The 115,343-nt window shown below is 35.1% G+C and carries 112 protein-coding genes, 2 tRNA genes, 2 other RNA genes and 8 pseudogenes (1 of these 124 running past the window's edge); 69 read left to right on the top strand and 55 right to left on the bottom strand.

All coding sequences use genetic code 11. The features are described 5' to 3' along the window. Window positions 1-42: 42 nt before the first annotated feature. Window positions 43-993: pseudogene (hemE, locus tag ABWU50_RS00005) on the top strand (uroporphyrinogen decarboxylase); the annotation flags it as partial. Between the two features lie 92 nt (window positions 994-1,085). Then, window positions 1,086-2,279 (top strand): pyridoxal phosphate-dependent aminotransferase, encoded by a 1,194-nt coding sequence (locus ABWU50_RS00010; protein ID WP_264731756.1) that lies wholly within the window; start codon window positions 1,086-1,088, stop codon window positions 2,277-2,279. Window positions 2,280-2,332: 53 nt separating this feature from the next. Here ABWU50_RS00010 and ABWU50_RS00015 read toward each other — a convergent pair. Continuing rightward, window positions 2,333-2,821, bottom strand: a pseudogene (locus ABWU50_RS00015) (hypothetical protein). Window positions 2,822-2,963: 142 nt separating this feature from the next. Here ABWU50_RS00015 and ABWU50_RS00020 point away from each other — a divergent pair. The 3 genes from ABWU50_RS00020 to glyA all read left to right on the top strand — a co-directional run bounded on the left by ABWU50_RS00020 (window position 2,964) and on the right by glyA (window position 5,839). Continuing rightward, on the top strand, window positions 2,964-3,125 hold the full coding sequence (locus ABWU50_RS00020; protein ID WP_264735850.1) for a hypothetical protein: 162 nt from the start codon (window positions 2,964-2,966) through the stop codon (window positions 3,123-3,125). Between the two features lie 184 nt (window positions 3,126-3,309). Further along, window positions 3,310-4,515, top strand: a complete 1,206-nt coding sequence (locus ABWU50_RS00025) for an MFS transporter (protein WP_253307380.1) — start codon at window positions 3,310-3,312, stop codon at window positions 4,513-4,515. Between the two features lie 46 nt (window positions 4,516-4,561). After that, the gene (gene glyA, locus ABWU50_RS00030) at window positions 4,562-5,839 is read left to right on the top strand and encodes a serine hydroxymethyltransferase (protein ID WP_353275870.1); all 1,278 of its coding nucleotides are present in this window, start codon (window positions 4,562-4,564) and stop codon (window positions 5,837-5,839) included. Between the two features lie 598 nt (window positions 5,840-6,437). Here the strand turns inward: glyA and ABWU50_RS00035 are convergent. The 3 genes from ABWU50_RS00035 to ABWU50_RS00045 all read right to left on the bottom strand — a co-directional run bounded on the left by ABWU50_RS00035 (window position 6,438) and on the right by ABWU50_RS00045 (window position 10,024). Next, on the bottom strand, window positions 6,438-7,859 hold the full coding sequence (locus tag ABWU50_RS00035) for an AAA family ATPase (RefSeq protein WP_353275871.1): 1,422 nt from the start codon (window positions 7,857-7,859) through the stop codon (window positions 6,438-6,440). A gap of 339 nt (window positions 7,860-8,198) precedes the next feature. Next, window positions 8,199-9,116: an ankyrin repeat domain-containing protein gene (locus ABWU50_RS00040; protein WP_353275872.1), complete on the bottom strand. Its 918-nt coding sequence runs from the start codon at window positions 9,114-9,116 to the stop codon at window positions 8,199-8,201. A gap of 233 nt (window positions 9,117-9,349) precedes the next feature. Beyond that, the gene (locus ABWU50_RS00045) at window positions 9,350-10,024 is read right to left on the bottom strand and encodes a septal ring lytic transglycosylase RlpA family protein (RefSeq protein WP_353275873.1); all 675 of its coding nucleotides are present in this window, start codon (window positions 10,022-10,024) and stop codon (window positions 9,350-9,352) included. Between the two features lie 26 nt (window positions 10,025-10,050). Between ABWU50_RS00045 and murC the strand changes: the two genes are divergently transcribed. The 3 genes from murC to cgtA are packed head-to-tail and all read left to right on the top strand — an operon-like array spanning window position 10,051 to window position 13,755. Then, window positions 10,051-11,475 carry a UDP-N-acetylmuramate--L-alanine ligase gene (gene murC / locus ABWU50_RS00050; RefSeq protein WP_353275875.1) on the top strand — a complete coding sequence of 475 codons (1,425 nt, stop codon included), beginning with the start codon at window positions 10,051-10,053 and terminating at the stop codon, window positions 11,473-11,475. Between the two features lie 4 nt (window positions 11,476-11,479). After that, a complete protein-coding gene (gene eno / locus ABWU50_RS00055) occupies window positions 11,480-12,745 on the top strand; it encodes a phosphopyruvate hydratase (protein WP_353275877.1) in 1,266 nt (421 codons plus the stop codon). After that, complete coding sequence (cgtA, locus tag ABWU50_RS00060) at window positions 12,733-13,755, top strand: Obg family GTPase CgtA (RefSeq protein ID WP_353275878.1); 1,023 nt, start codon at window positions 12,733-12,735, stop codon at window positions 13,753-13,755. The genes eno and cgtA overlap by 13 nt, the downstream gene beginning before the upstream one ends. A gap of 643 nt (window positions 13,756-14,398) precedes the next feature. Here the strand turns inward: cgtA and recG are convergent. After that, window positions 14,399-16,438 carry an ATP-dependent DNA helicase RecG gene (gene recG / locus ABWU50_RS00065; protein ID WP_264688219.1) on the bottom strand — a complete coding sequence of 680 codons (2,040 nt, stop codon included), beginning with the start codon at window positions 16,436-16,438 and terminating at the stop codon, window positions 14,399-14,401. Between the two features lie 248 nt (window positions 16,439-16,686). On the opposite strand from recG, the pseudogene ABWU50_RS00070 reads away from it, so the two are divergent. Continuing rightward, window positions 16,687-17,524 (top strand): annotated as a pseudogene (locus tag ABWU50_RS00070) (hypothetical protein). A 3-nt stretch (window positions 17,525-17,527) separates the two neighbouring features. On the opposite strand, the gene miaA reads toward ABWU50_RS00070, so the two are convergent. Continuing rightward, window positions 17,528-18,421, bottom strand: a complete 894-nt coding sequence (gene miaA / locus ABWU50_RS00075) for a tRNA (adenosine(37)-N6)-dimethylallyltransferase MiaA (RefSeq protein WP_353275880.1) — start codon at window positions 18,419-18,421, stop codon at window positions 17,528-17,530. 75 nt (window positions 18,422-18,496) lie between these two features. On the opposite strand from miaA, the gene ABWU50_RS00080 reads away from it, so the two are divergent. The 5 genes from ABWU50_RS00080 to ABWU50_RS00100 all read left to right on the top strand — a co-directional run bounded on the left by ABWU50_RS00080 (window position 18,497) and on the right by ABWU50_RS00100 (window position 22,110). Next, a complete protein-coding gene (locus tag ABWU50_RS00080; RefSeq protein ID WP_264735637.1) occupies window positions 18,497-18,967 on the top strand; it encodes a hypothetical protein in 471 nt (156 codons plus the stop codon). 118 nt (window positions 18,968-19,085) lie between these two features. Next, window positions 19,086-19,673: an L-threonylcarbamoyladenylate synthase gene (locus ABWU50_RS00085; RefSeq protein WP_253309491.1), complete on the top strand. Its 588-nt coding sequence runs from the start codon at window positions 19,086-19,088 to the stop codon at window positions 19,671-19,673. A 17-nt stretch (window positions 19,674-19,690) separates the two neighbouring features. Beyond that, a complete protein-coding gene (locus tag ABWU50_RS00090; protein ID WP_353275881.1) occupies window positions 19,691-20,512 on the top strand; it encodes a DNA polymerase III subunit delta' in 822 nt (273 codons plus the stop codon). Between the two features lie 73 nt (window positions 20,513-20,585). After that, the gene (locus ABWU50_RS00095; RefSeq protein WP_353275882.1) at window positions 20,586-21,380 is read left to right on the top strand and encodes a hypothetical protein; all 795 of its coding nucleotides are present in this window, start codon (window positions 20,586-20,588) and stop codon (window positions 21,378-21,380) included. Between the two features lie 58 nt (window positions 21,381-21,438). Further along, window positions 21,439-22,110 (top strand): VirB8/TrbF family protein, encoded by a 672-nt coding sequence (locus ABWU50_RS00100; RefSeq protein WP_353275883.1) that lies wholly within the window; start codon window positions 21,439-21,441, stop codon window positions 22,108-22,110. Here the strand turns inward: ABWU50_RS00100 and ABWU50_RS00105 are convergent. The 3 genes from ABWU50_RS00105 to proS form a co-directional block, all read right to left on the bottom strand. After that, window positions 22,107-23,603, bottom strand: a complete 1,497-nt coding sequence (locus ABWU50_RS00105) for a proton-conducting transporter membrane subunit (RefSeq protein WP_353275884.1) — start codon at window positions 23,601-23,603, stop codon at window positions 22,107-22,109. The genes ABWU50_RS00100 and ABWU50_RS00105 overlap by 4 nt on opposite strands. A 155-nt stretch (window positions 23,604-23,758) precedes the next feature. Beyond that, entirely contained in the window at window positions 23,759-24,130 is a 372-nt protein-coding gene (locus tag ABWU50_RS00110; protein WP_353275885.1) for a holo-[acyl-carrier-protein] synthase, read from the bottom strand. Next, complete coding sequence (gene proS / locus ABWU50_RS00115; RefSeq protein WP_264688213.1) at window positions 24,127-25,395, bottom strand: proline--tRNA ligase; 1,269 nt, start codon at window positions 25,393-25,395, stop codon at window positions 24,127-24,129. The genes ABWU50_RS00110 and proS overlap by 4 nt, the downstream gene beginning before the upstream one ends. Before the next feature lie 439 nt (window positions 25,396-25,834). Between proS and ABWU50_RS00120 the strand changes: the two genes are divergently transcribed. Continuing rightward, complete coding sequence (locus ABWU50_RS00120) at window positions 25,835-26,128, top strand: transposase (protein WP_253309376.1); 294 nt, start codon at window positions 25,835-25,837, stop codon at window positions 26,126-26,128. A gap of 158 nt (window positions 26,129-26,286) precedes the next feature. Then, on the top strand, window positions 26,287-26,775 hold the full coding sequence (locus ABWU50_RS00125; protein WP_353275886.1) for a transposase: 489 nt from the start codon (window positions 26,287-26,289) through the stop codon (window positions 26,773-26,775). 178 nt (window positions 26,776-26,953) lie between these two features. On the opposite strand, the gene ABWU50_RS00130 is transcribed toward ABWU50_RS00125, so the two are convergent. Together ABWU50_RS00130 and ABWU50_RS00135 are read right to left on the bottom strand one after the other, a co-directional pair. After that, window positions 26,954-28,120 (bottom strand): aspartate kinase, encoded by a 1,167-nt coding sequence (locus ABWU50_RS00130; protein WP_353276405.1) that lies wholly within the window; start codon window positions 28,118-28,120, stop codon window positions 26,954-26,956. Window positions 28,121-28,210: 90 nt separating this feature from the next. Next, window positions 28,211-29,147: pseudogene (locus tag ABWU50_RS00135) on the bottom strand (IS481 family transposase); the annotation flags it as partial. Window positions 29,148-29,273: 126 nt separating this feature from the next. Between ABWU50_RS00135 and recJ the strand changes: the two are divergent. Then, the gene (gene recJ / locus ABWU50_RS00140; RefSeq protein WP_353275887.1) at window positions 29,274-31,013 is read left to right on the top strand and encodes a single-stranded-DNA-specific exonuclease RecJ; all 1,740 of its coding nucleotides are present in this window, start codon (window positions 29,274-29,276) and stop codon (window positions 31,011-31,013) included. Between the two features lie 18 nt (window positions 31,014-31,031). Here recJ and ABWU50_RS00145 read toward each other — a convergent pair whose 3' ends face one another. Beyond that, window positions 31,032-32,204 carry an NADH-quinone oxidoreductase subunit D gene (locus ABWU50_RS00145; protein WP_264731771.1) on the bottom strand — a complete coding sequence of 391 codons (1,173 nt, stop codon included), beginning with the start codon at window positions 32,202-32,204 and terminating at the stop codon, window positions 31,032-31,034. A 274-nt stretch (window positions 32,205-32,478) separates the two neighbouring features. On the opposite strand from ABWU50_RS00145, the gene ABWU50_RS00150 reads away from it, so the two are divergent. The 5 genes from ABWU50_RS00150 to folD all read left to right on the top strand — a co-directional run bounded on the left by ABWU50_RS00150 (window position 32,479) and on the right by folD (window position 36,829). Then, window positions 32,479-33,657, top strand: a complete 1,179-nt coding sequence (locus tag ABWU50_RS00150) for an aspartate aminotransferase family protein (protein ID WP_253309373.1) — start codon at window positions 32,479-32,481, stop codon at window positions 33,655-33,657. An 88-nt stretch (window positions 33,658-33,745) separates the two neighbouring features. After that, window positions 33,746-35,029, top strand: a complete 1,284-nt coding sequence (locus ABWU50_RS00155; protein ID WP_353275889.1) for an HlyC/CorC family transporter — start codon at window positions 33,746-33,748, stop codon at window positions 35,027-35,029. A 13-nt stretch (window positions 35,030-35,042) separates the two neighbouring features. Beyond that, on the top strand, window positions 35,043-35,309 hold the full coding sequence (locus ABWU50_RS00160; RefSeq protein ID WP_064125346.1) for a DUF2312 domain-containing protein: 267 nt from the start codon (window positions 35,043-35,045) through the stop codon (window positions 35,307-35,309). Further along, complete coding sequence (locus tag ABWU50_RS00165) at window positions 35,302-35,967, top strand: UbiX family flavin prenyltransferase (RefSeq protein ID WP_353275890.1); 666 nt, start codon at window positions 35,302-35,304, stop codon at window positions 35,965-35,967. The genes ABWU50_RS00160 and ABWU50_RS00165 overlap by 8 nt, the downstream gene beginning before the upstream one ends. Further along, window positions 35,951-36,829: a bifunctional methylenetetrahydrofolate dehydrogenase/methenyltetrahydrofolate cyclohydrolase FolD gene (gene folD / locus ABWU50_RS00170; RefSeq protein WP_353275891.1), complete on the top strand. Its 879-nt coding sequence runs from the start codon at window positions 35,951-35,953 to the stop codon at window positions 36,827-36,829. The genes ABWU50_RS00165 and folD overlap by 17 nt, the downstream gene beginning before the upstream one ends. A 130-nt stretch (window positions 36,830-36,959) precedes the next feature. Here the strand turns inward: folD and ABWU50_RS00175 are convergent, their stop codons facing one another. Then, window positions 36,960-37,196: a transposase gene (locus ABWU50_RS00175; protein WP_353275893.1), complete on the bottom strand. Its 237-nt coding sequence runs from the start codon at window positions 37,194-37,196 to the stop codon at window positions 36,960-36,962. A 540-nt stretch (window positions 37,197-37,736) separates the two neighbouring features. Here ABWU50_RS00175 and ABWU50_RS00180 point away from each other — a divergent pair. Further along, window positions 37,737-38,381, top strand: coding sequence for an alpha/beta hydrolase (locus ABWU50_RS00180; RefSeq protein ID WP_309166945.1), 645 nt, complete (start codon window positions 37,737-37,739; stop codon window positions 38,379-38,381). A 5-nt stretch (window positions 38,382-38,386) separates the two neighbouring features. Continuing rightward, window positions 38,387-39,196: an SDR family oxidoreductase gene (locus ABWU50_RS00185; protein ID WP_353275895.1), complete on the top strand. Its 810-nt coding sequence runs from the start codon at window positions 38,387-38,389 to the stop codon at window positions 39,194-39,196. 296 nt (window positions 39,197-39,492) lie between these two features. Here the strand turns inward: ABWU50_RS00185 and ABWU50_RS00190 are convergent, their stop codons facing one another. The 5 genes from ABWU50_RS00190 to ABWU50_RS00210 all read right to left on the bottom strand — a co-directional run bounded on the left by ABWU50_RS00190 (window position 39,493) and on the right by ABWU50_RS00210 (window position 46,273). Then, window positions 39,493-40,965 (bottom strand): hypothetical protein, encoded by a 1,473-nt coding sequence (locus ABWU50_RS00190; protein WP_353275896.1) that lies wholly within the window; start codon window positions 40,963-40,965, stop codon window positions 39,493-39,495. A 129-nt stretch (window positions 40,966-41,094) separates the two neighbouring features. Further along, a complete protein-coding gene (carB, locus tag ABWU50_RS00195) occupies window positions 41,095-44,397 on the bottom strand; it encodes a carbamoyl-phosphate synthase large subunit (protein WP_353275897.1) in 3,303 nt (1,100 codons plus the stop codon). An 86-nt stretch (window positions 44,398-44,483) separates the two neighbouring features. Further along, window positions 44,484-44,639, bottom strand: coding sequence for a hypothetical protein (locus tag ABWU50_RS00200; RefSeq protein WP_353275898.1), 156 nt, complete (start codon window positions 44,637-44,639; stop codon window positions 44,484-44,486). Between the two features lie 76 nt (window positions 44,640-44,715). After that, window positions 44,716-45,471: an SDR family oxidoreductase gene (locus ABWU50_RS00205; protein ID WP_353275899.1), complete on the bottom strand. Its 756-nt coding sequence runs from the start codon at window positions 45,469-45,471 to the stop codon at window positions 44,716-44,718. Further along, complete coding sequence (locus tag ABWU50_RS00210; RefSeq protein ID WP_265015758.1) at window positions 45,458-46,273, bottom strand: YihY/virulence factor BrkB family protein; 816 nt, start codon at window positions 46,271-46,273, stop codon at window positions 45,458-45,460. Before ABWU50_RS00210 ends, ABWU50_RS00205 begins: the two co-directional genes overlap by 14 nt. Window positions 46,274-46,408: 135 nt before the next feature. Here ABWU50_RS00210 and ABWU50_RS00215 point away from each other — a divergent pair, with 135 nt between their 5' ends. Next, window positions 46,409-46,732 (top strand): TrbC/VirB2 family protein, encoded by a 324-nt coding sequence (locus ABWU50_RS00215; RefSeq protein ID WP_353275900.1) that lies wholly within the window; start codon window positions 46,409-46,411, stop codon window positions 46,730-46,732. A 438-nt stretch (window positions 46,733-47,170) separates the two neighbouring features. Here ABWU50_RS00215 and ABWU50_RS00220 read toward each other — a convergent pair whose 3' ends face one another. From ABWU50_RS00220 to ABWU50_RS00235, 4 genes are all read right to left on the bottom strand, one after another. Further along, window positions 47,171-47,362 carry a hypothetical protein gene (locus tag ABWU50_RS00220; RefSeq protein WP_353275901.1) on the bottom strand — a complete coding sequence of 64 codons (192 nt, stop codon included), beginning with the start codon at window positions 47,360-47,362 and terminating at the stop codon, window positions 47,171-47,173. 546 nt (window positions 47,363-47,908) lie between these two features. Beyond that, on the bottom strand, window positions 47,909-48,760 hold the full coding sequence (locus ABWU50_RS00225; protein ID WP_353275902.1) for a ParB/RepB/Spo0J family partition protein: 852 nt from the start codon (window positions 48,758-48,760) through the stop codon (window positions 47,909-47,911). After that, a complete protein-coding gene (locus ABWU50_RS00230) occupies window positions 48,757-49,599 on the bottom strand; it encodes a ParA family protein (protein WP_264687980.1) in 843 nt (280 codons plus the stop codon). Before ABWU50_RS00230 ends, ABWU50_RS00225 begins: the two co-directional genes overlap by 4 nt. A gap of 90 nt (window positions 49,600-49,689) precedes the next feature. Next, entirely contained in the window at window positions 49,690-52,170 is a 2,481-nt protein-coding gene (locus tag ABWU50_RS00235; RefSeq protein ID WP_353275903.1) for a response regulator, read from the bottom strand. A 160-nt stretch (window positions 52,171-52,330) separates the two neighbouring features. On the opposite strand from ABWU50_RS00235, the gene hemF reads away from it, so the two are divergent. From hemF to sucD, 8 genes are all read left to right on the top strand, one after another. Next, window positions 52,331-53,155, top strand: a complete 825-nt coding sequence (gene hemF, locus ABWU50_RS00240; RefSeq protein WP_353275904.1) for an oxygen-dependent coproporphyrinogen oxidase — start codon at window positions 52,331-52,333, stop codon at window positions 53,153-53,155. A gap of 48 nt (window positions 53,156-53,203) precedes the next feature. Next, a complete protein-coding gene (locus tag ABWU50_RS00245) occupies window positions 53,204-54,535 on the top strand; it encodes a hypothetical protein (RefSeq protein WP_410542063.1) in 1,332 nt (443 codons plus the stop codon). A gap of 45 nt (window positions 54,536-54,580) precedes the next feature. Further along, window positions 54,581-54,652 (top strand) — tRNA-Glu (locus ABWU50_RS00250). 28 nt (window positions 54,653-54,680) lie between these two features. Beyond that, the gene (locus ABWU50_RS00255; RefSeq protein WP_353275906.1) at window positions 54,681-55,367 is read left to right on the top strand and encodes a 16S rRNA (uracil(1498)-N(3))-methyltransferase; all 687 of its coding nucleotides are present in this window, start codon (window positions 54,681-54,683) and stop codon (window positions 55,365-55,367) included. A gap of 225 nt (window positions 55,368-55,592) precedes the next feature. Then, window positions 55,593-55,666, top strand: a tRNA-Pro gene (locus tag ABWU50_RS00260). 155 nt (window positions 55,667-55,821) lie between these two features. Further along, window positions 55,822-56,022, top strand: a complete 201-nt coding sequence (rpsU, locus tag ABWU50_RS00265; protein WP_064125049.1) for a 30S ribosomal protein S21 — start codon at window positions 55,822-55,824, stop codon at window positions 56,020-56,022. A gap of 29 nt (window positions 56,023-56,051) precedes the next feature. Continuing rightward, window positions 56,052-57,203, top strand: coding sequence for an ADP-forming succinate--CoA ligase subunit beta (gene sucC, locus ABWU50_RS00270; protein WP_353275907.1), 1,152 nt, complete (start codon window positions 56,052-56,054; stop codon window positions 57,201-57,203). A 3-nt stretch (window positions 57,204-57,206) separates the two neighbouring features. After that, window positions 57,207-58,079, top strand: coding sequence for a succinate--CoA ligase subunit alpha (gene sucD / locus ABWU50_RS00275; RefSeq protein ID WP_353275908.1), 873 nt, complete (start codon window positions 57,207-57,209; stop codon window positions 58,077-58,079). Between the two features lie 918 nt (window positions 58,080-58,997). Here sucD and ABWU50_RS00280 read toward each other — a convergent pair. After that, window positions 58,998-59,495 (bottom strand): RDD family protein, encoded by a 498-nt coding sequence (locus tag ABWU50_RS00280; protein ID WP_353275909.1) that lies wholly within the window; start codon window positions 59,493-59,495, stop codon window positions 58,998-59,000. Between the two features lie 145 nt (window positions 59,496-59,640). Here ABWU50_RS00280 and icd point away from each other — a divergent pair, with 145 nt between their 5' ends. The 5 genes and pseudogenes from icd (at window position 59,641) to ABWU50_RS00305 (ending at window position 62,728) form a co-directional block, all read left to right on the top strand. Further along, window positions 59,641-61,068, top strand: a complete 1,428-nt coding sequence (gene icd / locus ABWU50_RS00285) for an isocitrate dehydrogenase (RefSeq protein ID WP_353275910.1) — start codon at window positions 59,641-59,643, stop codon at window positions 61,066-61,068. Window positions 61,069-61,095: 27 nt separating this feature from the next. Further along, a complete protein-coding gene (nth, locus tag ABWU50_RS00290) occupies window positions 61,096-61,734 on the top strand; it encodes an endonuclease III (protein ID WP_353275911.1) in 639 nt (212 codons plus the stop codon). Between the two features lie 152 nt (window positions 61,735-61,886). Next, window positions 61,887-61,988 (top strand): IS630 transposase-related protein, encoded by a 102-nt coding sequence (locus tag ABWU50_RS00295; RefSeq protein WP_253309320.1) that lies wholly within the window; start codon window positions 61,887-61,889, stop codon window positions 61,986-61,988. A gap of 52 nt (window positions 61,989-62,040) precedes the next feature. Continuing rightward, window positions 62,041-62,226: pseudogene (locus tag ABWU50_RS00300) on the top strand (IS630 transposase-related protein); the annotation flags it as partial. Between the two features lie 283 nt (window positions 62,227-62,509). Next, window positions 62,510-62,728, top strand: coding sequence for a transposase (locus ABWU50_RS00305; protein ID WP_264736254.1), 219 nt, complete (start codon window positions 62,510-62,512; stop codon window positions 62,726-62,728). Between the two features lie 26 nt (window positions 62,729-62,754). On the opposite strand, the pseudogene ABWU50_RS00310 reads toward ABWU50_RS00305, so the two are convergent. Beyond that, window positions 62,755-63,199, bottom strand: a pseudogene (locus ABWU50_RS00310) (winged helix-turn-helix domain-containing protein); the annotation flags it as partial. Window positions 63,200-63,274: 75 nt separating this feature from the next. Between ABWU50_RS00310 and ABWU50_RS00315 the strand changes: the two are divergent. Continuing rightward, window positions 63,275-63,673, top strand: coding sequence for a hypothetical protein (locus ABWU50_RS00315; RefSeq protein WP_353275912.1), 399 nt, complete (start codon window positions 63,275-63,277; stop codon window positions 63,671-63,673). A 117-nt stretch (window positions 63,674-63,790) separates the two neighbouring features. Here ABWU50_RS00315 and ABWU50_RS00320 read toward each other — a convergent pair whose 3' ends face one another. Next, on the bottom strand, window positions 63,791-64,057 hold the full coding sequence (locus tag ABWU50_RS00320) for a type II toxin-antitoxin system RelE family toxin (protein WP_353275913.1): 267 nt from the start codon (window positions 64,055-64,057) through the stop codon (window positions 63,791-63,793). After that, window positions 64,033-64,269, bottom strand: a complete 237-nt coding sequence (locus ABWU50_RS00325; protein WP_353275914.1) for a hypothetical protein — start codon at window positions 64,267-64,269, stop codon at window positions 64,033-64,035. Before ABWU50_RS00325 ends, ABWU50_RS00320 begins: the two co-directional genes overlap by 25 nt. Before the next feature lie 97 nt (window positions 64,270-64,366). Here ABWU50_RS00325 and ABWU50_RS00330 point away from each other — a divergent pair, with 97 nt between their 5' ends. The 3 genes from ABWU50_RS00330 to ABWU50_RS00340 all read left to right on the top strand — a co-directional run bounded on the left by ABWU50_RS00330 (window position 64,367) and on the right by ABWU50_RS00340 (window position 68,772). Then, window positions 64,367-65,188, top strand: coding sequence for a hypothetical protein (locus tag ABWU50_RS00330; protein WP_353275915.1), 822 nt, complete (start codon window positions 64,367-64,369; stop codon window positions 65,186-65,188). Between the two features lie 742 nt (window positions 65,189-65,930). Then, window positions 65,931-66,071, top strand: coding sequence for a hypothetical protein (locus tag ABWU50_RS00335; protein ID WP_353273067.1), 141 nt, complete (start codon window positions 65,931-65,933; stop codon window positions 66,069-66,071). Beyond that, complete coding sequence (locus ABWU50_RS00340) at window positions 66,022-68,772, top strand: ankyrin repeat domain-containing protein (protein ID WP_353275916.1); 2,751 nt, start codon at window positions 66,022-66,024, stop codon at window positions 68,770-68,772. Before ABWU50_RS00335 ends, ABWU50_RS00340 begins: the two co-directional genes overlap by 50 nt. A 72-nt stretch (window positions 68,773-68,844) precedes the next feature. Here the strand turns inward: ABWU50_RS00340 and thyX are convergent, their stop codons facing one another. From thyX to acpP, 4 genes are all read right to left on the bottom strand, one after another. Continuing rightward, the gene (gene thyX, locus ABWU50_RS00345; protein WP_353275917.1) at window positions 68,845-69,699 is read right to left on the bottom strand and encodes an FAD-dependent thymidylate synthase; all 855 of its coding nucleotides are present in this window, start codon (window positions 69,697-69,699) and stop codon (window positions 68,845-68,847) included. 9 nt (window positions 69,700-69,708) lie between these two features. Continuing rightward, window positions 69,709-70,986, bottom strand: a complete 1,278-nt coding sequence (gene murA / locus ABWU50_RS00350; RefSeq protein WP_353275918.1) for a UDP-N-acetylglucosamine 1-carboxyvinyltransferase — start codon at window positions 70,984-70,986, stop codon at window positions 69,709-69,711. A gap of 177 nt (window positions 70,987-71,163) precedes the next feature. Further along, window positions 71,164-72,438, bottom strand: coding sequence for a beta-ketoacyl-ACP synthase II (gene fabF / locus ABWU50_RS00355; protein ID WP_353275919.1), 1,275 nt, complete (start codon window positions 72,436-72,438; stop codon window positions 71,164-71,166). A 13-nt stretch (window positions 72,439-72,451) separates the two neighbouring features. Beyond that, window positions 72,452-72,676: an acyl carrier protein gene (acpP, locus tag ABWU50_RS00360; protein WP_253309951.1), complete on the bottom strand. Its 225-nt coding sequence runs from the start codon at window positions 72,674-72,676 to the stop codon at window positions 72,452-72,454. 181 nt (window positions 72,677-72,857) lie between these two features. Here acpP and ABWU50_RS00365 point away from each other — a divergent pair, with 181 nt between their 5' ends. Both ABWU50_RS00365 and ABWU50_RS00370 read left to right on the top strand, forming a co-directional pair. Then, on the top strand, window positions 72,858-73,649 hold the full coding sequence (locus tag ABWU50_RS00365; protein ID WP_353275921.1) for a polyprenyl synthetase family protein: 792 nt from the start codon (window positions 72,858-72,860) through the stop codon (window positions 73,647-73,649). After that, window positions 73,642-74,583 carry an FKBP-type peptidyl-prolyl cis-trans isomerase gene (locus ABWU50_RS00370; RefSeq protein ID WP_353275922.1) on the top strand — a complete coding sequence of 314 codons (942 nt, stop codon included), beginning with the start codon at window positions 73,642-73,644 and terminating at the stop codon, window positions 74,581-74,583. The genes ABWU50_RS00365 and ABWU50_RS00370 overlap by 8 nt, the downstream gene beginning before the upstream one ends. A gap of 68 nt (window positions 74,584-74,651) precedes the next feature. On the opposite strand, the gene hslU is transcribed toward ABWU50_RS00370, so the two are convergent. Then, entirely contained in the window at window positions 74,652-76,142 is a 1,491-nt protein-coding gene (hslU, locus tag ABWU50_RS00375) for an ATP-dependent protease ATPase subunit HslU (RefSeq protein WP_353275923.1), read from the bottom strand. 1 nt (window position 76,143) lies between these two features. Next, window positions 76,144-76,698, bottom strand: coding sequence for an ATP-dependent protease subunit HslV (gene hslV, locus ABWU50_RS00380; RefSeq protein ID WP_353275924.1), 555 nt, complete (start codon window positions 76,696-76,698; stop codon window positions 76,144-76,146). 115 nt (window positions 76,699-76,813) lie between these two features. On the opposite strand from hslV, the gene gshA reads away from it, so the two are divergent. Continuing rightward, window positions 76,814-77,974, top strand: a complete 1,161-nt coding sequence (gene gshA, locus ABWU50_RS00385; RefSeq protein ID WP_353275925.1) for a glutamate--cysteine ligase — start codon at window positions 76,814-76,816, stop codon at window positions 77,972-77,974. A gap of 3 nt (window positions 77,975-77,977) precedes the next feature. Here gshA and ABWU50_RS00390 read toward each other — a convergent pair whose 3' ends face one another. From ABWU50_RS00390 to ABWU50_RS00400, 3 genes are all read right to left on the bottom strand, one after another. After that, window positions 77,978-78,799: a hypothetical protein gene (locus ABWU50_RS00390; protein ID WP_264731583.1), complete on the bottom strand. Its 822-nt coding sequence runs from the start codon at window positions 78,797-78,799 to the stop codon at window positions 77,978-77,980. Window positions 78,800-78,877: 78 nt separating this feature from the next. Further along, window positions 78,878-79,825 (bottom strand): ferrochelatase, encoded by a 948-nt coding sequence (hemH, locus tag ABWU50_RS00395; RefSeq protein ID WP_353275927.1) that lies wholly within the window; start codon window positions 79,823-79,825, stop codon window positions 78,878-78,880. Continuing rightward, entirely contained in the window at window positions 79,826-80,623 is a 798-nt protein-coding gene (locus ABWU50_RS00400) for a hypothetical protein (RefSeq protein WP_353275928.1), read from the bottom strand. It lies immediately after the preceding gene. Window positions 80,624-80,736: 113 nt separating this feature from the next. Here ABWU50_RS00400 and ndk point away from each other — a divergent pair, with 113 nt between their 5' ends. Continuing rightward, window positions 80,737-81,156 (top strand): nucleoside-diphosphate kinase, encoded by a 420-nt coding sequence (ndk, locus tag ABWU50_RS00405; protein ID WP_253309229.1) that lies wholly within the window; start codon window positions 80,737-80,739, stop codon window positions 81,154-81,156. A gap of 1,206 nt (window positions 81,157-82,362) precedes the next feature. Here the strand turns inward: ndk and ABWU50_RS00410 are convergent. Continuing rightward, window positions 82,363-83,652 (bottom strand): bifunctional folylpolyglutamate synthase/dihydrofolate synthase, encoded by a 1,290-nt coding sequence (locus ABWU50_RS00410; RefSeq protein ID WP_353275929.1) that lies wholly within the window; start codon window positions 83,650-83,652, stop codon window positions 82,363-82,365. After that, the gene (locus tag ABWU50_RS00415) at window positions 83,649-84,239 is read right to left on the bottom strand and encodes a phospholipid-binding protein MlaC (protein WP_264687751.1); all 591 of its coding nucleotides are present in this window, start codon (window positions 84,237-84,239) and stop codon (window positions 83,649-83,651) included. The genes ABWU50_RS00410 and ABWU50_RS00415 overlap by 4 nt, the downstream gene beginning before the upstream one ends. Before the next feature lie 118 nt (window positions 84,240-84,357). Here ABWU50_RS00415 and ssrS point away from each other — a divergent pair. From ssrS to ABWU50_RS00430, 3 genes are all read left to right on the top strand, one after another. After that, a non-coding RNA gene (gene ssrS / locus ABWU50_RS00420) (6S RNA) lies at window positions 84,358-84,518 on the top strand. A 19-nt stretch (window positions 84,519-84,537) separates the two neighbouring features. Beyond that, window positions 84,538-84,999 carry a type II toxin-antitoxin system RatA family toxin gene (locus ABWU50_RS00425; RefSeq protein WP_253309233.1) on the top strand — a complete coding sequence of 154 codons (462 nt, stop codon included), beginning with the start codon at window positions 84,538-84,540 and terminating at the stop codon, window positions 84,997-84,999. A 53-nt stretch (window positions 85,000-85,052) separates the two neighbouring features. Further along, window positions 85,053-85,751 carry a DsbA family protein gene (locus ABWU50_RS00430; RefSeq protein WP_253309234.1) on the top strand — a complete coding sequence of 233 codons (699 nt, stop codon included), beginning with the start codon at window positions 85,053-85,055 and terminating at the stop codon, window positions 85,749-85,751. A 29-nt stretch (window positions 85,752-85,780) separates the two neighbouring features. On the opposite strand, the gene ABWU50_RS00435 is transcribed toward ABWU50_RS00430, so the two are convergent. Then, the gene (locus tag ABWU50_RS00435) at window positions 85,781-86,059 is read right to left on the bottom strand and encodes a DUF2671 domain-containing protein (RefSeq protein WP_353275930.1); all 279 of its coding nucleotides are present in this window, start codon (window positions 86,057-86,059) and stop codon (window positions 85,781-85,783) included. A 258-nt stretch (window positions 86,060-86,317) separates the two neighbouring features. Here ABWU50_RS00435 and ABWU50_RS00440 point away from each other — a divergent pair, with 258 nt between their 5' ends. Next, window positions 86,318-86,965: an O-methyltransferase gene (locus tag ABWU50_RS00440; RefSeq protein ID WP_253309236.1), complete on the top strand. Its 648-nt coding sequence runs from the start codon at window positions 86,318-86,320 to the stop codon at window positions 86,963-86,965. 1 nt (window position 86,966) lies between these two features. On the opposite strand, the gene ABWU50_RS00445 is transcribed toward ABWU50_RS00440, so the two are convergent. Further along, window positions 86,967-87,620, bottom strand: coding sequence for a glutathione S-transferase family protein (locus tag ABWU50_RS00445; RefSeq protein WP_064125276.1), 654 nt, complete (start codon window positions 87,618-87,620; stop codon window positions 86,967-86,969). After that, a complete protein-coding gene (locus ABWU50_RS00450) occupies window positions 87,617-87,781 on the bottom strand; it encodes a hypothetical protein (protein ID WP_187297265.1) in 165 nt (54 codons plus the stop codon). Before ABWU50_RS00450 ends, ABWU50_RS00445 begins: the two co-directional genes overlap by 4 nt. A 62-nt stretch (window positions 87,782-87,843) precedes the next feature. On the opposite strand from ABWU50_RS00450, the gene ffs reads away from it, so the two are divergent. The 9 genes from ffs (at window position 87,844) to ABWU50_RS00495 (ending at window position 94,364) form a co-directional block, all read left to right on the top strand. Continuing rightward, window positions 87,844-87,933, top strand: an RNA gene (ffs, locus tag ABWU50_RS00455) — signal recognition particle sRNA small type. Between the two features lie 21 nt (window positions 87,934-87,954). Next, on the top strand, window positions 87,955-89,439 hold the full coding sequence (dnaX, locus tag ABWU50_RS00460; protein ID WP_353275931.1) for a DNA polymerase III subunit gamma/tau: 1,485 nt from the start codon (window positions 87,955-87,957) through the stop codon (window positions 89,437-89,439). A gap of 21 nt (window positions 89,440-89,460) precedes the next feature. Then, window positions 89,461-89,775: a YbaB/EbfC family nucleoid-associated protein gene (locus ABWU50_RS00465; protein WP_353276297.1), complete on the top strand. Its 315-nt coding sequence runs from the start codon at window positions 89,461-89,463 to the stop codon at window positions 89,773-89,775. A gap of 448 nt (window positions 89,776-90,223) precedes the next feature. Further along, a complete protein-coding gene (locus ABWU50_RS00470; protein WP_353275932.1) occupies window positions 90,224-90,916 on the top strand; it encodes an acyloxyacyl hydrolase in 693 nt (230 codons plus the stop codon). 140 nt (window positions 90,917-91,056) lie between these two features. After that, window positions 91,057-91,182 carry a hypothetical protein gene (locus ABWU50_RS00475; protein ID WP_264732015.1) on the top strand — a complete coding sequence of 42 codons (126 nt, stop codon included), beginning with the start codon at window positions 91,057-91,059 and terminating at the stop codon, window positions 91,180-91,182. A 310-nt stretch (window positions 91,183-91,492) separates the two neighbouring features. Then, window positions 91,493-91,633, top strand: coding sequence for a hypothetical protein (locus ABWU50_RS00480; protein ID WP_341820755.1), 141 nt, complete (start codon window positions 91,493-91,495; stop codon window positions 91,631-91,633). Then, complete coding sequence (locus tag ABWU50_RS00485; RefSeq protein ID WP_353275839.1) at window positions 91,599-91,961, top strand: transposase; 363 nt, start codon at window positions 91,599-91,601, stop codon at window positions 91,959-91,961. The genes ABWU50_RS00480 and ABWU50_RS00485 overlap by 35 nt, the downstream gene beginning before the upstream one ends. Before the next feature lie 165 nt (window positions 91,962-92,126). Then, on the top strand, window positions 92,127-93,362 hold the full coding sequence (gene mtaB, locus ABWU50_RS00490) for a tRNA (N(6)-L-threonylcarbamoyladenosine(37)-C(2))-methylthiotransferase MtaB (protein WP_353275933.1): 1,236 nt from the start codon (window positions 92,127-92,129) through the stop codon (window positions 93,360-93,362). 66 nt (window positions 93,363-93,428) lie between these two features. Continuing rightward, window positions 93,429-94,364, top strand: a complete 936-nt coding sequence (locus tag ABWU50_RS00495; RefSeq protein ID WP_353275934.1) for an outer membrane protein — start codon at window positions 93,429-93,431, stop codon at window positions 94,362-94,364. Between the two features lie 7 nt (window positions 94,365-94,371). Here the strand turns inward: ABWU50_RS00495 and ABWU50_RS00500 are convergent, their stop codons facing one another. The 5 genes from ABWU50_RS00500 to ABWU50_RS00520 all read right to left on the bottom strand — a co-directional run bounded on the left by ABWU50_RS00500 (window position 94,372) and on the right by ABWU50_RS00520 (window position 101,839). After that, complete coding sequence (locus ABWU50_RS00500; protein ID WP_353275935.1) at window positions 94,372-95,886, bottom strand: type II secretion system protein GspD; 1,515 nt, start codon at window positions 95,884-95,886, stop codon at window positions 94,372-94,374. A gap of 144 nt (window positions 95,887-96,030) precedes the next feature. Continuing rightward, window positions 96,031-97,404: an ankyrin repeat domain-containing protein gene (locus ABWU50_RS00505; RefSeq protein WP_353275937.1), complete on the bottom strand. Its 1,374-nt coding sequence runs from the start codon at window positions 97,402-97,404 to the stop codon at window positions 96,031-96,033. Window positions 97,405-98,237: 833 nt separating this feature from the next. Beyond that, window positions 98,238-99,362: a hypothetical protein gene (locus ABWU50_RS00510; protein ID WP_353275939.1), complete on the bottom strand. Its 1,125-nt coding sequence runs from the start codon at window positions 99,360-99,362 to the stop codon at window positions 98,238-98,240. Window positions 99,363-99,488: 126 nt separating this feature from the next. Continuing rightward, a complete protein-coding gene (locus ABWU50_RS00515) occupies window positions 99,489-101,045 on the bottom strand; it encodes a penicillin-binding transpeptidase domain-containing protein (RefSeq protein WP_353275940.1) in 1,557 nt (518 codons plus the stop codon). After that, entirely contained in the window at window positions 101,000-101,839 is an 840-nt protein-coding gene (locus ABWU50_RS00520; protein WP_353275941.1) for a polysaccharide deacetylase family protein, read from the bottom strand. Before ABWU50_RS00520 ends, ABWU50_RS00515 begins: the two co-directional genes overlap by 46 nt. Window positions 101,840-102,171: 332 nt before the next feature. On the opposite strand from ABWU50_RS00520, the gene ABWU50_RS00525 reads away from it, so the two are divergent. From ABWU50_RS00525 to ABWU50_RS00535, 3 genes are all read left to right on the top strand, one after another. Next, a complete protein-coding gene (locus tag ABWU50_RS00525) occupies window positions 102,172-102,831 on the top strand; it encodes a RadC family protein (protein ID WP_353275324.1) in 660 nt (219 codons plus the stop codon). A 102-nt stretch (window positions 102,832-102,933) separates the two neighbouring features. Then, window positions 102,934-103,269 carry a helix-turn-helix domain-containing protein gene (locus ABWU50_RS00530; RefSeq protein WP_236514288.1) on the top strand — a complete coding sequence of 112 codons (336 nt, stop codon included), beginning with the start codon at window positions 102,934-102,936 and terminating at the stop codon, window positions 103,267-103,269. A 1-nt stretch (window position 103,270) separates the two neighbouring features. Further along, window positions 103,271-103,633 (top strand): helix-turn-helix domain-containing protein, encoded by a 363-nt coding sequence (locus tag ABWU50_RS00535; RefSeq protein WP_265037035.1) that lies wholly within the window; start codon window positions 103,271-103,273, stop codon window positions 103,631-103,633. Between the two features lie 180 nt (window positions 103,634-103,813). Here ABWU50_RS00535 and ABWU50_RS00540 read toward each other — a convergent pair whose 3' ends face one another. Beyond that, on the bottom strand, window positions 103,814-104,368 hold the full coding sequence (locus ABWU50_RS00540; RefSeq protein WP_353275326.1) for a hypothetical protein: 555 nt from the start codon (window positions 104,366-104,368) through the stop codon (window positions 103,814-103,816). Next, window positions 104,347-104,895 (bottom strand): hypothetical protein, encoded by a 549-nt coding sequence (locus ABWU50_RS00545; protein ID WP_353275328.1) that lies wholly within the window; start codon window positions 104,893-104,895, stop codon window positions 104,347-104,349. Before ABWU50_RS00545 ends, ABWU50_RS00540 begins: the two co-directional genes overlap by 22 nt. Before the next feature lie 177 nt (window positions 104,896-105,072). On the opposite strand from ABWU50_RS00545, the gene ABWU50_RS00550 reads away from it, so the two are divergent. The 6 genes from ABWU50_RS00550 (at window position 105,073) to ABWU50_RS00575 (ending at window position 107,676) form a co-directional block, all read left to right on the top strand. Continuing rightward, a complete protein-coding gene (locus ABWU50_RS00550; protein ID WP_353275330.1) occupies window positions 105,073-106,017 on the top strand; it encodes a hypothetical protein in 945 nt (314 codons plus the stop codon). 51 nt (window positions 106,018-106,068) lie between these two features. After that, window positions 106,069-106,398, top strand: a complete 330-nt coding sequence (locus ABWU50_RS00555) for a helix-turn-helix domain-containing protein (RefSeq protein ID WP_353275332.1) — start codon at window positions 106,069-106,071, stop codon at window positions 106,396-106,398. A gap of 22 nt (window positions 106,399-106,420) precedes the next feature. Then, window positions 106,421-106,795: a helix-turn-helix domain-containing protein gene (locus ABWU50_RS00560; RefSeq protein ID WP_007549999.1), complete on the top strand. Its 375-nt coding sequence runs from the start codon at window positions 106,421-106,423 to the stop codon at window positions 106,793-106,795. A 297-nt stretch (window positions 106,796-107,092) separates the two neighbouring features. Beyond that, the gene (locus ABWU50_RS00565; RefSeq protein WP_007551899.1) at window positions 107,093-107,224 is read left to right on the top strand and encodes an ankyrin repeat domain-containing protein; all 132 of its coding nucleotides are present in this window, start codon (window positions 107,093-107,095) and stop codon (window positions 107,222-107,224) included. A gap of 9 nt (window positions 107,225-107,233) precedes the next feature. After that, window positions 107,234-107,440, top strand: coding sequence for an ankyrin repeat domain-containing protein (locus ABWU50_RS00570; RefSeq protein WP_353276300.1), 207 nt, complete (start codon window positions 107,234-107,236; stop codon window positions 107,438-107,440). A gap of 59 nt (window positions 107,441-107,499) precedes the next feature. Continuing rightward, entirely contained in the window at window positions 107,500-107,676 is a 177-nt protein-coding gene (locus tag ABWU50_RS00575) for a hypothetical protein (RefSeq protein ID WP_214241706.1), read from the top strand. Between the two features lie 48 nt (window positions 107,677-107,724). Here the strand turns inward: ABWU50_RS00575 and ABWU50_RS06820 are convergent. The 3 genes and pseudogenes from ABWU50_RS06820 to ABWU50_RS00585 all read right to left on the bottom strand — a co-directional run. Then, window positions 107,725-107,829 (bottom strand): annotated as a pseudogene (locus tag ABWU50_RS06820) (IS982 family transposase); the annotation flags it as partial. 35 nt (window positions 107,830-107,864) lie between these two features. Beyond that, window positions 107,865-108,953, bottom strand: coding sequence for an IS481 family transposase (locus ABWU50_RS00580; protein WP_341819687.1), 1,089 nt, complete (start codon window positions 108,951-108,953; stop codon window positions 107,865-107,867). 49 nt (window positions 108,954-109,002) lie between these two features. Beyond that, on the bottom strand, window positions 109,003-109,800 hold the full coding sequence (locus ABWU50_RS00585; protein ID WP_353275942.1) for an IS982 family transposase: 798 nt from the start codon (window positions 109,798-109,800) through the stop codon (window positions 109,003-109,005). A gap of 98 nt (window positions 109,801-109,898) precedes the next feature. Here ABWU50_RS00585 and ABWU50_RS06825 point away from each other — a divergent pair. Beyond that, window positions 109,899-110,033: pseudogene (locus ABWU50_RS06825) on the top strand (recombinase); the annotation flags it as partial. A gap of 487 nt (window positions 110,034-110,520) precedes the next feature. Here the strand turns inward: ABWU50_RS06825 and ABWU50_RS00590 are convergent. The 5 genes from ABWU50_RS00590 to ABWU50_RS00610 form a co-directional block, all read right to left on the bottom strand. Beyond that, complete coding sequence (locus tag ABWU50_RS00590; RefSeq protein ID WP_353275944.1) at window positions 110,521-111,414, bottom strand: hypothetical protein; 894 nt, start codon at window positions 111,412-111,414, stop codon at window positions 110,521-110,523. 16 nt (window positions 111,415-111,430) lie between these two features. Beyond that, complete coding sequence (locus ABWU50_RS00595) at window positions 111,431-111,823, bottom strand: hypothetical protein (protein ID WP_353275945.1); 393 nt, start codon at window positions 111,821-111,823, stop codon at window positions 111,431-111,433. Window positions 111,824-112,088: 265 nt separating this feature from the next. Then, window positions 112,089-114,314 (bottom strand): hypothetical protein, encoded by a 2,226-nt coding sequence (locus tag ABWU50_RS00600; protein WP_353275946.1) that lies wholly within the window; start codon window positions 114,312-114,314, stop codon window positions 112,089-112,091. Window positions 114,315-114,323: 9 nt separating this feature from the next. Beyond that, on the bottom strand, window positions 114,324-115,307 hold the full coding sequence (locus tag ABWU50_RS00605) for a hypothetical protein (RefSeq protein WP_353275947.1): 984 nt from the start codon (window positions 115,305-115,307) through the stop codon (window positions 114,324-114,326). A 2-nt stretch (window positions 115,308-115,309) separates the two neighbouring features. Continuing rightward, window positions 115,310-115,343 carry the 3' end of a hypothetical protein gene (locus ABWU50_RS00610; RefSeq protein WP_353275948.1) on the bottom strand. It continues 347 nt past the right edge of the window, so only the last 34 of its 381 coding nucleotides appear in the window; its start codon lies beyond the right edge, outside the window — the gene reads right to left on this strand; it ends in the stop codon at window positions 115,310-115,312.

Raw genomic sequence — 115,343 nt, forward strand, 5'->3', positions numbered from 1 at the left:
TGGAAAGCAGCAAAACAACAATAGTAGAAGTTATCAAACAAAATGAGCCAGGTGAAAGAGTGCCTATTTGGCTAATGCGTCAGGCTGGCAGGTCTCTTCCTGAGTACCGCAAAGCAGTGGAAAATATGAATAATTTTATGGAGATATGCTACAACACAGATTTAGTGACAGAATTGACGTTACAGCCAGTGACAAGATTTGACGTGGATGCGGCGATAATTTTTTCAGACATTTTAATAATAGCTGATGTTTTGGGTTGTGACGTGAATTTCCTGCGCAATGTGGGCCCGAGAATAAAACCTATAAAGAATCCTAAAGAATTGAAAAGTCCACAAGACATTGAAGCTAAAATTTTACCAATTCTAAACGCTATAAAGAAAGTCAGAAGTCAGCTATCAAAAAAAAAGCCTCTTATAGGATTTGCTGGTGGCCCATGGACAGTAGCTTCATATATCATAGAAGGTGGAAGCAGCAAAACTTTTTCCAAAGTATTAAATTTTTACCCTTCGTATTTGAAGGAAATAATTGAACGAATAACGGAAGCAACGATTATTTATCTAATTAAACAGATAGAATTTGGAGCAGATGTTATTCAGCTATTTGACAGTAATGCTGGTGCATTATCGGAACCATTGTTTAAAGAATATGTTATCGAACCAACAAAGAGAATTACCTTGGCAATAAAGGATAGATTTTCTGATTTTCCAATAATAGGATTTCCAAGGTCTGCTGGAAATCTTTATAAGGATTACTGCGAACAAACAGGTGTATCTGCAGTAAGTATAGATTATAATGTCCCAATAGAATGGGCGAAAGCGAATCTAAAAATCCCTCTACAAGGAAATCTTGATCCTAATCTTTTAGCCTATAATAAAACGGAAGCAATAAAAGAAGCAAAACGTATAATAGATTGCTTTAGAGATTCACCCTTCATATTTAATCTCGGACATGGAGTACTCCCTGATACTCCAGTTGAAAATATCACTGCGTTGGTGAATTTGGTAAAAAGCTACTAATACAATACACAAAATTCCTAGCTTTTTTGCTGTACAGGGTTTATCATTTGAATTTAGCTTCAGTAAGATATGTCAGACCTTGCAAAAAGAATGTCCCTAATAAAACCATCACCTACGATTGCTGTAACTGATAAGGCAAATAAGTTGAAAAATGAAGGAAAAAAGATCTGTGTTTTAGCTGCAGGAGAACCGGATTTTGATACTCCAGATCATATAAAAAAAGCAGCTATTCAAGCAATAAGTGAAGGTAAAACTAAGTATACTGCTGTTGATGGAACGCGTGAGCTGAAAGAAGCAATAATTAATAAGTTAAGAAGGGATAATAACCTCGAGTACACGTTTAACCAAATCTGTGTTGGTACTGGCGCTAAGCAGGTGTTATTCAATTTGTTTATGGCAACAATTAACTCTGGAGATGAAGTTATTATTCCAGCTCCTTATTGGGTTTCATATGTTGATATGGTAAATCTTTTTGGAGGCTTACCAGTTGTAGTGGAATGCAAACAAAATTTTAAACTGACAGCGGAATTATTGAAAAGCAGGATAACTAAAAAAACTAAATGGTTAATTCTTAACTCACCAAACAATCCTGCAGGAGTTGTGTACACATATGATGAATTGAAAGACATAGCACAAATATTGCTTGAATATCCACATGTGAATGTCGTTACAGATGATATTTATGAGCATATAATATACGACGAAAAGTTTTTTACTATCACTCAGGTTGAGCCAAAGCTTTACAACAGAGTTTTTGTAGTCAATGGAGTGTCAAAAGCCTATGCAATGACAGGCTGGAGAATAGGGTATATTGCAGGTAGAAGTGATGTAGTAAAAGCTATCTCTACGCTGCAGTCTCAGAGCACTTCTAACCCAAATTCGATAGCACAAGCGGCAGCAGCAGCAGCATTAAACGGTGACCATAGTTTTTTGAAAGAAAGAACAAGGATTTTTAAGAGTCGTAGAGATTTTATGGTGAAAAAGCTAAATTCTGCTCCGGGATTATCAGCATCCATTCCGCAAGGCGCATTTTATTTATTTGTCTCGTGTGAAGGATTGCTCAGTAAGAGTACAAAAAGTGGTAAAGTAATAAATAATGATCTTGATTTCACTGAATACCTGCTAGAGGATCATTTAGTTGCTGTGGTTCCAGGAATTGCGTTTGGTCTAGAAAATTTTATCAGAATTTCTTATGCAACCTCTCAGGAACAATTAGAAATTGGATGTGATAGTATTACTAAAGCGTGCCAGGAGTTAAAATGAAATAGACTATCCATAAATTACCCATTTCACCGCGTCAAAAATATTCACTAAGGTTATCTTGAATGTTCTAACTTGTATTTTTCTATGGAAGGCGTTTTTATTGAGTGAGCAAGTGTCTTTCTAATATTGAATTCCTCATTTTTTTCATTTCGTTGCAGTAAGTTAATGTTATTTATTTTATTTACTAAATCTTTCCCTTTCTCCAGAGTCTTTAAATCACTTTCGTTAATGTGATGCTCATTGTAAAATTCTGCAACAATTTCTTTTCTTTTCGGGTGAGTATTTAAAAATTCCGACACCTGATGTTTAGCAACAGCTTGAATAAATTTCTTATTAAATCTTGAATCGTTATATAGATTTTCCAAACTTTTGTCATAATGTTTTGCTTCGTTTATAGTGAGTTTTATTATCTTTTCTATGCCACTTAGAAGTTCCCTATACAATTTGTCATATCTATTGCCTGACACATGTGTAGCGAATGTTTATTCAATGTATTTTGTTATGTAATTTTGCAATGTATTATCTATTGTGCTTATGTTCATCAACCTGCCTCAATGTTATATTAACTATTTTACATGTAGAAAGGTTAATATTGAGTTAATAGGGTACTTCTGAAGTCAAATTTTACTGAAAATTATAGTATTTAATATATAATTGTTAGCATGAAATAAAAACATAAATAAAATGGATCTTGTAACAAAAGTGAAGCTCAAGATAAAGATGAATAAGGGCAAAATCATAAATATACTTGTCATTTGTGGTGTAATTTTTTTCATATACCTTATTCATGAGCCAGTTGTAGATATGGTAGAAAAAATTATAAGTAAAATAAAAGGTCTCTTTTAAAAATAGAAAAAGTGAACTTTTTCCATTATCCAAACTTGAACCTGGAAAATTTAGTTAATGCATAAACTACTTATGTTGGCTATGAGTTCAACTGTATAAAATTCCGGTAAATTAAAATAAGTATTCATAAAAATATTGTTTTCTATAAACAGAGTATCTATAATACTAGCTTTGGGGTAAAGTACTGCAGAGGAATTTTTTAATCTGGTTGTTGGCGTCACTGTTTTATGCGTACCAATATATATTACGCGTAATTCCAAACATAATTGCGCCTGGATTGATAACAAAATTTAACATAAGTATTACAGATGTTGGCCAGTTTGGTGGGTTATACTATGTAGGCTATACGCTAGCTCATATACCTGTTGGTCTTTTCCTTGATAGATTTGGGCCAAAATTTGTTTTGCCTGCTTGTATTGTTTTAACATTTACCGGAACATTACCGCTTATATGTTTTGATGAGTGGTATTATTCAATACTTGGCAGAATAGTTGTTGGAATTGGGTCATCCGCTTCAGCAATTGGGCTTTTTAAAGTTGCAAGCATGTATTTTGCGCAAGAAAAATCAGCAAGAATGGCTAGTTTATCCATAATTATAGGAACTTTGGGGGGGATATGTGGCGGATTACCGTTAGACTTCTTACTCAATAAATTTGGCTGGAATTATGTTATCTATACCTTCTCAGCATTCGGGTGTTTACTTGCTCTGTTACTGTTCTTAGTAACGCCTGAAAGCAATGCTCAACAGGAAAAAGTTAGCATTAGAGACTTGAAAAACATACTTTTCAACAAGCATATTATTCTAATTAGCTTTTTTGGTGGACTCATGGTCGGTCCAATGCAAGGTTTTGCTGATGGTTGGGCGAAAGCATTCTTTTTTGAAGTATATGAAATGAATGAAGGCTTGGCATCTTCTCTCTCTTCCGTAATATTGATAGGAATGTTAACAGGATCATTCTCTTTGGCTTATTTATTGGAAAAGTATAAAAATAAGCATTATGAAGTAATAATTTCATGCTCATTTGCAATGATCGCCGGTTTTCTATTACTTTTTACTCAGATTGGTGGCTTGTATGTTGTATTACCTACGCTTTTTATTATCGGCTTTGCATCTGGATATCAAGTAGTTACAATTTATAAAGCACTAAGTTATGTAAATAATAACTTAGTAGGCTTAGCTACAGCTGTGTCAAACATGATAGTCATGGGTTTTGGCTATTTTTTTCACACTGGAATCGCAAAAATAATAAATTTGTGTTGGGATAGAACAGTAATACAAGGAAATCCTGTGTATAGTGCTGAATTGCTGATAAAAGCAACATCTATTATTCCTGTATGTTTGCTAATAGCTGTTTTTGGGCTCTTATGGTTAAAAAAGCAGGATAAGTAGTCTTAAAATTGCTTGTGCATCTTAAAATTAAAGCGAGGTTTGATCTATGATGAGTGTTTTAAAAAAAATCTGTGGCTCTAAAAATAGTTTAAAGTCTTTTGATAACGAGGTTTATCAGTTTATAGAAAAAGAGTTACAACGTCAAAAGTCACAATTGCAATTAATTGCATCAGAGAATTTTGCAAGTAAAGCAGTAATGGAAGCACAAGGCTCTTTTCTGACTAATAAATATGCAGAAGGCTATCCAGGCAAAAGGTATTACTGTGGTTGTGAGCATGTGGACAAAGTTGAAAGTCTAGCTATAGAAAGACTTTGTAAGCTGTTCGGTGTTAAATTTGCAAACGTTCAACCTCATTCTGGTTCTCAGGCAAATCAGGCGGTATTTGCTTCACTGCTTACTCCAGGCGATACAATACTTGGATTATCACTGAGTTGCGGTGGACATCTAACTCATGGTGCGGCACCAAGCCTTTCTGGTAAATGGTTTAAGTCAATTCAGTATACAGTTAACAAAGACACTTATCTGCTCAATATGGATGAGATAGAAAAGCTGGCGCTGGAGCATAAACCAAAATTGATCATAGCTGGTGCTTCTGCTTATCCGAGAAAAATGGACTTCAAACGCTTTCGCGAAATTGCAGATAAAGTTGGTGCTTATTTGCTTGCAGACATTGCTCACTATGCAGGGCTTATTGCAGCGGGCGAATATCCATCTCCTGCTGAATATGCACATGTTATGACTTCCACGACTCACAAAACTTTGCGTGGTCCTCGTGGTGGAATAGTGATGACCAATGATGAAATATTACACAAAAAAATTCAATCTGCAGTTTTTCCAGGATTGCAGGGCGGGCCACTTATGCATGTAATAGCTGCAAAAGCTGTTGCATTTAAAGAAGCATTAGCGCCAGAGTTTAAAACTTATAGCAAGAAAATCGTGGAAAATGCGAAAGTACTAGCTCAAGAATTGCAAAGGCATGGACTCGACATTATAACCGGTGGCACTGACTCTCATATAGTGCTAGTTGACTTAAGATCGCAGAAATTAACTGGAAAAGACGTTGTAGATAGCCTTGAGAGGGCTGGCATTACCTGCAATAAAAACTCTGTACCATTTGATACAGAAAAGCCAACCATCACTTCAGGGCTCCGTTTTGGCACCGCTGCTGAGACAACACGCGGACTTGAGGCAGAAAATTTTAAAGAGATAGCCAGCCTAGTAAATGAAGTGGTTCAGGGATTAATCAGCGGAAATAGCTCAAGTGTCGAAAAAGCAGTAAAAACTAAAGTTGAAAAGATTTGTAGTAATTTTCCTATTTATTAATTTATGTGGTGTCATCCAAGTAGCTGGTAGAAACGGAAAAAGTTGCTTGACAAGCTTTGCCAGCTCCCTTATTATGATAGTAAGGGTATTTATGACTCAAAACTTGTTTTTGACCTGCAGGCTCAATGACAAAATTCAGTAAAAAACTCAGGGTATTTTTTGGCGGATTACATAAAATTATAGCGGCTGCATGTCTTTTAAATTTTTTCTACATTCAGCCAAACCGCGCTTAAACTAAGCGTCAGCACATTATTACAGCGCCACTTACAGTAATATAGAGTCAAAACTCGCACCACGGGAGTTCTTTGCCTTTTTTTTCATTTGGTAAATTTCTTAATGTTTGTAGCTAAAAGAGCCCAAGAGAGGTGTCATCCCGCTGCTTGTTAGCGGGATCTATGTGAGATACCGCGGCGGTATGACGGTTAATTATTCCGCGCGGGATGACAAGAAAGGAGCAGCAGGATGACACCTCACCATGTCATTCCAGCGCGTGGCACACATCTGTACGAACATTGTTATAATAAGAGTTCATGAAAGATGTCATCTGGAATCTTGTTCCAATGTTAAACAACACAAAGTTGAAAAAGTAGAGCAAGAATTACTTACAATTCAATAATTCTCCAAAATCAATTATGTTTGAAAAGTAATCACTATCTATAACGTCATCACTCACACCGTTAACGTGAATAAGGACTGGACGACATGAAAAGCCTTTTGGACGCTTTAGTGTATCTATTTTCTTTTGTACTTCTTGTATTATTGAATGACCGATTTTATTTTTTGAGAATTTGATTTCGCAAATGTAGAGTGTGTTAAACCTTGTTTGAATCATGTAATCAATTTGACAACCAGCACCTGTCTTCCTCTGAAAAAATGGATTTTCGCTTACTATTCCATCAATTCTCAAGATATTATGTATGCTCTTTCTATTGTTAAGCACCAAATTTTCAAACTGAAGTCCAATAATTGTATGCCACTCTGGTAGAGATGTAAGTAACCCTATAGAGTAGGTGTCGCGATTAATTTTTCCTAGATTTTTTTCAATATATTTTAGATAAAACCTTAAATAATTATCTTGAAGTCTGTACTTCCTGAGTCGTGAATCAGTACCCGTTTTTATATCCCAAGTGTGATCCTTTGCAATAAAACCGGCAAGCTCGAGCTCATATAGATACTCAGAAATGCGTCCGTGTCTTGCAATGTTTAAAGCAGTACAAATTTCTTCCTGTTCTTTAGCTCCAGTAGAAAGAGCTCTCACTATTTGCTTATAAAAAGCTGTTTTTCGCATGAATAGATCTGAAAATATTTGGTCAAACTCCTCAACTAAAAATCCACCTTTTGTAAAACAAAGCGTTTTAATATTTCTTTCAGCACTGTGTCTAAAATTTACCTCTTCTAAATATTTTGGAATTCCACCGGTTACTGCAAGCACCTTAAACTTTTCGTATGCTGAAATATTTTTTGGCCAAAATTCATTGCAATCAGAAAGTGATAACTCCCCGAGTGTTAAAGTCAACGATATTCTTCCTACAAAACCAGTACTACTAAGTATATTTTTCTCGATCCAAGATGATGCAGATCCACAGACAACAAAAATTAGCTTGTTATTATTTTTTAGCTGTGTATCCCAAAAATTCTTTATTTTGCCTAAAAAAGTTGGATCTTTTGAGCCCATCCAAGAAATTTCATCAAGGAGCAATAATATTTTGCCAGATAGTAAACGTTCACCAACTGCCCATAGTAAGTCACTCCAGTCGTCATATCTAGCAAAAGATGTATTAAATTGTCTAGCAACTTGTCTAGAAAATTCATTAAGTTGGTGGGATGTTGTAGTATGCTTTTCTGTTGGCAAACCTGCAAATGAGTAATGTTGTTCGAAATGTTTACCAAACTCTTGAATTAAACGACTTTTTCCTATACGACGCCTTCCTTTGACTACTACAAAAGATGCAGTGTTTTTTTCCGTAAGCTCCAGCAGTTGCTTCAACTCGGTTTGCCTACCAATAAATGATGGAGACATAAAATACAAAATATAAATCTTTGTCTCCATTATACATGATGAAATTGGAGACGTAAATAAGTAAATTTTGATCTTTGTCTCTATAGTGCTATAGCTAAACTGACTTAGATTTACCGACAATTTGAAAAACCGTCATTCCGCTACGTGTTAGCGGAATCTATCTGCGGCGGTATGACGTAGGGGTTGCTGAGAACTTGTCATTCCAGTGCTTGACACACAACTGTACGAACATTCCCGTATTCATTACACAATTACTAGGCTACCATAGTTTTCCGGGTCCCTGTGTCCGCTACTTAGATGGCACCCTGCCTACCCTCAAAAGCTATAACAACTTACCTATTATGCTGCTCCTGGAACCTTCCCATTCACGTTTTGTTGTTCTTTCGTTTCATCCACTTTAGTACTAGGCTTTGACAGCATGTATGTAACACCACCAACTGCCAGTGCCGCTGTTGCGATTGCAGCAACGGCTATTACCACAGGCATTAGTTCAACCGCAATTGTTCCAGTTGCAAAAAGTGTCACTGCTATTGCAGCGCCTAATACCGCAACTGAACCACCGACAAAAAACCCTTTCATGGCCGCTGATGTAGATTGTTTTTTCTCTGTTTTTCCTAGAAGACGTGTTGTATCTTTATTATCATCCTTATTTTGTGGTAAATTGTTTGTTCCTTCGTTTTGCTTTCTAAGCTGTTTTTCTTCTGCTTCTTTCAGAAACTCCTTCATATAATCATCTCGAGCTAAGTCTCTTGGAGTTTGACCTTTATTATCTCTCAATAAAAGATCTGCTCCATTTTCTACTAAAGCTTTTACTATACTTTCCGTACTAACTGCAGCAGCATAATGTAAAGGAGTCCTTCCATCTTTATCTACTGCATTGACATTTGTTTTTTTTGACTTTAATAACGCATCTACTGACTCATTACAGATAGAGTTAGCAGCTGCGTGTAAAGGGGTCCATTCAAGTCTACCTACTACTGCATTAACATTGATTTCTTTTACTCCCAATAGAGCATTCACAACACTTGCTGCCTCATTGCAAACAGCCAGATATAGTAATGTGGGCTTCCTACCTTCCAACCATTCAAATCGATGATTCACATCAAAATCAGCTTTTTCCCACTTATCATACTCATCTTCATCTTTTACTTTTAATCTCTCTTTTATTTTTTCAATTACATTATTTTCATTTAGGTTTCCCCCCTCATTGTTAACTGCACTTAATATTTCTTCCCACTGATCGTATTTCATTGTCATAACTTTACCTCTTGCTTTAAATGATATTTTTAATTACCATATTATAGCAAGAAAGTCAATCTCATTACTCAAGTAATACCTGGTATCAGAAAAAAACAGCATTAATTACTTGCTATTAGACTTCTTACATTACCTCCTGTCATCCAAGTAGCTGATACTGCCAAAGGTTACTCAAAAGGTGGTGGTTATACAAGAAATCTATTACAAATTATTTAGACAGAGCTTAGAGTTTTCTACTTATAACTCACTTTCACGCAATATTGATCGTTCTTAAAAAGCAATCTAACATTTTTTATTCCTTGATTGCGAAGCTTTGATGCAGCTGATTTAGCAGCCTGAGCACTTTTAAAAAATGCAACATATCCCTTACTTTCTGCACTGTCTTGTTTCGGGTGACGTTTCTGCATTTCTTTTTCATATTGCTTTCTGTAATGAGGAGTATTTTGTATCAATTGTTCTGACATCTTTCTTAGGTATTGGACTTTTACCTTTGCAAGCCCTACTTTATGAAATCCTAAGACTTGAGCTGCTTTTTCTGATAAGTCTATTATTCTGCCTTCAATAAAAGGCCCTCTATCGTTAATCCTTACAACAAGCTTTCTTCCATTTTCTAAATTAGTGACAAGAGCAAAGCAGGGTAGGGGCAAAGTCTTATGCGCTGCAGAGATCAAGTGACGGTTAAACACTTCACCATTTGCTGTAAGCGTGCCATGATCTTCTATTCCATACCACGACGCTATCCCTATCTCTTCATAGTGTTTACAGTTTTTTGGATAATAAGTTATACCATTTATTGTGTAGCTGCAGCCAATTTTATAATGACCTGCAGTGCAATTAAACCTGTTGCTAAAACTGCAACTACTCATCAAAACAAATATTAGACATAGGAAGGCTAGGTTTTTTATCATTGTATTCGGTAAGAGGGTTCGATACTATGAGGATTTTAAATTATACTATAATAAATTTAGTAATGAGTAAACATCTACTGCTAAATATTAACAAAACTCAAAAAAGAATAATACATATAATTGGTATAGGTGGAATCGGAATGAGTGCCATTGCTGAAATTCTTCACAATTCCAATTACAAAGTTCAAGGCAGTGATGCACAATCAAACAACAATGTAGATAGATTACAAAGGCTGGGCATAGAGGTTTTTATTGGTCACAATGCTAATAATATAAGCCAAGCTCAAATAGTTGTACATTCTTCTGCGATAGAATCTGATAATGTGGAGTTAGTAACAGCGAGAAATAACAATAAAACCATTTTGCATAGATCAGACATACTTGCTGAAATTATGAAAGATAAATATGTGATAGCAGTTTCGGGTTCAAGTGGAAAGACGACAACAATGGCTATGATTGCTTCTATTTTTGATCATTCTAATATTGATGCAACTGTAATTGTAGGAGGAATACTAAATTCGTATCAGAGTAATTCAAGACTTGGAAAGAGTGACATTTTTTTAATCGAAGCTGATGAGTCTGATGGAACCATGCTAAAAATTCCTGCAAATATTTCTGTCATAACCAGTATTAACGACGATCATATGGATCATTATGGTACATTCGACGATATTAAAAATGCGTTTTCTCAGTTTATAAGCAAAGCAGATTTTGCAGTTTTGCCTGATTCTGTAGGCATTAATTATGATGCAAGTAACTCTATGATGTTTGGGTTTGAAAGTGGTAACATTAGAGCCAGCAACATCGAACAACATAATAACAGCATGGAATTTGATGTGTTGATTGACAATAACCACAGAATAAAAAACGTAGTACTATCAAACACAATAGGAATGCATAAAGTCAGTAACGCACTAGCTGCAATATCAGTTGCGATAAAGCTCGGGATTAGCAATGCAGAGATTAAAAAAGGCCTTTTGGAATTTCAAGGAGTAGCAAGAAGATTCTCTTTGATTGCCAATATTAAAGGTGTTAAGTTAATTGAGGATTATGCCCATCATCCAAATGAAATATATGCAACTTTAACGGCTGCACGTTCGATTACTAAAGGAAAAGTAATAGGAATTATCGAACCACTTCGTTTTGCTCGCGTTCGTAATTTTTTTGGTGAATTCATAAGGATCTTTATGATGTTTGACTATGTAATCCTTACTCCTATTCATCCCCCAGAAGACAAGCCTATTCCTGGTTGTGGGATTGATGATATACAAAAAGCTTTAATCAGTAATGGGTTTAATGATGTAAAGATTATGAATGATGCTCTACTCATTTCACATTTTATTAGTGATTCGACAAGTCCAGGTGATATAGTATTATTTATTGGTGCTGGTAGTAATATAGCTAAATTGGCAAAGGAAACTGCAGCACTTATTGCGGAAGTTAAGGTTTAATGCGATGAATAAGATAATCAACAACGTACTTGCAAGAGAAATTTTAGATAGCAGGGGTTACCCCACTGTTGAGGTGGAAATTGAACTCTGTGATGGAGCAATAGGTAGGGCCTCTGTACCTTCTGGAGCTTCAACTGGTAAATTAGAAGCCTTGGAACTCAGAGACCAAGATGAGAAAAGGTATTGTGGTAAAGGAGTGCTGAAAGCTGTTCAAGCTGTAAATGGAGTGATAGCAAATGAAATCATTGGCATGGATGCAACAAACCAAAGTGCAATTGATAAAGCATTAGTTGAACTAGATGGAACAAAAAATAAATCTAAACTTGGAGCAAATGCAACTTTGGGTGTGTCTCTTGCGGTTGCAAAAGCAGCAGCAAACAGTTTCAAAATACCGTTGTATAGATATTTGGGAGGAGAGCAGATGCCGGTTCCACTCATTAACATAATTAATGGTGGAGTACATGCAGACAATAAGCTCGATTTCCAAGAATTCATGATTCTTCCGGTCGGTGCTGAGACTTTCAGTGAAGCAATCAGAATATCTGCGGAGGTGTTCCACAACTTACGTAGCATTCTTAAGAAAAAGGGTTATAGCACAAACGTAGGAGATGAAGGCGGTTTTGCACCAAATATTGAAAGTACTGAAGAAGCACTTGACTTGATCATATACGCTATAGAATCAGCAGGTTATTCAGCGCAAAGTGATTTTGCACTAGGCCTTGATGTTGCTTCATCTACTTTTTATGAAGATGGAATTTACAAATTTGAAAATAAAGAGCTTACTTCAAAAGAATTGACTGAATATTATTGTAATCTTGTGGAAAGATATCCAATAATTTCTATAGAAGATGCAATGAGTGAAGACGATTACGAAGGTTGGAAATTACTTACTGCAAAATTGGGGAGTAAAATTCAATTGGTTGGGGATGATTTATTTGTTACAAATTGTGAACTAATAGGCAAAGGAATAGAAGAAAAAATGGCAAATGCTGTACTGATCAAGCCAAATCAAATAGGGACGTTAACAGAAACTTTTGCTGCTATTGAAATGGCAAAATCAAACAACTACAAAGCTGTTATTTCTCACCGCTCAGGTGAAACAGAAGACACAACAATATCTCATATAGCAGTTGCATCAAATTGCGGGCAAATAAAAACCGGGTCGCTGTCGCGTTCTGATAGGCTCGCGAAGTATAACGAGCTAATGAGAATAGAAAGCGCATTAGGAAAAGATGCTAAATATTATCGTGGGTTAGCATGGGTTTTATAGACGAAGTAAAATTGTACTTAAAAGCCGGTGATGGTGGTGACGGTTGTGCAAGTTTTCGTCGAGAAAAGTTCGTTGAATTTGGTGGTCCAAATGGTGGTAATGGAGGAAAGGGTGGAAACATAGTTTTCATCAGCGACGCTAATCTCAACACTTTGCTTCATTTTCGTTATAGAAGACACATTAAAGCAGATAATGGGAAAAATGGTGCAGGCAGGGATAGATCTGGCACAGCAGGGAAAGACGTTATACTTCGAGTTCCAGTCGGTGCACAAATAATTGATGAAGAAAGTGAAGAGATAATAGTAGATCTTGACAAGCCTGGTATGGAATTTCAAGTAGCACAGGGTGGAAAAGGTGGACTTGGAAATACTAATTTTAAATCTTCTACTAATAAGGCACCAAGACATTTTACTTACGGTCAGCCTGGCGAAGAAAAACATGTATTATTAAAACTAAAAGTTTTATCAGATGTTGGAATTATTGGCATGCCAAACGCAGGTAAATCAAAATTTTTGACTCGCTGCTCAAATTCCGATACAAAAGTAGGCGATTATCCATTTACCACCGTAAGACCCCACTTAGGTGTGACAAAAGTGGATGATAGCGAAGTTGTAATAGCAGATATTCCTGGAATAATCACCGATGCTCACCTTGGGGTTGGGCTCGGACATAAATTTTTAAAGCACATAGAAAGGTGTCAAATTTTACTTCATTTAATCGATGTAACTCATGATGACGTTGTTTCGGCTTATAGTTGTATCCATAATGAATTGGAACTTTACAATGGTGATCTTGTTGAAAAAGAAGAGATTGTAGTATTAAACAAATGCGACTTGCTGAGAGAAGCAGAAATTCTGGAAAAGAAGAGTCACCTAGCCAATTATCTTAATAAAGAAGTGCTGTGCTTATCAATTAATGGTGATTTACAGCCTATTTTAAGATTATTAAGTGAAAAATTGAAAAAGAGTAATTCTAAGGAAATCGATGTATATGATCCTTTTAAGATGTGAATTTCATTTAGATAATTGATGTTTTTCATTTATTTTATCATATAACTAGAATATATGTGTACGAACGTTTGTTTTTGAAGGTGATTTGCACAGTAAATGGTCAGCGCGTGACGCACTGCCCAGTTCATGTTAGCTATAAATATTTAAGAAATTTACCAAACGAAAAAAAAGGCAAAAGAAGCCCTGGGGTTATTATCTGCTTTAAAATATTGGCGTTTTTTATGTTTTAAACGCTTGACAAGCGAGATTAAGCTGCTTTTAATTGCAACTAACCTACGCTGCAAATGTTTAAGAAGTTTACCAAGCAGAAAAAAAGACAAAGAATCCCCGAGTTAGCTAGTCCTTTACTATCTTTGTCGAGTATTGGCATTTTTTGATGTCTTGTAACGCTTTGTAAGCGCGTTCAGCTTATTTAGATAAAAATCTAGATGTAGATGAAGTTTTGTAAAGACATACAGTATCTATATACTGCAAAAAATTGAACATAAGACGCCGATACATTAAGTAATCCTTACCTTTTAATCTGCAGATTGGCGAAAGCAAATACAATAGCTTCACTGTCATGATAAGGGGACTGGCGGAGTTTGTCAAGGAATTTTTGCATTTAATTCGTTTCTGCGAGCTACCTGGATAAGAAGTTTTCCTACTGAAATTTTGAAAAATGTAATCTACTTCTATATTCAAATATATCAAGCAGTAATTCAAAATTAGCCATTGCACCTTTTGCGTTATTATACGCGAGATTGAGCAGCTCTTTGTCCTGATATAAATCAGCAAATTTAAATTCCATACATCCTGATTGTTTTGTGCCTAAAATATCTCCACTGCCTCTTAGCATCATATCCCTTTCAGCAATGTAAAATCCGTCCTGTGACTCACACATGATCTTTAACTTTGAAGATGAGCTTTTACTTAAATTATCGTATAATAATACACAAAAAGATGGCTTGTTTCCTCGCCCTACTCTGCCTCTTAACTGATGTAATTGCGATAACCCAAATTGCTCTGCATTTTCTATAATCATAATGGTTGCATCTGGCACATCTATACCAACTTCTATCACAGTGGTTGCAACAAGCAAAGAAAATTCATTTCTTTTGAAGGAAAACATAACTTGATCTTTCTGCTCCTGAGTCAATTTTCCGTGTATTATCCCGACTCTATCAAAAAATGTTTTTTGTAATTCCTGAAAACGCATCTCTGCTGCAGCAATATTGGTCTCTTCGTTTTCTTCTATATATGGACAAATCCAATATGCTTTTTCGCCCCTGTTTATAGCACCTTTTAGCTTTTCAATAACATCTGGCACCCTACTAATGTTCATAGTTACAGTTTTTATTGGCAATCTGGATTTTGGTTTTTCTCTCAAAATTGAACATTCAACGTCACCATACATAGCTTGCTGCAAGGTTCTTGGAATGGGAGTTGCAGTAACGAAAAGTATATCGGCATTTTCTCCTTTTCCTACCAAGCGATTTCTCTGCATCACTCCAAATCGCTGTTGCTCGTCTATGACTGCAAGCCCTAAATTTTTAAATGTAACGTTAGCTTGAAATAACGCGTGGGTGCCAATCACTATATTTAAAACACCACTTGCAAGTTCGTTCATGATAATCTTTCTTTCCTTGCGCGAAGTTTTACCAGTAAGCAGCGCAACTTTTATATCGGTACAGGATAAAACTTCCTCAATCCAATTATAATGTTGCTCCGCCAAGATAGTAGTCGGTGCCATTAGAGCTACCTGCATGTTGTTTTCTACCACATTTAGCATCGCAAAAAGTGCAACTACGGTTTTGCCACTACCAACATCACCTTGCAGCAAGCTCATCATGCGATACTTGGATTTTTGCCTCTCTGAAATTTCATCTATTGCACGAATTTGATCGTTTGTTAATTGAAACGATAATTCATTTAAAACTTGCTCTTTATATTTATTCAATACTATAAATTCTCTTCCCCTTTTTTTTACATGATTTTCTCTTGCAAGTTTCAGTGCTAGCTGATACGCAAACAATTCATCATAAGCAAGCCTTTTTCTACAAACCTCGGCTTCCGCCAATGAGCTTGGTCTGTGCAACTTTATGATGCTTTCCCTCCAACTTAGCCATTTTTTTTGCTTGATTAATGTATCATCTATCCACTCTGGCAAATCAGGCAATTCTTTCAGGTTAGAGCTTATTATGTTCCCAATGCTCTTATTGGTAATGCCACGGCATAATTGGTAGACTGGCTCTATGCGAGCTATTTCTTTAAATTGGTTGATGTCAAGCGACACGTAATCTGGATGAGTAATCTGCCAATGCTCAGCAAATTTTTCGAGTTTGCCACTGATGATTACATAGGCTCCAACTGGAAATAGTTTATATAAATACTTAACTGAGTGATTAAAAAAGACTATGAATATATACTGACTCTCACTTTCAACGACTATTTTATATGGTCTACCTCTAAAAGTGGGCGACTGATGCTCATAAACTTTTGCCATGAAAGTTGTAAATTCTCCAACTTGAGTATCAAGTAGTGACTTACTTCTATCTATATAACCAAGCGGCCTATAAAACAGCAGGTCCACCACTTTGTTCCCACCACAGAGTTTAGGTAATATTGCGGAATGGAACTTAAGCATATTTTCCAGCTTGCCATTTAGAAAAGCCAGCACATCTAATTGCTCATTGAGATTCATACATGTGTAAAAACTGTTTATCAATAATAGAGCCTTTTTAAAATCTTGTCACCTTATGGTCAGGTATGCACTATAGCTAGCACAGCTCTCTAACATCATACCACCGCGGTGCTAACAAGCAGCGGGATGACGGTTGTCGGTAAGCCTAAGTTACCCCTAACTATATTTGCTATCATAGGGCTTATAGCAGGTATTTTATTGAATTATTAATAATTTGTGATATAATTAATTATGATGTTAATAGGTCTATGATAGAAATGAATAGTACCAATCCAGTAGTTACATTAAGGGCTCAAGCAGAAGAGTTTGATTTTGGCAAATTAAGAGCTGGTTAAAGATAATGCTGAAGCAAACTCTGGTGAACAGATGTATAAAGACATCAATAGAATGGATTTTGTTATTAATAAAAAAGATATAGACCAAAACTTTATTAATCAATTATATGCAAAACACGCTAGCTTGATTGAAAACAACAAAAATGGAGAAAAGAATTATCGCCCATTTGCAAAAGAAGTTTTTAAGGAAATGTTCAAATATGCTGAAGCAAAAGTTCCAAGTGATTCTATCCTAGAAGAACTAGTTACCAATTGTAATCAGGCAGGGCATGAAGCTGGTGTATTGATAGAATCTCAACTTGCACTTGGCCAACATTCATTTCTAGTATTCTCCCCTAAAAGAGTAATGAATATTGATTATATTGACCAAAATAATGTAAGTATTAGATCGGATATGAAATTACCGATATTTTTCCAAAGGAGCGATGGTAAAGCCGGTGACAAGGTGTGTGATCTATCCAGTTCAATTGAATTCACAATTGAATCTCAAAATGATAAAGATGATGTAACATATAAAGATGGTAAATTGTCACTTACTGCTCCTCGAGAACTGAAAAATTACAAAATTGATGGCAAAAATTTATTTGATATTATTAAAGAGTATTTCCAGAAATTTTGCGAGAAGTTAGGATTTAAGTTTGAAGCAGAGATAGAACATAGTTTAGGTAATCCACTAGAAGTAAACAGCCATCTGGAAAATATGGAACCGCCCATTCATAGCAATGAGCATGGAAATACACCTGGAAACTAACAATTAAAATATTTCAAGCGCTGTTAGCTCACTTGCACAATCAATTACTTCAGAACTTGGGAACTGGTTTTTAAACCAAGTGTACTGGCGTTTTGCGTAGTGTCTTGTGTTTGTTTGAGCAATCTGTATCGCTTCGTCTAAAGTAATCTCACCTTTCAAATACTTTACAATTTCTGGCACTCCATGTGCTTTCATAGCTGGCAAATGTGGAGCTAAGTTCATACTAAGTAGCTTTTTTACTTCATCAATTGCTCCATTTTCGATCATTTTGATAAAACGAGAATTTATTTTTTGGTATACATCCTCACGTTTAGGCAAAATTGTATATATCTTAAAATTATCGAATAAAGGAGGCTGTCTATTTTCTTGCCATACAAAGATTGTCTTACCAGTTTCAGTGATAACTTCAAGTGCCCTTGAAAGGCGGTGCGAGTCATTCATGAATACTTTACCTTGAATCCTTGGATCTTTGCTTAGCATTAATTTGTAAAACTCCTCTTTACTTAAATTTTTCCTTAATTCGCTTACATTTTTCCTTACTTTCTGACTTATTTGTGGCATTGATGATAAGCCTTTGATTAAACTGCTGATGTAAAGCCCGCTTCCTCCAGTGATGATAGGTATTTGAGCATTTTCTAGTGCGTGATTAACTTCTTTTTCTAAATCCTCTAACCATAGACCCACGGAATAATTTTCTTTTGCTGAAACATAACCATATAATTTATAAAATTCTTCTTGCTTTAGTGGTTGAGCAGTAATTATGGGAATTTCTTCATATACCTGCTTTGAATCACAATTTATTATGCTGATATTATTATATTTTTTTATCAGGTTATCACACAATTCTGATTTACCTGAAGCTGTAATTCCTGTAATAATTACTATATTATTTTTCATTTATATTAATTTAATTAACATATGATAGAGTGTAGTAAAAATTTGGGTCCTACAATCTAAAGTTTGGAGATTTTTATGGCAGAAAACAACGACAATAATTCATTTATTAAGCGTTTCACAAACAGGACTCCTGGCGGTACAGGGGAAGGTTTTTCCAGTAAGTATTCGTCTCAAAACACCAAAGAACGGGCATTAGGGGAAAAAGGGAAAATTTCTGAATTAGCAAACAAAAAAACCGAATCCAAGGAAGCTTTTTCTGAAAGTGGCGGCATAAAAAGTAAAAGCAGAACTGTCAATGAAAGATCTTTTGCTGATGCAACAAAAAGAAGTAGGTCAGATCTTATATATTTAGTCCGTGGTAAAGATCGTGGAAAATCAGCGTGGCATTATGTATTAGTTGATAAAGAGAAAAGAGAAATGTTTCTAGCAAAAAGCAGAACTGGCTCTATAGATGTTGCAGACTATGGAGAGATTTTGTATTCAGGATGGGGAGAGGATCCACCACAGGCAATAGTTGATAAAGTCAATGAAGAGTTTGGGTTGTAGCAAGTCTGCATAACAAATGGTAAGCTGCGTTGCATTGCGTTCACAAAAACTAGCAGTTACTATATAAGATACAATGCAACAAAACTGATCTAGTTGTTATGAATAAGTTTTTAGCTATATGGTATCTAAAATAATAAATGCAATACAGAACAACTTGTTAGTGTGTTTTCCAACAGAAACAGTGTATGCTCTTGCTTGTAATGCATTAAATAATGAATCTATAGGAAAAATATATCAGATAAAGAAACGCTCTCAAAATAAACCACTGTCTATATTTGTTAGTGATATTTGCAGCTTGATGAGAATAGCAAAGCTAGAGAAAAAGTATATTGGTTTAGTAAATCACTTTTCTCCTGGACCGATTACCTATATTTTACCACTTAAAAACAATAATATATTGCCAAACGAATTCTTTAAAGATAGTATAGGCATCAGAATCCCTGAGCATCCTATTGCAATTTCAATACTAAACAAACTGAAAGTTCCAATAGTTGCAACTAGTATAAATATTTCAGGAGAAAAAAGTGTATGTAAGGCAGACGATATACCACAATCCATTAAGCAACATTTATCTGCAGTGATTGAAGATGATGAATTAGTTTCTGGTATAGAATCTACTATTATTGACTTAACCGAAGATAAGATTAAGGTTTTAAGGGAAGGTGCAATTTTATTACAAACAGTAACCAATGCATTTTCAAACTAAGATCTATAGGAGAAAGAATGAAAAAAGTAATAGGTCACAACCAGGCCAAAAAAAAATTAATGAACAACTTATCTGTTCAGTCTTGGCTGATCTGTGGTAAAAAAGGTATAGGAAAAGCAACACTTGCAAAATCCTTCTCCAATTGGTTACTCATAAAAAGCTATAATGAAGTAGCATTGGACTTACACATTGTTGAAGGTGATACTATCGGAATAGAAAAAGTCAGAGAAATGAAAAACTTTCTACACTTAAGTCCCATTCAATCAGAACACAAAATATCTATAATAGATAGCTTAGAGGCAATGACTAATAACGCTAAAAACGCAATATTGAAAATATTAGAAGAGCCGCCAAAAAATTCTAAGATATTTATAATTAGCCATAAGCCATATGATATACAAACTACTATCCAGTGTAGGTGCTTTCAGCTAAATTTAATTCCATTAACTTATGACGAAACAAAGCAAGTTGCTTCATCTCAATGTAAATTTGATGATCAAACGTTTGACGAAATGATTACTTTATTTCCTGGAATGCCAGGAATGATAATAAATGCAATAAGTAGTGATGCTTATGAAGCATACAAATGCTTTTATAAATTTCTTCATGATTTAAAGAATCCCAATATGATTAATAAAGTAATTAATAGCGAAATCGAACTAGAACTAGCATCATATATAATTCAGGCCTTCATTTTAGAAAGCATAAAGAGAGAGGTAAATGGTGTTGAAATTTTACTAGGTCAGTGGAAAAAAATAGATGAACTTTTCGTTGTTGCTAAGCAACTTCACTTAGATAAAAAGCATGTTTTAGCTAATGTAGTTAATATCATGACATAAGTTTACAAAGTATAATACTTTTAACATAAATTCATGATAAAATTCTGTTAATTTAATACTCGAAGTATATAATTTGACTGATAATAAATTAACTGTATGGCAATCAATAGAAGTTTTGACGAAAGCCATACTAAACATGCAGAAAGAATTAAGTTCAATCAAGAATATAGCTTTAGACCAGGACGTCACCTTAGAAAAAGGAAAGGAGTTGTTAAGCGGCATTTATGAAGCAAATTTTAAGCTAAACAAGGCAATCAATATAGCTACTTTGCCAAAAATTGGCTATCATATGCTAAATGGTGAGCTTGTTGTACGTAATCATATCACGGAAGAGGAAGTAAAGATTCCTAGAGATTTTCATTACCTTAAAGTCGTTAAATCCGATCATGATGATTATAAATTAACGTTTTGTAATTTTTTAGGTAATGACTTCTTTGAATATAAAAAGTATGATCCACAATATTCTGGCGTTTCAGATGAATATAAGTTTGTGGATTTTGGTAGTGTAAAAAAGACTCATAATCTAAAATTTAAGGAATACGTTGGTCATGCACCTAAGTTTTTTGCTGCAGAAGGGCCTATTGAGCCTGGATCTCAAAACCATGCAATTGATCTATTTGAGCTAGTCAAAAGTGGTAAAGGTAGCAAAGTGGGAACCCTCGCTGATGAATTTGGTTATTTTGATGATCAAAATAAATTACATTATTATAATTATCACAAAAGTGCTGAAAGTAATATTTACAATCCTGAAAATTTCAGTGTAAAAATGATCAATGTAGATGTGAGCAAAATCGATAAATTCTACCTTATTGCGGAACAAGGTGATATAATCATTCATCCTATTTTGGAAAATTTAGACATATTTTAAAGTTTTTTAGAGTATCTAATCTTATTGTTATTATAATTGGGTTTGGTAGCATTGTGTTATGGAAGATAAATTGCTTGAATCAGTAAAAAACAAAAGTTATTTCAGTAAAGCAGTCGAATGGTACTGCCATAGGTATCTGTTTTGTGTAGCAGAAAGATCTTGGATGGCATTAATAGTATCGCTTCTCCTAGTATGCTTATGTTTATTAATATTAAACATATACCTGTTATTTCCTGTTAAAAAAGATTTAAATTTTGTGAAGTACATGAACCACACAGAAGATGAGTTCTCTGCAATGCATAAGCTTAGTTTCAGTAAAAAGGAAGATGAATACACTTCCACAGCGAGGTACTTAATAAGTAAATACATTGAAATATACGAGTCCATTAAGATCGTTGAACCGAAGTACCAAGAAAATTTTATAAGAAACAATTCTATACATAAAATCTATCAAGGCTTTCAGGAAAAAACGAACAATGAAGCTGTTAGTTCACCTTCATCCAAAAGAAAAACTGCCAACATAAATGTAATAACATTATCTATTGATCGATCGACCAAGGACTTAGTTACATTTGCTGGAAATGCTACTGTAGTTTTTACAACCGAGCAAAATAAGGAGGTAAAAGATCATACTGTGGAGATTAGCTTCACTTTGTCGAGTATAAAAGCAACTCTGGCTGGTATAATACCATTTAAATTTATTATTAATGGTTATAAATACAGATTTTAAAATATTACTTGGTAGCTAAAAAAAATAACTAAAGTGCATGTAGCAGTAATAACTGGAGGTAAAACTAGAAGAATTGGCGTTTTTTTAATAAAGTAATTCTGAGAAGGTTTTAAGAAAAAGGCATTGTAAATTATCGGTAAAAAGTACAGAGCGTTAAGTATAGTACTAACAATTAACACTAGAGTTACAAACACAGAAAGTATTACATTGCCAGAGTTGAAAACAGCTTGAAAAATGAGAAATTTACCCCAAAAAGTCGGAGCAGGCGGCACCCCTATCATAGACAATGCACCTATAGCAAATGCTGTCATGTTAATTGGCATACTGCGTCCTATACCGTGAATCTTATCTATATGTTTCTCACCTGTTTTCGTTATTATTGCTCCGGCAATGAAAAACAAAGTGATTTTTGCAAATGCGTGGCAAACTAATTGAAAAATTGCAACCCTCATGCTGAGCTCACTAAAAATTGAAGCAAATAATATAATATACGACAATTGAGAGATGGTAGAGTAAGCAAGCAATTTCTTTAATTCTTTTTGCTTTAATGCAATCAATGATGCAGTAATAATAGTAAATCCAGCAGCGTACGGAAGCCACCCTCCAGCAAACCAATTTTGCTGCACAAAACGTTGTATGTTATCGACGCCGAAAGTGTATAATATAACTTTTATGATGATGAAAACTCCGGATTTCACAACAGCAACAGCATGTAATAGTGCACTCACAGGAGTTGGTGCAACCATTGCTTTTGGTAACCAAAAATGCATTGGCATTAATGCAGCTTTTCCTATTCCATAAATCAGCATAGCAAAACACACTGCAATGAAAGTGATGAGTGAAGTATCAAATTTGAATATTCCACCACTTACAAAGTCTAAAGTATGAAATTCATTATATAAAAGGCCTATTGCAGGAAAAAATAATACTAAAGAAGAGAAAAATAGCACGCCAAAGTAATAGCGCCCTGCAATCATTGATTCATTTGTTGAGTTGTAAGTAACCAGAGGGTATGTACTAATAGTTAGAAGCTCATAAAAAACAAATGTAGTGAGCAAATCTCCAGAAAAAGCAATAAACATTGCACAGCTAATCGATATTGAAAAAAAGCATAGAAAACTTGAGTGATTGCTATCAGCATAGTTATTCTGCATATAACATATTGCATATATACTGGTTAGTATCCATAAAAACGATATTAATAAACTGAATATTACTCCGGTAGACTCTAGCTTTAAACTAATGTGCAAATTATTACCAAAATCCATGAGAATAAATTGAGAATGATCACCATATACCCAATATAAAGTGCACAGACACGTATACGTAAACAGAAGTACAGAAGAAATAACAGTAATACTATTGTTCACTCCGGGCCATTTACCAGTAAAAAAGATAACAAAAGCACTTAAAAGCGGAATCAATGCAGTAATTAATAAGTAATTCTCAGTAATTAAAAATGGTAAGGAAAGATACATTAAGATATAGTCCATTAAATTTTCTGTTTAGGTAAAGCTAGAATTATACTCAAATCATAGAAAAACCGCCATGTTTTTTTGGCAAACTAGTTGTTTGTGTATGCTATAGCTAACACGTCTTAGCTATATAGATAGCATAAAGTCAACTGCATAAATTGAAACAATATCTGCTAGACGCAAATTATAACAAATGCAGTAGCGTAATCTCCATCGTCACTCAGAGAAAGATGAATCTTGTAGTCCTTTGAGATGAAATCCTTTCTGACAGCAATATATGGTTTTCCTCTTACATCGCTATATATTTCTATATCTTTCATTATAATGCCCTGGCTAAATCCAGTACCTCGTGCTTTAACAAAAGCTTCTTTTGCTGCAAAGCGTTTGGCAAAATGCCTTGCTCGCATTTCTTGACTATTATACTTTCTACTTAGCTCTATTTCTTTTTCAGTGTAGATTCTATTGAGAAATTTTTCCCCGTATTTTTGTAATATTCTCAATACTCTTGGTATATATACTATGTCAGTGCCGATACCGCGTATCATTTTGTGCTAAAGCGATTTATTGCTTCCTCAATCTGCATTTCTTTTACCTCTCCAGTTGCTCTATTTTTTACTTCAACTATATTTTCATCTATTGCCTTTTTTCCAACAATTATTTGCCACGGCAAGCCTATCAGATCCATTCTAGAAAATTTTACTCCTATACTTCTTTCCGTATCATCGTAAAGCACTTCATCACTTTTCAAAGCTTTGTATATTTTATCTGCAGCCTCCGTTACTTTCGTTTGTAAGTTGATTAAACCAATTCTGAAAGGAGCTACCGCTTCTGGCCAGATAATTCCCTTATCATCATGAAAAGCTTCTATTATTGCACCGACAAGCCTTGAAACCCCAATGCCATACGAACCCATATGCATGTTGACATTTTTTCCATCTTGAGAAGTAACACTTGCCTTCATAGGCTTTGAGTATTTGTCGCCAAAATAAAAAATATGCCCTATTTCAATACCTTTACTAACATTTAACTGCTCTTGCGGCACAAGGCAAGTTTTAGGGTCGTGCATATCATCTGCAACTGCATATATATTCTTCAAACTTTCAACATCTTCACTTTCCAGTAGTTCAGAAAATTTATTGTCATAATATAAAGTGCTCTCACCAGTGTTTGCCAATATATGAAACTCGTGGCTCAAATTTCCTCCAATTGGCCCAGTGTCCGCTCTCACTCCAATTGGAGTAAGTCCCATGCGTTTGAAGATTTTTATGTAAGTTTTGTACATCAAATTATATGAATTCAGTGCACCTTCGTAATCTACATCAAAACTGTATGCATCCTTCATCAGAAATTCCCTACCCCTCATAACACCATAACGTGGTCTTACCTCATCACGGAATTTCCACTGGATATGATACAAACAAAGTGGCAAATCTTTGTAACTTTTTACCACATCTCTAATTAGATCAGTTGCTACCTCCTCATGCGTTGGACCGAAAAGCATATCTTCCTCATGCCTATCCCTTATACGTAGCATTTCCTTACCGTAATCATCGTAACGTCCCGATTCTCGCCAAAGATTTGCTGGTTGCACACAAGGCATTAATGCTTCAATTGCACCAGATTTATCCATTTCATCTCTGATAATATCTTCAATATTCTTAAGCACGCGCAGACCAAGCGGCAACCACGTATAGATGCCAGATGCTATCTGCTTTATTAAACCTGCACGTAAAGAATATTGATGGGAGATAATTTTAGCATGGGTAGGCTTTTCCTTTAGAGTTGGTAGGTAATATTTGGATAAACGCATATAATAGACCTGATTGTATTAAGTAATCTTAATACAATCAGACCTGTAGGTAAACTTATTTTGAAAAAGAAGGGAAGTGTGTGGTACTTCCCTTGATAATTTTATAGCTACCGTGGTCTTGGTACAACATTTTCATCCCGCTAACACGTAGCGGGATGACAGCAGTCCTACGTCATGCCGCCGCGGTATCTCTAGATCCCGCTAACAAGCAGCGGGATGACGAGTTACTTAACCGTCATACCACCGCGGTATCTCCTTAGCATAGATCCCGCTAACAAGTAGCGGGATGACGATTGTCAGGGTGTCATCCCAGCGCCCCTATGATGTCATCCCAGTGCCCAGACACTGGGATGGCTTTGTTGCATCGCTCAAGTGAAAAGAACTGGCAGTTACTGACAAAATTCATTATAAATAGCCATTTAACTGTTGAAGAAAAAATATGCCACAAAAAATGAGAGTCAGTAACTGCCATGAATATAACAAATTTCTCCAAGAAAGAGGAAGCATTTTTTGTTATATCAATGACGCCATAGAAAATTGGTACGAGAATTGTCCAAAAATGCAGGGCGGCAACTATATTTATAGTGATAAAGTTGTGATTTTAGTGCATATAATCGTCAGTTTCTTTAGAATTGGTTTAAGACAAACAGTCGGGTTTATAAAAGGGTATTTGCAACAAATAGGAAGAGATTTGGCAGTTATCAGCTATTCACAAGCATCAAAAGAAACTTAATATTAAGATAAATGATTGCAGAATTGATAAAAATAATATGGAAGATATCGAAATTGCTATAGACAGTACAGGAATTAGTATATACAACAACACACAGCAAGGAAAATAGCACTGACAGAAAATATCGTGGCTATGAGCAAACGAGAAAATTGCACGTAATGTTGAATATAAACAACAAAAAAGCCATAGCTGTAAAATACAGTAACGGTGTCTACTCTGATCACTATGGAGCTTGTGATTTGCTAAAAGAAGTTGATTTTCAGCATGCCATAAAAGCACTATATGCAGATAGAGCATGTGATAGGCACAAGTTTTATAAGTTGTGTAACGAATATGATATAAAGACAAAAATTCCACCAATAAACAATGCGGCAGAACATTCAGAAATAGATTATATGTCTGACAGGAATGCTGCTATTAGGTTAATAAAACTATACGGTGAAGATGGCATGAAAGAATGGAAAAAAGAAGTAAATTATGGGAAAAGATCTTATATTGAAGGGTTTTTCTCAAGATTAAAGCAAATATTCGGATTTAGTTTTAGGAATAAATCTGAGATAAATCGAGAAAAAGAACTGCTAATCAAATGCTATTTGCTTAATAAATTCACTGATATTGGTATGGCTAAATTTGAGATAGTTACATGAATTTACCATAAATCACCATCTCATAAAGTGTGATGCAACAAAGCCATCCCAGTGTCTGGGCACTGGGATGACACCGTCATAAAGGAACCAGTGTCAGCTACTTGGATGACAGGAGAATGACACCCTCCTGGTAGGCCCAAATTGCAATGTTCGTACAGTTGTGGACGTCGAGCCTATCCTAGTGTTGCATATCAAGCTCATACTCAGTATGTAAATCTTTGACCAAAGCTACAACGTATTCTTTTTGAACAATTATACTGATTTTGATTTCGGATGTTGTGATAGCAAGTATTTCTATCTTTTTTTCGCTTAAAACCTTGAGTGTGCGGTGCATCACTTCAGTGTTAGAAATAACACCAATACCAATTATTGAAATTTTAGCTACATTATCGTTTATAGCATAATTTTCATTCTTATTCAGTAACTTTTCCATTAAATCAATATCAAATTTGGAGATAACAAAACTTGACCCATGTATCATATCAATTTTAACATTTGCCCCTACTATATCTCTTAAAGTACGCAAGTTATTTGCAAGGTTAGTGAAAGTTACAAGAGCTTCATTAGTGCTATAAGCTATTCCAGTAATTAAGTATCTCTCTAGTACATCCCTTTTGTGTAGTACTGTGGTGCCTTCTACTTCTTTAAAAGTGGATAGCACTTGCACTTTAATGTTATGCTTCATTGCAAGTTGTACTGAACGATTATGCAGTATTTTAGCACCAGATGACGACATTTCCAACATTTCATCGTAAGAGATAAATTTGAGCTTGCGTGCCTTTGGAACAATTCTCGGGTCTGCTGTATATATTCCATCAATATCAGTAAAAATTTCGCAAGTTCTAACACCAAAGGCTACCGTGAAGGCAACTGCTGATATATCAGAGCCTCCTCTTCCAAAAGTAGTGATTCTATCATCATTTATACCCTGAAAACCAGCGATGATCGCAGCAGTATAACCCTCAGCAAAAGATCTTTTCACACGGTCAATCTTTATTGTTTTTATTTTAGACTCAGAATAAAAATCATCAGTTACAATTGGTAACTGCCAGGCAAGCCAGGATTTAGCATTAACTCCGATCGATTGGAGAGTGATAGCTAATAGACCGCAAGAAATTTGTTCTCCTGCTGAAAGCATAACGTCATACTCTGATAACTCTTGTCTGCAACTTAAATTTGAGATTTGCCTAGCCTGAAAAGCCATTTGGTCAGTAAATCCTGCAACAGCAGATACAACAACGATTACATTACAACCTTTCTCAATATCGTTTTTTATCAAATTTGCAACTCGGTTTAAATCAGTTAGCGAAGTCCCACCAAATTTTTTTATGATTATTTTGTCCATAGTTACAATATAACTCTCTTCTGAAGAAAAATATAGTTTTTGTAGAGATAGAGGTTGTCCGGAAACTAGAATTAAGGTAGAGTATAAGATGTATGGTTCCAGAGTGTGATGGTGTGGATCTATTATAAATAATTCAGGAGACTTTGTCAACTGAGAACATATAAATTCAAAAGGCGTAAGACCCCTAAGAGCTTTGAGTCTCTTTGCATAATTGTAGGCCATAACAAAGTCATAAAGATGCTCCTTAAGTTGCTGATGCGAACGATAGTAATATTTCTTAACTGTAGCATTCTTTAAAGTTTTATTCATACGTTCAACTTGTCCATTTGTCCAAGAATGGCTAACTTTTGTCAGACGATGTTCAATGTTATTTTCTTCACAAACTCTATCAAATATGTGTTGGAAGGCGTATTTATGGCGCTTCTGATTTGTAAATTGTATGCCATTATCTGTCAAAATAGTGTGGATTTTATACGGTAAAATTCTAATCAGATTACCTAAAAACTCAGCAGCTATGGGTTTTGTAGCACTTTTGTGCAACTCAACGTAGGTGAATTTGATCTATTGCAACAAACAAATACAGCTTTCCTTCTTCTGTTCTAACTTCCGCGATATCAATATGGAAATAGCCTATAGGATATTGTTTGAATTTCTTTCTTGATTTAACTTCACCATCGACATCTGGTAGTCTGCTAATGTTGTGCCTTTGTAAACAACGATGTAAGCTGGAGCGACTCAAATGTGGGATTGAGGTTTGCAAAGCGTAGAGACAGTCATCTAATGGCAATAGAGTATGCTTACGAAATGCAACAATTATAGCCTCCTCTTCTAAAGTTAAAACAGTTGATCTTGGATGCTTTGGACCCATACCAGCATCTTTGGTAAATGAGCGTTTTCTCCACTTAATAATAGTTTTTGGTTTAAGGTTATAACACTTGGAGAGTTTTGCTATGCTCTCTTTACTATTTTGTATTGCTCTACGAATTGTCTCTGTTGTTCTGGCGCACCCATGTAATACTTGTCCCATAATTCCTCCCTTGATGGTATTTTTTTCTCACATTTTATCATACCATCACACTCTGGAACTGTGCATCTAATACAATTATAGAACAAGTTTAAAAGTTCTGGTAAAGTAGTTTTATTTACAAAGAATATGCTACTTGAAATTGAAAAGCGCAGCATAACAAATGCATTGTGGAAGTTGCAAGAAGCAGATCAAAGGGAAATCTTAACTCTTATACAGAGATTTGAGTTGCCAGAAGTACTAGCAAGAATATTGGTTACTCGTGGTGTTAACATAGAAAATGCGAGCGACTTCTTATATCCACTAATCAGATCGCTATTACCAGATCCCTTTCACCTTCTTGATATGGATAAAGCTGTTTCTCGTATAATACGGGCAATAAAAAATAATGAAAACATTGCAATATTTGGTGACTATGATGTTGATGGTGCAACGTCGTCAGCATTGATTAACAGGTGCCTGAGAGCAATCGATATACACTCTATAATCTACATTCCAGATCGTGTTGATGAGGGCTATGGATTAAACACAGATGCTTTATTACAACTTAAAAAAAACGGGGTCGATTTATGTATTTCCGTTGATTGCGGTACGCTTGCATATCAACCAATAGAAGATGCAAAGGTCTTTGGTCTTGATATTATAGTTGTCGATCATCATCTTGGTACGGAAAAGTTACCAAGCGCCGTAGCAGTTGTTAACCCAAACCGCCTTGATGAAAGCTCTCCTTATACTAACCTTGCAGCAGTTGGAGTGTCATTTCTGCTGATTATTGCTCTTAATAAAAGCCTACGTGAGCAAGGATTTTTTACCAACAAAAAAGAACCAGATTTATTTGATCTGCTGGATTTAGTTGCCCTTGGAACTGTTTGCGATGTTATGCAGATTACAGGCCTCAATAGAGCATTTGTCTCACAAGGATTAAAAGTTATGTCAGCAAGAAAAAACGTTGGCTTGCGTGTTTTATTTGATGCTTTGGGGATCCTTGAAAAACCAAGTGTTTCACGATTAGGGTTTAGTATTGGGCCATGCATAAATGCTGGAGGAAGAATTGGAGAAGCATCGCTCGGTGCAAGGTTGCTTTCCACCGATGATGATGAAGAGGCACATTCAATCGCGCTAAAATTAATAGATTTGAATAATGCAAGGAAAGTGTTAGAAAATGAGGCTCTCTTGGAAGCTACAGCACAAGCGGAAAAATTTGCCCAATTAGGTGTAAATTTTATAATGGTAAGCGGCAACTGGCACCAGGGAATAATCGGTATAATTGCATCGAGGCTAAAGGAGCAGTTTCACTTACCAACAATAGTGATGTCTTTAAACAATGGAATAAGAAAAGCAAGCTGTAGATCAATTTTGGGAGTTGATATCGGTGCTGCAGTCCTTTCCGCAAAGTTTACAAATTTAATTATTGAAGGTGGTGGCCATAGTATGGCGGCAGGATTTTCAATTAAAGAAGACAAAATAAATGATTTGCATGATTTTTTTACTGAAAGATTTTCAAACTCTATAAATGAGAAAACTTTAAAAGCTGATAGTATAGTAACTGCTAAAGCAATAAACTTATCTCTGTGGAACCAACTGCAACGCTTGGGACCATTTGGAGTTGGGAATCCTGAACCAAGGTTTATCATTCAGGGAGCAAAGATAAGAAAGCCTGAAGTTATAGGAGTTGACCATATAAAATGTTTTATTGCTGATGATAATGTTATGGTAAGAGCTATTGCATTTCGCTCTGCAAATACTCACCTTGGCTCTGCTATCATGCAGGGTAATGTTAAAGCCATTTTGGGTAAAATCTCTATGAATTACTGGAATGGCAGTGAATTTGTACAATTTTTAATAGAAGATGTATTGACCATTAGTTGAGTTACTATTTTACAATAATTACCTATCAATCTCACCAAAAACTATATCGAGTGAGCCAATAATTGCTGCAACGTCGGCAAGCATGTGTCCTTTTGCCATAAAATCCAAAGCTTGTAAATGTGCAAAGCCAGGTGCTCTTATTCGGCATCTATAAGGTCTATTGGTACCATCTGAAACTATATACACTCCAAACTCACCTTTTGGTGCCTCAACAGCTGTGTAAGCTTCACCTTTTGGTACGTGATATCCTTCTGAGTAAAGTTTAAAATGGTGAATAAGAGCTTCCATAGATTTTTTCATCTCTGCTCTTGGCGGTGGAGAAATTTTTCTATCTTCAGTTTTTATTGGGCCTCCAGGCATTTTCTCTATACACTGCTTCACCAAGCTAACAGACTGCCTAATCTCTGCCATTCTAACTAGATAACGGTCATAACAATCGCCATTTTGGCCAATAGGTATATCAAAATCTAGCTGATCATATATTTCATATGGCTGGCTTTTTCGCAAATCCCAAGCAAGCCCAGCAGCACGCAGCATTGGTCCACTAAAGCCCCAGTCAAGTGCCTGTTTAATTGATATTTCACTGATTCCTACAGTGCGTTGCTTCCATATCCTATTTTCTGTTAAAAGTTCATCAACATCGTCTATATACTTTGGAAATTGCTCTATAAACTTTGCAATATCCTCAATCAAGCCTTCTGGAACATCTGCTGCAACTCCACCTGGTCTGATGTAAGCTGCGTGAAACCTTGCGCCTGAAGCTCTTTCGTAAAATTCCAGTATTTTTTCTCTTTCTTCAAAGAGCCATAAAAGAGGGGTCATTGCTCCAACATCAAGCGCTTGAGAAGAAACGTTCAGTAAATGATTTAGTATTCTCGTCAGTTCACAAAACAAGACACGTAAATACTTTGCCCTAATTGGAATTTCGCATTGCAACAATTCCTCTACACATAGTGAATACGCATGCTCTTGTGACATTGGTGACACATAGTCAAGGCGATCAAAATAAGGCAAAGCTTGAAGATACGTTTTATGTTCTATTAATTTTTCAGTACCACGATGCAAAAGCCCAATATGAGGATCAGCTCTCTCAACCACTTCGCCGTCCATCTCTAAAACAAGGCGCAACACTCCATGTGCAGCTGGGTGCTGAGGGCCAAAATTTAACATCATTGTCTTTAGATCGGGCATGTCCAGTAGTTTAAGATATTAAAATTGTATAGGCTAAAGTGCGCTCAAAGTCAATAGACTTCTTGCATAGGCTACAACTGTCATTCAATAGAAACAAAAACTTTTACAATGCTAATAAGTGTTGGTAAAACTAAGTCACTTTAGCTATAGAATGACAAAAAAGGTTTGCATTAGCCAAATTTTTAGTTGAGGTAGCATAAGAGGTTAAAGGAAAAGCTTTGTGTTAATGGATTCATTTCAGGTATAATACAGATAATACCACAATACTTATAAAATGGATCATGTTGTTAATGCGTACAATAGACTTGACACTCCTATAGTTAGGGGAGAAGGGGCATATCTTTTTGACAAAGATGGTAAAAAGTATTTAGATTTTGCTGCAGGTATTTCTACAACTTCTTTAGGGCATTGTCATCCATACATTACAGACAAACTGAAAGAGCAATTGAGCTCACTATGGCACTGCTCTAACATTTTCACTATTCCCGAGCAAGAAAGGCTTGCTGACCGTTTAACAACCCTTACTTTTGCAGATAAAGTTTTTTTCTGCTCAAGTGGGCTTGAAGCAACAGAAGCTGCAATTAAGTTTATTCGTCGTTACTTTTATTCAAAAAGGCAAGCAAAACGTAATCGTATTGTTACAATTGAAGGAGGGTTTCATGGCCGCAGTATTGCTGCAATTTCTGCTGGAAACAGTGAAAAATCACGCGAAGGTTTTGCTCCGCTTCTTTCTGGTTTTGATAAAGTGCCAAGAAATGACATTAAAGCTTTGGAGAAAAAAATCAGCAATGAAACAGCTGCTGTGTTTTTAGAGCCCATACAAAGCGAAGGCGGAGTATATCCACTAGACGTAGAATATCTTCAAAAAGTAAGGAAAATAACAAAAGCTCAAGGGATAATTTTGTGCTTTGATGAAGTGCAATGCGGATATGGACGCATCGGTTCTTTATTTTATTATCAAAATGTCGGCATTGAACCTGATATGCTAACCTGTGCAAAAGCTATGGGTAACGGTTTTCCTCTAGCTGCATGTTTAGTAAAAGATTACATAGCAGAAGCAATCACTCCAGGAACTCATGGATCAACCTATGGTGGCAATCCACTTGCCATGACTGTTGGTAATGCAGTGCTCGATATAATGCTAAAAGAAGGCTTTTTTGATCATGTTAAGAGAATTAGTAAATATTTAAAAGAAAAGCTGTTGCCTTTAGCTAAAGAATTTCCTGAGATGATTTCAGAAGTTCGTGGAGAAGGGTTACTAATGGGAATAGAACTAGCAACTCCTGTAGCTGATAAAGTTATTAGTCGATCTCTTGATAAAGGTTTAATAATAACTAGGGTTTCAAACAACAAAGTAGTAAGGATAACCCCACCACTTATCATTGAGGATGAGCATGTGAATGCGGCGTGTAATATGCTTTATGATTTATTTTTTAAGATTAAAGATATATAAAATTCGGCAATATAAATTCAGGCTTGCAAATACCTCTCATAACATGTAAAATTAATTTTATTTTTTATCACAATAACATCGTACTTTAATGGATTGGTTATTGGTCTTAGTATCATCAGCAATTTTTATTTTGTTAATTTTATCGTTTTTGTTCTCAGGAGCAGAAATAGGCTTAACCTCAATTAGCCGTTCTCGAGTTAATAAGCTAAAGCTAGACGGTAACAAAAGAGCCAGGATAATAGACCGCTTATTAAATAAGAAAGAATTGACAATAGGAACGGTATTGCTCGGCAATACAATTATTAATATTACTTGCTCTGCTTTATTTACAGCAATATTTATCAATCTTTTTGGAAATGAGGGCATTCTCCTATCAACAATTATAATGACATTTTGTATTTTATTATTCTGCGAAGTTCTACCAAAAACTTATGCTATTCAAAATCCTGAAAAATTTGCATCATTTTCTGCTTATTTTGTATTGTTTTTTGTAAAGATTTTTTCTCCATTGACGCTAGGTATTCAATTTATTGTTAACCTCATCCTGAAATTATGTGGGCTGCATAAAGATAAGGAAGTAATATCTGCAGCGGATGCAATGCGTAATATGATTACTCTTCACCGCAGTGAAGGAACTATGTTACAACAGGATTTAGATATGCTAAGCAGCATACTTGATTTGGCTGAGACAGAAATATCACAAATTATGACCCATAGAAGAAATTTATTTTCTCTTGATATAAATCGAAGTAAAGAAGAGTTAATAAGGGAAATTTTAACTAGCAGTCATAGTAGGATACCTTTATGGCAAAAAGAACCAGATGATATTATCGGTGTAATTCACGTGAAGGGTCTAATAAATGCCTTGCGTGAAAAGAATAATAAAGCGGAAGAAGTTGACATTACCCAAGTTATGTCAAAGCCTTGGTTTATACCAGAAAGTACACCGCTCAGCGTGCAACTTCATAACTTCCGTAAGAACAGGAAACACCTTGCATTTGTTATTGATGAGTATGGAGCACTGCAGGGAATTGTAACTCTTGAGGACATACTGGAAGAAATAGTTGGAGAAATTTCGGATGAACATGATTTGATCACGGAGAATTTCATAAAGAAAATATCTGACAACATGTATCACATAGAAGGAAAATCTACTATTAGGGACATTAACAGGCAGTTACACTGGAATCTCCCTGATGAAGAAGCTACAACTCTAGCAGGTATGATTGTGAATGAAATAGAGCGCATTCCTGACAAAGGCGAGGAGTTTTCCATGTATGGTTTTCGCTTTAAGATTTTAAAAAAAGATAAAAATATTATTACTGTTGTTGAAGTGCAAGTAAAAACTGGTAATACTAGTAGCAGCAATTAATTAGTGGAGTTTCATGGAAGATACAGTAAAAATAACGGCTGAAGAGTTGAAGGGTTACATAGAGAGAATCGAAAAACTTGAACAAGAAAAGAGGGATGTGCAAGATCACATTCGTGATGTATATGTAAAAGCCGCAGATGAAGGTTGGGATATAAAAGTGATGAAACAAATTATTAGGCTGAGGAAGATGGATGATGATGACAGAGAGGAACAGGAAATATTGCTTGATACCTATAAACGTGCATTGGGAATGAGCTACGAAGAAGAGTTAAGTGAATAGCAGAATTGTAATTGGAATAAGTGGAGCATCTGGTTCTATTTACGGTGTACGTATTTTAGAGGCGTTAAGAAATATTAATAGATCTCTTATCCCTGTCATCCGAGTAGCTGACACTGGGATCCAGGGAAAAAGAAATATAGATTCCAGCGTCACGCGCTGCAAATTTGGTTATGAAACTCATTTAGTGATAAGTCGTGCTGGAAAAATAACTCTAGCTCATGAGATTAAAGAAAAACTTGAAGATATTACATCACTTGCAGATTTTTACTATTCTGAAGAAAAAATAGGAGAAAAAATAGCAAGTGGCTCATTTAAAACCTCAGGAATGATTGTAGCACCATGCTCTATGAAGACAATGTCTGAAATTGCATCAGGTGTTACTTCCAATCTATTGACAAGGGCTGCAGATGTAACGCTAAAAGAAAGAAGAAAATTAATTCTTATGGTGCGAGAGTCACCACTACATCTTGGGCATTTACAAAATATGTTAAAATTAACGGAGATGGGAGCAATAATTGCTCCACCAGTGCCTGCTTTCTATATTAAACCAAAATCGTTGGGTGATATTATTAATCATTCTGTTGGCAAAGTATTGGATTTATTTGATATCAAATTACCTGACTTTAAGGAGTGGCAAGGAAGTGACAATTATTATTGATGGTAAAAAAATAGCAAACGACCTATGTGAGAGGCTATCACAAAAAATTGATATTTTAAAGAGAGAGTATAACATTTTTCCTTGCCTGAAAGTAATTCTCGTGGGCAGCAATCCAGCAAGTCAGGTTTATGTTCGCAACAAACAGAAAAAAGCAGAATCAATAGGCATAAGTTCTGAGACCATTGTTTTGCCTAATAATATTTCAGAAGATGAATTGATTGAAAAAATCAATGAGTTAAATGAAGATCGATCTGTGCATGGCATTTTAGTACAGTTGCCTTTACCAAATCATATTAGTGCAAGCAGAGTAATTAACGCAGTAAGTATTGAAAAAGATGTAGATGGCTTCCACGATGAAAACGTTGGTAGATTAGTTAAAGGTGAAAAAAACTGCCTTATACCTTGCACTCCTAAAGGTTCTTTGCATTTAATTAAATCAATTGAAGAGAACCTTTCCGGTAAAAACGCAGTGGTGATTGGTAGGTCAAATATCGTGGGCAAGCCAATGTTTCACCTATTGCTGCAGGAAAATTGCACTTCTACCATCTTGCACTCACAGAGTAAAGATTTAGCTGAATATTGCTCTAAAGCGGATATAGTAGTTGCAGCAGTCGGAAAGCCAAATTTTGTTCAAGCAGACTGGATAAAGAAAGGTGCAATAGTGATCGATGTTGGCATAAATAGTGTTAATGTAGGAGAGCTTGTAGGTGATGTTGACTTTGAGGGAATAAAAGGGAAAGCCAAAGCTATTACCCCAGTACCCGGAGGCGTTGGCCCAATGACAATTGCATTTCTAATGATGAACACTGTTATTGCTGCTTGCTTGCAGAAGGGAGTTGATGCTTCTAATTTCATTAGTTGAGGTATGAAGAGGAAAGCTATATGAAGATAGAATGTACCACATCTCACAATTAATAAAAAATTGAGATTTTTGAAATTCCTCAGTAGTCAAATTTATTAAATATTTAGGATCATCATCTATTCTTTTTTCTCTACAAGTATAGTATTTTCAAAAGCGAATGATAAACGTCTAAAATGGTATTACCAACTAAAAGGTGTAAGTCTGTACATTGATGCATTAGAGGTCTGAGGCGACTTTTGATGGTGTGCCAACAATGCTCTATCGGATTTAGATCAGGTGAATATGTTGGAAGATAAAGCAAATGACAGCCAAAAGACTCTATTAATGACTTTGTTTTGGGAGTTTTATGGAATGTAGCATTATCCATAACTATGGTTGTATTACGCTGCAATTGTGGTTCGCTCTAACCATACATTAAATACATCTTTATTACACCCTCCTGTGAAGGTCATTGATGCAATAAACTTCTTTTTAATCCATCCACCTATTATACTCACTCTTTCCCACTTTTTTCCTGGAACATCAGCATATATTTTTTCTCCTCTTGGAGCTCATGCATATTCTCGGTATAGTCTATTATCAACTCCTGCTTCATCTATATATAAAATGCTACAGTGGTCTATTTTTGAGACTTTATCGATAAATTGCTGCCTATCTTCTTGATTGCGCTCTTGATAGAATGTGACTTTTTTTAAGGTTATTTTTAGCTGTTTTAACCTATACCAAATTGCACTTATTCCAAAGCCATTTTATACCTTTTTATCCCTTCTGAGGTAACCTTTTTTCAGTTAGCTATAGGTATAAAATAATGGAGTATGTCTCTCCATCATTCAACAGCAATCACAGTATGTTTTTACAAATTTGAAAATTAGTGTTAAATAAAAATATAAATGCAAAAAGAAAAGAAATGATTGAACTTAAAGGCCAAGAAATTTGTGCAGGCGGAAATAAGAAAAATTTGATTATTTTTTTACATGGTTGGGGCTCAAGTGGCGATAATTTCATTCACCTTGCTAAAGTTATGAGCAAGTTTTTACCCGAGTCATATTTTGTAGCACCCAATGCTCCGTTTGAAAGAGAAATAGGTGATGGTTATCAGTGGTTCAGCTTGGAAGATCGTAGTGAGGAAGCGCTATATAATGGAGTAAAAAATGCTACATCAATTGTAAATCATTTCATTGATACAAAATTAAAGGAGCTTAATTTAAAAGATACGCAACTTTCTTTGGTTGGATTTTCTCAAGGAGCAATGCTTGCAATACATACAGCTCTCACCCGCTCTCAATCCTGTGCATCAGTTGTTGCATACTCTGGTAGGTTTCTTTCACCTTCAAAAACTGCACCAGAGATCAAGTCAAAACCTAACATATGTGTTATCCATGGTGATGCTGACGACGTGGTACCTTTTTCGTCCCTCGACTTGGCGGTTAAAGCTTTGAAAGAAAATGGAATAAATGTTGAAGGGCACCCAATTCATGCATTAGGGCATATTATTAATGAAGAGGGGATAAAATTAGGAGTAGAATTTATCAAGAAGAATTTTAAAAATTAATTTTCATGCACTTGTTTTGCTTTGGTTATGGATATGTGGCTAAATTTTTATCGAAAAAACTGCTGAACTTAGGTTGGAAAGTCAGTGGCACATCAAGAAGTAAAAATATACAAAATGTAATCCTCTTTAATTATGAGAAAGTTAGTCAAGATCTGCTTAAAAGCGCAACGCACGTTTTAATTTCTATTCCTCCAGATGGTGATGATGTTATGGAGAGATATGGTGATTGCCTGCAAAATGTTAAATGGTTTGGTTATTTGTCTGCAACTAGCGTTTATGGTGATTACTCTGGTAATTGGGTGAATGAGGAATCTGAAACAAAACCTATAGAAATCAGAGGAGAAAAGCGCCTTAGATCTGAAAAGAAGTGGCTGAATAGCAAACTGCCTGTACATATTTTTCGTTTAGCTGGAATATACGGTCCTGGTAGGAACGTGTTAATTGACTTGCAGCTTGGCAAAGCAAAAAATGTGAAAAAGGAAGGGCATTTTTTTTCTCGTATTCACGTTGAAGATATATCAAACATTCTATTTTCTTCCATGCGAAACATAAAACCTGGTGAAGTGTACAATTGTGCAGATGATTTACCCACTACACAATCTGAAGTGATAATGTATGCAGCCAAACTTCTCAATGTTAGTCCTCCAGAGCCAATTGAGGTTTCTTCCTTACCAGATTATGCACAGAGTTTTTATTTAGGGTCAAAAAAAGTAAGTAATGTTAAAATTAAAAAAGATCTTAATGTCTCTCTAATTTATCCTAACTATAAGGTGGGATTAGAGAGTTTGCACGTAAAAAAACTGAAATCACATTAGAATGAAGTAGATAGACCTATTGTTTAGTTGTATCCGTTCAGCAAAGTGGCAAAATAGGTAGGCGAGATAAACCAAAAAATCAAGAAAAAAGTAAGTTTACAACAAATGGTGTCATTCCAGTGCTTGACACTGGAATCCAGCCTTTCCATAATCATCAAAACATTGTATTTTAACGTAAAACAGCTATTTTTATGCTCACCAACTTAATAAAATTCCTGGATCCCAGTGTCTGGGCACTGGGATGACAAAGGAGAGCAGTGTCAAGCACTGATCACTTTTGCTTCAATATTTGCACATTAGCCATGCCTTGAATCAATACGTTTAGTTCTGTAATTGTGTCCGCTCAGACTAATGTTCTCTAGGTGAGATCGTGGAGTATTCGTTGCAGTATTTGGCTGTTCAATTACGCTAGTTGGTATAATACTTCTATTTCTTTCAAAATTTCCATCTCGTATAGCTTCCAGAACGCTTTTTCCTCCTAAAAGACAGTTTTCTCCTAAACTTTTCCCCTTATCTTCTAACTCTTTAAGCCTTGCTTCGCTCTCCTTATCAATCTTTACTTCTATTTCATTACTATTTTCCTTAGGATTTAGATGAATACTGATTTTTCCTGCTTCACTATCAAAAGATAATGTTACACCTTGCTCACAAACATCCAGATAATTTCTTTTTCCTTTGTAGCTTTCAACTCTTACTATACTTTTCCCAATTTGCAGTATACCAACTCTTAAGTTTAAACCTTTATTCTTTTCATTGCTTAGGATTTTTGCAACTCCAACAGTACTATCTTGTGGATATTTTATACAAAAGCACTCATTATCTATCTCTACTTTTAATTCTAATTTGTCCTTTTGAGCTTGCTTATTTTTGTTTACAATACTTTCATATGCTACATTTTTTAGATCGTTTTCAATTTCCTTACATTGTGCAAAGAGATCATTTACATAATCAGAATCAGAAGTTACATGTCCTAGCTCACCACTATCGAAAAGACCTCTTTCTATTTTCCCACCTTTTAACAATAAATCCCTAATGGTGTTTCTTATGATGTCTAAATTACCATCTTCCAGTGCTTCATTCGTGTTGTCATCATCTTGATCTTCATTGTTACAGGAAACATCCTGACCTCTCAATGCATGCGCTTTACTGCTAGGGCATAGGCCTTCATTCTTAATAACATCTATTATTTCTTCAAATATCAAATTTGTTACAGTTCTATAACGATCACCATAACATGAATTTAGTCTTATCCCTTTCCCTAAATATTTATTTGTTATGTCTCGAACAAGCCTTAAAGCACTTCCTTTGTTATTTTCTTCTTCCACCTTTTTCATCTCCTTACAAAATTCATCAATCAGCTTCTCTTCATTTTCGGTTAATGGTATTTCTAGATCCATTAAAAGTGAGCCGCCTTCCGGAAAATAAGAATAACCTGAACTACAGCTCGAATTTGAGTCCCAATCACTTGGTTCAGTACAAGGCGTCTGATTACCATCAGCAGAACTATCATATGAATCATAATCACTAAAGTTCTGTAGTCGATTATCACTTTCGTGTTCATCTGTTTTGTTTGACAAATCACTGCGAGAGAACTCCATCGGATCTTTTATATTACTTCCAAAACTTTGTTGATTATCACTTTCGCCTAACCTAATATCAGTTAGTGTTGGATCATATAATTCTTGGGTATTTTTTGCTTCTGTTTTCCTCGTCTTACGTAATGGATAAGGCTGATAAAATTGAGTTCGTTTCCTTTTTACCTTATTCATGTTGCATAACCGTTATTCAATAATTCTTTAACAAATACCGTAATACATAGGCAAGTCAGTAAAAAAATTTGACTTACATTACTCTACCACAATTTTGAGATAGAGTAATGAATTATTTTCGTTTGGCATTTAAACGTTTTGTATCTGCTGTAATGATTTCACTTCCAATTTGCTATTCTTTACATATTGAATTGCAAGCACTAACGCTTTACTCCCAGAAGCTGTGGTGCTATAAGCTATATTTTGCAAAATAGCAGTTCTCCTGATATCTTTGCTATCTGAGACTGATTTCACACCTTTTGAAGTATTGATTACTAGATTTATTTTTCCATCTTTGAGCATATCAACTATGTGGGGTCTGCCTTCTCTCACTTTATTTACAGCTTTTGCAGCAATGCCGTTATTATTCAGATATAAAGCTGTGCCTTTGGTTGCATATATTTCAAAACTCAGTTCTTTCAACATTCGTGCAACAGGCAATATATACTCTTTATCATCATCTTTTACTGAAACCAGAGCTGTTCCTTCTATTGGTAACTTGTATCCTGCAGCCATGTGCGTTTTTGCAAGTGCAGCTTCAAACGATGAGTCAATTCCCATTACTTCTCCTGTTGATTTCATTTCAGGACCAAGTAGAGTGTCAATTCCCGAAAAACGCGTGAATGGAAAAACAGCAGCTTTAACTGCAAAATGATTGAAAGGCTTGTTTTCCTGATTCAAATTTTTACCCAAAATAACCTGAGTGGCAAGCTTTGCAATAGGAATATTGATTACCTTGGAAATAAAAGGAACGGTTCGACTAGCTCGTAAATTTACTTCAAGTATGTATACATAACTCTCTTGAACAGCAAACTGAATGTTTATCAGACCTTTCACTTCTAGTGCAAGAGCTATTCTTTCAGTTTGGAGCTCGATCTCTTTTATTACTTCGTCACTCAATGTATTTGTCGGTATTGAGCATGTTGAATCGCCAGAGTGGATACCAGCTTCTTCAATATGCTCCATGACCGCTGCAATGAAAACTTTTTTCCCATCACACACAGCATCAACATCAACCTCAACTGCATTGACTAAAAATTTATCAAGAAGCAGCGATCCGTGTTCAAAAATTTTGGTTTGATTCAAGACATACTCTTTAAAGCTCTGAGTATCGTGTCTAATCGACATAGACTGACCGCCGAGGACATATGATGGCCTGACTACTAGTGGAAACCCCACCTTTTCTGCGTTGGTTAACGCTTCTTTTACTGAATGGCAGATAGAACTTTCAGGTTGTTTTAAATTAAGTTGCAAAGCAAGGTTTTTAAACCTCATGCGATCTTCTGCAAGGTCAATAGAATCAAACGAAGTTCCCAGAATTTTGAAACCTCTCTCGTTAAGCACTTTGGCTAACTTTAAAGGTGTTTGACCACCTATTTGAACTATTACACCAACCAGTGTGCCATTTTCTTGCTCTTTACTTAGTATTTCAAGCACATCCTCTGCAATCAGTGGGGCGAAATATAAACGATCAGCGGTATCATAATCAGTTGAAACGGTTTCTGGATTACAGTTGATCATTATTGTTTCATACTCCATTTCTTTGGCGGCAGAAGCTGCATGTACGCATGCATAATCAAACTCAATACCTTGACCAATGCGATTTGGACCACTTCCTAAAATGACAACCTTTTCTCGGTCAGAAACATCTGCTTCGCACTCCATTCCCTCTGTCATCTGAGTAGCTGACACTGGGATCCATTCTTCCTTATCTCTGGATTCCAGCGTCACGCGCTGGAATGACATCATTGTGTTACCCTCATAACAGCCATACATATAAGCAGTGCTCGATTCAAATTCAGCTGCACAGGTGTCTACACGCTTATAAACTTGTTTAATGCCAAATTTTTTTCTTATTTCTTCAATTTGCTCTACTTTCTTATTGCTTAATTTTGCCAATCTTGCATCTGAAAACCCCATTTTTTTCAGCTCTAACATTTCATATGCAGTCTCAGGAAGGCCGGTTTCCTTGATTTTTTGTTCAGCTAATATAATTTGCTGTATATTCTGCAAAAACCATAAGTCATATCCTGTAATCGAATTTATTTCTTCTATGCTTATTCCATGACGCATTGCGTCAGCAGCAATCAGTAATCTGTTTGGCAGCAATTTTGCTAATTGAGATCTGATGTGATCAATATCAGTATTTTCAGGAAATACTTCATTAAGTCCCGTAAGCCCAGTTTCAAGCGAGCGAAAAGCTTTCTGCAGCGACTCATTAAAAGTGCGGCCGATCGACATCACTTCCCCCACTGATTTCATGGAAGTTGATAGTTCACAATTCGTCCCCTTAAACTTCTCAAATTCAAAACGAGGAATTTTAGTGACGATGTAATCAATCACTGGTTCAAATGCAGCAGGTATAACTGGAGCGCAATCATTACGTATCTCATCGAGTGAATAGCCGATAGCAAGTTTAGTTACAACTTTTGCAATAGGATAACCTGTTGCTTTTGAAGCAAGTGCAGAAGAGCGAGAAACCCTTGGATTCATTTCAATCACAACGAGGCTTCCATCTTCTTTAGGATTCACTGCAAACTGAACATTTGCACCACCGGCACTAACATCAATTTCTCTTAGCACTGCTATAGATGCATTTCTCATCTGTTGGTATTCTACGTCACGCAGAGTCAAAGCAGGAGCAACCGTGATACTATCTCCGGTGTGCACTCCCATTAGATCAATATTTTCTATCGAACAGACTATTATGCAGTTATCTTTACAATCACGGATAACTTCCATTTCATATTCTTTCCAGCCGATAATTGATTCATCTATCTGAACTTCATTTATTGGCGAAATTTTGAGAGCACTTTCTGCAATATTGAAAAACTCCTCTTTATTGTATGCTATGCCGCTACCTGCACCACCAAGGGTGAATGACGAGCGGATGATTGCTGGTAATCCAATGTAATCCAAAGCCTTTCTTATTTGTTCTTGATTTTTTATAATGATACTTTTGGGGTATTTTAGCCCTATTTTATCCATGGAATGACGGAATAACTCTCTATCCTCTGCTTTTTTTATTGCTTCTCTATTTACCCCTATTAATTCTACATTGTATTTGTCTAACACTCCATCATCTGCAAGTTTTATTGCGCAATTGAGTGCTGTTTGCCCTCCCATTGTTGGCAATATTGCATCTGGCATCTCCTTAATTATAATTTTCTCTATGATTTCAGGCAGTACCGGCTCAATATAAGTTGCATCAGAAAACTCAGGATCTGTCATTATAGTTGCGGGGTTGGAGTTAACCAAAATGACTTTATAACCTTCACTTTTTAATACTTTACAGCTTTGCGTTCCGGAATAATCAAACTCGCATGCCTGACCTATAACTATTGGGCCTGCTCCTATTACTAATATAGATTCTATATCTGTACGTTTTGGCATAATTACAATAACGATTTCTGTTCAAATAATGTTACCAATCTTTCCTGTATATGTGAATTTTTATTAAACCTATTAGCTAACTGTTTTTAGGCTTGACGCATAACTGTACGAACATTGTGATTTGAGCCCACTAGGAGGGCGTCATCCAAGTAGCCTTCTTCTCCTGTCATCCCAGTGCCCAGACACTGGGATCCAGGAAACTTTGATTGTAAACTAATTTGGTAAGCATAAAAGTAAAACACAACGTTCTTGATTATGTTAAATTAAAAACTAGATCCCAGTGTCTGGGCACTGGGATGACATCCTTTCTAGTGTAATTTATTCGGGAGATTTGCTAAGCGGTAAGATTTTTCCTGATACGCTGCAATCGTTAGAAGCTAACTCCACAAATTTGTCTGTTAGTTTATCAGGTGACACCAATTCAGATCCAGGAAATGCCTGCTCACTACCCACAGGTCCTTTCGTGTATACAGCATTTACACATAATTTTGTATGTTTTGTCTCAGATGCATATATCTGCACCATTATTTCTAGTGCAACTTTACTTGCAGCATACGGCATCCAATATGGATAAGAGGAAGGAGAAAGTGTCACCTCTGAGGTCATGAATATCACTCTTCCAGCATTAGACTTCTTTAGCATTGGATCTAAGTTTTTTAGTAAGTACCAATTGGCAGTAAAATTTGTATTCATTACGTTCTGTAGCTCTTCAATCTCACAGTCGTGAATAGGGTTCAATTTGCCTAAAATTCCAGTACATGCAACTAATATATCAAGTGCTCCAGATTCTGATAATTTCAGGCTTTCTATCATGTTTGTCAGTATCTTTACATTCTCAAAGTCTAAAAGATCAAGCTGAATTAGTTTCACAGAGCCTTCTTTAAATTCTTCAAGCTCTGCAATTTCATTATATAGTGGCTTGAGATTATCAAGAGATCTTGAAATCAGAATCACACATGCACCTTCTTTTACAAATCTTTTTGCAACAGCAGAGCCTATTTCACCTGAAGCTCCGGTGATTAAAGCTACTTTACCTTCTAACTTACTCATTTCTTTCTCCTTAGCGAGATTCATTGAAATATTTTAGCTGAAAATTAAATTTTGCTCCATATATAAAAATCAAACTTAGCATATAAAAAAATAGTAATGACACTACCATACCACCTAAACTTCCATATATCAAATTCAGTTGATCAAAGGAAGCTTTTAAGTATTGCTTGAAAGCTGAAGCAGAAATTGTCCAAAGAATAACAGCCACACAAGATCCAGGAAAGACGTCTGATAAATTTTGTTTTATGTTTGGCAACATAAAATATAGCCAAGAGACTACTGTGAAAAGTACAAATTCAATGAGGAGATATTTAGTATAACTAATCCCCTGATAGGAAAAATCAATTAGCATTGGCACTAATGTAGAGAACACTATAGTTAGAGTTATAATAAGCGTGATCACTAAAAATTGTAGTATACTTAACAACCTTCTTAATATATAAGGTGGCGAAACCGGAACTTTATAAGCTTTGTTCAATATTGTTCTTAGCCCTTCAATTGTTGACGAGGCGGTCCAAACAGCGCCTACAATTGCTAAAGTTAGTAAGCTTTGCGGCGGGCCTGATATTATCTCTCTGATACGCGGCATTAAAGATGCCAAAATATCCTGTGGCATGTTATCAATGATAAATACCCAGCCAATGTTATACTGGTCTAAGAAATTTGCGAATGTTGACGCCACAGCCATTAAAACAATAAGAAAAGGGAATATCGATAACAGGATTAAAAATGATAGATACCCTGCATGCTCCACTCCATCATTATGAATTGTGTCAATCAAAGCACGATAAAGGCAATAAACGATGCTGTAAAATTTCTGTAGCACTGTAATATAAACGAACCAAGAAAAGTATTCTAAATGAAATAAAGGATACTTTTAAGCAAAAAATCCTTACCGTTTACTTAAATTTAATCAAAGTGATAGATAATCAAATATGAAACAGAAATTATAGGAGGCGTAATGAAAAATTTTCTTCTACTTGTAGCTTTAATTCTCTCCTTTGCGTTTGATGCAAATGCTACTACTTTTGTTGATAAAGATGATACAACATCATCAGTGATATGCAATATAATAGGCTATACTCATGGCATAGGTGGACCAATGATCACAATAGTGATAATTGGTGCAGCGTTGCTTGCAATATTCGGCAGGATGCCGTGGCCAGCGCTTTTTGCACTCGGTGCATTTACTGCTGTGTTTTTTGGCGCTCCTGTAGTCGTTTCAAAAATCACACCAGGAAGTGTGATATGTAAAGATGGTGCAGTAATAGATAAACCTAAGTAATAGAAATTATTGGAGGCACAAAACGTAGTTTTCTTTACTTGAAAGTGGTAAGTCTTACCACTTTCAGTGTCTATGACTACCTAATAAATTCTCTTTCTGTAATCATATCAGTTAAAGTCTGGATTCCAGCGTCACGCGCTGGAATGACAAGGTATAAACCTTATCGTCATGTCACCGCAAACCGTCATACCGTCACGGTATCTCTAGATAACGGCTAACAAGCAGCGGGATGACGGTTGTCAGGGTAGCTGTCATCCCAGTGCCCCTTTTTTTGTCATCCGAGTAGCTGACACTGGTTCATTCTATAATAGTATCATCTGAGTAGCCCCTTCTCCTGTCATTCCAGTGCTCCTTTTTTTTGTCATCCGAGTAGCTGACACTGGTTCACTCTATAATGGCAGTGCTCCTTTCTTGTCATCCCAGCGCCTCCTTCTCCTGTCATTCCAGTGCTCCTTTTTTTGTCATCCGAGTAGCTCCTTTTTTTGTCATCCCAGTGCCCAGACACTGGGATCCAGGAAACTTAACTCTACACCAAGTAAATGTACAATAAGAACTAGATTCCAGCGTCACGCGCTGGAATGACATCATAGGGGCTACTCGGATGACGAGAAAGGAGCACTGGAATGACACCTCTCTTGGTCTCTTTTAGCCATAAATATTTAAGAAATTTACCAAACGAAAAAAAAGGCAAAAGAAGCCCCGTGGTTATTATCCGCTTTAAAATATTGGCGTTTTTTATGTTTTAAACGCTTGAAAAGCGAGATTAAGCTGCTTTTAATTGCAACTAACCTACGCTGCAAATGTTTAAGAAATTTACCAAGCAGAAAAAAAGGCAAAGAAACCCCGAGTTAGCTAGTCCTTTACTATCTTTGTCGAGTATTGGCATTTTTTGATGTCTTGTAACACTTTATAAGCGCGTTCAGCTTATTTAGATAAAAATCTAGATGTAGATGAAGTTTTGTAAAGACATACAGTATCTATATACTGCAAAAAATTGAACATAAGACGCCGATACATTAAGTAATCCTTACCTTTTAATCTGCAGATTGGCGAAAGCAAATACAATAGCTTCACTGTTATGATAAGGGGGCTGGCAGAGTTTGTCAAGTGATTTTTGTCTCTCCATGCTACTTGGGTGACACCAACAGTTGTATTTTATATTATCTTTTTGCTCTACTAGCACTCAAGTTTCCTATTTAAAATTTTTAATATTAAATTCAATTCATTTGGATTATTATACTGTATCATAACTTTACCCTTAGAATTACTGTCATTAATTTTGATCTTTAAACCAAGTTGAGAAGATATAGCACCTTCTAGTGCTGCCATATCTTGATTTTTGGTATATCTCTGCTCTTTTTGGTTGTTACTTTGATGTAAGTCTTTTATCAATTTTTCAGTTTGCCTAACGCTTAAGCCTTGGGAAATTATTTTTTCTGCAATACTTTCCGCATTTTCAACATTAATCAACGCTCTTGCATGGCCCATAGATAGCTTTTTTTCGTTGATCATTGTTTTTACTCCATCAGGAAGTGACAACATCCGAATCATATTGGTTATGTGACTGCGGCTTTTGCCTATAGTTGAAGCTAATTCTTCATGTGTATAGGAAAACTCATCTATCAGTCTCTTATACGCTTCACCTTCTTCTATTGGATTAATATCTTGCCTTTGTATGTTTTCAATAATGGATACTTCCAAGCATTCCTTGTCGCTCAGATCTTTTATGATAACGGGTGCACTATCAAGATTTGCAATCTTGCTTGCTCGCCAACGACGTTCCCCAGCTATTATTTCGTAACCATCATCATTTGAATCTTTGCGTACCACGATAGGCTGTATAATGCCACTTTTCTTTATCGAATTTGCAAGTTCTCTTAATGACTCCTCGTCAAAATGTTTCCTCGGTTGAAATTTGCTTGGGTGCAGTAATGAAATAGGCAAATACTCTTGTCGATCTTCTTTATTATCATAATTATCGCCTATGAGGCCGGCAAGACCTCTGCCGAGGCGTCTATCATCCTTCATACCACGCCCTCACTCACTAGCTTCTTCTCCTTACAACTGCTCGCGTGCTTTTTTAAAATTTCCCTTGCCAAACTTATATATGCTTGTGCACCAGGACACTTAAGATCATACACAATAGCGGGTTTTCCATGAGAAGGCGCTTCTGATAACCGTACGTTACGTGGAATAACAGTCTCATACAATGGGATGATAGTTTTGTATACTTTATCATTTAAATACTGGCAAATATCGTTTTTAATCTGTTCACTGAGTTTGTTGCGCCTGTCATACATTGTTAACACGATCCCTTCTATTGCCAAAAAAGGGTTTAGGTTATTCCTTTTTATCAGTTCTACAGTTTTAACTAAATGGCTTAATCCTTCCAGAGCAAAAAACTCACACTGAAGAGGAACAATAATAGAATTAGCAGCAGTCAAAGCATTTATGGTTAGAAGCCCAAGTGATGGAGGGCAATCGATGATTATATACTCATAATTATCGCGTATCTTCTCTAATGCGCTTTTTAGCACAAATTTTCCTCGCTCAAGTTGCGATAATTCAATTTCTGCAGCTGACAGATCAACTACTGACGAAATTAGTGATAAATTTGGAATTTCCTTTATATTGAAAATTGCCGATTCTATCAATTTATTTTCTCTGCTCAGTAGTATTTTGTATATATTTTTTTCTTCCCTACTACGATAAGAAATCCCGAGTCCGGTGCTAGCATTTCCTTGAGGATCAAGATCTACCAATAAAGTGCTTTTTCCCACAGCAGCAAAGGCTGTCGATAAATTTATACTAGTTGTGGTTTTGCCAACTCCACCCTTTTGATTTACTATTGCAATAATCTTGCTCACGCCTTTTATCTTATGTATAAAATAATTCTATTGTATATATGCAAGAAACTTTTGCATTAGAAAATTTTTTTGTTGCTAATCACACTAAAATTAGACTGTCTTTTTTGCTTTGTGTAACACACTTTGAACCTTGTTTCCTAATTCATTCAGAGTGAATGGTTTTGGCAAAAAGTGAAAATCTTCTATATTGATGTCATCACTCTTTAAAAAAGCATCTTCTGCATACCCAGAAATAAAAATAACGTTGATATTTGGCCTATGGATCAATGCTTCTTTAACTATTTCTGGACCACTCACCTCTGGCATGATTACATCAGTGATTATTAGATCTATGTGTTGATTTTTTTTACTGATTATTTCTAGCGCCTCGCTGCCTATGCTCGCTTCTATTACATCAAATCCTTTTCTTTTGAGTGCTTTAGAGATGAATTCCCTTACTGAATTTTCATCTTCAATCAATAAAATTATACCATTACCTTTAATTTCACTTACTACCGGTCTTTCTATTTCTTCACTATCTTCCTCTATCAGATTTTCATCTGATATGTAAACCATGGGCAAAAATATGCTAAATTTAGTTCCATAATTTACTTTGCTAGCAACATAGATGTATCCTTCAGTTTGTTTAATAATGCCATATACAGTAGAGAGGCCAAGACCTGTACCAGAGGTAATATCTTTGGTAGAAAAAAATGGGTCAAATGCCTTTTCAATTGTATCACTTGTCATTCCACATCCAGTATCAATTACTTCAATCACAACATAATTTCCATGTTCGATCGTTTCCTTGTCTGGAGAAAACATGTCCTGAGATGTAGAATTTAATGAGTCAATCTTTTGATTAAAGGTTCGTATAGTTAATTCTCCGCCCTTTTCCATAGCAGCACTAGCATTGACTGCTAAGTTAAGTATAACTTGCTCTAATTGCCCTTGATCAGCCCTAACAGCACCCAAGTCTCTACCATAATAAATATTAAACTTTATATTTTCACCTATTAATCTTTTTATCATTTCATAAAGATTAGCTATAGTACTATTTACATCAATAATTTTTGGCTGCAAGGTCTGTCTTCTTGAAAAAGCAAGCAATTGTCTTACTAAATTTGATCCACGCTTTGCATTTTGCTGTATCTGTATTATATCTCCAAAAGATGGATCACCAGCTGAATGTTGGAGTAAAAGCAAATCGCAAAATCCTATTATCCCAGTCAATATATTGTTGAAATCATGCGCAATACCACCTGCTAACTGCCCTATAGCTTGCATCTTTTGATAATGCTCAAGCTTTATCTCTAGGTTTTTGTGTTCAGTATTGTCAATAAAATAACAAAGTATGAAGATCATTTTATTATGAAGAAACTTATTGAAATATATTTTTATGTTATTATCGCCGTTGAGCTGTACATCAAAGGACGCATTATTTATTCTATTACTCGAAAAATATTCACGTATTTTCACATGATAACTATCTAATATCAATGTAAAGATTGAATTATTATCTGACCCTGCAAGCTTTATTAGTGCCGTATTTTTCTTTACAAAGTTGCCGTTTATGTCACATTGTGCAATAGCAATTGATGAATTTGCAAAACAAGGGTGTAATTGATAATCAACAATATTTGATTCGGTTGGTGTTATAAAGCCATATATATAGCTATGGTTGTATTTATCACAAAATATAGCAGTGCTCATATAAGCCTTGAATGGAATACCACTTATAGTAAAAAACAAAATTTCATTATCGGTTGTTGTATTGTTATATTTAGATTGAGATATAAAATCACTGATTGAGCTACCTTTTTCCAGTTTTTTCAGTTCAAATATATCTAAAAATCTTTTATTTACAGATAAAATCACCCCTTTGGCATTTGCAATGTAAGTTCCTATACTGTGTTTTTCTATTAACTCTTCATATATCTGCTCCTTGTTTATCTGTGTTGCTTTTAACACAAAATACCCATCTGGCCTTGCTATTGGCACTAATGATAAATTTAAAATCTTATTACTATTTATAGCAATTTGGGGATTATCTGGTATCGGCTCAAAGAGCAAAAGAAAGTTAGATACTCTATTCTTCTTGTTTAAGGAAATGCATACTTGTACAGAAGAGTTATTTTTTAGTGCATGATAGAGTACTTTTTTGTCTTCTTCTGAAACATCTCCTATTTCAAAAATCTTGCCTAACGTAATGTCATCATCTATATGATCTTTAAACCTTTCGTAGAACCTTGCATCAGCATAAATAATACCCTCATCTCTATGTAAAATAAGGCAAAATTCTGTATTATGATTTAGTGCATTTGCAAATATTGCATTTTGAAATTCTATAGTATTAAGTAGGTGTCTGTAGCGTTTTACATTATATATCATAAAGAGAGTTGTTAGAATGCTAACTAATAAATTAATCTCTATATTAATATGCTGACTATATATATCAAAAAAGTAGAGTATCGATATTGCTACTGGAGGTAAGAGCATAATAACTGCCATCACAACAATTGACATTCCATAATTTCTTAGTATGAAATCAACCCTGTTCTCTTTTTTGTTATCTATGTATCTTTTATTCATTATTGTTACTTGGCATCTTTGTACATACGAAAATGTTTTATTATATTGATTTAATTATTATAGATTTATTAACGTCTTTGATAGATAATTATCATCCAAATCTAATTAAGTTCCTTAAATATCAGATATAACAATGTTAATAAGCTAGCGAGAGGATATTATGGAAAAACAAAGAACACAAGCATTTAAGTGTTTCTGTGCACTAAGAGATAAGATCATAGAATCTTTCTTATTAATTGAAAAACAATCATCCGCAGAGCCAAAGATCGAAAAAAGAAAGTGGGATCGCCCAGGTGGTGGAGGTGGTGAATCTACAATTATTTTTGGCAATGTTTTTGAAAAAGTTGGAGTAAACGTTTCAAAAGTATACGGAAAATTTGCAGATTCAGCCATTAATGAAATTCCTGGTGCAAGTGAAAGTAACGGAGAGTTTTGGGCAAGCGGTATATCTTTAGTGTCTCATATGCAATCGCCCCTTATCCCTGCAGCACATATGAACACAAGGCTGATATATACTTCAAAACAATGGTTTGGTGGAGGGATGGATTTTACGCCAATATATAAAAATGAACAAGATTGCAAGTATATTCATGAATCAATCAAAATGACATGTGATAGATTTGACACCGGATATTATCCAAAATTTAAAGAGCAATGTGACAACTATTTTTTCTTACCACATAGAAAAGAGCCGCGTGGCATTGGTGGTATTTTCTATGATAATCTGAGTTCTGGCAATTGGAGAAATGATTTTGAGTTCACAAAAGCAGTAGGTGAAGCCTTTTTGGAAATTTATTTGCACATCATACGTAAACATATACAAAAATCTTGGACAAAAGAACAACGAGAAAATCAATTAATAAAACGTGGCAGATATGTAGAATTCAATCTGTTATACGATCGTGGCACAAGGTTTGGTTTAATGACTGACGGCAATCCAGATGCAATTATGATGTCAATGCCACCACTTGTTAAGTGGTTATAGAGAGCTGCTATTAGCAGAAAATAAATCATCATAGTTTAAAGTTGTACCATGATAGTGAGCTTTGATATAGGGGGTATAATCATGGGTATAATAGATAATTTTTTAATTAAATCTGTCAAAAACAATGACATAAAAGGTGTTAAACTGACTCTAAGTCTCTACAATGCACTAAATAGTTTTAGAAAATTCTTTTCAAAGACTATGTCTTTCAAGAATACAGGATCATTTGATATAAATAATAATCAAGCTTTAAATCAGGCTTTAGGATGTGCAGTAAAAAGCCTTGATTATGATGTAATGGAATTACTTATTAATGCTGGCGCCAACGTTAATGCAATAGGCAGCAACGGTATAAGAAGTGTAATCTATAAATACGAAAGAGCACTTGCTCATGAGAAAGAGGTTATGCCGGTCCTAGGCAAGGAGTATCTCAAAGACTATAAGGAAAAATGTTGTTTAATACTTGGTGAGTTAGTAATAAATGGTGCAATGCCTCGAAATGTTGCAGAAAAGGAAAAAATATTGAACATTTTCAAAGAAAGAGAGGGTTTTGATGAGTTTAAAGAAGTAGTAAAGTTGAAACTTGAGGCTAACTCAGTTGGTAACATGATACCACCTAAAAAACCTCCTAGAACCTTTGAATATGAGCCAATAACTATGTATGCTGAGGTGAGCAACAATGTAATACCACCTAAAAAACCTCCTAGAACTTTTGAGTATGAGTCAAAGAGTACTGGCCATGGTAATTTTCTTTTAAAAGAGTCTATTTACGCTGAGGTGTATGACACTAAGGTTAGTAACTCATTAGGGGAGTTGAACGTATCAGAAAAATCTATTTATGCTGAAATATATGATTCACATAAAAAATCTACTGAAAATTCATCATTGGACGATAGTGGTTATTTGAGTATATCAGAAGAACCTATTTATTGCACTATAGATGATCTTTCAGAACAAAAAAAGCCTGCTAGCCTAAAACAGAAAGAGCCAGAACAATCGTCAGAACCTATTTATGCTAGGGTAGATTTGTCCAAGAAAAGAGCAGAAAAAAAAGCAAAAGATGTAAAAACCAATTCTGGAACTTACCATGGGTTAGTGCAGGATAAAGTGAATGATTGGCAAGAGCAAGTGAAGCTAAGTGCTAATAAGCCGATAAGTCAGCAACAGACTAATGATCAAAAAATTAAGACCAAGGCTGGCTTTAGTGTAGAAGAAATAAAGCAGAAATATGAGCGTAGAGATTCTGGCTACGATTCTGGCTATGATTCCGATACAAAAGTTGAACAACAATTAGAATTAGGATCTAAAACTCCTAAATCTGAAATAAATTCAGTGAATATTAAATATGGAATAGAGAAAGACGTTTGCGCCATAAAATAATTGACTTTATGTGCATAATCAATATAACTTGAGTTAATTCGCATTGACTCTTTCGTCTAGTGGTTAGGACACCACCCTTTCACGGTGGTAACACGGGTTCAAATCCCGTAAGAGTCACTCAAGTAGAATATAATTAAAGTTTTGAATGGGAAAAATTAGGCTTTATTTTGAAGAAGCTTTATCACAAGGCGTGAGTTTAGCACTTAATCCACAACAAAGTCACTATATTTGCAATGTAATGCGGCTTAAGAAGTATGATAATCTCTCTCTTTTTAATGGAAAGGATGGAGAATGGTTAGGAGAAGTAGTTAATATATCGCGTAAATTAACAAAAGTTGCACTCAAAGAATGCACTAAACAACAGCAATATGAGGAAAATTTATACTTATATTGTGCCATGGTAAAAAGTGGTGCTTTAGGCAACATAGTAAGACAGGCAACTGAAATGGGAGTAACCTGCATTCAATTTATTTCAACGGAACGTACAGTAGTAAAAAACATTAACCTAAGTAGAGCAAAATTACAGGCAATCGAAGCTGCGGAACAATCCGGTAGGATGAGTATACCAGAGATTTTGCCTCCTATTAACTTTTGTGAGTTACCTGATTCCCAGAGTAAAAATTTTGTTTTATGTGATGAAACAGGTAAAGCTGATAAAGTGCTGAAAGGTAAGAAAAATGTTGCTATTATTGTTGGCCCTGAAGGTGGTTTTTCATCTTATGAACTTGATCTTGCCGATAAGTTTTGTCAAAAATTGAGTCTAGGAAAAAGAATTTTAAGGGTCGATACTGCTGTGGTTGCTGCACTAACTTTCACCAATTGGTGTAGCTAGATTTTTAAATATAGCTAAGGTTTGGGCCATAGAGAAATCTGATTCAGTGTTGCACGCGCTAACTGTACAAACTCTATAGGCCGCCTGCGAAGCAGTTTGCTACTGAAGAGGAGCTAATAAAAAACATATTCTAAAATAATATTAAATCTTATATTATATTTTTTCTAAAATAAACAAATGAATCTTGCATTTTGCCTGAGTTATTGATACTCTGAGTAAAGAAGTCGGGGCGTAGCGCAGCCTGGTAGCGCATTTGGTTTGGGACCAAAGGGTCGGGAGTTCAAATCTCTCCGCCCCGATGCTAGCAGAAGTTTTAACGCTTTTAATAGTTAGAGCTTTTAAAGGCATTTCGTTCATATTGCAGTTTAACGCTCAAGTTTATAAAATAATTGACAATGTTAATTTTCTAATTTATAAATAAATTTTGAAATGATTACCGAAGGAGGTATAGAGTTTGATTGAAGTATCAGTCCATTATGGTGATGTAGACAGAGCTCTTCCAGTATTGAAAAAAACAATTCAAAAGGAAGGAAGAGGGTTGAAAATGAAAAAACAATATCATGAAAAAAAATCAGAAAAAAGAGCTAAAAAGAAAGCTGAAGCGAGAAAAAAGAGGCACCAGCAAGAATGCAGAAGGCAGCGTTACGGTTGGTAATTTTTTAATAGTTTATCATTGGTTGTTTTATGAATATTCACGAATATCAAGCAAAAGAGATTTTGCATAAATTTAATGTCCCGGTGCCAAAAGGTTTTGTCACTATATCTGCAGAAGGAGTAAAGACTCAAGTAAGTCAATTAAAATCTGACGTGTTTGTGGTTAAAGCTCAAATTCATGCAGGTGGTAGGGGTAAAGCCGGTGGCGTAAAGCTAGCAAAGTCAGCTGAAGAAGCTCAACAGTTTGTAAAAGACATGATTGGTATGACTTTAGTTACTCATCAAACAGGGCCAAGCGGGCAGCAAGTAAGAAGAGTATATATTGAAGAAGGCTCAAGCATTAAGAAAGAGTATTACTTAAGCCTGGTAATTGACCCGAAGCTCAGTAGGCCAATATTCATATTTTCCTCAGAAGGTGGAATGGACATCGAAGAAGTGGCGAAAAATTCTCCCACAAAAATTGTGAAATTTGATATTGATCTTGCTACAAGTTTTGATAGCAGCAAATTAAGCAGCAGTTTTAATTTGAGTTCAGAACAAATAGAAAAAATAACAAATGTTGCAAAAAATATATATGATGCGTTTATTGCAACTGATGCGAGCCAAATTGAAATTAATCCACTGGTTGAAACAAGTTCTGGAGATTTTATTGCGCTCGATGCGAAAATTAATTTCGATGACAATGCTTTATATCGTCACCCAGAAATTATGAAACTTCGTGATTATGATGAAGAAGTGAAAGAAGAGATAGAGGCTTCAAAGTATGGGCTCAGTTACATCAAAATGGATGGCAGTATTGGTTGCATGGTAAATGGTGCAGGTCTTGCTATGGCAACAATGGATATAATAAAATACTACGGAGCAGAGCCTGCTAACTTTTTGGATGTTGGTGGTGGAGCGAGTAAAGAAACTGTAACTGAAGCATTTAAAATCATATTGTCTGATAGCAACGTAAGAGGAATTTTGGTTAACATATTTGGTGGTATAATGCGTTGCGATATTATCGCAAGTGGAATTGTTGCGGCTGTAAAAGAAATGAGCATTAAAGTTCCTCTAGTGGTTAGATTATCAGGCACTAATTTCGAAGAAGGAAAAAGAATTTTAGAAGAGTCAGGATTAAATATTATTGCTGCAGATGAACTGGGCGATGCTGCGCAGAAAATAGTACAAGAGGTGAAATAGAGTATGTCCGTTTTAGTAAACAAAGATACAAGGTTAATATGCCAGGGTTTTACTGGTGCGCAAGGTACATTTCATTCAGAGCAAGCAGTTAGCTACGGAACAAAAATGGTTGGTGGTGTAACTCCTGGCAAGGGTGGTAGCATTCACCTTAACTTACCAGTTTTTAATACTGTAGCAGAAGCCAAAGAAAAAACTGATGCGAATGCCACGGTAATATATGTACCTGCTAAGTTTGCAGCTAATGCAATACTTGAAGCAATAGATGCAGAGATAGAGCTAATAGTTTGCATTACAGAGGGCATTCCTATACTTGACATGGTAAAGGTGAAGCATGCTCTTGCTCGTTCAAAAAGTCGATTGATTGGTCCTAACTGCCCGGGAATTATTACGCCCGAAGAGTGCAAAATAGGGATTATGCCTGGCCATATCCATAAGCGTGGACATATAGGGATTATGTCTCGTTCTGGAACTTTAACTTACGAGGCAGTAGCACAAACAACCGCTGTTGGTCTTGGTCAATCCACGTGTATCGGAATTGGGGGGGATCCAGTTCATGGTATGACATTTGTCGACTGTATGGAGCTCTTTTTAAAAGATGACGATACTCATGGTATTGTAGTTATTGGTGAAATAGGTGGAAACGAAGAAGAAGATGTATCACATTTTGTGAAAACAGAAAAAACTAAAAAGCCAATCGTTGGTTTTGTAGCAGGTCAAACAGCACCTCCAGGAAGACGTATGGGACACGCTGGAGCAATCATCTCTTCCAGTGGTGGAAGTGCTGGTGCAAAACTAGAAGTTATGCGGAGCGCCGGGATTGCAATTGCTGAAACCCCTGCAGTGATTGGTAAGAAGGTATTGGAAGTAATGCATTAGTGCCTAATCTAAAACGCAGCTGTACGAACGTTGTGATTTGAGGAGCAGTTTCTGCTAGAAAGGGTGTCACTCAAGTAGCTGACACTGGTTCACTCTATAATGGTGTCATCCGAGTAGCTTGATTACTTGGATCCAGGAAAGTTTGCTTGTAAGCAAGCAAACTGATTTGGTGAGTATAAAAGTATAGCTAACGCTGACTCTACGTCATACCGCGATTCATTCGCGGTATCTCATCCGCTAACACGTAGTGGGATGACAAGGTTATCGTCATACCGCCGCAGACCGTCATACCGCCGCGGTATCTCTAGATCCCGCTAACACGTAGCGGGATACTTGACCTTTACAGGGATGACGGTTGTCGGTAGGCCTAAATTACTTTAGTCATAAATATTAAGAAATTTACCAAACAAAAAAAAGGCAAAAGAAGCCCCATGGTTGGCTAGTTATTTATATGTACTTCAAAATATTGGCGTTTTTTATTCTAAACGCTGCAATTTAGCTGCTTTTAAATGCGACTAACCTAAATTACAAACGTTAAGAAATTTACTGAGCGGAAAAAAAGGCAAAGAAACCCTAGGGTAGCTAGTATTCAAATTCTCCCTTGTCTATTTGACGTCTTTTACTGTCTTAAACGCTTTATAAGCGCGTTTCAGCTTATATAGGTAGAAACCTAGAAGTTTTATAAAGACATGAGGTGCACATAGTGCAAAAATTAAGCATGATTTACGCCAAATACATTAAGTTTTTTGTCATTAATCCACTGCAGAGATTGCGAAGATAAATAAATAGCTTCAGTGTTATGATAAGGGGGCTGGCGGAGTTTGTAAAGTAATTTTTTGTAGCTCTCATGGTTTTTGGATTCTAACTAACGTCACGCGCTGGAATAACACCCTTAGTGGTAACAACTAAAGAAAAATATCAACTAGGTTTATAATCTATTACTACTGTTTTTGCAATTTTATCATAAAAAGTCTGCTTGCGCCGGTCGAATATCGCAAATATTAAAACTAAAATTGGTAAAATTATAAACCACTGAGAAACATAGTGAGTCAGCAAAAAAGAAATAATCAAGAAAACTGTCTCAGAAATACACCTTATTGCTGCTTGCATAAGAGTAGTATTTTTAAATGTGTCTGCATCTTTGATATACATACCACACAACAGTTGTCCTGGCGTACCTCCCAGTCTTGTTATTATTAATATTTCTAATACTGTACACAGCACTGATGTAAAGATTGTATAAGGAGATGTTAACTGTTCAATTTCGTCAAGAAAATTATTAACCTCATTATTGCCCAACAATGCAATGTATAAGATGAATGAAGGAAAGAAAAATATTATTTGGTCAAGTATTGCTGTTACAGTACGCCTTGTAAACCCTACGTAATTTACTTTAACATTTATTTCAGTATCCATAACCCCACCTATATTTCATAATGTCATCATATAATATAAAAGCACGTTGTTAAATAACCGTAAATATACTAATTTGGGTAATATTAGCTACTTGTGCCACTCTATTATTTGAATTAACATTAAATCATTTACAGTGAGGGAAGTTATGTCAACACCAATCACAGTTGCGTATGGCGATGGTATCGGACCAGAAATTATGGAAGCGGTGCTGTCGATATTGCGCAAAGCGGAAGCGAAGATCTCAATAGATATTATTGAAATAGGTGAGCGTGTTTATAGTAAGGAATGGTCTCACGGAATTTCTCCAAGTGGTTGGGAATCAATTGAAAGGACAAAAATATTATTAAAATCTCCAACAACAACTCCTCAAGGTAAAGGCCACAAAAGCTTAAATGTAGCGCTCAGAAAGAACCTAGGGTTATATGCAAATATCAGACCGTGTATTTCGTATCATCCTGTTATAGAAAATAAATTTGATAAGTTTGATATCGTAGTAATACGTGAAAATGAAGAGGACGTTTACACCGGAATAGAGCATAGGCTTACTGGTGACTCTTATCAATGCACTAAAATTATTACTAGATCTGGCTCAGAGAAGATATGCAGGTATGCTTTTGAATACGCGAAAAAACACAACAGAAAAAAAGTAACTTGCCTGACTAAAGACAACATAATGAAAATGACTGACGGAACTTTCCATGCAGCGTTTGATCGCATTGCAAAGGAATACCAGGACATAAAGGCAGAACATTATATAGTTGATATTGGAATGGCACGTGTTGCCACAGAACCGGAGAATTTCGATGTTATAGTAACTGAAAATCTATATGGCGACATATTATCAGACATAGTGGCACAAACCTCAGGTTCTGTAGGGCTTGCAGGAAGTAGCAATATAGGTAATGAATATGCGATGTTTGAAGCGGTTCATGGTTCTGCTCCTGATATTGCAGGAAAAAACATAGCTAATCCTTCTGGTCTTTTAAATGCTGCAGTGCATATGCTAATTTACATAGGTCAAGTGGGTACTGCAAAACTAATCTACGATGCATGGCTGAAGACTTTAGAGGATGGAATACACACTGCCGATTTGTATAAGGAGAAAAGAAGTAAACAGAAAGTTGGTACAAAAGAATTTGCAGAAGCTGTTATAGATAATCTAGGAAAGAAACCTGCAACATTACCTGAGCTTATAATTAGCAGTGGTTCAGATAGTAAAATAAATAAAGTACAAGACAATTACGAACAAGATTACAAAGTTAAAAAGCTAGTGGGTAGTGATATAACGCTTGCTTGGGACAAATCCAGCAATTTTGATCAAATAGTAGGATTATTTGAATCAAGTAATCTGCAAATTATAGCAATATACTCAAAAGGGCTAGCGATTTGGCCAGGAAACTCAAAATCTTTAAGTGACCAAATAACCTGTAGGTTTATCGCAAATAATGAAAAGCAAGCTATTACAAATAGTGATGTAAATAACTTGCTAATCAAACTCGAAGAAAATAGCTTTGACGTGGTGAGAATGGATAAGTTGTATTTATATGATGGGAAAGAGGGGTTCTTTTCTTAATTCTTTAAAAGAGGTGTGATAAATGAAATGGATTCAAAAAAAATAGAACTAATATTTAAAAAGTTTCAACAATCAAATCCTGCGCCAAAAATAGAGCTAAATTATACCAATCATTTTACACTACTAGTTGCGATAGTTTTATCAGCACGGACAACCGATGTAAGCGTTAATAAAATTACAAGAGAACTATTTAATATCGCTGATACGCCAGAAAAGATGCTGAGTTTTGGGCAAAATGAGCTGAGAAAATGCATAAGCAGTATTGGTTTATATAATTCCAAAGCAAAAAACGTAATCGGGCTCAGCAAAATATTGATTGAGCGGTACAATAGCGAAGTGCCTACTGATTTCGATGATTTGGTATCTTTACCAGGGATTGGGAGAAAGAGCGCTAATGTGTTCTTAAATTCAGGACTTGGTATTCCAACATTGGCAGTTGATACTCATGTTTTTAGAGTAAGCAATAGACTTGGACTTGTGAGAGAAAAAGATGTGTTTAAAACAGAGCAATCTCTTTTAAATGTAGTTCCAAAAGAATACCTGCTTTATGCTCATCACTGGCTAGTTTTGCATGGTAGATATGTTTGCAAAGCGCAAAAGCCTTCGTGTGAAACGTGTATAATTCATGATTTGTGTGAGTTTGAATGCAAAAGGTATAAAGTCTAGCACACTATGACCCCTTTCTTGTCACTCCGATATTCCTTCCTTTTATCATCCGAGTAGCTGACGCTGGGATCCAGGTTGCTCATAAGCAAACTATAGTATTTTCAAAAGCGAATGATAAAGGTATAATATGTTTTTTTAAAGTAGGGAAAGCGATGGTATATAGTGTAGATTTAAGGGAAAAAGCAGTGTCTTTGGTAGAAAAAGGAAAGTCAAAGGTTGAAGTTGCAGAGGTTTTTGAGATAGAAACTATATAGATGGCTAAAAAAGAAAGCTACTGGCCAAGGTCTCAAAGCGGTAAAAAGTACTGGTTTTATTCGGAAAATAGACCCAAAAATACTTGTAGACTATGTTAAAAAACACCCAGATCACACACTAGTAGAAATGAAACAAAACCTTGGCTTTGGAATAAGTGCAATTTGGTATAGGTTAAAACAGCTAAAAATAACCTTAAAAAAAAGTCACATTCTATCAAGAGCGCAATCAAGAAGATAGGCAGCAATTTATCGATAAAGTCTCAAAAATAGACCACTGTAGCATTTTATATATAGATGAAGCAGGAGTTGATAATAGACTATACCGAGAATATGCATGAGCTCCAAGAGGAGAAAAAATATATGCTGATGTTCCGGAAAAAAGCGGGAAAGAGTGAGTATAATAGGTGGATGGATTAAAAAGAAGTTTATTGCACCAATGACCTTCACAGGAGGGTGTAATAAAGATGTATTTAATGTATGGTTAGAGCGAACCACAATTGCAGCGTAATACAACCATAGTTATGGATAATGCTACATTCCATAAAACTCCCAAAACAAAGTCATTAATAGAGTCTTTTGGCTGTCATTTGCTTTATCTTCCAACATATTCACCTGATCTAAATCCGATAGAGCATTGTTGGCACACCATCAAAAGTCGCCTCAGACCTCTAATGCATCAATGTACAGACTTACACCTTTTAGTTGGTAATACCATTTTAGACGTTTATCATTCGTTTTAGAAAATACTATAGTTTCATTAAGATTTTTTTTTAAACTCCTCTTGTTTACTTTTATCTTGTCCGTTATGCACTGGTCTTGGTGTGATATATGAGAATTTCATTCTTTGCATATTACGGTGTACTGTAGACTTGCTAAACCAAACTTTTCCTGAATTCTTATTCTCGTTTCTTTAATGGTAATGTTGGGATTTTCTTGTATCCATGCTTCAACTTGTTCAAGTTGGCTTTGGTTCAATATAGTTTTTCTACGGCGTTGAGGTGGAGCAAATAATTTTTCTTCTCTGCCAAATTTTAGGTCATGCAGTAAGTGCCTTTCTTGAAATGCAACATATTTTTGCTACGGCTGTTATACTATGCTTTTTTGCTGCAATTACAGCATTTAGTTTTTTTGCAACATATGCATTATTTCTTACTTTCTTCAGCATTTCTTTTGCTCACTTTTTCATCCAATAATTTTGATCTTAATGCCATTTAAACCTCGCTATTTTACTTACTCCAGTATGGCTTTTTTCCATTATTGTCTATCCGTTACTTGTATAGCGGGAATTGGTACTAGGAGATTTATTTGACTTTCTTTTTGGTAGTTCTAAAGCTAATCGCCAATTTGAAAATAATATCGGAGTACAAAAAGAATTGTATGGTCGGTACAATAAATTCATGGATAGTCTTGGGGGCTTAGGAAAAGATGGTCCAGGAGGATTTATCAATGAAATAGCGTCGCAATATCAAGGCAATCCTTACCAGCAGTTTATTAGCAATCAAATGATTGGCAACCAATTAAGAGCAAGTGGGCTTGATCAATCAAGCTATGGTCTATCTAAAGTTGCAAGTTTAAACTCTGAACTTGCGTCGCGTGGCTTGAATGACTTTATCGGTTCATCTTTAGGAGGGCTGCAAAGTCTTATCGGAGCACATGGTCTTGGTGCACAAATTGGTCAAATCTAGGTGGTGGTTACACTTCTTACGGCAGAGCAATAAATGATCGCTGGCTAGCTATAAATCAAATGTTGGGTGAGTTTGGTAAAACTGCAGGAAAGTTTGCAATAGCGTCAGCATAGTTACTTATCTTTTGTAAATGTTATCTCTATGTCCTATCTCTGTGATAACCACTGTATGTTCTGGTTGATTTACCCTATAAACCACACGATAGTCACCTACTCTTAACCTTCTACGCCCTTTTAAGCTATGATGTAGTGGTTCACCAAGATTTATTGAGTCGACTGCAAGTCGTTCATTTATCGCCTTTACAACCCTCAACCTTATTGTTTTTGGAAGGTCAGGAAGGTCTTTCCTAATAACTTTTCCTACGAAGATAATAGTGTATCCCAATCTACATCCTCACTTTTAATCATTTCTGCACCTTCAACATCACGCTCATCAGAAATTTTAGACACTAAAAAATCCTCGATTTCAAGCTCAATTGCTTCTTTGAGTAGTTTCTCTGCTAATTCTTGAGCAGGCTGCTTAGTGAGCTCAGCTAGCTCAGCAAGATGCTTTGAGGTTTCTTTGCTGAAGGCTACGTTAATTCCTGAATCTGCCATATTCTTTACCAAAATCTACTACTGTAACAATTTTACAACATTTTTTTTAATTTTTCAATAAATTAGTGCATGCTGGAATTAGTTTAAAGGATGAAAAATGCTATCTCAGGAGGATATTATTTTATGCCGCAAAGACTTTGGTTTTTTCGCATTTCAAGGCATGCTGCGAGTGTTTAATATTAGGTTAAATTTAAAGAGAGAGGATGGCAGCAAAAACTATCTGTGGATGCTGTTTAGCAGTGTTAATCGCTTGGTGTTTGAAAAAGCACACAGTCAGTGGTGGAACATACCACCACGCTGTGCCAAGACAACACTGGGTTTTATATTTCATGTAGCGTTTGCCCTTGGCAATAATCCAAGGGCAAAATTTATGTATATCACGCACCAGAGGGATTTGATGCGTGAAAAAATCAATGAACTACATATTGTACTTGAATCTTCATTTTATCGGCAAGTTTTTCCCAATGTAAAGATAGTTGGGCGCAGAAGTACAAGAGTAATAAGAACGAAAGAAGGAGGTTTTGTTAATGGCTTTTCAATATCAGGGCATGTAACAGGTACAGGAGCTGGGGATAGTTCTCTTGATTTTGATGAAGGTCGAAAGTACGGTGGTTGCATTATCCTTGATGATTTACATGATGCAAGCTGCGCTTATAGTCGGGTATCGCTGATCAGTGCCTGTCAAAAGTTTGAACAATGCATAACTTCAAGGCGTAATACTGCTGATACGCCATTTTTAGTGATTGGTCAAAGTATCAGTGTTTACGACATATTTGGTTATTTAGAGAAAAAATCAGAGCGACAGTTTGAGAAGATCATAATACCTGCAGTACTTGAAGATGGCACGAGTATTGATGAGAATAGATTGCCAATGCAGGAACTTAGGATCAAGGAAAAAGCAGATACCGTCACGGAATAATTAACCGTCATACCGCGATTCATTCGCGGTATCTCTTAGCATAGATCCCGCTAACACGTAGCGGGATGACGATTGTCGATGAACCTAAGTTACTTTAGCTATAAACATTAAGAAATTTACTAAACGAAGAAAAAAGGCAAAAGAAGCCCCGTGGTTGGCTAATTACTTACATTATACTTTCAAGTATGGCGTTTTTTTATTCTAAACGTTTAATAACCACGATTCAGTTGCTTTTAAGCCGCAACTAATCTAAATTACAAACATTAAGAAATTTACTAAACAGAAAAAAAGGCAAAAGAAACCCTAGGGTAGCTAGTTATTCACTATCCATTTTTTAAGTTGGCGTTTTTTTATGTTTTAAACGCTTTATAAGCGCGTTTCAGCTTATGTGGGTAAAAAACCAGAAATTTTATAAAGACATAGAGTGCACATAGTGCAAAAAATTAAACATGAGACGCCAAATACCCTAAGTTTTTTGTCATTAACCTTCACAGATTGCGAAGATAAATAAATAGCTTCAGTTTCATGATAAGGGGGCTGGCGGAGTTTGTAAAGTAATTTTTCGTAGCTCTCATGACTTAAAAAGCTGGATTCCAGCTTCACGCGCTGAAATGACAGATTACTGTTACCTTATCTAGATACAGAAAAAAAATCTTAATACTTAACACATTTTTCATAGTACACACCGTATGATTGATAAATAAAATAATGAATAGATTTACATAATGTTTGGAGGCTACCAATGGTCAACGACAAGATTACTTTGAACTTTGAGATAGAAAAAGGCGAACCTATAGATCGATACTACTTTTCTGCACGTATGAGGCTTACAGATGAAAGCAAAAATCTTTTGCGTGAGAAGCTTGGCAGTACAATTCAATAACCTAGATGATCACTTCAATCTTAACCATGAGAATTTTTATATCTACTACAATAAATATAGTGAGCACAATGGTAGAAGTGAGCTATACGTTAGGGATGATAACGGTAGATATTTAACTTCCAATCTTCCACTTAATCACTATGGATTCTCAATGGAACTATCATCTGATGGGGCGTCAATAGCAGATTATGGCTTTTATCCTCTTTATGCAATCTATAACCCAAATCACTATGATAAGGCAAAGGAAAAAGTATTTGATGATCACGGTGAATTGTCACCAATTGCATCAAATATGTTAGATAATTTTTTAAGCAACACAAATAGCTTAACCACACAAGAGATGTTTTTACAGTTGCAAAATGGAGCTACTGAAAAAGAGGAGAAATTGATAAGAGAGAAAAGACAAGCAGAAGAAGAATTAGATCAAAAGAATGAGAAATTAAAGGAGTTCATAGAAAAAGGTGAAATTACCCTGTTTAAAGTGGTAAAAGGTAATGACGTAGGTAACGGGCGTTCAGAAGTAGTTTTACAGTTTACTGCAGAAGGTAAGGGGACAAATGAAATTACCCTTGATTCCGAAAAATTCTATATAGCAGGTTATGAAGATAGTGAATTCTTGCATTGTGTTAGCTCTGATTATGACATGCTACTTGATTATGAAAATTTATTTTTCGCGCTCAATCAAAGCTTCTACTCAGACTTTGAAAGTGGGTTTTATTCAGCAGACAGCACTGATCCCTATAATTACGCTAAATATTCAAAGGAACCATATTTGAGTGGTGATCAGCTATCTGAAAAATTATCTCATGAGTTGGAGAAAGATAGTAACCAGATAGATGCAGAAGTTATGTTTAGTGATCAACCTATGAACGAAGAAGTTACAGTGAAAAGTGAAGTCAAATCTAGAAAGAAAAGGGCAGTTGAAGAAGATAATGCAGAAGATACTATAGGAAACATAAATGAAACAAATGAGGTAACCGGTGCGACGCGTTTGCACTCTGCTTCTTTATCAGGGGATTTGAATGAAGTTATCGAACTTGTAGAACATAGCGCAAATATTGACGCGAAAGATAAAGCCGGACAAACACCGCTACATCATGCTATTAAATCAGGAAATACAGAAATAGCAAAATATCTTATCGATCAAGGTGCAAATCTCAATTCTCAAGATATTTATTACGAAGGAACTGATTACTCTTGTTTTAAGACACCTTTGCACTATGCCATAAAATCGGGAAACATGGAAATAATTGAATACTTAGTGGAACATGGTGCAAATCCTAATATTCCAGATGCTCACAATCTCAGGCCGCTCGACTATGCTATAAAGAACACAGCTTTAGTAAAATATCTTGTGGACAATGGTGCAGATATTAATGTACGTAATCCGATATTCCATTTTGTTAAGCTAGGTGACCTGGATATGGTGGAATATTTAGCTCAACATGGTGCAGATCTTAATGTCAAAAACACCTCTGCTCAAACACTACTACATTATGCTATTGAACTCAAACATACAGAGATAGCTAAATACTTAATAGATCACAATGTAGATATTAATACTCGAGATATTAGTTCTGGTAAATCTCCATTACATTTTGCCATGAGCATGAAAAATATAGAGGTAGCAAATTACCTAATAGAGCATGGTGCAGATGTTAATGTTAAAGATAGTTACGGTTTAGCACCTTTACACTTTGCTGTTAATTTAGGAAATCAAGAGATATTAGAATATTTAATAAAGAATAATGCAAATATTGAGGTTCGAGATAGTGAAGGCTGGACACCACTTATTCATGCAGTAAGGCATGGGCAATTGGACAAAGTAAAGTACCTGATAGAGAATGGAGCTGATGTTGATATTTGTGGTAATGAAGGATGGACGCTATTTGAGCATGCTGAACAATGGATAGATGATAGAAGAATATTAAAGGATGTAATCAATAATGATAGAAAATATGCAGATGCTGCAAGTTGGGAAAAGACTGGAAAAGATATGCTTGATTACCTTAAGGGAGTTACAAAAAATACTATACAGGAAGAAGAATCTAACTATATAGATCAAATGCAAGCAGATGATAGCAGCAGTTATGTTGAAGATCAACCAGCTTTGCAAAGCAATCGTGACGGTTATGCTGACATGGAAAAAGCTCTGCAGGAGAAATTGCATGGAGATGAAATACGCAAGCAAAGTAATGAGAAAGCTCAAAAAGATATGGAAACAAGAAAAGTCACTGTGGAAACTGACAGTAGCAATAATAAAATTGAAAAACAAGCAAAACCAATAGAAGACGAACAAGAAACTGTTATGGCAAGTGTGATAGAAAATATGGATAAAAATTCTGATAGTGAAGCAGAAGATTCTAACAGTATTGCAAATGCACAACATCCCTTTAAAATAAGGACAGGAAGTCCTCTTGAAGTGGGAAAGTATGAGGTGGAGCTGCAAGTGACATATGATGATATAAAGAATTTTTATGATACCGTACGTGGTAAATATCATGCTGGTGATGGATATAACTACGAGCAAGTAATGGTTTTATATAATGAAATTGTTAGGCCAGCATCGCAGCATTATGATAAACCATTTACCCTGCCTAAGGCATACATAACAGATGGTCATCTATTTGTTCAAAATAAAGATTTTGGAACTTTGGATGATTTTAATGAGATGTTCTATAAAAGTGATGAGTTAATGTGATGTAAAAAGCAAGATTCAATTTGGTGAACGAGAGTTAACTGACAGAGGAGATTGACACGTATGCCTTTATCTTTAAGATTGTTTATCAAGTATAGACATCAGCTCGTCCCATTCTCTTTTACCAATATTACTTTCTTCTCTAGTAACGTTTTCCCTTTTAATTAATTTGCGAATTATTTCTAGACCAGTTCTTGAAATACAAGCTGATTCTAGGCAATATTCAACAAAGGCATTGTAGGCCAATGGGACCCATTTTTTTATTATATCCAGCATAACTTCTGCATAAACTCTGATTTCATATTGGGCATGCTTATCAGCTCTAAGCTTCAAAAAATGAAGGAGGTTATGCAGATCTATTTTCCAATAAAATTGCGTGTAGTAATTAAGCGTTAGGTTAGTTCGGGCAATTTCTCTTGCAAGCCCCTGCTCAATAAATTTTTCATAATGAGAATATACTAAATTAGAGTCGTTTGTTAGAGAATCTATTATTTCCTTTGAGGTATCCGGATCAAAAGCTTCACCGCTACCTTGTTTATTATTATCAGATTGTTTTGCAATCTGTTCTGGTTTTGGTATATAAAATTCATTGTCAAGTATTGAATATCTTGCCGAATATTCATTCACATTTGCAGTTCTATGCCTTATCCATTGCCTTGCAACAAAAATTGGAAGTTTCACGTGAAACTTAATTTCACACATTTCAAATGGAGTTGTATGATGATGTCTCATTAAATACTTTATAAGTGCTTCATCCTGACTTATCTGTTTTGTTCCCTTGCCATAAGAAACACGAGCAGCTTGAACTATAGCGCTATCAGAGCCCATATAATCCACTACTCGAATAAATCCATGGTCTAATACCTTATGTTCTTCATATAAGATTTCATCTATTTCTTTTACTGTAGTTCGTTTAGTTGCTTCATTCATAAAATATCCTCAAGATGAAATGGAAATATCAGCTCCACATGAATTGAGTTTTTCGTGCATTGCTTCATATCCTCTCCATAAATGATGCGAATTATTTATTGTAGTTTCTCCACCAGCTACCAAAGAAGCAAGTACTAAAGCTGCTGTTGACCTTAAGTCAGTGGCACACAGATTAGCTCCAGATAAGCTTTTTATTCCACTTATAGTAGCTTTGCTTTTCTCGATGCTGATATTAGCGCCTAACTTTCTCAATTCATCTGCATGTGCAAATCTGTTTTCAAAAATGTTCTCTTCAATTACTGATATCCCATCAGCGATGCACATTGCAGACATCAGTTGTGGTTGCATATCACTGGGAAAGTTGGGGTATGGATCTGTTGCAATGTTAGCAGACCTAATAGAGCAATTTTTTCTGGAAATCATAACCCCCTCATTATATAGTTCAACATTAGCCCCTATAGCCTTCAATTCATTCACAATACATCTTATATCAGATAGACTTATTCCTTCTAACTCCAACTTACCACCGGTTATTATAGCAGCTAGTGCATAGGTGCCTGCTTCTATGCGATCTGGTATTATTTTATGAACACATCCATTTAATTCTTCAACTCCTGTTATTGTGATCCTTGTATCACTAATCTCAATATTAGCACCCATTTTCTTTAGGAACTCTATTAAATCAAGAACTTCCGGCTCCGTTGCAGCATTGTTTATTATTGTCACTCCTTCTGCAAGTGTTGCTGCCATTATTACATTTTCTGTTGCACCAACGCTTATTTTCTCAAGTATAACTTCTTTTCCTTGTAGCTTTCCTTTCACTGTTGCAATTATATTACAGCCTTCAACTTCAATTTTAGCTCCCATTTCTTCTAATGCTTTGATATGCATATCAACGGGACGCTTTCCGATATTGCATCCACCAGGAAAGACTGTTGTGATTTTACCAAATCTACTGAGAATTGGACCTAGCATTAAAAGAGATGCTCGCAGCTTACTTGCAGTTTCGTGTGACATTACGTGATTGTTGATATTACTGCAATCAATTTCCAAAGTATGATTTGCTTTATAATCTTTATTGCGTGTAAAATTCACTTTCGCTCCAAGACTCTCAAGCAGCTTAGACATTAGATGCACATCAATTAAATCAGGTACATTATGCAAAATTACCGAGAAGCTACTCAATAGACTTGCTGCCATTATCGGTAAAATAGCATTCTTTGAACCATTAATCTTGATTTTTCCGACCAGGGATTTGTAGTTATTTCTTATTAATATCTTGTGCATTTAATTAGATATAAAGTATATATTCATTAATTTATTGAAGTCTTACTAAGTATAATAGATTGACCGTAAAAGGCAAAAATTTGCTTTTTCTCCCTCCTTCATCCAAGTAGCGTGACACCATTGTTTTCTTTCTTAGCCAATTATTGATACCTTACGTTTATTTTATCCTTAAGAGGTTTAATTATAATTTTTTCCAAAGATGAGCGATGCATTAGTGCCACCAAAACCAAACGAATTAGAAAGTGCATATTGAATTTTATGCTCTTGAGCTTTAAGTGGTACAAAATTTAAATCACATCCTTCTGAAGGTTTATGTAAATTTAAGGTTGGCGGAATAATTCCATTATTTAACGCAAGAATACTAAATATTGCTTCAACGCTCCCTGCAGCACCAAGTAAATGTCCTATAGAAGATTTAGTTGAAGAAACAGGTATTTTATAAACGTAGTCACCGAATAACTGTTTCATTGCTATTACTTCAATTTTATCTCCAAGTGGTGTTGAAGTTCCATGTGCATTAATATACCCTACTTGATTGGGATTAATTTGTGCCCTCTTTAAAGCAAGCTGCATTGCCTTAAATGCGCCTCTTCCTTCTGGATGTGGTGCTGTAATGTGGTGTGCATCCCCTGTCAGTCCGTACCCAACCAGTTCAGCATGTATTTTTGCCCCCCTTTTTTTTGCATGTTCGTATTCCTCCAGCACCAATATACCTGCTCCTTCACCCATAACAAAACCATCGCGTTCTGCATCCCATGGTCTTGAAGCTTCTTTGGGTTTATCATTGAATTTAGTTGATAACGCTTTCATAGATGCAAAACCTGCAATTCCAACTCTACACAGTGCACTTTCTGCTCCACCTGCAATCATAATATCCGCTTCACCAAGTTTTATAGTTCTTGCTGAATTTATGATTGCATGCGCACCTGTTGCACATGCGGTTACTGCTGAATCGTTTGGACCTGTAAATTCGTATTTAATAGAAATATGGCCAGATATCAAATTTATTAGACTTGCAGGGACAAAAAATGGACTGACACGTCTGGACCCTTTTTCCTGCATGGTAATAACATTTTCCTGAATTGACGGAAGACCACCTATACCAGAGCCAATAGTTACGCCAACACGTTCTCTATCTACTTTTGAATCTTCTAAAGATGAATCTTCCACAGCTTGAATCGCTGCTGCAATGCCGTAATGAATAAAACGATCCGTTCTTTTTAGATCTTTTTCAAAAATATAACCTACAGGATTAAAGTAATTCTCAATGTTATCGGATTGCACAGGCACCTGCCCTGCAACCTTGCAAGCAAGATCAGAAGAGTCAAATCTATCTGTATTGATTGCTTTTATGCCAGACTCGCCTTTTATCAGCCTTGACCAAGTGTTGTCAACATCTGCCGCTAGTGGAGTGATTAAACCAACACCAGTGACTACTACTCTTCTGCTCATTTAACACTAACTATTAGCCTTTTTTACTATTAATGTACTCAACTATTTGCTCCATAGTTTCCATTTTTTGTGCGTCTTCATCTGGAATTTCTATTCCGAACTCTTCTTCTGCTGCCATGATGATTTCAACTGCATCTAAACTGTCTGCACCATGCTCCGAAAGCTTTGAAGAGCTGTTGAATTTCTCTACATCCTTACTAATGTGCTCTAGTATAATCTTTTTCACTTTCTCTTCTATGTTTTCTCTAGTGCTCTTTGCTAGTTCGCTATTCACATTTCTTACCAAAAAAATAACCTATTCTTTGATGTTATAAAAAATTTTTATGTTTGCAATATCTTTTATAACTGGTAAACTACAGCAAAGTTTTCTACTGCCCTAGCTGGCTAGCGTTACATGCTAAACAATTAACAATTCAAAAATGCTAGACGAAACAACAAAAAATTTGCTTGTTGTAGAAGTAAATAAACTTTTACCAGAAAATAGCGAGAATAAGCTTATATCAGCTATGCGTTATATACTCCTTGCTCCTGCAAAACATATACGCTCCTTTTTAGTCGTAGCTTCATCGCGAGTGTTTAACGCGGAAGCTAAAAAAGTAATATCAGTTGCTGCAGCAATTGAATTTGTTCATGCTTACTCTCTAATTCACGATGATTTACCGTGCATGGACAACAGTGATACTCGCAGAAGCCAGCTAAGCTGCCATAAAAAATTTGATGAAGCAACAGCAGTGCTTGCCGGAGATGCACTACTTACTCTGGCTTTTGAGGTATTATCTTCGTTAAATGAGAAATGCTGTGAAATCATGAAAGTTCTTTCTCAGGCAATAGGAATTAGGGGAATGGTAGGAGGACAGATTTTAGATATTGGTGCAGATTTTAACAAAATAAAAGAAATTCATTTGATGAAAACCGCAAAACTATTTGCAGCTTCATGTGAAATAGGTGCTATAATAGGGAATGCTACAGATAAGCAACGTAAAGCGTTATATAACTACGGGATAAACCTAGGGCTTATCTTTCAAGCTAAGGATGATATTGAAGATTACGAACAAGATAAAACAAATAATCTAATGTCTGTACTTGGTAAAAGTGAAGTAGAGGACTATATAGACGCCCTCTTTAAACAAGGCTTGGATAATTTGAGTGCGCTTTCAGGGGATACTAATTATTTATATGATTTATTGAATCAAGTAAAGAAAGATGGTTAGAAAAATTATATTACAAATGCTTATTTCCATAGTAATGATTCTCACTTTAACCTCTGCTTTTATGTTTACTATTGTCTATATAAACAAAGGTAAACCGGGAAAAAAGGACAAGCTTTATGAGATAAGTGCCACGCATGGTGGTTTGATACAGACAATAGCACATTATCTAGTGAAGCCAATACTTGAATCAGCACTCGACCGCTATATTGAAAAGCATGGGCTAACAGAATATTTAGAAGAAATGACGCAGCAAAAGGAAGAAGATTCGATAAATTTTTATGAAATTACTGAAGGCAGTGGCAGCAAGGCTTTCTGTGGCATGGAAGTCCTATTGCAAATATATAAAATTTCTAATAATAACTCAGCAACACTCCCTAGCAAAGTTTCTGATGTTACTTTGAAAATAGGTCAAGATGACCTAAAAGAAGTGGGTTTAGGGATGATAGGTATGAAAGAAGGCGGAGAGCGTGTAGTTACTATTGCCAATGATAACAAAATGAATTTTAATTCTTATTACGTCAAACTGATCGAAGTAAAGGATAAATATCCCGACTCAGTGAATAATCTGATGGTTTTTAATGACTTAATTAACAAGACTGGAAAACAAGTAAGGTGCGGTGATGAGATATCAGTTAAATATAGCGTAAAGGAGCATAATGGGGAATATATAGTCAAAGATCAAACAGTGCAATTTAGGGTTGGCGATAAAAAAATACCACTTGCTATAGAGCTTGGAGTTGTGGGAATGAGAGCTGGTAATAAAAGAACTATTCTTTCTCCGCCTGACCTTTTGACTATTACTGACGATATGTTAATAAAAGACATAGATTATGATGAAGAAAATATCTCAATAATTGACTTAAGCTTAGATATTAAGCAAGAGGTCGCAGCACACCATTCTACTGTTGAAAAACAGCCTAAAGAATATAGCTGAAATTTTAGGTTTACTGGCTGACCTTCTGAACACTCTCTATACTACTTAAAGTAGGCTTTTTGTTTTTCCTAAAGTATAAACTTAGATAAATCAAGCTGCTTCGAAATTGACTCAAGTTTATCTTTTACATACTTGCTGTCTATAATGAATTTTTCGCTATTTTTCTCAGAAGCAATGAAACTTATTTCATCTAAAAGCTTCTCCATGATAGTGTGAAGCCTTCTTGCGCCTATATTTTCCACTTGCCTATTAACTGTAAACGCTATTTCAGCTATGGTTTTTATACCATCATCAGTGAACTCAAGCATCACATTTTCTGTTTTCATTAAAGCTATGTACTGCTTTAACAAACTAGATTCTGGTTCCTTTAATATTCTTATTAAATCCTCTTGAGTAAGTGCCTTAAGTTCTACCCTGATCGGTAATCTGCCCTGTAATTCCGGTAAGAGGTCAGATGGTTTAGACTGATGAAAAGCACCAGATGCAATAAATAATATATAGTCTGTTTTTACATGGCCATACTTAGTTGTAACAGTTGTTCCTTCAAGTAGTGGTAACAGATCGCGTTGCACTCCTTCTCTGTTTACTTCACCTTTTACTTCTGCACGCGCTGCAATTTTGTCTATTTCATCCAAAAATACTATACCGTCATTACTAACAAGATCAATGGCTTCTTTGATTATCTTATCTTCATCGATTAGCCTTTCACTTTCTTCATTAATTAATATTTCACGCGCTTCTTTTACCTTCACCGTAATAGTTTTTGTTTTTTTGCTCCCGTTAAACATCTTGCCCACTATTTCTGTTACATTCATCACACCAACTTGCCCACCTGGCATGCCTGGTATATCGAAAGTAGGTAACATACTCTTGCTCTCTCTGACGTTAATAGAAACTTCTCCGTCCTCAAACTCTTTATTCCTCAACCTTTCTCTAAAAATTTTTTTACTCTCTTCGGTTGCATTTTCGCCTACCATAGAGTTTACTATTGTTTTCTCAGCTAAAATTAAAGCCTTGTTAGCTAAGGCTTTACGGGCTTTCTCTTTAACTAAAACTATTGCTGCATCAACTAAATCGCGTATTATCGAATCAACGTCACGTCCAACGTATCCTATTTCAGTAAACTTCGTTGCCTCAATTTTTATGAACGGTGCACCGGCAAGTTTTGCTAAGCGGCGAGCTATTTCAGTTTTACCAACCCCTGTATGACCGATCATCAATATATTCTTAGGTATGATTTCATCACGCAATGGAAATGGAACCTGATTGCGACGCCAACGATTTCTGAGCGCAATAGCAACAGCACGCTTTGCATCATCCTGTCCGATTATGAATCTATCTAATTCTTTAACTATCTTCTGTGGTGGCAGGTCATCTAACAAAACTTGAGTACTGTCATTAACTTGAATATCGCTGTCATTTGAATCAAAAACACTCTTAGTATCTTTATAGAGGTCATTTTTTTCATCATAGGTGTCACTACTACAAGGCCGCCCTTCTGAAAGGGTTATAGGCTGATTGGAAAAATTAGTGCACAAAGTTTTTTGCTTGGAAGACATATCATTCCTCTATCTTTTCAATAACTACATTATGATTTGTATAAACACATATATCGCCAGCTATCTTCATAGCCTTTTTTGCAATCTCTTCTATTGATATTCCTTTAATGTCAATTAAAGCTCTTGCTGCAGATAGAGCAAAATTTCCCCCAGAGCCAATAGCTGCGATTCCATCTTCAGGTTCAAGAACATCACCTGTTCCCGTAATTACTAATGAAATAGATTTATCTGCAACAATCATCATAGCCTCTAATTTTCTTAGATATTTATCCATTCTCCAGTCTTTTGCAAGTTCAACACATGCTCTCATTAATTGCCCTGGGTGCTTGTCAAGTTTAGATTCTAGTCTTTCAAAGAGAGTAAATGCATCGGCTGTTGCTCCAGCAAAACCGGTAATTACAGAATCACCAGAAAGACGCCTAACTTTTTTTGCTCCGGATTTTATAACAGTGTGGCCCAGTGAAACCTGTCCATCACCTATTACTACTACGCTTTTATCTTTTCTAATTGACAGTATAGTAGTTCCATACATTTTATTGTTATCGTGTTGAATCATTTTTCTATTACTTTAAATAAGAATCTCATTATACTTTAATCTTTAGTCAAATTTGCTAAATATGTTTAATTATAGCTTATAATATAATACCTTCCTTATAACATTTAAAGTGTAGATGCAAAACATAATTCACCCAGATTTGGAAAAAAGTATAAATAATTGGTTTGAGGCAAAATTTAACGGCCTTACATTGCCATTTTATAGCTCTATAGATCTTAGAAACTCCAGCTACAAAATTGCCCCAGTGGACGCTAATTTATTTCCTGCAGGGTTCAACAATCTAAGTGAGACATCAAGAGCAACAGCAGCAAAACTAATAAAAAGTTATTTTGAAACAAAACAATATAAAAAGACTCTTATAATACCGGAGAATTACACACGAAATAAAATGTATATAGAAAACGTATTTGTTATAGAGAAAGTACTGCAGCTCGCAGGTTTTGAAACTAGAATTGGCCTCTTTCACAACGAAGCATATAATTTAATAGAACCATATGAAACTATCGTGAAAGAAAACTCTCTGCTAAAGACAACTTCAGGATTTGTGCCTGATGTTATTATACTGAATCGTGATATGACGAGCCACATTCCAGACACGCTAAAAGACGTAAAGCAAGATATAGTACCAAGCCCACTATACGGTTGGCATAGCAGACAGAAATTTAAGTATTTTGAAATCTATCAAGAATTAGCGTCCGAATTTTGTAGCAAATTTAAAATGGACCCATGGCTTATTTCTGTGCTTACAGAAAGCTGTAATGGAGTTGACTTTAATGATGATTCATCACTAGGAGCAGTAGCGACTAAAGTTGACCAAATATTATCTCTAGTGCAAAAAAAATATGAGGAATATGAAATAAAAACACAACCTTACGTTTTTATCAAAGCAAGCAATGGCACATATGGGATGGGCATTATAACAGCAACAAGTGGAGAGGAAATATTAAATCTCAATAAAAAAAAGCGTCATAAAATGAAAAAGATAAAAGAAGGAATAGCAATCAATAGCGTTATTATACAAGAAGGTGTACCAACCATTGACATATTTAAAAGCAGTTCTGCAGAACCGCTGATATACTATATAGGAGATACTCCAACATGTTACTTATACCGATGTAATAGCAGGAAAGATGTATATTCTAGCTTGAATGCCACTGACTGTGAGTTTCATGATGTTAGCCAGGTTGTGGAAGGTAAAATTCTGTCACTTTGGAGTATTGTTGGCAAATTAGCAGTACTAGCGTTGGCAGTAGAAATAAAATCTTTTCACCTCTAACCCTTACATTCCCACAGCGTTGCCATCGGGCAGATCATTATCATCATTACCGGGCTGAATATGGTTATGGCCAGCATTATCAAGTTCAGTGGAAGGATCATCATTGACAGGTTGTTGAAACAATTTGTCAAGCTGAACTGCCAGAAATACTGCACTATATATTATGCTAACTGTTACGCTTAAGTTGAAATTATAGATTATACCATTACCTAAGTTTATTGGTATGGTTGCAGTCTCCATTCTTTTTAATATGAAGTTTAACAAACCTAATGACAAAGTTAATGTGCTGATAATAAGGTCCTTCTTACACTTAGCAGACTTTTCAGGATCCTTATTATCTAAGTATTTTCTCCATGAATAATAGTAGCTTATAGGTTCCGAAATAAACAGAAATAGGATCGTTGATGTTAAGTGAATGTGACTTATTACGTCTGCATTACCCCTAGTAAAAAAATGGATGACTTTCAACATCATCAATGCTTCTATGATGCTGCTTGCAAGATTAGCCGATTTACCCACAACTTTTGCTAGCTCTTTTTTACTCTCAGGGTTTCTGTAATCCTTAATTAGATCCTGTAGAGTAAATGCAGAATGGGCAATATATAGAATAGATGTCGGAAACTTTACTAGTCGAGCAACATTCCGTATAAGAAAGATATTGGATCTATTATTGTCAATGAACTCGCAGCAAAATTGCAGTGAAATCTTACACAATAGGGCTGTTAAACCTGTTGTGATGCAGATTACCTTCCTGAAATCATGATCATAAATATCATGCACCTTTTGTGCGAGTATGTTAGATTTCTTTTTTAGCTTGTTTGGCATGAAATAGTTAACAAAATAATAACTCCCTTTTATTCTATCACATAAAAGCCTTGAAGAAAAGCCCTATAAATCAGGACTTTAAGGGTGATTTATGCATAAATCGGCTAAGCATTTTATAAACAAGGAATCAATACTGAGAGTTGGTACGCGAAAATAATATCCATCCTTGATAATTGCTTTATATTCTATATCAAGTTCAACTAGAGTTTCTGAATGCTCAGAAACAAAAGATATAGGTGATAAAACTACAGGTACACCATCAGCTTTTGTACGTGATAGCTCACTTTCAGTTCTTGGCTCTAGCCATTTTACAGGACCAATCTTACTCTGATAACATATTGAACAATCTAAGTTATTGATAGCTAACTTTTCTACTATTAACTCTACGCTTCTTTCTACCTGTGAAGCGTAGGGGTCGCCTTTTTTAATAACGCTAAGGGGCAAGCTATGAGCTGAAAATAGGACTCTTGGCTTACCAATCCTGCTGGCTAATTTGTAGTACTTGGCTATCAAGTTAGTATGAGCCTCAATAAAGTTTTCATTGTCATAATAATGATGAATTATTTTTGTATTGCATTTTAGGCCATGCTTTTTAGCATTTTTTTGCCAATTTTCGATGGATGACAAAGTTGTGGTAGTTGAATATTGAGGGTATAGTGGCAGCAAAATTACTTCATCAGGATCAAACTGTTTTACACTTTTAACAACTTCGTCAGCAAATGGATGCCAATAGCGCATGCAAATGAATACCTTGTGTACATGGTTTCTATCTTCATTTAATTTTAGTTCTAAAGCATTAGCTTGCATTTTTGTATTCTCCAGAATTGGCGATTTACCTCCGATTTCCTCGTATATTTTTCGTGCAGTATTTTCTCGTTTCGCAGATATAAACTTTGCTAAAAGAAACCGAAAGGGATTCGGTAGATTGATTATTCTCCTGTCATAAAAAAGGTTGAATAAAAAAGGACGGACCGCATTTAGTGAATCAGGCCCGCCAAGATTAAATAAGATAACTGCCTTTTTCACCTACGCACTACTACAACAAGTTACTTCTGGGGTGCCTATAAAATTAGCTACACACTCATCAAATTTAGTTATAGGCACTAAATTTCTTACACTGGCATACAATAAGTGGCCTGATCTCTTCAGGTTACTCTTGGTGGATGTGAAGTTCCAATCGAAAAATGTATCGACAAAAAGACTTGGTACCGTTTCAAGAAGTTCAACAGCAGCTAAAGATAGCATTATACAACTTTGCAGGACATTCAGAAGAACCTTGAGGGGAAAAAGTAAAACTTTAACGAAAAGAGAGGTGCTACTTGTTTCATCCAGTAGTCGCCCTGAGTTAGGCGAATTATACTCGGTGTGTTTTCTATTTTGATCAAAGATAGGAAATTTTATAGTATCTTTCTTAAATTCCTCGTCTATTTCTTTTTTACTATGGTTAGTGATTTTTTCCATTAACTTCTCACGCAGATGAAAAGTTCTGACAATAAAACATGTGGCAATCATTAAGGCAGCACATAAAAGTGCGCATAGCATGAGGCTCATACTGCCTACCATAGCTGGCAGCGCAAAACAAACAAATGGCACTATGATAGCCATTTCAAGCAATGGAATAGTATTCCTTTTCATTGCAAAGGCAGCACCTTTTTTTAATTCTGTATTATGATGTAAGCTATATTCCAAAAAGCTTAAAAATGCCAAATTAAAAGTTAAAAACCCTTTTGTTCCACAAAAAATTGACGATTTCAAGTTATTGACCAATTTTTTAGCAGTAGATTCAGCTTGTTTGGTAGTGTTATTTTTATAACATTTACCCATACAATACCTCCTTGATGTTTTATCCTTAACTATAAATAAAAAACTGCTTTTATCAAATCAAAATTTACAATAAAATAAATCTATAAATATACTATTTTATATAAGGAAATAATATGGCAATTGAGAGAACACTTTCGATATTAAAACCTGATGCAGTAAAAAATAATATTACAGGCAAGATAAATTCATACATTGAAAGCTCTGGGCTCAAAATTATAGCACAAAAAATGATGTTACTGACAAAAAAACAAGCAGAGCTGTTTTATGAAATTCATAAAGATAGGTCTTTTTTTGGGGAATTGGTAGAGTTTATGACTTCTGGTCCTGTGATAGTTCAAGTTTTAGTTGGTGAAAATGCAGTAAGTAAATACAGACAAATCATGGGAGCTACCGATCCAAAGCAGGCAGATAAAGGTACAATCAGGGGTGATTTTGCTGATGACATTAGTGAAAATAGAGTTCACGGCTCGGATAGTCTAGAAAATGCTCGTAAGGAGATAGCTTTCTTTTTTGCTGAACGTGAGTTGGTGTAGTCAAATCAGATTTTCCTATATATAACTAAATTTTCTGGATCCTATGTCAAGCATACATCTGTACGAACGTTGTAATTAACAGGTGGCAAGTGGCGTCATGCAAGTAGCTGACAACATAGAAACGAAAAAATTGCTTTACAAACTCCGCCAGCCCCCTTATCATGATAGTGAAGCTATTTATTTATCTCCTCTGTACAGATTAAATGACAAAAAAACTCAACGTATCTGGCGTCTCATGTTTAATTTTTTGCACTATGTGCACTCTATGTCTTTATCAAATTTCTAGGTTTTTACCTATACAAGCTGAAATACGCTTATAAAGCATTTAAAACATTAAAAAACGCCAACTTAAAAAATGGATAGTGAATAACTAGCTACCCTAGGGTTTCTTTTGCCTTTTTTTCTGTTTAGTAAATTTCTTAACGTTTATAATTTAGATTAGTTGCGGCTTAAAAGCAACTGAATCGCGGTTATTAAACGTTTAGAATAAAAAAACGCCATACTTGAAAGTATAATGTAAGTAATTAGCCAACCACGGGGCTTCTTTTGCCTTTTTTTCTACTTGGTAAATTTCTTAATATTTAGATTAGTTGCAATTTAAGAGACCAGAAATGGTCAGTGCTAGGCACTGTCCTCCTTTGTCATCCCAGTGCCTAGACACTGGGATCTAGCCTTTATTATTTGGTTGAAATTAAGTTTTCTGGATCCCAGTGTCAGCTACTTTCATGACATCATCATAAAGTAAAATGAGATCCCAGTGTCACGCACTGGGATGACAGGGGAAGGTATTAGGACGACACCGTCATAAGGTGAACCAGTGCTCCTTTTTTTGTCATCCCAGTGCGTGACACTGGGATCTAGGAAACTTAACTGCAAGTAATGCATTGGGTTTTGTGAATATGGGTTTTGCGTTATAGAATGAAACACTTTTGGTGAATTTGTAAAGAGAACTAGATCCCAGTGTTAGCTACTTGGATGACAAGAAGGGGGCTACTTGGATGACAAGAGAAGGGGCTGCTTGGATGACACCACTTGGATAGGTCAGCTACTCAGATGACGCCGCCTGCCATGCAAACTGCAACCCTAAATGTTGGAGCACTGTCGTACACTAAGCGCTGTAATGACAATTTTAGTCGCTTCATACAATACTATAAATAATCAAAGTCATTTTCCCATCGGTCAGTTAATGTTCACATATCATCAAAGTTAGCTATTCTCCATAGCGAAGTCTCTAGCTAGGAAAAATGAGCCACAGATTAGTATGGTTTTGATGTTTTGGGTAGAGACTTTCAATATGTGATTTGATATTGCATCGCCAATTGATTCACATTCAACTGCTTTTATTCCTATGTTATTGGCTTTTTCCCTAATCAAATTTATATTTGTTGCTTTAGGTTCAGACTTAACACAAACCGCACATAGTAGCTTGATATATGGCTTTAAGTGCTCTAAGAATTCTGCCACATTTCTGTTACGAGTAACACCAAAAATTATATAGATACCTTCAGCAAAATTATCTTTTACCCACTGAGATAGCACTCTAGCACCGTCATTATTGTGCGCACCATCTAAAAATAATTGCCAATCTTTCGGTAGTAGGGAAATTAAATTACCCTCTTTTATTAGCTCTAGTCGTGCAGGCCAGTAGGTACGCTGTAAACCTGAAGTGATATCCTCTTCTCCAATATCAAATCCATATTTTCCACTCAAAATGCTACATGCTGCAATGGCGTTTCCTGCATTGATTATTTGGTGTTCACCCTTCAGAGATGGCAAAGGAAATTCTATTGATTGAATAGCTGATTGGAAAACCATTTTGTTGTTCTTTTTTTTGCAATTCCATTCAAGACCTCCTCTATATAGAGGAGATTTCTTATTTATTGCATGGAATTCTAGTGTACTCATCACAGACTTTTCTTGTGGTGCTATTACGCAAGGAACATTAGGTTTCATTATTCCAGCCTTTTCACCTGCTATAATTTCTACAGTAGGGCTAAGATATTCTGTATGATCAAGTGCAATGGAAGTAATTATTGTTAAAATCGTACTATCTATAACATTTGTTGCATCAAGTCTTCCGCCCATACCTACTTCAACTAAAGTAATATCGGCTTTATGACGAGAAAAAGCTAAAAAAGCTGCAATAGTTGCAGCTTCAAACAGAGTGATAGGTTGTTCTGCAATCACGGCACGGCATTCTTCTAATAAGTTATATAATTCATTATCGTCGATATAACTGCCTGCAATAACTATTCTTTCATTAAAATTCACCAAATGTGGAGAAGTGTATGCATGGACCTTATACCCTGCTGCTTGCATTATATATCTTATAAATGCTAGTGTTGAGCCTTTCCCGTTAGTCCCAGCTATATGAATTACGGGAGGCATTTTTTTCTCAGGATTGTCCAATTTATTTAGAAAGCTTTTTATGCGATCAAGAGAAAAATCCTTTGGTCTACTACCAAGCGGTTTAGGCCAATGAGGCATATATATCATGGATTGTTATTGCATTTTAATTCAGCTATAACGCTTGCTATGCCATGCGTGTCGATTTTTTCACTAAATTGAGAACGTTGATTAATAGCAATACTTATTCCACTCATTACAACATCACTTATCAAGAAAGAACTGTTATTTTTAGTAACTTTAAAATCAATATTTGTAAATTCTTCATCACCGTAAGAAAATCTTGTACCAATTAAGCAAGTTTCATCTTCAACTGCTTTTGTACTCATTATGATCATTTCACTATCATGCATGTATTTATATAAAATTTTAACGCACAAACGCGTAAGATACACTTCATACTCTCTTAAAAAATCTTCTTTTTCTTTTTGTTTAACTAAAGCCCAATGTTTTCCTATAACGAATTGCGATATTCCTTTGAGGTTAACATTATTCTGAATGACCTCCTGAAGCTTTTCGTGTACATGCCCTAGGTTTTTTCTATTTCCTTTTGTAGATATACCATCCACTTGTTGCTTCATAGTATGCACAAAAATTTTGTGATCTGTACAACTAGTGTAAGCTCTTGAAGAAATTGCAATGAAAACAATAATGATTAAAACTTTAGTAATGTTCATAAGATATATTTATTAACTATGATACTTAGAATGCAAAGTTTAATAAAGATTAAATAATAATCGCTGACTTTTAATATACCTATAGACATGCCTTGTGTAAATCATCTATAATTCAAGTAAGGGTCTGTGCTATGCGTTATGAGTTAAGTTAAATTTCCCGAGCGATAATTTCTAGTCAAGGGAATTGCCTCTATTGATTTCGTTGAAATTAATAAGCGATGCCCACCTTAACTTTAGTCTCAGGAATCTACTAAGGCTGACGGTAGATACGGATCCTATTTTGATTGGTTTAACATTTATGCTTCATCAATGCAGAGAACAAGGTACTTTCCTATGTTCGCCTAATGAAGTATTCCAAATTGTAATTGATGTTGAAAGGTATCCTGATTTTGTTCCTTGGTGCAAAGCCGTTTATATAAAAGAAAAAATTGACAACCAAATGGTTGTGGATCTTCTCGCAGTTTTTCATGGAATTAAAGGAAAGTACACATCAGAAGTAACCTTTCTTTCTCCAAGTGGAACAAATGAAGGTTGGATAAAAGCTGTATCATCAAATGGAATATTTAAACATCTATACAATGAATGGCAATTCATTCCCATAGATGAAAATAAAACTATGGTAAAGTTTTATATAGAGTTTAAGTTTAAGTCCAACTCATTTTCCACTTTATTAAACTCAGTATATAAATATACACAGAGTAAAATAATTGCTGCATTTAAAGATAGGGCTGAAAGCCTTGCTAAACAAAAGTTATCTTGACATTATTAATATAAATATGTAATTTTTTTAGTAAGTTAAGTGTTTGTATTGTAATGATTTTCAGACTATTGTTTTTACTAATTCTTATGAGTGTTAATTCTTATGCAGTTGTTAAATCCAGTAACCAACATATTCAAAAAGAAACTAATGAAATAACATCAAAGGAGTTACTATCACTATTACCTGATGATAAATTATTAGGAGATCCAAAAGCACCAATTCTAATGATAGAATATGCTTCATTAACTTGCTATCACTGCTCTCTTTTTCATAAGAATGTTTTTCCTAAAATTAAAGAGAAATATATAGACACAGGTAAGATGTTATATATATTTCGTCATTTTCCTTTGGATTACAGAGGGCTAAAGGCTGCAATGCTAAGTCATTGCTACGAAAAACAAGAAGACTACTTTAATTTTAACAAAGCTGTTTTTAACTCAATAGATTCGTGGAATTACTACAATTTAAGTGATTTGACTTTACTACAAAGAATTGCTGCACTAAGCAACTTAAAGCAAGATGCATTTAACCAATGCATTAATGATAAGAAAATTATGGATAAAATCGTAAATGATAAATCACTGGCAATCAATAAACTTGGTATCACAGCCACTCCAATATTTTTCATCAAGCTTAACGATGATGGTAAGTCATATATAGAGCATAATAAAGTTAAACATGAAGGGTATAAAGAGCTGAAATATCTTACTGATGTGATAGATAAATTATATGGAAAAGCTATAGTGAAGTAATACCACTGTAGCTTACCATATAAAAGACTCTATGCTGAGCCATTGTTTTTCACTACTGTTTGTTGTTTTTTACGCTCAAACTCTCTTTTTTTACTGTGCCAAGTGTAGTAATACATAGCGATTTTATTCTCTATTAATACTATTGTCCCATCATAAAACTGAACCATATCCATAACTTTTCTCTGAGCTTCATTAAAACGTTCTTTATACTTTTCACGATAAGCTGGATTATGTAGTAACATAACCCCTTCATTCTTGTTAGATTTTTTGTTTAACGTTTCAACTTCACTAGCAATAGTATAAGACATATAACCCCCTCTAATTGATTATAAAAATTATATTTTAAAAAGAGAAATGCGCATAAACAATCCCTTTAATTCTAGTATAATAATCGATTATTTATTATACTAGTTAACCATAGTACGATATATAATAATTTTTGTCACTTAAAATTTTATACTATGAAATAATAACTTAAAATAAATGTTTTTATTATTTTAAACTATATTATTATATTTATAAACTGTGTATGAATTAAGCTTCCCTAATTTATAATATAAAACGTAATGCGTAATAATTTTAGTATAAAATTATCATATATAAGAAATCTATTTGCAAAAGAATATAAAAAAATAGAAGAATATTGTATTCTTGAAAAAAAGCAACATATTCAGATTGGCCCTGAAGAAGGAAAGCTATTAAGTTTATTTATAAAAATCCATAAAATCAAAAGTATTGTTGAGATTGGCACGTTATACGGTTATTCGTCGATTTGCATGGCAAAAGCTCTACTGAAAGACGGTCATATATATACAATAGAAAATAATCCTCAACACTCAAGAATAGCAAAAAAAAATTTTAGTGCTTTTAATCTAAGTGATAAAATTACTCTAATAGAAGGTGATGCACTGGAAAAAATTAATGAATTATCAGCAAAGGCACCATTTGACATGATATTCATCGATGCTGACAAAAGTAGTTATCCTAAGTATTTAGATTGGGCAGAGTCATACATTAAACAAGATGGGTTAATCGTTGCAGATAACACTCTATTATTTAATACAGTATTTTTAGAATCGCCTCCAAAAGAAGTATCAGAAAAATCATGGCATGCTATGAGGGAGTTTAATAATAGATTATCAGATGAAAAGAAATATTTCTCTATATTGATTCCAACTGATGAAGGAATGACTGTAGCTTTAAAGCTAACATAAGTTAAAAATCAAGGTCAGCGTAATGTTTAGGAGGGGTTAAACCGGAAACTCTCTCTAATAATATCTCACGAAAACAAGGCTTTGATTTAACAATGGAGTACCATTCTTTTAAAATTTTACTTTTTTCCCATGGAAAACTACTTACATAATCCATTACGGAAATATGCGATGCTAAAGCAATATCAGCCAAAGTGAACTTATCAGTTGCAAGCCAAACGTTCTTGTTAATTAAGTGTTCGATGTATTCCATATGGCAAGGCAGGTTATGCTGAGCTGCATGAAGAAATCTAGAGTCAGGGCTGCGGTTAGTAATTACTTTTTCATTCATAATATACTTAGTAACTTCATTGTAAAATTTGTTGTCGAACCAATTGATTAGAGCGCGTATTTTAGACTTAATAATAGTGGATGAACCAAGTAATTTGACGTCGCTATTGTAAGTCTCTTCTATATATTCACAAATGGCATTACTATCCGCTATTACAAAGTTATTATCTATTAATACTGGTACTTGCCCAGTTGGATTGATCTCCATAAATTCATTCCGTTTTTCCCACGGATTTTCATACACTAGATCGCAGCCTAATTTTTTTTCTTTTAGAAAAGTTCTAACTTTTCGTGAAAATGGACAAAGAGGAAAATGATATAAAATCATAATATTCCTCTTTTGTTATCCCAGTACCTATAGGTTGTTATTCCAGTGTGTGAAACTGAAATCCACATCTTTTTTCTCTGGATCCAAGTTGGGATGACAAGAGAAGAGTATTTTAGGTAACAGTTGTTTACTCCAAAGTAATGTTGCAAGAGATCTAACATATAAATTATTAAGGTTAATATAGGATATACCTTGCTAAATAAAAAAAAAAGTATAATATTTTATAAGGTATGCAGGCAAAAACTCTGTAATTTGGTCAGATCAGAAATGAAGCAGCCATATCAGAACCTTTTTGGGTTGCATACCTATTTCATTATTTGTTTTATCCGAGGCTATGAATATAGCATTAAAACATCGTCCTAGTAGCTTTAAAGATCTAGTAGGTCAAGATATATTAGTGCGTGTATTAGAAAATGCTTTTATTTTAAACAAAATCCCACAGTCTATACTGCTCTCTGGTAGTAGTGGAGTTGGTAAAACCACCACTGCAAGGATAATAGCTTTATGTTTGAATTGTTCCCTGGGGCCAATTTTTGAACCTTGCGGATCATGTGAAAATTGTCTGGCAATAAAAAATTCAAGCCATCCAGATGTAATTGAAATCGATGCAGCAAGTCACACTAGCATTGACGATGTTAAAGTAATCCTGGGAGATATTTGCTATTCACCTATAAGCTCTAAATTCAAAGTCTACATTATAGATGAAGTACACATGTTATCCAGCAGTGCATTTAACGCATTACTTAAAACCCTAGAAGAGCCACCATCTAGTGTAAAATTCATTTTAGCAACTACAGAAATAAAAAAGATACCAATAACTATTATTGCACGTTGTCAAAGATTTGATTTACACAACATTCCTGTAGCTAAAATAGTAGAACGTTTAAATGATGTTGCACAAAAAGAGAGTTATTCCATTGAAAAGGGAGCATTAGAGTTAATTGCACGACATTCTGGAAATTCAATGCGTAACGCCTTGTTTTTGATGAATCAAGCAGTGCTATATAGCAAAGATGGTGCAATATCCACTAAAAATGTGATAGACATACTTGGCCTAGTGGAGAAAGATATTATATTCGATCTATTAGGAGCAATATTAGAAGGTGATTTACAGAAAGCTCTATCAGTGTTTGACAAGGCGATAAAAACAGCAAACCCACTTAGTATTTTTGAAGGTCTATTGCAAACAATTCAGTTAGTATGCCGTTTTTTGATTACAAAAGAAATTGATAATGCAGTTACAGAGTATGAAAAGAACAGGATAAAAGATTTAAGTATAAAGAAGTCTTTAATATTTTTTTCGAGATTGTGGAAGGTGTTGCTTAAAGGTATTCAAGATATAAAAACTTCAACATGCAACGATGTTGCTGCTGAAATGATGTTAATTAGCCTCTGTTATCTTTCTGATCTGCCTTCTCCGGAACAAGTGGTCAAAAAAATTCTTTCGCAGAATGCACAGCAGGGAAATACGCATAGTATAGGAAATGAACATCAACAAAATTATGATTTTGACAAAGTTTTGCAACTATTAAGGCAGAGTAACCAAATTTATCTTTACAAACAACTGTGTAATAATCTACAATTAATAGATTGTAAACCTGGATATTTAAAATTAAAAGCTATATCTAAGTTGGATAGTAATTTTTGCAATGATTTAAAAAATTACTTAAACCAGGTGACTCAGCAGGAGTGGGTTATTACAGTTGATACGGGTTATATAAATAAGGAAGTGAGTAATTTAAATTATGCACCTGCAGTTAAGGATATACTTGATACATTTAAAGGTGCAAAAGTAGTTAATATAGAAAATAAGGAGTAAGTTGTGGATTTTAGTCAAATAATGAAACAAGCGCAAGAGATGCAAAAAAAGCTTGCAGAAGCTCAAGAAAAATATGTTGGGAAAGAGTTTCAAGGTATTTCTGGTGGTGGCAAAGTTTCTGTATTAGTGGAAGTCATAAAAATAGGTAGCTATAAAGCTAAAAAGGTGAACATAGACTTAGAACTTATGAGAAATGAGGAAAAAGATATAGTAGAGGATTTAGTAACAGCAGCGTTTAATGATGCCGTTAAAAAAGCAGAAGAAGATATGGCAAATGCAACTTCTGATTTTGCAGGTATGATGGGTTTACCACCTGGGTTCAAACTTCCTTTTTGAATTTATTTCTATACTACTGAAGTTTCTTTTAGTGTAAGTATTTCTTTTTTAATATTTTCAACGCTAGTACTTCTTTATATAATACGCCTATAGCTAGCACAGCCCTACGTCATACCGTCACGGATAGATTCCGCTAACACGTAGCGGAATGACGAATTTTTGTTTTTCAAATTGTAGGTAAACCTAAGCTACTTTAGCTATAGATCCCGCTAACAAGCAGCGGGATGACGAGGTCTTTCGATAGTAAATCTTACCTGTGTTAGCTATACCAAAAAATCAAGAGTAAAAAAGTCGTGTAACTCTATTTATTCATTAATAAAATCTTTGTCTTTTCCCAAAAATTAGTTAAAATGTAGAATATTTTGTGTTATTAAGTTAGCACTTGACTTAACTTTAGTTGTTACTTAGACTGCTAAAGTGGAATTTTAATTTTTTTACGAGGACAATTATGCATTATAAAAAGTTTTTTTCAGCAGCCGCTTTAGCAACGTTGCTAAGTTTATCAAACTCTGCTTTTTCAGACCCTGTTGGTCCAATAAGTGATGAAGAAACTAGCTACTACATTCGTTTGCAATACAATGGTGAATTTTTACCTCTTTTCACAAAAGTTGATGGTATTGAATATAAAAAAGGCACCGAAAGTCATAATCCATTAAAAGCATCTTTTATAGCTGGTGGTGGTGCATTTGGTTACAAAATGGACGACATCAGGGTTGATGTTGAAGGGGTTTATTCGCAACTAAGCAAAAATAATGTTACAGGTGCAGCATTTAACCCAGATGCTGTTGCAGACAGTTTAACAGCAATTTCAGGACTAGTTAACGTTTATTACGATATAGCAATTGAAGATATGCCTATCACTCCATATATTGGTGTTGGTGTTGGTGCAGCGTATATTAGCACTCCTTTGAAAGAAGCTGTGAATGATCAAAAAAGTAAATTTGGTTTTGCTGGTCAAGTAAAAGCTGGTGTTAGTTATGATGTAACTCCAGAAATCAAACTTTATGCTGGAGCTCGTTATTTCGGTTCTTTTGGTGCTCATTTTGATAAAGATAATGTTGAATCAAGCAAAAACAAAGGGGAACTCAAAGTTCTTTACAGCACTGTTGGTGCAGAAGCTGGAGTAGCGTTTAATTTCTAGTCTATCTCAGTCTTGTTATCCCAGTGGGTTTTTTCTTGTCATTCAAGTAGCATGACACTGGGGTGGCTTTGTTGCATAGCAGCAGAAAAACTAGTGATTACTGACTAAATTCATTATAAAATGACGATTTAAGGATAAATATGCCACAAAAAATGAGAGTCAGTAATCATAGAGAATATAACAAATTTCTAGAAAAAAGAGGAAATATTTTTCATTATATCAACGAAGCCATAGAAAATTGGTATGAAATTGGGCCAAAAATGTAGGGTGGCAACAATATTTACAGCAACAAAGTGGTAATTTTGATACATATAATAACCCATCTATTCAGAATAGGTTTGAGTGGGATTTTTAGAGGGATAAATTGAACAAATAGGAAAAAATTTGCAGCTATTCACAAGCATCAAAAGAAACTTGATATTAAGATCAATGATTGCAGAGTTGATAAAAATAACATGGAAGATATCGAAATTGCTATAGACAGTACAGGAATTAGTATATACAACAACACACAGCAAAGAGAATAGCAAAGATAGAGAGTACCGCGGCTATAAACAAGTAAGAAAATTGCACATAATGTTGAGCAAACAAGTCATAGCTACAAAATACAGTAATGGCGTTTACTCTGATCACTATGGAGCATTGGGGAAATTTGATGTTAAATATGCTATAAAAGCACTATATGCAGATAGGGCATATGATAAAAAAGCTCTATAAGCTGTGTAATCAATATGGCATAAAAACGAAAATTCCTCCGAAAAACAACGCAGCAGAGCATCCAAAATTGGATTATATGCTTGATAGAAATGCCGCTATTCAGTTAATGAAATTACATGGTGAGAATGGTATAAAAAGATGGAAAGAAGAAGTAAATTACGGAAAAAGATCTTATATTGAAGGATTTTTCTCAAGGTTGAAGCGAATATTTGGGTTTAGTTTTAAGAATAAATCTGAGACAAATAGAGAGAAGAAACTGCTTATTAAATGCTGCTTAATGAACAAATTTACTGCAATTGGTATGCCTAAATTTGAAATAGTCGCATAAAATTATTTACTCTGGAAAAAACTTACGTTGCTATGCAACAAAGCCATCCCAGTGTCTGCTGCTTGCATAGCATTTATCTACCAAAACAATGGTCATGCAAGAGGCTTAATGACTTTGCTTGGATGTGTGATATAATTTAAATTGTAAGGTCTAAAAAATACTAGCATGAATGAAGTGATAACATTTGGTTGTCGTCTAAATTTTTACGAGAGTGAGTTAATCAAAGAAGCATTAAAAAAAGCAGAAAGAAAAAATGTTGTTGTGGTGCATAGCTGTGCAGTGACAAACGAAGCAGAACGCCAAGTAAAGCAAAAAATACGTAAGATCTATAAAAACGACCCAAGTAAAGAAATTATCGTAGTTGGTTGTGCTGTTCAGTTGGATCCAGAAGTTTACAGTAGCATTCCTGGTGTAAGTAAAGTGCTCGGTAATCAAGATAAGCTAAAAGCTGAAAATTACTTACTAAATGACGATAAAATCTTAGTCAGTGATAACCAAGTAAACAAATCAGAACCTGTTCTAATTAATGGATTTGAAGATAAATCAAGGGCATTTATTGAAATTCAAAATGGTTGTAATCATAGCTGCACATTTTGCTCAATTACTGAGGCAAGAGGGAATAATCAATCTGTGCCAATAAACAGTATTATAGAGCAAATTAGGATCTTTGTAGAAAATGGATATCAAGAAGTAGTGTTTACAGGTGTTGATATTACTGACTTTGGTACAGATTTGTTTGCTAAGCCATCACTTGGTTCAATGATTGGGAGAGTTTTAAAAGATATACCAGAGTTGAAGAGGCTAAGACTTTCCTCTATCGATGTTGCTGAAGTTGACGACGAATTAATGGATTTAATAGCTAATGAGTCAAAACTTATGCCTCATTTACACTTGAGTCTACAATCTGGCAATAATTTAATACTAAAGAGAATGAAACGTCGTCACAACAGAGAACAAGTAATAGAATTTTGTCATAAAATGAAGAGTTTGAGGCCTAATATAGCATTTGGCGCTGATATTATTGCTGGATTTCCAACAGAAACTGATGAAATGTTTCAGGATACAGTTGATTTACTGAAAAAAACAAATATAGTTTACCTACATGCTTTTCCATATTCAGAGCGGAAGAATACACCTGCTGCACGAATGCCACAAGTACCAGAGAATGTGCGTAAAGAACGAGTAAAAAATTTAAGAGAAATGAATAGAGAAATGATGAGTAGCTTTTATCAATCTTTGATAGGCACTGAACAAAGTGTTCTGGTTGAGCAAAATAATGTCGGTAGAACAGAAAATTTTGCATTAGTAAAGCTTGAATCAAAAGCTCAAGCCAAGAGTATTGTGAAAGTTAATGTTAAAGGAGTGGAAAATAATTATCTAATTGGAAATATTCTTTCTTAATTTTTGTACATTAAAGAAATATATGATATAGTAGTTATAATATAAATGATAATTATGGGTTCATTTGTGATAACTAAAATATCTATTACTTTATTTTTGATTTTCATTCCATGTGTCTATTTTTTTATTACTTATATTAGTAATACACACATTGAGCAAGTACAACTCTTAAAACTAGAAACGGACAATAATGAAGATGTAATGCATTCTGAAGAGGTTACTGAGAAAAAAATACTAATAAATGATTTAAAATATCAAGAACTTGAAAGTAGTCCTACTGAACAACCTTCTATTCTCCAAGTAGCTGATCAGAAAAATATGTGGTCACGTATTGCAGATCAAGCTGATAATGAGCAGATTACAAAGGAAAAATCAAAAAAACTTGATTTTTATGTTAGTGCTAACGGTGGTAAGGTATACCATGATAATTCAGAAACATTTGTAAAGGGTATAGAGGCAATAGGGAAGAGAGTCCTAACTTTAGTTGAAATTCATTATGGTTTTATGATAAAAAATATAATGGCAAATGAAATTAAAAGCATAAAAGAATTTAATGGGAAAATTGATTTCCAATGGGTTAACAGTATATCTTTAGGTTACTATGCTGGAGAAAATGGCCGAGTTGATTTTGAAGCCATGTATTCTAGAGCCAATATTGAAAATAGTAATTCTCCTCTGGTATTTGATAAATCAGCAAGTATATTTGCGTTTTTGTTAAACTTATATTATAATCCCAGCTTTCAGGATACGCAATTTGCTCCATACATCGGCCTTGGTATAGGACCAACAGTTTTTAGATTAAAAAGAATTAATGGATCATCCCAAAGTTCAATGCCACTTAATGTTCCTTGGTTTGCTTATCAAATAAAGCTTGGTATTAACTATTCAATAATCCCAGAAGTCAAAACCTTTCTCGGCTATCGTTACTTTAGCGTTCCGATACCTGTTGCAGATGACATATCTACTCATAATATTGAAGTTGGTTTGATATTTAATTTTTAGTAGTGATTTAATATATATATAAATTCTTATCTTTTCTATCTAACAAACCAAATGTTGGTACGATTGTTGCTTTTAAAAAAATGACAGTTTCTACTGTTCTAATGTTATTCGCTAGCCTTTTTGACTTCTGATGTAATGTAGCTTTAAAGCTTTGCTTATCTTTTCTATGTTCTATAAGCCCGCCGATTACCATAATTTCACCGCTCTTAATTTTTAACATAGAGTTCATTTCTCTGATTTCAACAATTGGAATGTCGCTATTTAATTTCATTTTACTCTGCTGTGCGATGTACTCTATATCTGGATCTTTAATGTAGCCGTTAATTCTTGATAAAGTTGGATGTATATCCATGAATATTTCACTAGTATCAATGTTAATGCTTGGGTGGATTATTAGCACAACACCTATTGGAACACTATTCATCTTGGTAATTAAGGTCTGATTAGAGTTTCTAGTATCTTTTTGTATATCGGAAGTAAAATAAATATGGTTTTTGGTAAATGAAATCATCGCTTGCTGATTATTTATAGCATGTACTCTAGGGCTTGAAATTACAGTTGAAGCGCCAAATTTGTCTAAATTTTTTACTAAATCTCCTAGATCACTCGCACCAAAGTTCATTGCTAGGTTAATAATGGAGTTATCTTGATTTATTATAGACTTAGTTCCATCGCGTAAGTCATTTAAGTTTATACCAGAAAGATATTTGTCATCTAACACAACTTCAACTATTTTTGCCTCTATCATTACTTGAGAAGACGCTAATTTCTTAACCTTATTAATATATTCTTCAACAGCTTTATGGATATCTTTTCTAGCATTCAAAATAATAACACCAGCTTCTCTGTTGGATGAAAGGAATTCGCCATCATCCACCCCGTTAAAATCCATTATTGTATTCAAGCCTTTTTCTAATGAATTCCATAAGTCACTACTGTATTGAGACTTCATAACATTGTTATAGTCCCTATCAGTGTGACTTCCATCACTGTTAGTAATATTGTTACTAATGACGAAACTGCTTTGAGCAGAATGTTGAATATTAATGAAGTCTGCGTAATAATTTTGCGCGTATGGCAAGTCCTGCTCAATTCTAATTACACCATTGCTTGTTGAGTAACGCAATTTGGCGCTATTTGCTATACTCTGAATTACTTCATTTATATTCTTATCTTTTAGCTTTAAAATAATATTACCTGATATTTTTGGGTCTATATCCAAGTTAACGTCAGAAAGTTTTCCTATCTCAATCAGCAAATCTTTTACTGATACTTCTTCACTAACATTAATAGAAATAAGCTGATTACTGATTGTGAGATCGGGAAACTCTATTGTTAAAGGCATAATTTCTGGTATTGCCGGTTCATTAATCTCCAAAGAGGTGTTGTATTGCTGCAACGAATAATCGTGCTCACCTATATCATGATGATCTTCGTTGCCTATATTAGTGAGATGTTGCTTAGTAGGCAGGTGTGTGCAAGAAATAATGAAGAGGAGTATTAAGCATTTTAAAATAGCCATTAGAACAGCATATAGATCTATACTAATAGATTTCTATAAAAATATTAAAAATGTATTTAATCTCATTTTCATTCAACAGATAATTGTCATATATTAGCTTGGCCTGCACTGGCTATATGTTTTTTTTGTACGCCCCTCTTGTACTTAAGTGTAGAGTAAGTTTTCCAGCATAGCCTTAGTTTTTTTATATATTTTACTTCTTTCTCTATATTTAATAATAGGCTTAAAAATAAATGGTAAGCCTATAATTGTTAAGCTTAGAGCTAGGGTTGAAAGTATACAACAGGCTTTGTGTTTACTATGTAGCTCTTTCAGGTAAAGCATCAAAAATCTACAAAATTTTTTGTAATTTTCTTCGATGTTTTTTTTGCTATGAGCCTTGCTAATGAATATATCTATTGCGGTATGACCGTTATTACACTTAATGTTAAGGTCTGCACCTTTTTCTGTTAACAGCTGAGCTATATCAAAATAATCCTTTTGAACAGCAAGATGTAGAGGTGCAAAACCTTGTTGCTCACAAATGTTCATATTGGCTCTAACTTCCAATAACATTTTCACAATTTTTGTATGGCCTTTTTTAACTGCCAGTAGCAAGGGAGTTCTGTTACATTTAGTAACAGCATTAATGTTTACCTTAAGCTTCAATAAGAGCTTAACTGTTTTAGTGTTACCATTATGGCTAGCTTTATGCAGCCTGGCGTTGCCATTAAAATCTTGATCATTTGCATCTATTCCTTTTGATACAAGAAATGTTACCATTTTTCTATTATTATGCTCAATAGCGCAATCTAATGCATCAAAACCATGGTTGTTTTTTGTGCAAAAAAACTCTTTAAGTTTAATTTCATCGTTACTTGCTTGCTGTCTTTTTGCAATAAGTTTAACTATTTGCATTTTGTTGTTATACGCTGCTAGGAAAAGCGTAGTGTTATTTTCTGCATCTTTGGCTTCTATATTTGCACCTTTCTTTATCAGATATTCTATAATTTCTGCTCTGCTGTCATAATGTGCAGTGCATTGATAGATAGTTAAAAACAAAGGAGTGCGAAAATTGTTATCTTCACATTCGAGATTTGCTCCGCTATCAATTAAAATTTGGACGCTTTTTTTAGAACCGTATAGTGAAGCTATATGAAGAGGAGTATAGCCCTCTTTAGCGTCTTTTTCATTAATTTTTGCGCCTTTTGTTATCAAAAAATCTATTAATTCCGTGTCATCTTGTAGTGCAGCAAGGTGCAGTGGAGTGAATCCATTTTTATCCTTGGAATTGATTGTCAGTTGATTAACAAAAAGTTTAGCAATTTTCTTGTGTCCATGCATAATGGCGTAATGCAGTGGGTTTCTATTTTCGTTGTCTACGACATTAAAATCAGCTTCGTGCTCTAGCAATGATTTTACTCCAACTAAATCGCCTTCTTTTGTGAACTTATGCAAGAGAGTGATTCCACTTGCATCTTTTGAGTTAATATCAAATCCATTTTCTACTAATTGGTTTATATCTTCCTCACGCGCCATATCACTTAAGTCTCTAATTGAACCCTTTTCGCGTTAATAATACTCCTACTTGATTAAGTTTAAATGAATCTGTGAGAAATGGCTAGGATACTATGCATTCTTGCATAACAAACTTTTGGCAGCGCATTGGATGAAACAAAAAAACCACTTGACAAACTCCGCCAGCCCCCTTATTATGACAATAAGGTTATTCATGACTCAAAACTTGTTTTTGACCTGCAGGCTCAATGACAAAATTCAGTAAAAAACTTAGGGTATTTTTTGGCGGATTACATAAAATTATAGCGGCTGCATGTCTTTTAAATTTTTTCTACATTCAGCCAAAACGCGCTTAAACTAAGCGTCAGCACATTATTACAGCACCACTTACAGTAATATAGAGTCAAAACTCGCTACTCGGGGCTTCTTTTGCCTTTTTTTTCATTTGGTAAATTTCTTAAATATTTGTAGCTAAAAGAGCCCAAGAGAGGTGTCATTCCAGTGCTCCTTTTTTTGTCATCCCAGTGCCCAGACATTGGGATCTAGCTAAGTTGGTGAGTATAAAAGTAGCCGTTTTATGTTAAAATACAACGTTTTGATGATTATGAAAAGGCTGGATTCCAGTGTCACGCACTGGAATGACAAAAAAAGGAGCACTGGAATGACAAGAAAGGAGCTACTCGGATGACAGGAGAAAGGGGCACTGGAATGATACTATTATAGAGTGAACCAGTGTCTGGGCACTGCCGTCATAAAGGAACCAGTGTCAGCTACTTGGATGACACCATCCTTTTTTCTGGATCCCAGTGGGCTTTGTTGTATAGCTACTTATGAAGAGGGCAAATGGAAGAAATTCATTTGCCCTCAAACTGTGCCTTGCGATCCTTAAAAGGAAGAGTAGATGGATCTTTCACCTCACTATTCACCTCAGTCACTGTTGTTGCAGGAGGAGCTTGAGGTCCTGTTTGTAAATTAGCAGGCTTAGGAGGTATTGGTGGCTTTTCTGTATTTGGTTGGTGGCTTGGCAAAGCTGCAATTTTAGGATATTGTTGACCCACATCATCATCAGATCTATAACCACTCTCGGAAGTGCTTGTTCCTTTTTCATCGTCTGATTGGGAATTTGAAGGCGTAGATTTTTTCCTGCTTTTTGTCAGCACCTTCTTTTTCTGCTCTTTCTGTTTGTCTTTGCCTTCATCTGAACTCCAATCTGAATCCCTACTAGAACCAGAACGCTCACTTTCACTATCTGAGTATTTAATTCCCGCCCTTCTTGCAAGGATAAAAACTATTCCTCCATCGTGCTTTTGTTCCTCTTTTCTTTGCGCATTAGTATCTACTTTCTTAAGTTTTGCCTTTCCTTGTGTAATAGCATTATGATCAACAGCTACTTGCTTGTTATCTTTTGGGGGTATGAGTTTAGTAGGAAGAGCATTTTTTGGTGAAGCACCACCAAGAGATCTTTCACTAGTATCATCATCCTTTGATGGCTTCCAACTGTTCAAACCTCCAGTTGGTAGAGGAGGTGGGGGTGGCGGTGCACTACTTGGTGGAGGCGGAGGAGGTGGTGGTGCAGCACCAGTTAGCGGCTTTTTAGAAATTGCTACACCAAGTGTTAGCTGATGTTGTGAAAGAGTAGGCGTACTTGACTTATTCTTCAGATCAGTACCATTTTCACACACAGATTTTTTTGTTGGTTCTGGAAATTCAGTATGTTGTTGGTCAGACTGATCAAATTCTTTTCCACTCAGATCTATTTTTTTCTCATTACCAGCTATAGAAATGGCCCGTTTAATAAGATATGCTGCTGAAACCAGCGCAACAATTGTAGAAACAGTAAAAATCGCTAAAGAAGCCGTTGCAATAACACCGGAACCAGAAATTGCTGTAATAACATAAGGAAGATATTGACCAGCTGTGAAACTAAATGCAGATAATGATAAAACAGCAATTAAAGGACCAAGATTTGATGTACGCATTTTTTACTTCACTTGTTAATGATAATTTAATAATAACTAGATTATCATCATTCGTCAATAGTTTATGACTAAATTAATGTTTATATTAAGATAATACACGACAAGTAATAGCCATAATATTTATAGTTACTTTTCAAGCATGTATTGAAATATCTCATTAGCCATAGCAACATCTTGGCGCGGGGCTTTGCCGTGTTCTATAAACACAGAGATTGCGTAGCGCGGGTTATGGTAAGGACCATAAGCGATAAATAACTTATGACTTTCACCCTTAGAGTTTATCTCTGGTGTACCGGTTTTGCCGGCAATTTGTATGCCGCTTAGCCCTTTTCTATAGTTAGAATTCACCACGTCAAACATAGCTTTTCGAATTATGCTAAAATGCTCATAATCTACATCAATGTCAGGGAAATTTTGCACTGTATTACTCATTTCAATGTGGGGAATTACCTCTTTTCCTGTTGCAATCCTCGCTGCAAGAACTGCAAGCTGCAGTGGTGTTGTAAGCAAATACCCTTGTCCTATAACTAAGTTGATAGTGTCACCTAAATACCACTGCGAATATAGTTTTCGTGCGCGCCAATCTCTATCGGGCAACAATCCCGGAGCTTCTTCCTTAAACGTTCCAATCAGCGACCCACCGCCAATACCAAATTTTCTGGCCATTTCCACCAGAGAGTCTACACTTATTTTTTTTCCTATGTTATAAAAGTAAGTGTTGCATGATAATGCCATTGCCTCATTTAAAGATACATACCCATGGACTTTGCTTTTCAGGCAACGAAATTTCCGCTCACCTATTTTCATATAGCCCTTACACGAGAATTTCTCTTCTGGTGTTATTATCCCGTCTTTTAAACCCGCAAGCGCAACTATTACTTTAAATATTGAACCAGGTGGAATTTGATACGACAATGCACGATTCACAAGTGGTAATGAAGGAGCATTCAAGCTTTCCCAAGTCTCATTTGATAGTCTACTTGCAAAAAGATTATTATCGTAAGAAGGTGAATTATATAGTGCTAAAATTTCTCCGTTACTTACATCAATTACCACTGCGGAGCCTTGGTGATCTTTAAATACCTTTGCGATTTTCTCTTGCAGATTAATATCAATTGTTAGCTGTACATCTTGTCCGTCTTGTTGTGGTATGCTTGATAATTCTTTTATGACGCGTTTTTTAGAATTTATTTCCTGCTCAGATTTTCCTGACTTGCCTTTCAATATATGATCATATGTATATTCAATACCGCTGATTCCTACTTCGTTTATGCCTTGCTGTCTTTTTGTATATCCAATTACATGAGAACATATTGAACCAAACGGGTAATAACGTTTATAAAGAGCAGTTACTTTTGTTTCTGACGATCTTGCTATTTTAGACTCGACTTCTGATAATGTTTGCAAATCGACCTCCTCACCAGAAGTTTTTTGCCCATCAAGCAGAACAACATACGAAATTTTGTTTACCGCAAGTTCAGTGCTATTCCTATCTAAAATTTTCCCCCGCTGAGGCATAATAGTAGCGACTCTTATTCTATTACTATTAGATAGTGCTTCGTACTTTTGTCTGTTTCGTATTTGTAAATTATATAACCTATAGCTAAAAATAGCGGAAATGGTAAGCTGAATACCACCTAATATGAATGCTCTGCGGTTAAAGACTTTGTTTTTTGTCCACATAATATTCCTTCAAAACGCACTTTTTCCCCCTCTTTTATTGTTACACTTCTGGCTTTTACCGTATTACAAACCCTTTCCTCCCACTCACTTAAGGTAACAAACTTGTAACCCGATTTTTTTAGTATTTTAATAATATGAGGTAAAGCTTCAATTGTGTTTGATCTGTTATTGTGATCATGAAACAGTATAACTGCCCCATTATGTACATTACTTAAAACTCTTTCAACTAAAGCTTCTGGTTTATCACCTTGCCAATCTAGCGAATCAACTGTCCATAATATCGAATACATATCCAATTTATTAGTATTTTCAATCAGATTATCGTCATGACATCCATATGGCGGGCGAAACCATTTTACATCTTGTTTTATTGCATTTTTAATTGCTGTATTTGTCTTTTCCAATTCTTGCAATTGTTCCTCACTTGAAAGTGATGTCAACTTCCTATGCGACCAAGAGTGATTGCCTAACTCATGACCTGCTTCATGGATTTTCTTTACTATCTCATATGTTTTTTTATTTATACGTTCACCAAGCACAAAAAACGTTGCTTTTGCTTCATAGCTTTCCAGAACATTAATAATATCGTTTACTCTATTGTTGGAAGGCCCATCATCAAACGTAAGCGCAACAAACTTATCGTCGTTATTCAACAATTTTTTTATATTACTTAAATTTCTATATGATAGATCCAGATTACAACTGAGCCCACAGTATGGTAGATTAAAATTACAATCACCACAGAAAGCCGCGCTTGAGTATAGCAAAAGAAAAGTTATTATCCTTATAAACATTTTATAATCAGCAAAGTGATAGGATACTATGCACTTTTTTGCTAAGTTAAGCCATCTTTAATTGCTGTAGCCTTTACTTCATCACTTCTTTAATATATTATATTAACAATTTTATATAATATATTATGATTGCAAATATAAATACCGTTGCGCTTCAGGGAATTAGCACAGTAAATGTCAATGCACAAATTCATATGGCAAATGGTATTCCAGCTTTTAAAGCAACAAGGACAACATTGCAAATTTAGAGTTCAAGAGGGTTATTCCTCGAGAACTACTGCGTCAGAAAGCTGGCGTTGAATTTGTATATAATGTTGATCTTGGAGGTTTTTATGAATAATAGTGAGAGAAAAGAGAAATTAGAAACTCGTATTCTATCAAGCAGAGGTAGGTCTTTGCTTGACCATGAGCTACTGGAACGTAATCTATCTGCATACACAGAAGGAAGAGAAGTTGCCAAAAAGCTAATGGAGCTCTTTAGTAGTTTAGGAAGGGTAATTAATGCTGATCTTCACGAGCTAAAAAATGTTACAGGAATGAACGATGGAGCAATAGCAAATATCTTTTGCCTGAAAGAGATTTTCGATAGGATATTGAAAGGTAAGTTAAAAAAGCTGTCGATTCTTGATAATAGAGAAGAGCTACTAAAATACTTTAAAGCAGCAATAGGACAGTCAAGAAAGGAAAGCTTACGAGTGGTATACTTAGATCGAAGTGGTCATTTAATATATGAGTATGTTCAAGACTGTGGAACTATAGATAGAGTGCCTCTATATGTGAGGGAAATAATAAAACAGGGATTACTGATTGACGCAGCATCTGTTGCAATTTCACACAATCATCCAAGTGGAGATATAGAACCTTCAAAGGAGGATGAGGATAACACACTTACATTAGCTGCAACCTGTGAAAATGTAGGAATGAAATTAATAGATCATATAATCGTAACACAGAAAAGCCACTTTAGTTTTTATGACAGTGGTTTATTGTAATCTGTAGACCGGAAGGAAAGTTCTCCAACTTTCCTTCTTTTTTTCACTTTATAAATTAAAAAATTCAATATAAGCTTGAACAGCTAAAATTAGTAATGAAAGGTGGAATTAGGCAAAAAAATAAAAGAGCTTAGGTTATACTGTGGTTTAACACAAACTGAGTTAGGAAAAAGAATAGGTGTTTCATATAGGCAGATACAAAGGTACGAAAATGGTTCAAACCACATTTTGGCTAGTAGACTATACGACTTAGCAAAAGCTCTATCGATTAATGTGGCTGATTTTTTTACTGATGTGCATGACGACTCACATGAAGCTTATGATGAGGAGATATTAAAATTAGTCAAAGGATACAATGAAATTAAGAGCAAAAGGTTACGTAGTGTAGTTTATATATTGGTAAAATCTTTTTCTCAAAGTATATTATCTGATACGTAAAATGACCATACAACATCCTATCGATAAGCAAATAGGTGAAAGAATAAGGAAAAGAAGGCTAATATGTGGTTTTAGCCAAAGGGACTTAGGAAAAAAGCTTGGAATTTCATTTCAGCATATACAAGGATATGAAACTGGAGAGGTAAGGCTTGTAGTTGATAGATTGTATAATTTGGCAGAAGCTTTGTCTGTTGATATGTCATATTTTTTTACCAAAGCCTCTGAAGACTTGCATGATAAGGCCTTCCGTAGCGATGTGGGCAGCGAAGAAATATCAAGATTAGTAAGAGAATATAGAAAAATTAAAGATGAAACATTGCGTGATATTGTGCATTCAGTGATAAAGGCTCTTGCTAACAAATAGTACAAATTTTAAAGTTCAGGTGTTTTTTATAATATAAAACACTTCTACAAGCAATACTAATTAAAGTAAATTATTTATGGTAAATTTGATTAAGTTTTAAAAACTACTTTACTTTGTAACAGTTAACCATTTATTTCTGATAGACAAGTGGCTATGTTTCACATAGCCACTTGTCTCCAATCAAGAACGTCCTACGGATGTCGTTTTGTTGTCTTTTAATTTATTCACCCAAGAAAAGGTCTCACTACTTTTAGAATTTTGGTCGCCCCACCTTCCACATCTAGTAAAACTGCCTTTTTCTACTGCTTCTTTAACAGACATTCCACCAAATAAACAACCCTTTCCTACGATTTCTCCTATTTCTTGCAACTCGTTCCACATTTCTTCATCTTCTACCTCAATTTGTACTTGATGATAGTCTGCTGTGTCATGATATACCATTAAATTTAGCTCTCCTAGGCTAGTATAAAATGTGACTGCAAAAGCACTGTTATCCGATATATCCACGTAGTCTCTTTCACCGCCTTTCCCAGTTTTGACTTCAACTTCACCATCACCTATTTTTATAATATTGCCACCAAGGTTTAAGTCTCCTTTACTTAAGCCCAAATTTTTTGCACCTTCTACAACTTTGGCAACATCAACTATGCAGCTATGTGAAAATTCCATATAGAAGGTCTTATTATCGATTTCTACATTTTCAACAGTTCCTTCTATAGTAGCGTTCTCTCCCACTTCCCTGAGTTTTGTGAGCCTACTATATATTTGTGGCTCAATTTTTTTTGCACCTTTTGATGAATTTCAGTCATTTTCTTATCAACTTGTACATTAAAATCTGCTCCATTTAATGCTAACTTGCTGATTATATCCTCTTGTTTATTCCCTTTGAATTCATCACGATACATCTTAAACATTGTAACGTTAGCGAAGCCAAAGCCATCTTCATTGGCAGCATTTATTCTTATTCCTAAGTCCAAAGCTTCATCGATAACTTTACTTAACTCGTTTATATTTTTAGCTGCAATAGCTTTTTCCAGGAATTCATTTAGTTTCATATTTTCATATTCACTTAGTCTTATCCTGCATAAAGCTGATCGAAATGGATTGAGCTCCTCAGGATATGTTAAGACAGGTAATTTACTAATCTTTTTATTCGCTGTTGGAGCAGCTTTTATAAAATTAGGTAATAACCCTTCTTTTGCTATTCGCTCTACCGCTTTTAACATTTTACTAGACAATTTTTTACCATTTATTTTTTTCATTGTAACCCTCACTTAATTTCATTACTATTCGATCATATCGTGATAAATATTATTTAATTGTCAATATTATACGACTTATTGATTTACTGTATGTTATAATAACAAGTTTTGCGGGCATTTACACTAGAAAAACACATCTTGTAAAAATTATTTCAATTTCAATAAAAGTTGGGTATTGTGATTGTAAAACTGAAAGAAATGGATCTCTTGTCTTACTCCACTGAAAAGTTGAAGAAGCATTGTCAGCTACTTGATAATGAAGAAAAAATAATTCTATATGAGCAGCTGCTAGACAAGGCTAAAGACATACTTGAAAATTCAAGAGATAATGTTTCTGAACTGAAAAAGATCAGTAAAGCTGCTGTAGCAATAGAGGAAACCACCGATAAGCAGTTACTAGAAAAGTTTAATGATGACCACCCGCTAAGAGAAGTGGACATTTTAATCTACTCTCCTCAGGGAAATACTGAATATCTATTCAGCATAGATAACTCGTCAGAGCTTTATGATTTAAAAGAAGATAAGGATAAAGCTCTTTATAATGCAGTAAAATCAAATGATGTTGAGCTTGTAAAAAAGCTGCTAATGATCCTTTTACCTATAGAAGTAGGTAATTTTGATGTAGAATACTTGGAAGAATTGAAAATATTGCTGTCAGGAATTCAAAAAGAATTGCAATTATCACAAGATATGAAAAATTATCTTGTGAAGACGATAAAGTTCTATAGTTTTTTATGTAGTAATTTTAGCTTATTAGTTGCAAATCCTACTGATGTAAAAGCTATGATCAATCTATTTGCTACTCAACCAAATATTGATTACCAAATAGATAAGCTTCTGCTTTCTTTTATTGTGAGAGATGTTGAGGAAAAAAAGCTAAATTCTGAAATCAAACACATGATAGAGCTTCTTGAGCAGCATGAAAGATTTGCTGAGCTCGAATATAAGGTTAGAAGATTAAGATCAGAGTTTGCATGTGGCAAAAGCAGATATTCGGCTGAAGTAATACGAAATAGCATTGCAGAACGAGAAAAAGAGATGAGGGAAATTGAGAAAAAATACGTAAGGCCAAACGATTTAATTAGCGAGAGGCAGAAATTATTAAAGCAATTACTTTGCTAGCTTTTTTTCCACTTCATAAAATTTGTTGTAAATTTGAATAAGAGGTGAAAAGTGCAATTAGGTAAAAAAATAAAACAACTTAGGTTAGATCGTGCTTTGACACAGACCGAATTGGGAAAGAGAATAGGTGTTTCGTATAGACAGATACAAAAGTACGAAAATGGTTCAAATTGTGTTTTGGCCAGTAGATTATATGATTTAGCAAAAGCACTATCGATAGATGTTGCTAACTTTTTTACTGATATGCATACTGACTCACATGAAGCTTATGATGAAGAAATACTAAAGTTAATCAAAGAATATAACGAAATTAAGAGCAAAAGGTTACGTAGTGCAGTTTATATATTGGTAAAATCTTTTTCTCAAAGTGATAATACATAGTTAATATTATCTGATACGTAAAATGACTATACAACATCCTATCGATAAACAAATAGGGGAAAGAATAAGGAAAAGAAGGCTAATGTGTGGTTTTAGTCAAAGAGACTTAGGAAAAAAGCTTGAAATTTCATTTCAGCATGTACAAGGATATGAAAGCGGAGAGATTAGGCTTGTAGTTGATAGGTTATATAAATTAGCAGAAGTACTATCGGTTGATATGTCGTATTTTTTTACCAAAGCCTCTGAAGACTTACATGATAAGGCCTTCCATAGCGATGTAGGCAGCGAAGAAATATCAAGGCTAGTGAGGGAATATAGAAAAATTGAGGATGAAACTCTGCGTGACATTGTTCATCTAGTGATTAAGGCTCTTGCTAATACAGGCTTTAAAGCATAAATTCTCTCCTTGAATTGTTGAAGAAAACTTAAACTTTCATTTTCTTCATCATTTCGCTTTTCTTTCACTTTGATTCGTGTAGTTATACCCTACACAAAGTATAATGTTTTAAAAATAAAAACCTGCACCATAAAATATTGAGATTTAGAATATTAACTTATAAAGTCTTTTCGGCAGTTTTAGTGAGGGTTTATTAGCAAGGATGTTGGAGGTTAGAAATGACTATATCTGAAGGTGTAATACAGCGTATAAGGCATAATGATAAGAACGCGATAGGGGGATGATTTTTTGGTCAAGGTGGCTGTGCACCATCCAGCTAAGTTTGATAGCTTAGAAGTAACAAAATTTTTAGTAAATAATAAAGGTGTAAGTTTTAACGCTAAAACTAATGACGAAAACAAGCCTATTCATATTGCAGCTGATTTTTGAAATATCGATATTGTAAAATTTTCTCTTAATAAGGGAGTAGAAGTTGGTACAAAAGGTAAAAACAATTGGACTCCTTTGCATTATGCTACCAATAAAGGATATCTAGGAATTGTAAAGCTTCTAATAGAAAAGCAACAACAAGAATCATTTATTAATAATTCTAAAACTACAGATCAGTCTACTATGCTGCCAAGGAAGGACATTTACCATCTGTAGAATTTCTCATAGAAAAAGGAGCAAGAATTGATATTAAAAATTCCAATAATAGATCACCATTGGAACTTGCAAATGATGGAGGACATGAAGAAGTTGAAAATTTACTAAGAAATGAATTACTTCTTGATGCTGTCAAGAGAAAAGACCGCAGTGGAGTAGAAGCTCAACTTGATAAAGGGGCTAATGTTAATTATGTACGTCGAGAAGATGGCTGTGCACCATGCTGTCAGTTATAACCATGAAAATCTTGAGTTTGTGAAGTTCTTAATAACGCTAATTCTGGATTAAGGGAGGAAGAAAGTATAGGAAATAGAAGGCTTTTTGGGTTTCATGGAATAGGAAATAAGAGTAGAGAAGATATGAACCAAAAAATTAGTAAGAGATCTATGGTGTACTAGACATAACTTAATCTGACAGGTGAGAATTAACTGACAGAAGGATTGATGTAGTTAAAACTAATATCAGTCTCGTGTTTGATGCTACTAATATTTTTCTGAAAAGCAATATGTTTGCTATCAAGAAAAGTCTGCATCGGTGTTTTGCCAAAACAATATTTGCCTGAATGAGGCCTTGTCTCATTGTAAGAACGCAACCAATGATCAACATCAATCTGCAAATCTTTCAAAGAGCTGTAGATTTTCTTTCTAAAGATAATATTGTAACACTCATCTTGCATAGTTTTATGAAACCTCTCGCATATGCCATTAGTTTGTGGAGAATTGGCCTTAGTTCTTGAATGATCAATGTTTTCAATTCCCAAATAAAGCTGATAAGCGTGATTTTCTGGTTTACCACAATATTCTGTACCTCGATCCGTGAGAATTCGCAATAAAGGAATATTTTGTCCATCAAAAAACGGTATCACTCTATCATTTAGCAAGTCAGCAGAAGTAATAGCTGTCTTATCTACATAAAGCTTAGCAAACGCTACTCTCGAATATGTATCAATAAAAGTCTGCTGGTAAATGCGCCCAACACCCTTGATATTGCCTACATAGTAAGTATCTTGAGATCCCAAATAACCTGGGTGTTCTGTGTCAATTTCACCGTGAGCTTCTCTTTGTTCTTTCACTTTTTCTAATGCTACAAGCTGCTCTTCTGTCAGAATTATTCCGTCTTGCATAACTTTTGTTTCAAGAGCCTTAAGCCTTTTTTTGAAGGTCTCTAGGTCATTTCTCAGCCATACAGACCTCACACCACCTTCGGAGATTATTATGCCTCTTTTTCTAAGTTCGTTTGCAGATCTTTGTTGTCCGTATGCTGGAAATTCGGTAGCAATATTCACTACTGCTCTTTCTATATCTTCGGAAACTCTGTTTGCAAACAGTGGTTTTTTCTTGCTGATTTCGTGTAATGCCTCTTCTCCTCCATTTTCATATAACTCCTTAAATCTATAAAACGTATCTCTTGAATATCCCATTACCTTGCACGCTTGAGATACATTGCCGAGCTGTTTTGCTAGCTCTAATAAACCTAGTTTTGGTTTTAATATTTTTGTTTGTATTGTACTCATTTCTAACACTCCTTGTTCTTATTATTTTATAACTTACTTTTTTAAAGTGTCAGATCAAATCTTGTTTAATACATCTATGGCGAGTATGCTCAATTTCTAATCTGTTTTTCAAATAACCAAAAACCGTTTCAATAATAGACCTTTTTCTCAGCAAAATCTTTTCATTTAGGGAGATTAGCGCATTTTTCATGTTTTTTTTCACTTTGGTAATAAGCTTTAATCCGCGGTCAAACAACTCTTGAAAAAGCTCCTTTTTTATATAACCCTTATCACCAAACAAGAGACCTGTTAATTTTTTTGTTAGATAGGATACAGTTTTTTTGTCATCAACATTGCCTTTTGTTAGCGTAAGTGCCTGAATTTCTCCTTTATCATTAATAACTAGATGTAATTTAAAACCAAAAAACCAGCCGTAAGAGCTCTTGCTTAATTTTGCAATACCAGCAAAAACCTTATTTTTAGATATTCTTTGTGCATGGCAAATTGCAATAGGAGTTGAATCAATATATGAGATACCAGTATTTTTAGACTTTTCACAAAGCCACTTTAATAACATTGCTAAATGCCACAGAACCCTAGGTTTTAGTGCAACAAACCTAGTATATGAAGGCAACTTTGAAAAATCTGATTTGTAGAAAAATGTTAAGTGATGCAGGTAGAAAGCTTTGAAATTTTCACATGGAGATTGTTGATAGATAAGAATTATTGTAATGATTTCAGAAAGTGTAATTTCTGGTATTCTTGTAGGCTTTTTGTTGCTTGAAAGTAGTTTATCTGCAAAGTTTTCTTCTATAGCTTTACAAAAATCGTCGACCAAGCAAAATAGTTCCATTATATCTTTATCCATGGGTATCCTCACTTTAATTTCTTAATATTAGCTGAGTTTACCCTATTTCCACTTCTTTTCTAATCCAGAATTAGCGTTAATAGGGAAAGAAAAGGTGAAATTATTTAGCACCAAAGATTAAAGAAGATATAGTAAATGGGAGGCAGCCAAGAAATTTGAAATTAGTTGATTTGAGAGAAATACCGATGCTGTGGAGTGAGCAATTAGAGAAGTTTTACGGCTTAGAATCTTAATTTACAAAAGCAATAGGCAATGGAAAAGACTATGTGCCAGAAAACCAATACTTTAAAACAAAGAATAGGAGGTAAACTAATGTTACAGGAACTGACACTTAATTATGTAATAAAAATAGTGATAATCTTAAACATATGTATGAAACGATTCCAGAACTCCCAAAGTTATTGCGTAAGAGCTAAATGTCCCTGACCGCTCTTCTCCCGCTGAATCATGTGTTGGGTCTGATAAAAGAAATTCTGTAGATATCACAAAAGTCAATTCAATCAAACACAAAAGGCTATACCTATAAAAGAATAAGCATCAAGAGAGAAAAATAATTTCTTTAGAAGAATCTCTAAATTATTAAGTCAACACTTATCCCCCTACTATTTCTTCTCACCTTGAGAGTATGGTTTATACCTCAAAAAATCTTACTTTGAAGATACATCAATTTTTTTACCCCTCTAAGACCTTTCTTTTGTTTACTAATTTTAGTTGACTTCATTAACACACTACTATTTCTTTCGAAGCTCCCATCTTTTGCAGCTGGTCTAAACTATCGATTGGCCTCATAAGAGTAGATGGGACACCTGATTCTTTCACTACAAAATTTGATTGTTTAATAGTTTCAGCTGACTCTATAACTATTCCACCATTTCTTTCAAAACCTTTATCATTTACAGCTTGTAGAACACTTTTTCCTCCTAAAAAGCAGCTTTCTCCTAGACTTGATTTATCTTTTAATTTGTTAAACTTCTCCTGGTTCTCTTCATCAAGCTTTACTTTTATTATATTACTATCTTTATCACTAGGAGATAGATGAATACTAACCTCGCCTACTTCAGTGGTAAAGGACATTTCAATACCACCTCCTAAGACATCTGTATAATTTCTTTTTCCTCCTACATTTTCAACTCTTACTATACTCTCTCCAATCTGCAGGATGCTACTTTCTATACTAAAGTTTTCATTCACCTTACTATTCATAACCTTTCCAACTTCAACAATACTGTTTTGTGGCCACCTAAAAAGAACAAGATTATTATCTACTTCTACTTGCAGATCATCATCTTGAACTTGTTCATTCTTATTTATTAAACCTTCATATGCGATACTTTTCAGTTTGTCCTTAATTTTTTTACACTCTGTAAAAATAGGCTCATCACTTCCCCACATAATTTCACCTATCATTCTATCATTGTAAAAATCAGACTCTATTTTTGCACTTGCTGATAGTAGCTTATTGACAATATTGAATAAAGGTTCTAAAGCTTCTTCCCACTCATCTATTGCCTCTTCTCTATCATTTTTATACCGTGATCTAGTAGTAGGCGTTATACGCATAACACTACTGGCATTAGCAATATCAATTATTTTTTTGAATACAAAATTTGACACAGTGCATTCATATTGATCACAGCGTAAATTTAGCTTTATTTTTCTTTTCAAATATTAAACGTTCCATCTTTTCTAGAGTTACCTTTGCAGAATTTTCGTATCTATTTTCATGAAACCCTTTCATTATACTTTCCATCTTGTCATGAAATTCATCAATTGAAACTTTTTCGCTCTCAGTTAACAGATTTGCTAAATTCATTAAAATTGAATTTTCTGGAATAAAATAACTTTCAACAACAGTATTTTTATCTTCAACAATGGACTCATTCCAGTCATCAGTTTGTTCTTGACTTAACGATGATGTGCTTTCTTCAAGAGTGTGCTGACCAAAACGCTCCGTATGCTGTTCTTCAGTAGCTAACCTACCATTTGCACAAACCTGCTCATTCTTTAAAATATACTCTAACACCATACTCCCTCCTCAATCTATAAATACATTATGTACAATAATTAGCATGAATAAAATCCAATACAAGTATAATTTTTCTAACTTTCATATTTTTTAGAGAGTTGTATTCTCTTACTGTAACTTCATGTAACCCTGAGCCTGTTATCTTTGCTATTCAACAAGATCGTTTCCAGACAAACTCGGGAATTTAGTGCAAACTGCCATATAAATTTGGCCAGTATAATCTATTGTACACCTAATTTGATATGTAAATTCTCAATAACCCTCATCTGCCAGGAAGATCATCTGCAGAACTATGTCCTAAGTTGTCCTTTATACGAAGAACATCCTTAACTGATATAAGAGTATCTGGCCTCTGCGCACGATCATTCCATATAGCGTACGATAAAACTACTGTGTCTCCATCGGTAATACGCTTATAACCTCTACAATGCATATAATCATCTAATTGGTTATTTGCTTCCCGCTTTTTACTCTGTAATTCACCAGTACCAGAAAACTTTAACTCTATTCCTATCGGGTGAACACCATCTCTACTATCTGGAGACCGTAATAATACCAGATCTAATCTCTCTCCTCCTCCCAGTTGAAATTCAATAATTACCCTAGCTGGATTATCACAGGCGTAAAATAACCCATGCAGTATGGAATGAAATCCAGCCTCTCTAGCGTTATCCCTATTTACTATCCACCTTAACGGAAATAGCACATTAGAAATTGCTTGAAATATTTGTGCATGACGATTTTGTACTTGCCAACCAGTATTCATCATTATATCTGCAGTGCTGTGCACGTTACTGACACCACCTATCTGTGAAAATTCACCTAGAAAAGATCCACCTACTTTACTTTGTAAATAGGGGGCAGGTGAGTCAAATGGTGTTACACCAACAGTTAAACCAAGATCATCCTCGGCTCTTCTTGTTGGGTCCAATCCACATACTACCTCATACACTCTAGCGTTTGGCCAACGTGATAGATCTAGGCCTCGTTCTGGAAATTGGTGAGTTGCTAGTACATGACGTATATTAAGTATAATAACCCTTTCCTCTCTTCCTAATAATGCATGTAAAATCATGGTCAAGGCACGATTTCCAACATTTATCTGTGTAACCCCTCCTTGCAGGTCTAGCATTTTATCGTCATTGTGATAATGGAATAAGTGTTTGGTTACATCTACCCAAATTCCTCTTGTTAACATAATTCTTTTCTTTGCAAATGTAGCATTCCTAAAGGTAAAGCCGGTTGTATAGAGAAATATTCTCCTATCCCTAGCACTAACACCATCCCTATTTCTAATGCCTGGTACAGCAGGTACACCAAACGCTGGGTATAGTAAATAATCTCTAACGCTCTCTTCAATTTCGGCTATTGGTCCATTAAATAGCCTTTTCAATAAAGAAGATTCTCTTTCCAAAAAGCTTTGAGTACTAAGCTGTAAACGTTCATTGTTATCTAAATCAAAATTTAATCCTACACAAACAGCATCCTCCGACGAGGTGTGTATGGATATGGAAGAAACGGGACATCTTGTAACGTAATTTTCAGCTTGCGCCAATGCTCGATCAGCATATCTATCCCTTGCTTGTCCTGCCTTGAGTTCAATTATAATAGGAACAGAATCCATCAATCGTTGTACACCACGTACAAGAAAAGTAATATCTGTATATCCACCCCCCAAAAATAACTCAAGGTAAATACCAGCCGTATGACGATACCTAAAATTCATCAAAAACCCTGACAAAAAACCATGATAGTCCGACTCCTTGCTATTGAAGTTCAGTTGCTGATTATACCTATTGTAGAGATTAATTATGTACTGCAAAATATCATCAATAGTATCAACAACATCATCTGCATTATTACTTGCCAAGTCTCCTAATAAACCTGACAGAAAACCTTGTTGTATACCAAAGTTCCTGGTGATCTCTTCAAAGCCATTACATAGAGATGCTGAATTTCCAGTAAATGCGTTTCTCTCACGAATTTTTACACATTTTATTGCTTCCTCTTCTTCGTCTTCTCCCAGATTTTCTGCCCATGCAAATGTTTTATACTCTTCCCATGCAAACCGCCCAGCCCGTGATGCAACATTCTGCTGTTGTAAATTATTCTCTATCCACAATTTCTCTTGCTGACTAAATCTTGAACCAAAACTATTTTGTCTATCGGCAATAGTAAAACATCTTACAATTCCGTAGCCTCTTCTATCTCTGTCATTAGTTAATACAGCAACCTTTAAGTTTCCTTTTCTAGGTTCATTCGGATTGTTGTCAAAACAAAAATAAATTTTTTCATTATCTGCAATATCAGAATCAAACGCAGTAGCAAATATACCAAAAAAGAATGCAGGAAAAAAGCGATCCTTACCCACCGAGTGCAAAAAAGATGGACACTGATCCAAGAAAGATTCAAACCTTTCTACAAACTCTTGGCAATTTCCGTTTAACAAACTTCTAATCAGTCCAATATTTTCACCATTGTTATGCATAAAACACCTCTATTTACTACGACCAGATAAACCGCTAACGCCAGGAGATCCTAACATAGACTGGGGGTCACCAGAGCCACCAAAGTCACCGCCACCTCTATGAGGAATAGGTAACTTATCTAGCTCAGAAAACAACTCCTCTGCCAGCTTGCCATAATCAACACCACTCTTCATACCAGGTCTACCAACCATTTTTAGGTTGCTAATTAAATAATTTTTAAAATTCACAAAATCCTCCTGTGTACAATACTCTTTTGCAAACTGTAAAATCTCTAACAGCGCGTCTTTTTTTCCAGTATCACCTTCACCTAAAGCACAACCGCGCTCCCAATCTACAATTAATCCAGCAAGCATGCGTTTGATAGGGACTCTACCATTTGAAAAAACAGCAGCCTTTTTATTCTCATTAAAGCGATTGCACCTCCAAATATCCATAGTAATTGATCTAGCTTGAACACCTGACTCAGGACTTTCTAGTATTACATTTGAAAGTGAGGAAAGAAGGAGTGCATAATCATGATGTGAAAGTATTTTTTCTGCAGGTACTGAAACTTCTTTATAGCACCAGCGCTTCACCATATCTCGAACCGTACCAAGAAAACTCCAACGTATCAAACCATTAAGAAGTGAATATACTCCTTGATTTTTTTCTAACAACTTAAGCAATAGCTCATGTTTTGCTGGATCATCCATTTTATACAGGCAAAAATCTAAAACGGTAGCACGATTGTAGTTACATTGAATAGTGGACAAGGTAGTAACTGCACTAATAGCTTCCTCCTCTCTTTCTTGCCGGCTTAAAAGGTTATAGAAATATTCTACCCCCTCGCTCCATTTAAGATCTACAGCTTCTCGGAAGCCATCTACGTTATTATATTCCTTTAATGTTCCAGATTCTCTATTAATCCAAAAGCTAAATACAGGATCATAACTTCCCATAGACTCAAGCAAATCACTTCTTATATATTTGTCATCTACAGGATTACCATCCATGTCTACTGCACCGGGAGAGACTCTACTTTGTAAGAC

Source organism: Wolbachia endosymbiont (group A) of Pipizella viduata, from assembly GCF_964028555.1.
In the GTDB taxonomy this organism is placed as follows: Bacteria; Pseudomonadota; Alphaproteobacteria; order Rickettsiales; family Anaplasmataceae; genus Wolbachia.

What these genes read in the sequence shown, in the direction of transcription:
- ndk (WP_253309229.1), top strand. Translation starts at nt 80,737, where the DNA reads ATGGCAATTGAGAGAACACTTTCGATATTAAAACCTGATGCAGTAAAA.
- recG (WP_264688219.1), bottom strand. Translation starts at nt 16,438, where the DNA reads ATGAATCTCAATGAGCAATTAGATGTGCTGGCTTTTCTAAATGGCAAG.
- ABWU50_RS00340 (WP_353275916.1), top strand. Translation starts at nt 66,022, where the DNA reads ATGAAAGCAAAAATCTTTTGCGTGAGAAGCTTGGCAGTACAATTCAAT.
- ABWU50_RS00400 (WP_353275928.1), bottom strand. Translation starts at nt 80,623, where the DNA reads ATGGGTAAATGTTATAAAAATAACACTACCAAACAAGCTGAATCTACT.
- ABWU50_RS00335 (WP_353273067.1), top strand. Translation starts at nt 65,931, where the DNA reads ATGGTCAACGACAAGATTACTTTGAACTTTGAGATAGAAAAAGGCGAA.
- ABWU50_RS00440 (WP_253309236.1), top strand. Translation starts at nt 86,318, where the DNA reads ATGCGTAATAATTTTAGTATAAAATTATCATATATAAGAAATCTATTT.
- ABWU50_RS00445 (WP_064125276.1), bottom strand. Translation starts at nt 87,620, where the DNA reads ATGATTTTATATCATTTTCCTCTTTGTCCATTTTCACGAAAAGTTAGA.
- ABWU50_RS00175 (WP_353275893.1), bottom strand. Translation starts at nt 37,196, where the DNA reads ATGGATAATGCTACATTCCATAAAACTCCCAAAACAAAGTCATTAATA.
- ABWU50_RS00470 (WP_353275932.1), top strand. Translation starts at nt 90,224, where the DNA reads ATGCATTATAAAAAGTTTTTTTCAGCAGCCGCTTTAGCAACGTTGCTA.
- ABWU50_RS00525 (WP_353275324.1), top strand. Translation starts at nt 102,172, where the DNA reads ATGAATAATAGTGAGAGAAAAGAGAAATTAGAAACTCGTATTCTATCA.
- icd (WP_353275910.1), top strand. Translation starts at nt 59,641, where the DNA reads ATGTCAACACCAATCACAGTTGCGTATGGCGATGGTATCGGACCAGAA.
- ABWU50_RS00535 (WP_265037035.1), top strand. Translation starts at nt 103,271, where the DNA reads ATGACCATACAACATCCTATCGATAAGCAAATAGGTGAAAGAATAAGG.
- hslV (WP_353275924.1), bottom strand. Translation starts at nt 76,698, where the DNA reads ATGATTCAACACGATAACAATAAAATGTATGGAACTACTATACTGTCA.
- ABWU50_RS00145 (WP_264731771.1), bottom strand. Translation starts at nt 32,204, where the DNA reads ATGCCCGATCTAAAGACAATGATGTTAAATTTTGGCCCTCAGCACCCA.
- ABWU50_RS00085 (WP_253309491.1), top strand. Translation starts at nt 19,086, where the DNA reads ATGGTATCTAAAATAATAAATGCAATACAGAACAACTTGTTAGTGTGT.
- sucD (WP_353275908.1), top strand. Translation starts at nt 57,207, where the DNA reads ATGTCCGTTTTAGTAAACAAAGATACAAGGTTAATATGCCAGGGTTTT.
- gshA (WP_353275925.1), top strand. Translation starts at nt 76,814, where the DNA reads ATGCAAAACATAATTCACCCAGATTTGGAAAAAAGTATAAATAATTGG.
- ABWU50_RS00100 (WP_353275883.1), top strand. Translation starts at nt 21,439, where the DNA reads ATGGAAGATAAATTGCTTGAATCAGTAAAAAACAAAAGTTATTTCAGT.
- ABWU50_RS00295 (WP_253309320.1), top strand. Translation starts at nt 61,887, where the DNA reads ATGGTATATAGTGTAGATTTAAGGGAAAAAGCAGTGTCTTTGGTAGAA.
- ABWU50_RS00585 (WP_353275942.1), bottom strand. Translation starts at nt 109,800, where the DNA reads ATGGATAAAGATATAATGGAACTATTTTGCTTGGTCGACGATTTTTGT.
- ABWU50_RS00185 (WP_353275895.1), top strand. Translation starts at nt 38,387, where the DNA reads ATGCACTTGTTTTGCTTTGGTTATGGATATGTGGCTAAATTTTTATCG.
- nth (WP_353275911.1), top strand. Translation starts at nt 61,096, where the DNA reads ATGGATTCAAAAAAAATAGAACTAATATTTAAAAAGTTTCAACAATCA.
- ABWU50_RS00235 (WP_353275903.1), bottom strand. Translation starts at nt 52,170, where the DNA reads ATGAATAAAAGATACATAGATAACAAAAAAGAGAACAGGGTTGATTTC.
- ABWU50_RS00130 (WP_353276405.1), bottom strand. Translation starts at nt 28,120, where the DNA reads ATGGACAAAATAATCATAAAAAAATTTGGTGGGACTTCGCTAACTGAT.
- ABWU50_RS00505 (WP_353275937.1), bottom strand. Translation starts at nt 97,404, where the DNA reads ATGGCGCGTGAGGAAGATATAAACCAATTAGTAGAAAATGGATTTGAT.
- fabF (WP_353275919.1), bottom strand. Translation starts at nt 72,438, where the DNA reads ATGAGCAGAAGAGTAGTAGTCACTGGTGTTGGTTTAATCACTCCACTA.
- ABWU50_RS00510 (WP_353275939.1), bottom strand. Translation starts at nt 99,362, where the DNA reads ATGCGTACATCAAATCTTGGTCCTTTAATTGCTGTTTTATCATTATCT.
- dnaX (WP_353275931.1), top strand. Translation starts at nt 87,955, where the DNA reads ATGAATATAGCATTAAAACATCGTCCTAGTAGCTTTAAAGATCTAGTA.
- proS (WP_264688213.1), bottom strand. Translation starts at nt 25,395, where the DNA reads ATGCGTTTATCCAAATATTACCTACCAACTCTAAAGGAAAAGCCTACC.
- mtaB (WP_353275933.1), top strand. Translation starts at nt 92,127, where the DNA reads ATGAATGAAGTGATAACATTTGGTTGTCGTCTAAATTTTTACGAGAGT.
- recJ (WP_353275887.1), top strand. Translation starts at nt 29,274, where the DNA reads ATGCTACTTGAAATTGAAAAGCGCAGCATAACAAATGCATTGTGGAAG.
- cgtA (WP_353275878.1), top strand. Translation starts at nt 12,733, where the DNA reads ATGGGTTTTATAGACGAAGTAAAATTGTACTTAAAAGCCGGTGATGGT.
- ABWU50_RS00190 (WP_353275896.1), bottom strand. Translation starts at nt 40,965, where the DNA reads ATGAATAAGGTAAAAAGGAAACGAACTCAATTTTATCAGCCTTATCCA.
- ABWU50_RS00425 (WP_253309233.1), top strand. Translation starts at nt 84,538, where the DNA reads ATGCTTCATCAATGCAGAGAACAAGGTACTTTCCTATGTTCGCCTAAT.
- hemF (WP_353275904.1), top strand. Translation starts at nt 52,331, where the DNA reads ATGGAAAAACAAAGAACACAAGCATTTAAGTGTTTCTGTGCACTAAGA.
- ABWU50_RS00410 (WP_353275929.1), bottom strand. Translation starts at nt 83,652, where the DNA reads ATGATATATATGCCTCATTGGCCTAAACCGCTTGGTAGTAGACCAAAG.
- ABWU50_RS00155 (WP_353275889.1), top strand. Translation starts at nt 33,746, where the DNA reads ATGGATTGGTTATTGGTCTTAGTATCATCAGCAATTTTTATTTTGTTA.
- ABWU50_RS00110 (WP_353275885.1), bottom strand. Translation starts at nt 24,130, where the DNA reads ATGATACGCGGTATCGGCACTGACATAGTATATATACCAAGAGTATTG.
- ABWU50_RS00560 (WP_007549999.1), top strand. Translation starts at nt 106,421, where the DNA reads ATGACTATACAACATCCTATCGATAAACAAATAGGGGAAAGAATAAGG.
- ABWU50_RS00090 (WP_353275881.1), top strand. Translation starts at nt 19,691, where the DNA reads ATGAAAAAAGTAATAGGTCACAACCAGGCCAAAAAAAAATTAATGAAC.
- ABWU50_RS00150 (WP_253309373.1), top strand. Translation starts at nt 32,479, where the DNA reads ATGGATCATGTTGTTAATGCGTACAATAGACTTGACACTCCTATAGTT.
- ABWU50_RS00605 (WP_353275947.1), bottom strand. Translation starts at nt 115,307, where the DNA reads ATGGATGGTAATCCTGTAGATGACAAATATATAAGAAGTGATTTGCTT.
- ABWU50_RS00120 (WP_253309376.1), top strand. Translation starts at nt 25,835, where the DNA reads ATGCCACAAAAAATGAGAGTCAGTAACTGCCATGAATATAACAAATTT.
- ABWU50_RS00045 (WP_353275873.1), bottom strand. Translation starts at nt 10,024, where the DNA reads ATGATAAAAAACCTAGCCTTCCTATGTCTAATATTTGTTTTGATGAGT.
- ABWU50_RS00435 (WP_353275930.1), bottom strand. Translation starts at nt 86,059, where the DNA reads ATGTCTTATACTATTGCTAGTGAAGTTGAAACGTTAAACAAAAAATCT.
- hslU (WP_353275923.1), bottom strand. Translation starts at nt 76,142, where the DNA reads ATGTCTTCCAAGCAAAAAACTTTGTGCACTAATTTTTCCAATCAGCCT.
- ABWU50_RS00390 (WP_264731583.1), bottom strand. Translation starts at nt 78,799, where the DNA reads ATGCCAAACAAGCTAAAAAAGAAATCTAACATACTCGCACAAAAGGTG.
- ABWU50_RS00480 (WP_341820755.1), top strand. Translation starts at nt 91,493, where the DNA reads ATGTTGAGCAAACAAGTCATAGCTACAAAATACAGTAATGGCGTTTAC.
- ABWU50_RS00125 (WP_353275886.1), top strand. Translation starts at nt 26,287, where the DNA reads ATGTTGAATATAAACAACAAAAAAGCCATAGCTGTAAAATACAGTAAC.
- ABWU50_RS00580 (WP_341819687.1), bottom strand. Translation starts at nt 108,953, where the DNA reads ATGAGTACAATACAAACAAAAATATTAAAACCAAAACTAGGTTTATTA.
- ABWU50_RS00020 (WP_264735850.1), top strand. Translation starts at nt 2,964, where the DNA reads ATGGATCTTGTAACAAAAGTGAAGCTCAAGATAAAGATGAATAAGGGC.
- sucC (WP_353275907.1), top strand. Translation starts at nt 56,052, where the DNA reads ATGAATATTCACGAATATCAAGCAAAAGAGATTTTGCATAAATTTAAT.
- ABWU50_RS00365 (WP_353275921.1), top strand. Translation starts at nt 72,858, where the DNA reads ATGCTAGACGAAACAACAAAAAATTTGCTTGTTGTAGAAGTAAATAAA.
- ABWU50_RS00205 (WP_353275899.1), bottom strand. Translation starts at nt 45,471, where the DNA reads ATGAATCTCGCTAAGGAGAAAGAAATGAGTAAGTTAGAAGGTAAAGTA.
- ABWU50_RS00600 (WP_353275946.1), bottom strand. Translation starts at nt 114,314, where the DNA reads ATGCATAACAATGGTGAAAATATTGGACTGATTAGAAGTTTGTTAAAC.
- murC (WP_353275875.1), top strand. Translation starts at nt 10,051, where the DNA reads ATGAGGATTTTAAATTATACTATAATAAATTTAGTAATGAGTAAACAT.
- ABWU50_RS00215 (WP_353275900.1), top strand. Translation starts at nt 46,409, where the DNA reads ATGAAAAATTTTCTTCTACTTGTAGCTTTAATTCTCTCCTTTGCGTTT.
- ABWU50_RS00370 (WP_353275922.1), top strand. Translation starts at nt 73,642, where the DNA reads ATGGTTAGAAAAATTATATTACAAATGCTTATTTCCATAGTAATGATT.
- ABWU50_RS00280 (WP_353275909.1), bottom strand. Translation starts at nt 59,495, where the DNA reads ATGGATACTGAAATAAATGTTAAAGTAAATTACGTAGGGTTTACAAGG.
- eno (WP_353275877.1), top strand. Translation starts at nt 11,480, where the DNA reads ATGAATAAGATAATCAACAACGTACTTGCAAGAGAAATTTTAGATAGC.
- ABWU50_RS00520 (WP_353275941.1), bottom strand. Translation starts at nt 101,839, where the DNA reads ATGTTTATAAGGATAATAACTTTTCTTTTGCTATACTCAAGCGCGGCT.
- ABWU50_RS00515 (WP_353275940.1), bottom strand. Translation starts at nt 101,045, where the DNA reads ATGTGGACAAAAAACAAAGTCTTTAACCGCAGAGCATTCATATTAGGT.
- ABWU50_RS00500 (WP_353275935.1), bottom strand. Translation starts at nt 95,886, where the DNA reads ATGGCTATTTTAAAATGCTTAATACTCCTCTTCATTATTTCTTGCACA.
- ABWU50_RS00010 (WP_264731756.1), top strand. Translation starts at nt 1,086, where the DNA reads ATGTCAGACCTTGCAAAAAGAATGTCCCTAATAAAACCATCACCTACG.
- ABWU50_RS00325 (WP_353275914.1), bottom strand. Translation starts at nt 64,269, where the DNA reads ATGGCAGATTCAGGAATTAACGTAGCCTTCAGCAAAGAAACCTCAAAG.
- murA (WP_353275918.1), bottom strand. Translation starts at nt 70,986, where the DNA reads ATGCACAAGATATTAATAAGAAATAACTACAAATCCCTGGTCGGAAAA.
- thyX (WP_353275917.1), bottom strand. Translation starts at nt 69,699, where the DNA reads ATGAATGAAGCAACTAAACGAACTACAGTAAAAGAAATAGATGAAATC.
- ABWU50_RS00430 (WP_253309234.1), top strand. Translation starts at nt 85,053, where the DNA reads ATGATTTTCAGACTATTGTTTTTACTAATTCTTATGAGTGTTAATTCT.
- ABWU50_RS00415 (WP_264687751.1), bottom strand. Translation starts at nt 84,239, where the DNA reads ATGAACATTACTAAAGTTTTAATCATTATTGTTTTCATTGCAATTTCT.
- ABWU50_RS00080 (WP_264735637.1), top strand. Translation starts at nt 18,497, where the DNA reads ATGGCAGAAAACAACGACAATAATTCATTTATTAAGCGTTTCACAAAC.
- ABWU50_RS00330 (WP_353275915.1), top strand. Translation starts at nt 64,367, where the DNA reads ATGCTATCTCAGGAGGATATTATTTTATGCCGCAAAGACTTTGGTTTT.
- ABWU50_RS00485 (WP_353275839.1), top strand. Translation starts at nt 91,599, where the DNA reads ATGCAGATAGGGCATATGATAAAAAAGCTCTATAAGCTGTGTAATCAA.
- ABWU50_RS00160 (WP_064125346.1), top strand. Translation starts at nt 35,043, where the DNA reads ATGGAAGATACAGTAAAAATAACGGCTGAAGAGTTGAAGGGTTACATA.
- glyA (WP_353275870.1), top strand. Translation starts at nt 4,562, where the DNA reads ATGATGAGTGTTTTAAAAAAAATCTGTGGCTCTAAAAATAGTTTAAAG.
- ABWU50_RS00105 (WP_353275884.1), bottom strand. Translation starts at nt 23,603, where the DNA reads ATGGACTATATCTTAATGTATCTTTCCTTACCATTTTTAATTACTGAG.
- ABWU50_RS00225 (WP_353275902.1), bottom strand. Translation starts at nt 48,760, where the DNA reads ATGAAGGATGATAGACGCCTCGGCAGAGGTCTTGCCGGCCTCATAGGC.
- ABWU50_RS00040 (WP_353275872.1), bottom strand. Translation starts at nt 9,116, where the DNA reads ATGACAATGAAATACGATCAGTGGGAAGAAATATTAAGTGCAGTTAAC.
- ABWU50_RS00465 (WP_353276297.1), top strand. Translation starts at nt 89,461, where the DNA reads ATGAAACAAGCGCAAGAGATGCAAAAAAAGCTTGCAGAAGCTCAAGAA.
- ABWU50_RS00545 (WP_353275328.1), bottom strand. Translation starts at nt 104,895, where the DNA reads ATGAAAAAAATAAATGGTAAAAAATTGTCTAGTAAAATGTTAAAAGCG.
- ABWU50_RS00475 (WP_264732015.1), top strand. Translation starts at nt 91,057, where the DNA reads ATGCCACAAAAAATGAGAGTCAGTAATCATAGAGAATATAACAAATTT.
- miaA (WP_353275880.1), bottom strand. Translation starts at nt 18,421, where the DNA reads ATGAAAAATAATATAGTAATTATTACAGGAATTACAGCTTCAGGTAAA.
- carB (WP_353275897.1), bottom strand. Translation starts at nt 44,397, where the DNA reads ATGCCAAAACGTACAGATATAGAATCTATATTAGTAATAGGAGCAGGC.
- ABWU50_RS00305 (WP_264736254.1), top strand. Translation starts at nt 62,510, where the DNA reads ATGGATAATGCTACATTCCATAAAACTCCCAAAACAAAGTCATTAATA.
- ABWU50_RS00180 (WP_309166945.1), top strand. Translation starts at nt 37,737, where the DNA reads ATGATTGAACTTAAAGGCCAAGAAATTTGTGCAGGCGGAAATAAGAAA.
- ABWU50_RS00035 (WP_353275871.1), bottom strand. Translation starts at nt 7,859, where the DNA reads ATGTCTCCATCATTTATTGGTAGGCAAACCGAGTTGAAGCAACTGCTG.
- ABWU50_RS00450 (WP_187297265.1), bottom strand. Translation starts at nt 87,781, where the DNA reads ATGTTAGATCTCTTGCAACATTACTTTGGAGTAAACAACTGTTACCTA.
- ABWU50_RS00245 (WP_410542063.1), top strand. Translation starts at nt 53,204, where the DNA reads ATGATAGTGAGCTTTGATATAGGGGGTATAATCATGGGTATAATAGAT.
- ABWU50_RS00255 (WP_353275906.1), top strand. Translation starts at nt 54,681, where the DNA reads ATGGGAAAAATTAGGCTTTATTTTGAAGAAGCTTTATCACAAGGCGTG.